The sequence below is a fragment of the Corynebacterium phoceense genome (genome assembly GCF_900092335.1).
GTDB classification, from domain to species: domain Bacteria; phylum Actinomycetota; class Actinomycetes; order Mycobacteriales; family Mycobacteriaceae; genus Corynebacterium; species Corynebacterium phoceense.
The window spans coordinates 479,116-593,026 of record NZ_LT596207.1 but is presented as its reverse complement, the minus strand read 5'-3'; the positions used below and the strand labels follow the sequence as shown (position 1 = coordinate 593,026).

General features: G+C 64.1%; 99 protein-coding genes, 1 tRNA gene, 6 pseudogenes and 1 riboswitch (1 of these 107 cut by a window edge). Of the genes and pseudogenes, 67 read left to right on the top strand and 39 right to left on the bottom strand.

Annotated elements, in window-relative coordinates; all coding sequences use genetic code 11:
• A protein-coding gene (locus BN9444_RS02780; protein WP_231725103.1) for a metallophosphoesterase crosses the window boundary here: on the bottom strand, nucleotides 1-773 show its 5' portion. Its footprint begins 124 nt before the window's first position; the window shows 773 of its 897 coding nt (coding positions 1-773); the start codon lies at nucleotides 771-773; its stop codon lies off the left edge, out of view.
• Between the two features lie 60 nt (nucleotides 774-833).
• Here BN9444_RS02780 and BN9444_RS02775 point away from each other — a divergent pair, with 60 nt between their 5' ends.
• The gene (locus BN9444_RS02775) at nucleotides 834-1,301 is read left to right on the top strand and encodes a GatB/YqeY domain-containing protein (protein WP_066489328.1); all 468 of its coding nucleotides are present in this window, start codon (nucleotides 834-836) and stop codon (nucleotides 1,299-1,301) included.
• 158 nt (nucleotides 1,302-1,459) lie between these two features.
• Here BN9444_RS02775 and BN9444_RS02770 read toward each other — a convergent pair whose 3' ends face one another.
• Entirely contained in the window at nucleotides 1,460-3,850 is a 2,391-nt protein-coding gene (locus tag BN9444_RS02770) for a transglycosylase domain-containing protein (RefSeq protein WP_141681464.1), read from the bottom strand.
• Nucleotides 3,851-4,053: 203 nt separating this feature from the next.
• Here BN9444_RS02770 and BN9444_RS02765 point away from each other — a divergent pair, with 203 nt between their 5' ends.
• The 4 genes from BN9444_RS02765 to BN9444_RS02755 are packed head-to-tail and all read left to right on the top strand — an operon-like array spanning nucleotide 4,054 to nucleotide 5,867.
• Nucleotides 4,054-4,371: a WhiB family transcriptional regulator gene (locus tag BN9444_RS02765; RefSeq protein ID WP_066489344.1), complete on the top strand. Its 318-nt coding sequence runs from the start codon at nucleotides 4,054-4,056 to the stop codon at nucleotides 4,369-4,371.
• Nucleotides 4,372-4,409: 38 nt separating this feature from the next.
• Nucleotides 4,410-4,571 (top strand): Sp36 family protein, encoded by a 162-nt coding sequence (locus tag BN9444_RS14055; protein WP_181734563.1) that lies wholly within the window; start codon nucleotides 4,410-4,412, stop codon nucleotides 4,569-4,571.
• On the top strand, nucleotides 4,572-5,030 hold the full coding sequence (locus BN9444_RS02760) for a RidA family protein (protein WP_066489347.1): 459 nt from the start codon (nucleotides 4,572-4,574) through the stop codon (nucleotides 5,028-5,030). It abuts the gene before it with no gap.
• 30 nt (nucleotides 5,031-5,060) lie between these two features.
• Nucleotides 5,061-5,867, top strand: a complete 807-nt coding sequence (locus tag BN9444_RS02755; protein ID WP_066489350.1) for an MBL fold metallo-hydrolase — start codon at nucleotides 5,061-5,063, stop codon at nucleotides 5,865-5,867.
• Nucleotides 5,868-6,039: 172 nt separating this feature from the next.
• On the opposite strand, the gene glxR is transcribed toward BN9444_RS02755, so the two are convergent.
• Nucleotides 6,040-6,723, bottom strand: coding sequence for a CRP-like cAMP-activated global transcriptional regulator GlxR (gene glxR / locus BN9444_RS02750; RefSeq protein WP_066489355.1), 684 nt, complete (start codon nucleotides 6,721-6,723; stop codon nucleotides 6,040-6,042).
• A gap of 373 nt (nucleotides 6,724-7,096) precedes the next feature.
• Here glxR and nth point away from each other — a divergent pair, with 373 nt between their 5' ends.
• From nth to BN9444_RS02730, 4 genes are read left to right on the top strand one after another with little or no spacing between them, the layout of a single operon-like run.
• Nucleotides 7,097-7,753, top strand: a complete 657-nt coding sequence (nth, locus tag BN9444_RS02745; RefSeq protein WP_066509936.1) for an endonuclease III — start codon at nucleotides 7,097-7,099, stop codon at nucleotides 7,751-7,753.
• Nucleotides 7,746-8,333, top strand: coding sequence for a TlpA family protein disulfide reductase (locus BN9444_RS02740; RefSeq protein WP_066489371.1), 588 nt, complete (start codon nucleotides 7,746-7,748; stop codon nucleotides 8,331-8,333). The genes nth and BN9444_RS02740 overlap by 8 nt, the downstream gene beginning before the upstream one ends.
• Nucleotides 8,330-8,995 carry an NUDIX hydrolase gene (locus BN9444_RS02735; RefSeq protein WP_066489377.1) on the top strand — a complete coding sequence of 222 codons (666 nt, stop codon included), beginning with the start codon at nucleotides 8,330-8,332 and terminating at the stop codon, nucleotides 8,993-8,995. Before BN9444_RS02740 ends, BN9444_RS02735 begins: the two co-directional genes overlap by 4 nt.
• A 36-nt stretch (nucleotides 8,996-9,031) precedes the next feature.
• Entirely contained in the window at nucleotides 9,032-10,225 is a 1,194-nt protein-coding gene (locus tag BN9444_RS02730; protein ID WP_066489382.1) for a MarP family serine protease, read from the top strand.
• A gap of 39 nt (nucleotides 10,226-10,264) precedes the next feature.
• Here the strand turns inward: BN9444_RS02730 and BN9444_RS02725 are convergent, their stop codons facing one another.
• The 3 genes from BN9444_RS02725 to BN9444_RS02715 all read right to left on the bottom strand — a co-directional run bounded on the left by BN9444_RS02725 (nucleotide 10,265) and on the right by BN9444_RS02715 (nucleotide 12,714).
• A complete protein-coding gene (locus tag BN9444_RS02725; protein WP_066509933.1) occupies nucleotides 10,265-11,164 on the bottom strand; it encodes an alpha/beta fold hydrolase in 900 nt (299 codons plus the stop codon).
• Nucleotides 11,165-11,243: 79 nt separating this feature from the next.
• Nucleotides 11,244-11,744 carry a phage holin family protein gene (locus tag BN9444_RS02720; protein WP_066509930.1) on the bottom strand — a complete coding sequence of 167 codons (501 nt, stop codon included), beginning with the start codon at nucleotides 11,742-11,744 and terminating at the stop codon, nucleotides 11,244-11,246.
• Between the two features lie 133 nt (nucleotides 11,745-11,877).
• Nucleotides 11,878-12,714, bottom strand: a complete 837-nt coding sequence (locus BN9444_RS02715; RefSeq protein ID WP_066489393.1) for an HAD family hydrolase — start codon at nucleotides 12,712-12,714, stop codon at nucleotides 11,878-11,880.
• Between the two features lie 245 nt (nucleotides 12,715-12,959).
• On the opposite strand from BN9444_RS02715, the gene ssd reads away from it, so the two are divergent.
• The 7 genes and pseudogenes from ssd (at nucleotide 12,960) to BN9444_RS02685 (ending at nucleotide 17,267) form a co-directional block, all read left to right on the top strand.
• Nucleotides 12,960-14,036 carry a septum site-determining protein Ssd gene (gene ssd / locus BN9444_RS02710; protein WP_066489396.1) on the top strand — a complete coding sequence of 359 codons (1,077 nt, stop codon included), beginning with the start codon at nucleotides 12,960-12,962 and terminating at the stop codon, nucleotides 14,034-14,036.
• Between the two features lie 59 nt (nucleotides 14,037-14,095).
• Complete coding sequence (locus BN9444_RS02705; protein ID WP_066490359.1) at nucleotides 14,096-15,259, top strand: TadA family conjugal transfer-associated ATPase; 1,164 nt, start codon at nucleotides 14,096-14,098, stop codon at nucleotides 15,257-15,259.
• Nucleotides 15,256-16,032 (top strand): type II secretion system F family protein, encoded by a 777-nt coding sequence (locus BN9444_RS02700; protein WP_066489398.1) that lies wholly within the window; start codon nucleotides 15,256-15,258, stop codon nucleotides 16,030-16,032. Before BN9444_RS02705 ends, BN9444_RS02700 begins: the two co-directional genes overlap by 4 nt.
• Before the next feature lie 211 nt (nucleotides 16,033-16,243).
• Nucleotides 16,244-16,348 (top strand): annotated as a pseudogene (locus BN9444_RS14980) (type II secretion system F family protein); the annotation flags it as partial.
• 45 nt (nucleotides 16,349-16,393) lie between these two features.
• Entirely contained in the window at nucleotides 16,394-16,609 is a 216-nt protein-coding gene (locus BN9444_RS02695) for a DUF4244 domain-containing protein (protein ID WP_066489406.1), read from the top strand.
• The gene (locus BN9444_RS02690) at nucleotides 16,609-16,941 is read left to right on the top strand and encodes a hypothetical protein (RefSeq protein WP_066489411.1); all 333 of its coding nucleotides are present in this window, start codon (nucleotides 16,609-16,611) and stop codon (nucleotides 16,939-16,941) included. The genes BN9444_RS02695 and BN9444_RS02690 overlap by 1 nt, the downstream gene beginning before the upstream one ends.
• A complete protein-coding gene (locus tag BN9444_RS02685; RefSeq protein WP_066489413.1) occupies nucleotides 16,938-17,267 on the top strand; it encodes an Rv3654c family TadE-like protein in 330 nt (109 codons plus the stop codon). The genes BN9444_RS02690 and BN9444_RS02685 overlap by 4 nt, the downstream gene beginning before the upstream one ends.
• 15 nt (nucleotides 17,268-17,282) lie before the next feature.
• On the opposite strand, the gene BN9444_RS02680 is transcribed toward BN9444_RS02685, so the two are convergent.
• Nucleotides 17,283-19,688: a DEAD/DEAH box helicase gene (locus BN9444_RS02680; protein WP_068801385.1), complete on the bottom strand. Its 2,406-nt coding sequence runs from the start codon at nucleotides 19,686-19,688 to the stop codon at nucleotides 17,283-17,285.
• Between the two features lie 202 nt (nucleotides 19,689-19,890).
• Between BN9444_RS02680 and cspE the strand changes: the two genes are divergently transcribed.
• Complete coding sequence (gene cspE, locus BN9444_RS02675; RefSeq protein WP_066489419.1) at nucleotides 19,891-20,094, top strand: transcription antiterminator/RNA stability regulator CspE; 204 nt, start codon at nucleotides 19,891-19,893, stop codon at nucleotides 20,092-20,094.
• Between the two features lie 50 nt (nucleotides 20,095-20,144).
• On the opposite strand, the gene BN9444_RS02670 is transcribed toward cspE, so the two are convergent.
• A complete protein-coding gene (locus tag BN9444_RS02670; RefSeq protein WP_066489423.1) occupies nucleotides 20,145-20,774 on the bottom strand; it encodes a DedA family protein in 630 nt (209 codons plus the stop codon).
• Between BN9444_RS02670 and BN9444_RS15515 the strand changes: the two genes are divergently transcribed.
• From BN9444_RS15515 to BN9444_RS02655, 4 genes are all read left to right on the top strand, one after another.
• Entirely contained in the window at nucleotides 20,737-21,246 is a 510-nt protein-coding gene (locus tag BN9444_RS15515; RefSeq protein ID WP_084759242.1) for a trypsin-like serine protease, read from the top strand. The genes BN9444_RS02670 and BN9444_RS15515 overlap by 38 nt on opposite strands.
• Nucleotides 21,247-21,370: 124 nt before the next feature.
• Nucleotides 21,371-24,331, top strand: a complete 2,961-nt coding sequence (gene topA / locus BN9444_RS02665; RefSeq protein ID WP_066509928.1) for a type I DNA topoisomerase — start codon at nucleotides 21,371-21,373, stop codon at nucleotides 24,329-24,331.
• 33 nt (nucleotides 24,332-24,364) lie between these two features.
• Entirely contained in the window at nucleotides 24,365-24,637 is a 273-nt protein-coding gene (locus tag BN9444_RS13395) for a hypothetical protein (RefSeq protein ID WP_197418392.1), read from the top strand.
• Between the two features lie 243 nt (nucleotides 24,638-24,880).
• Nucleotides 24,881-25,606 (top strand): hypothetical protein, encoded by a 726-nt coding sequence (locus BN9444_RS02655; RefSeq protein WP_066509926.1) that lies wholly within the window; start codon nucleotides 24,881-24,883, stop codon nucleotides 25,604-25,606.
• Here BN9444_RS02655 and BN9444_RS02650 read toward each other — a convergent pair.
• Together BN9444_RS02650 and BN9444_RS02645 are read right to left on the bottom strand one after the other, a co-directional pair.
• The gene (locus tag BN9444_RS02650; RefSeq protein WP_233423534.1) at nucleotides 25,584-26,816 is read right to left on the bottom strand and encodes a DUF418 domain-containing protein; all 1,233 of its coding nucleotides are present in this window, start codon (nucleotides 26,814-26,816) and stop codon (nucleotides 25,584-25,586) included. The genes BN9444_RS02655 and BN9444_RS02650 overlap by 23 nt on opposite strands.
• Nucleotides 26,817-26,920: 104 nt before the next feature.
• The gene (locus tag BN9444_RS02645; RefSeq protein ID WP_066509924.1) at nucleotides 26,921-28,435 is read right to left on the bottom strand and encodes an adenylate/guanylate cyclase domain-containing protein; all 1,515 of its coding nucleotides are present in this window, start codon (nucleotides 28,433-28,435) and stop codon (nucleotides 26,921-26,923) included.
• Nucleotides 28,436-28,463: 28 nt separating this feature from the next.
• Here BN9444_RS02645 and BN9444_RS02640 point away from each other — a divergent pair, with 28 nt between their 5' ends.
• Nucleotides 28,464-29,681 carry a DNA polymerase III subunit delta' gene (locus BN9444_RS02640; RefSeq protein ID WP_231725074.1) on the top strand — a complete coding sequence of 406 codons (1,218 nt, stop codon included), beginning with the start codon at nucleotides 28,464-28,466 and terminating at the stop codon, nucleotides 29,679-29,681.
• A 64-nt stretch (nucleotides 29,682-29,745) separates the two neighbouring features.
• A tRNA-Thr gene (locus BN9444_RS02635) sits at nucleotides 29,746-29,821 on the top strand.
• A gap of 130 nt (nucleotides 29,822-29,951) precedes the next feature.
• Here the strand turns inward: BN9444_RS02635 and BN9444_RS02630 are convergent.
• Nucleotides 29,952-31,595: an AMP-binding protein gene (locus BN9444_RS02630; RefSeq protein ID WP_066509920.1), complete on the bottom strand. Its 1,644-nt coding sequence runs from the start codon at nucleotides 31,593-31,595 to the stop codon at nucleotides 29,952-29,954.
• A gap of 178 nt (nucleotides 31,596-31,773) precedes the next feature.
• Here BN9444_RS02630 and BN9444_RS02625 point away from each other — a divergent pair, with 178 nt between their 5' ends.
• Complete coding sequence (locus BN9444_RS02625) at nucleotides 31,774-32,604, top strand: GDSL-type esterase/lipase family protein (RefSeq protein WP_066489441.1); 831 nt, start codon at nucleotides 31,774-31,776, stop codon at nucleotides 32,602-32,604.
• 145 nt (nucleotides 32,605-32,749) lie between these two features.
• Here the strand turns inward: BN9444_RS02625 and rfbA are convergent, their stop codons facing one another.
• A complete protein-coding gene (rfbA, locus tag BN9444_RS02620; protein ID WP_066489445.1) occupies nucleotides 32,750-33,616 on the bottom strand; it encodes a glucose-1-phosphate thymidylyltransferase RfbA in 867 nt (288 codons plus the stop codon).
• A 103-nt stretch (nucleotides 33,617-33,719) separates the two neighbouring features.
• On the opposite strand from rfbA, the pseudogene BN9444_RS02615 reads away from it, so the two are divergent.
• Nucleotides 33,720-34,621 (top strand): annotated as a pseudogene (locus BN9444_RS02615) (alcohol dehydrogenase catalytic domain-containing protein).
• Between the two features lie 45 nt (nucleotides 34,622-34,666).
• Nucleotides 34,667-35,287, top strand: coding sequence for an MBL fold metallo-hydrolase (locus BN9444_RS02610; protein WP_068801384.1), 621 nt, complete (start codon nucleotides 34,667-34,669; stop codon nucleotides 35,285-35,287).
• 298 nt (nucleotides 35,288-35,585) lie between these two features.
• Here BN9444_RS02610 and rfbD read toward each other — a convergent pair whose 3' ends face one another.
• Both rfbD and rfbB read right to left on the bottom strand, forming a co-directional pair.
• Nucleotides 35,586-36,959 (bottom strand): dTDP-4-dehydrorhamnose reductase, encoded by a 1,374-nt coding sequence (gene rfbD / locus BN9444_RS02605; RefSeq protein ID WP_068801383.1) that lies wholly within the window; start codon nucleotides 36,957-36,959, stop codon nucleotides 35,586-35,588.
• Nucleotides 36,960-37,961: a dTDP-glucose 4,6-dehydratase gene (gene rfbB, locus BN9444_RS02600; RefSeq protein ID WP_066509902.1), complete on the bottom strand. Its 1,002-nt coding sequence runs from the start codon at nucleotides 37,959-37,961 to the stop codon at nucleotides 36,960-36,962.
• Nucleotides 37,962-38,142: 181 nt separating this feature from the next.
• Between rfbB and BN9444_RS02595 the strand changes: the two genes are divergently transcribed.
• The 3 genes from BN9444_RS02595 to BN9444_RS02585 all read left to right on the top strand — a co-directional run bounded on the left by BN9444_RS02595 (nucleotide 38,143) and on the right by BN9444_RS02585 (nucleotide 40,749).
• On the top strand, nucleotides 38,143-39,357 hold the full coding sequence (locus BN9444_RS02595; protein ID WP_068801382.1) for a glycosyltransferase: 1,215 nt from the start codon (nucleotides 38,143-38,145) through the stop codon (nucleotides 39,355-39,357).
• A 706-nt stretch (nucleotides 39,358-40,063) separates the two neighbouring features.
• Nucleotides 40,064-40,270: a helix-turn-helix transcriptional regulator gene (locus tag BN9444_RS02590; protein WP_066490372.1), complete on the top strand. Its 207-nt coding sequence runs from the start codon at nucleotides 40,064-40,066 to the stop codon at nucleotides 40,268-40,270.
• On the top strand, nucleotides 40,270-40,749 hold the full coding sequence (locus BN9444_RS02585) for a hypothetical protein (protein ID WP_066489472.1): 480 nt from the start codon (nucleotides 40,270-40,272) through the stop codon (nucleotides 40,747-40,749). Before BN9444_RS02590 ends, BN9444_RS02585 begins: the two co-directional genes overlap by 1 nt.
• Before the next feature lie 26 nt (nucleotides 40,750-40,775).
• Here the strand turns inward: BN9444_RS02585 and BN9444_RS02580 are convergent, their stop codons facing one another.
• From BN9444_RS02580 to BN9444_RS02560, 4 genes are all read right to left on the bottom strand, one after another.
• On the bottom strand, nucleotides 40,776-41,618 hold the full coding sequence (locus BN9444_RS02580) for a cellulase family glycosylhydrolase (protein WP_329601904.1): 843 nt from the start codon (nucleotides 41,616-41,618) through the stop codon (nucleotides 40,776-40,778).
• 141 nt (nucleotides 41,619-41,759) lie between these two features.
• On the bottom strand, nucleotides 41,760-43,112 hold the full coding sequence (locus BN9444_RS02570; protein ID WP_068801379.1) for a M1 family metallopeptidase: 1,353 nt from the start codon (nucleotides 43,110-43,112) through the stop codon (nucleotides 41,760-41,762).
• A gap of 62 nt (nucleotides 43,113-43,174) precedes the next feature.
• Nucleotides 43,175-44,263, bottom strand: a complete 1,089-nt coding sequence (locus BN9444_RS02565) for an alpha/beta hydrolase (RefSeq protein ID WP_066489491.1) — start codon at nucleotides 44,261-44,263, stop codon at nucleotides 43,175-43,177.
• A gap of 29 nt (nucleotides 44,264-44,292) precedes the next feature.
• Complete coding sequence (locus BN9444_RS02560) at nucleotides 44,293-45,927, bottom strand: alpha/beta hydrolase (protein ID WP_066509889.1); 1,635 nt, start codon at nucleotides 45,925-45,927, stop codon at nucleotides 44,293-44,295.
• 332 nt (nucleotides 45,928-46,259) lie between these two features.
• On the opposite strand from BN9444_RS02560, the gene BN9444_RS14460 reads away from it, so the two are divergent.
• Entirely contained in the window at nucleotides 46,260-46,418 is a 159-nt protein-coding gene (locus BN9444_RS14460) for a hypothetical protein (protein ID WP_154666887.1), read from the top strand.
• A 280-nt stretch (nucleotides 46,419-46,698) separates the two neighbouring features.
• On the top strand, nucleotides 46,699-48,111 hold the full coding sequence (gene lpdA, locus BN9444_RS02555; RefSeq protein WP_066489500.1) for a dihydrolipoyl dehydrogenase: 1,413 nt from the start codon (nucleotides 46,699-46,701) through the stop codon (nucleotides 48,109-48,111).
• Nucleotides 48,112-48,273: 162 nt separating this feature from the next.
• Here lpdA and ramB read toward each other — a convergent pair whose 3' ends face one another.
• Nucleotides 48,274-49,680: an acetate metabolism transcriptional regulator RamB gene (gene ramB, locus BN9444_RS02550; protein WP_066489509.1), complete on the bottom strand. Its 1,407-nt coding sequence runs from the start codon at nucleotides 49,678-49,680 to the stop codon at nucleotides 48,274-48,276.
• A 369-nt stretch (nucleotides 49,681-50,049) separates the two neighbouring features.
• Between ramB and BN9444_RS02545 the strand changes: the two genes are divergently transcribed.
• The 8 genes from BN9444_RS02545 (at nucleotide 50,050) to BN9444_RS02510 (ending at nucleotide 56,833) form a co-directional block, all read left to right on the top strand.
• Nucleotides 50,050-50,805, top strand: a complete 756-nt coding sequence (locus BN9444_RS02545; protein WP_066489516.1) for a succinate dehydrogenase cytochrome b subunit — start codon at nucleotides 50,050-50,052, stop codon at nucleotides 50,803-50,805.
• 17 nt (nucleotides 50,806-50,822) lie between these two features.
• Nucleotides 50,823-52,838, top strand: a complete 2,016-nt coding sequence (locus tag BN9444_RS02540; protein ID WP_066509886.1) for a fumarate reductase/succinate dehydrogenase flavoprotein subunit — start codon at nucleotides 50,823-50,825, stop codon at nucleotides 52,836-52,838.
• Nucleotides 52,838-53,587 (top strand): succinate dehydrogenase/fumarate reductase iron-sulfur subunit, encoded by a 750-nt coding sequence (locus BN9444_RS02535; protein ID WP_066489533.1) that lies wholly within the window; start codon nucleotides 52,838-52,840, stop codon nucleotides 53,585-53,587. Before BN9444_RS02540 ends, BN9444_RS02535 begins: the two co-directional genes overlap by 1 nt.
• An 85-nt stretch (nucleotides 53,588-53,672) precedes the next feature.
• Entirely contained in the window at nucleotides 53,673-54,047 is a 375-nt protein-coding gene (locus BN9444_RS02530) for a hypothetical protein (RefSeq protein ID WP_066489539.1), read from the top strand.
• Between the two features lie 128 nt (nucleotides 54,048-54,175).
• Nucleotides 54,176-55,483 (top strand): DUF445 domain-containing protein, encoded by a 1,308-nt coding sequence (locus BN9444_RS02525; protein WP_068801378.1) that lies wholly within the window; start codon nucleotides 54,176-54,178, stop codon nucleotides 55,481-55,483.
• A gap of 84 nt (nucleotides 55,484-55,567) precedes the next feature.
• Nucleotides 55,568-55,963, top strand: coding sequence for a hypothetical protein (locus tag BN9444_RS02520; protein WP_066489551.1), 396 nt, complete (start codon nucleotides 55,568-55,570; stop codon nucleotides 55,961-55,963).
• A gap of 25 nt (nucleotides 55,964-55,988) precedes the next feature.
• Nucleotides 55,989-56,300 carry a DUF2516 family protein gene (locus BN9444_RS02515; protein ID WP_068801377.1) on the top strand — a complete coding sequence of 104 codons (312 nt, stop codon included), beginning with the start codon at nucleotides 55,989-55,991 and terminating at the stop codon, nucleotides 56,298-56,300.
• Nucleotides 56,294-56,833 carry a deoxyribose-phosphate aldolase gene (locus tag BN9444_RS02510; RefSeq protein ID WP_141628512.1) on the top strand — a complete coding sequence of 180 codons (540 nt, stop codon included), beginning with the start codon at nucleotides 56,294-56,296 and terminating at the stop codon, nucleotides 56,831-56,833. The genes BN9444_RS02515 and BN9444_RS02510 overlap by 7 nt, the downstream gene beginning before the upstream one ends.
• On the opposite strand, the gene BN9444_RS02505 is transcribed toward BN9444_RS02510, so the two are convergent.
• Genes BN9444_RS02505 through BN9444_RS02495 form a run of 3 tightly spaced genes read right to left on the bottom strand, consistent with a single transcriptional unit; the run spans nucleotide 56,830 to nucleotide 59,003 of the window.
• Entirely contained in the window at nucleotides 56,830-57,642 is an 813-nt protein-coding gene (locus tag BN9444_RS02505) for an LmeA family phospholipid-binding protein (protein ID WP_068801376.1), read from the bottom strand. The two genes, BN9444_RS02510 and BN9444_RS02505, sit on opposite strands and share 4 nt — an antisense overlap.
• 20 nt (nucleotides 57,643-57,662) lie before the next feature.
• The gene (locus tag BN9444_RS02500; RefSeq protein WP_066489554.1) at nucleotides 57,663-58,493 is read right to left on the bottom strand and encodes a class I SAM-dependent methyltransferase; all 831 of its coding nucleotides are present in this window, start codon (nucleotides 58,491-58,493) and stop codon (nucleotides 57,663-57,665) included.
• A 15-nt stretch (nucleotides 58,494-58,508) separates the two neighbouring features.
• Nucleotides 58,509-59,003: a DUF2505 domain-containing protein gene (locus tag BN9444_RS02495; RefSeq protein WP_066489565.1), complete on the bottom strand. Its 495-nt coding sequence runs from the start codon at nucleotides 59,001-59,003 to the stop codon at nucleotides 58,509-58,511.
• Between the two features lie 24 nt (nucleotides 59,004-59,027).
• Between BN9444_RS02495 and BN9444_RS02490 the strand changes: the two genes are divergently transcribed.
• A complete protein-coding gene (locus BN9444_RS02490; protein WP_066509872.1) occupies nucleotides 59,028-60,143 on the top strand; it encodes a UDP-N-acetylmuramate dehydrogenase in 1,116 nt (371 codons plus the stop codon).
• 104 nt (nucleotides 60,144-60,247) lie between these two features.
• Here the strand turns inward: BN9444_RS02490 and BN9444_RS02485 are convergent, their stop codons facing one another.
• Both BN9444_RS02485 and BN9444_RS02480 read right to left on the bottom strand, forming a co-directional pair.
• Nucleotides 60,248-60,706 carry an S-ribosylhomocysteine lyase gene (locus tag BN9444_RS02485; RefSeq protein ID WP_066489573.1) on the bottom strand — a complete coding sequence of 153 codons (459 nt, stop codon included), beginning with the start codon at nucleotides 60,704-60,706 and terminating at the stop codon, nucleotides 60,248-60,250.
• A gap of 38 nt (nucleotides 60,707-60,744) precedes the next feature.
• Nucleotides 60,745-61,827, bottom strand: a complete 1,083-nt coding sequence (locus tag BN9444_RS02480) for an alpha/beta hydrolase (protein WP_066489576.1) — start codon at nucleotides 61,825-61,827, stop codon at nucleotides 60,745-60,747.
• A 154-nt stretch (nucleotides 61,828-61,981) separates the two neighbouring features.
• On the opposite strand from BN9444_RS02480, the gene BN9444_RS02475 reads away from it, so the two are divergent.
• Nucleotides 61,982-63,196 (top strand): ATP-binding protein, encoded by a 1,215-nt coding sequence (locus BN9444_RS02475; RefSeq protein ID WP_066509869.1) that lies wholly within the window; start codon nucleotides 61,982-61,984, stop codon nucleotides 63,194-63,196.
• Here the strand turns inward: BN9444_RS02475 and BN9444_RS02470 are convergent.
• Complete coding sequence (locus BN9444_RS02470; protein ID WP_066509867.1) at nucleotides 63,193-66,447, bottom strand: DEAD/DEAH box helicase; 3,255 nt, start codon at nucleotides 66,445-66,447, stop codon at nucleotides 63,193-63,195. The genes BN9444_RS02475 and BN9444_RS02470 overlap by 4 nt on opposite strands.
• 55 nt (nucleotides 66,448-66,502) lie before the next feature.
• Nucleotides 66,503-66,889: a hypothetical protein gene (locus BN9444_RS02465; protein WP_066489590.1), complete on the bottom strand. Its 387-nt coding sequence runs from the start codon at nucleotides 66,887-66,889 to the stop codon at nucleotides 66,503-66,505.
• 189 nt (nucleotides 66,890-67,078) lie between these two features.
• On the opposite strand from BN9444_RS02465, the gene BN9444_RS14975 reads away from it, so the two are divergent.
• Together BN9444_RS14975 and BN9444_RS02455 are read left to right on the top strand one after the other, a co-directional pair.
• Entirely contained in the window at nucleotides 67,079-67,273 is a 195-nt protein-coding gene (locus BN9444_RS14975) for an SDR family oxidoreductase (protein WP_068801374.1), read from the top strand.
• Between the two features lie 408 nt (nucleotides 67,274-67,681).
• Nucleotides 67,682-68,842 carry an RtcB family protein gene (locus BN9444_RS02455; RefSeq protein ID WP_068801373.1) on the top strand — a complete coding sequence of 387 codons (1,161 nt, stop codon included), beginning with the start codon at nucleotides 67,682-67,684 and terminating at the stop codon, nucleotides 68,840-68,842.
• 669 nt (nucleotides 68,843-69,511) lie between these two features.
• Here the strand turns inward: BN9444_RS02455 and BN9444_RS02450 are convergent.
• Both BN9444_RS02450 and BN9444_RS02445 read right to left on the bottom strand, forming a co-directional pair.
• Nucleotides 69,512-73,030, bottom strand: a pseudogene (locus BN9444_RS02450) (acyltransferase domain-containing protein); the annotation flags it as partial.
• 16 nt (nucleotides 73,031-73,046) lie between these two features.
• Nucleotides 73,047-79,061, bottom strand: a pseudogene (locus BN9444_RS02445) (fatty acid synthase subunit beta domain-containing protein); the annotation flags it as partial.
• Between the two features lie 268 nt (nucleotides 79,062-79,329).
• Between BN9444_RS02445 and BN9444_RS02440 the strand changes: the two are divergent.
• Nucleotides 79,330-79,869, top strand: a complete 540-nt coding sequence (locus tag BN9444_RS02440; protein WP_066509850.1) for an NADPH-dependent FMN reductase — start codon at nucleotides 79,330-79,332, stop codon at nucleotides 79,867-79,869.
• Nucleotides 79,870-80,154: 285 nt separating this feature from the next.
• Here the strand turns inward: BN9444_RS02440 and BN9444_RS02435 are convergent, their stop codons facing one another.
• The 3 genes from BN9444_RS02435 to BN9444_RS02425 form a co-directional block, all read right to left on the bottom strand.
• Complete coding sequence (locus tag BN9444_RS02435) at nucleotides 80,155-81,669, bottom strand: AMP-binding protein (RefSeq protein WP_066509848.1); 1,515 nt, start codon at nucleotides 81,667-81,669, stop codon at nucleotides 80,155-80,157.
• 207 nt (nucleotides 81,670-81,876) lie between these two features.
• Nucleotides 81,877-83,592 carry a long-chain-fatty-acid--CoA ligase gene (locus BN9444_RS02430; protein WP_066489614.1) on the bottom strand — a complete coding sequence of 572 codons (1,716 nt, stop codon included), beginning with the start codon at nucleotides 83,590-83,592 and terminating at the stop codon, nucleotides 81,877-81,879.
• A gap of 115 nt (nucleotides 83,593-83,707) precedes the next feature.
• Entirely contained in the window at nucleotides 83,708-85,417 is a 1,710-nt protein-coding gene (locus BN9444_RS02425) for a long-chain-fatty-acid--CoA ligase (protein WP_066489616.1), read from the bottom strand.
• A gap of 87 nt (nucleotides 85,418-85,504) precedes the next feature.
• On the opposite strand from BN9444_RS02425, the gene mshA reads away from it, so the two are divergent.
• On the top strand, nucleotides 85,505-86,770 hold the full coding sequence (gene mshA / locus BN9444_RS02420) for a D-inositol-3-phosphate glycosyltransferase (RefSeq protein ID WP_066509844.1): 1,266 nt from the start codon (nucleotides 85,505-85,507) through the stop codon (nucleotides 86,768-86,770).
• Here the strand turns inward: mshA and BN9444_RS02415 are convergent.
• Together BN9444_RS02415 and BN9444_RS15315 are read right to left on the bottom strand one after the other, a co-directional pair.
• Complete coding sequence (locus BN9444_RS02415; protein ID WP_066509842.1) at nucleotides 86,767-87,300, bottom strand: GNAT family N-acetyltransferase; 534 nt, start codon at nucleotides 87,298-87,300, stop codon at nucleotides 86,767-86,769. The genes mshA and BN9444_RS02415 overlap by 4 nt on opposite strands.
• Nucleotides 87,301-87,324: 24 nt before the next feature.
• Nucleotides 87,325-87,453, bottom strand: a complete 129-nt coding sequence (locus BN9444_RS15315; protein WP_255356869.1) for a hypothetical protein — start codon at nucleotides 87,451-87,453, stop codon at nucleotides 87,325-87,327.
• 102 nt (nucleotides 87,454-87,555) lie between these two features.
• On the opposite strand from BN9444_RS15315, the gene BN9444_RS02410 reads away from it, so the two are divergent.
• The 3 genes from BN9444_RS02410 to BN9444_RS02400 all read left to right on the top strand — a co-directional run bounded on the left by BN9444_RS02410 (nucleotide 87,556) and on the right by BN9444_RS02400 (nucleotide 90,353).
• Entirely contained in the window at nucleotides 87,556-88,302 is a 747-nt protein-coding gene (locus tag BN9444_RS02410; RefSeq protein ID WP_066490385.1) for a phosphoglyceromutase, read from the top strand.
• A gap of 110 nt (nucleotides 88,303-88,412) precedes the next feature.
• Complete coding sequence (locus tag BN9444_RS02405; protein WP_369799429.1) at nucleotides 88,413-89,645, top strand: sensor histidine kinase; 1,233 nt, start codon at nucleotides 88,413-88,415, stop codon at nucleotides 89,643-89,645.
• A 12-nt stretch (nucleotides 89,646-89,657) separates the two neighbouring features.
• The gene (locus BN9444_RS02400; protein ID WP_066509839.1) at nucleotides 89,658-90,353 is read left to right on the top strand and encodes a response regulator transcription factor; all 696 of its coding nucleotides are present in this window, start codon (nucleotides 89,658-89,660) and stop codon (nucleotides 90,351-90,353) included.
• Here BN9444_RS02400 and BN9444_RS02395 read toward each other — a convergent pair.
• The gene (locus tag BN9444_RS02395; protein WP_141628522.1) at nucleotides 90,350-91,240 is read right to left on the bottom strand and encodes a DUF3109 family protein; all 891 of its coding nucleotides are present in this window, start codon (nucleotides 91,238-91,240) and stop codon (nucleotides 90,350-90,352) included. The genes BN9444_RS02400 and BN9444_RS02395 overlap by 4 nt on opposite strands.
• A gap of 33 nt (nucleotides 91,241-91,273) precedes the next feature.
• Here BN9444_RS02395 and BN9444_RS02390 point away from each other — a divergent pair, with 33 nt between their 5' ends.
• From BN9444_RS02390 to BN9444_RS13385, 5 genes are all read left to right on the top strand, one after another.
• Nucleotides 91,274-92,227: a Ppx/GppA family phosphatase gene (locus BN9444_RS02390; RefSeq protein ID WP_077210017.1), complete on the top strand. Its 954-nt coding sequence runs from the start codon at nucleotides 91,274-91,276 to the stop codon at nucleotides 92,225-92,227.
• A gap of 6 nt (nucleotides 92,228-92,233) precedes the next feature.
• Nucleotides 92,234-93,124, top strand: coding sequence for a hypothetical protein (locus tag BN9444_RS02385; protein ID WP_066489640.1), 891 nt, complete (start codon nucleotides 92,234-92,236; stop codon nucleotides 93,122-93,124).
• A gap of 86 nt (nucleotides 93,125-93,210) precedes the next feature.
• Nucleotides 93,211-94,026 (top strand): pyrroline-5-carboxylate reductase, encoded by an 816-nt coding sequence (proC, locus tag BN9444_RS02380; RefSeq protein ID WP_066489642.1) that lies wholly within the window; start codon nucleotides 93,211-93,213, stop codon nucleotides 94,024-94,026.
• A gap of 219 nt (nucleotides 94,027-94,245) precedes the next feature.
• A complete protein-coding gene (locus tag BN9444_RS02375) occupies nucleotides 94,246-94,434 on the top strand; it encodes a helix-turn-helix domain-containing protein (protein WP_005527601.1) in 189 nt (62 codons plus the stop codon).
• Between the two features lie 321 nt (nucleotides 94,435-94,755).
• Complete coding sequence (locus BN9444_RS13385; RefSeq protein WP_003855542.1) at nucleotides 94,756-94,857, top strand: 30S ribosomal protein bS22; 102 nt, start codon at nucleotides 94,756-94,758, stop codon at nucleotides 94,855-94,857.
• Nucleotides 94,858-94,953: 96 nt separating this feature from the next.
• Here the strand turns inward: BN9444_RS13385 and BN9444_RS02370 are convergent, their stop codons facing one another.
• The gene (locus BN9444_RS02370; protein ID WP_066489644.1) at nucleotides 94,954-95,967 is read right to left on the bottom strand and encodes an HAD family hydrolase; all 1,014 of its coding nucleotides are present in this window, start codon (nucleotides 95,965-95,967) and stop codon (nucleotides 94,954-94,956) included.
• Nucleotides 95,968-96,066: 99 nt separating this feature from the next.
• On the opposite strand from BN9444_RS02370, the gene BN9444_RS02365 reads away from it, so the two are divergent.
• The 9 genes and pseudogenes from BN9444_RS02365 to BN9444_RS02325 all read left to right on the top strand — a co-directional run bounded on the left by BN9444_RS02365 (nucleotide 96,067) and on the right by BN9444_RS02325 (nucleotide 104,826).
• The gene (locus tag BN9444_RS02365; protein ID WP_066509834.1) at nucleotides 96,067-96,306 is read left to right on the top strand and encodes a glutaredoxin family protein; all 240 of its coding nucleotides are present in this window, start codon (nucleotides 96,067-96,069) and stop codon (nucleotides 96,304-96,306) included.
• A gap of 85 nt (nucleotides 96,307-96,391) precedes the next feature.
• A pseudogene (locus BN9444_RS02360) lies at nucleotides 96,392-97,629 on the top strand (glutamyl-tRNA reductase).
• Between the two features lie 12 nt (nucleotides 97,630-97,641).
• Nucleotides 97,642-98,426: pseudogene (gene hemC, locus BN9444_RS02355) on the top strand (hydroxymethylbilane synthase).
• Between the two features lie 139 nt (nucleotides 98,427-98,565).
• Complete coding sequence (locus tag BN9444_RS02350) at nucleotides 98,566-100,236, top strand: bifunctional uroporphyrinogen-III C-methyltransferase/uroporphyrinogen-III synthase (RefSeq protein WP_231725093.1); 1,671 nt, start codon at nucleotides 98,566-98,568, stop codon at nucleotides 100,234-100,236.
• Nucleotides 100,237-100,271: 35 nt separating this feature from the next.
• Nucleotides 100,272-101,258 carry a porphobilinogen synthase gene (hemB, locus tag BN9444_RS02345; protein ID WP_066489668.1) on the top strand — a complete coding sequence of 329 codons (987 nt, stop codon included), beginning with the start codon at nucleotides 100,272-100,274 and terminating at the stop codon, nucleotides 101,256-101,258.
• 4 nt (nucleotides 101,259-101,262) lie between these two features.
• A complete protein-coding gene (locus BN9444_RS02340) occupies nucleotides 101,263-101,922 on the top strand; it encodes a hypothetical protein (protein WP_066489676.1) in 660 nt (219 codons plus the stop codon).
• Entirely contained in the window at nucleotides 101,919-102,395 is a 477-nt protein-coding gene (locus tag BN9444_RS02335; protein ID WP_066489686.1) for a hypothetical protein, read from the top strand. Before BN9444_RS02340 ends, BN9444_RS02335 begins: the two co-directional genes overlap by 4 nt.
• Before the next feature lie 28 nt (nucleotides 102,396-102,423).
• A complete protein-coding gene (gene hemE, locus BN9444_RS02330) occupies nucleotides 102,424-103,446 on the top strand; it encodes a uroporphyrinogen decarboxylase (protein ID WP_066489692.1) in 1,023 nt (340 codons plus the stop codon).
• A 15-nt stretch (nucleotides 103,447-103,461) separates the two neighbouring features.
• Nucleotides 103,462-104,826: a protoporphyrinogen oxidase gene (locus tag BN9444_RS02325; RefSeq protein WP_068801371.1), complete on the top strand. Its 1,365-nt coding sequence runs from the start codon at nucleotides 103,462-103,464 to the stop codon at nucleotides 104,824-104,826.
• Here the strand turns inward: BN9444_RS02325 and BN9444_RS02320 are convergent.
• The 3 genes from BN9444_RS02320 to BN9444_RS02310 form a co-directional block, all read right to left on the bottom strand.
• Nucleotides 104,783-105,850 (bottom strand): DUF1648 domain-containing protein, encoded by a 1,068-nt coding sequence (locus BN9444_RS02320; RefSeq protein WP_141681460.1) that lies wholly within the window; start codon nucleotides 105,848-105,850, stop codon nucleotides 104,783-104,785. The genes BN9444_RS02325 and BN9444_RS02320 overlap by 44 nt on opposite strands.
• Nucleotides 105,841-106,218, bottom strand: coding sequence for a GntR family transcriptional regulator (locus tag BN9444_RS02315; protein WP_066509819.1), 378 nt, complete (start codon nucleotides 106,216-106,218; stop codon nucleotides 105,841-105,843). The genes BN9444_RS02320 and BN9444_RS02315 overlap by 10 nt, the downstream gene beginning before the upstream one ends.
• A gap of 359 nt (nucleotides 106,219-106,577) precedes the next feature.
• Nucleotides 106,578-107,411: an NAD(P)-dependent oxidoreductase gene (locus BN9444_RS02310; RefSeq protein ID WP_068801370.1), complete on the bottom strand. Its 834-nt coding sequence runs from the start codon at nucleotides 107,409-107,411 to the stop codon at nucleotides 106,578-106,580.
• A gap of 25 nt (nucleotides 107,412-107,436) precedes the next feature.
• A riboswitch (guanidine-III (ykkC-III) riboswitch) is annotated at nucleotides 107,437-107,503 on the top strand.
• A gap of 9 nt (nucleotides 107,504-107,512) precedes the next feature.
• On the opposite strand from BN9444_RS02310, the gene BN9444_RS02305 reads away from it, so the two are divergent.
• Nucleotides 107,513-107,827 carry a DMT family transporter gene (locus BN9444_RS02305; protein ID WP_066489701.1) on the top strand — a complete coding sequence of 105 codons (315 nt, stop codon included), beginning with the start codon at nucleotides 107,513-107,515 and terminating at the stop codon, nucleotides 107,825-107,827.
• Between the two features lie 6 nt (nucleotides 107,828-107,833).
• On the opposite strand, the gene BN9444_RS02300 is transcribed toward BN9444_RS02305, so the two are convergent.
• Nucleotides 107,834-109,072 (bottom strand): HNH endonuclease signature motif containing protein, encoded by a 1,239-nt coding sequence (locus BN9444_RS02300; RefSeq protein ID WP_068801369.1) that lies wholly within the window; start codon nucleotides 109,070-109,072, stop codon nucleotides 107,834-107,836.
• A 712-nt stretch (nucleotides 109,073-109,784) separates the two neighbouring features.
• Here BN9444_RS02300 and hemL point away from each other — a divergent pair.
• The 4 genes from hemL to BN9444_RS14640 are packed head-to-tail and all read left to right on the top strand — an operon-like array spanning nucleotide 109,785 to nucleotide 113,075.
• Nucleotides 109,785-111,095: a glutamate-1-semialdehyde 2,1-aminomutase gene (gene hemL / locus BN9444_RS02295; RefSeq protein ID WP_369799430.1), complete on the top strand. Its 1,311-nt coding sequence runs from the start codon at nucleotides 109,785-109,787 to the stop codon at nucleotides 111,093-111,095.
• A 14-nt stretch (nucleotides 111,096-111,109) separates the two neighbouring features.
• Nucleotides 111,110-111,718, top strand: a complete 609-nt coding sequence (locus BN9444_RS02290) for a histidine phosphatase family protein (protein WP_068801368.1) — start codon at nucleotides 111,110-111,112, stop codon at nucleotides 111,716-111,718.
• Nucleotides 111,708-112,295 (top strand): TlpA disulfide reductase family protein, encoded by a 588-nt coding sequence (locus BN9444_RS14645; RefSeq protein ID WP_068801367.1) that lies wholly within the window; start codon nucleotides 111,708-111,710, stop codon nucleotides 112,293-112,295. The genes BN9444_RS02290 and BN9444_RS14645 overlap by 11 nt, the downstream gene beginning before the upstream one ends.
• Nucleotides 112,296-113,075: a cytochrome c biogenesis CcdA family protein gene (locus BN9444_RS14640; protein WP_066509810.1), complete on the top strand. Its 780-nt coding sequence runs from the start codon at nucleotides 112,296-112,298 to the stop codon at nucleotides 113,073-113,075. It begins immediately after the preceding gene.
• Nucleotides 113,076-113,911 lie beyond the last annotated feature (836 nt).

Sequence of the window (113,911 nt, the reverse complement as noted above, 5' to 3'; positions counted from 1 at the left end):
CCTTGGACGCGGGCGCGGTCGATGCCGCAATTGGTCACGATGGCGTGCGAGCCCGGCAAGCACAGCTGACCGCCGTGGGTGTGACCGGACAGGGAGAGCTGGTAGCCATCGGCGGCGAAACGCTCGAGGACGCGGGGCTCCGGGGCGTGGAGGAGCGCAAGGGCGAGGTCCGCGTCCTCATTGGGGGTGCCGGCGATTTCTGCGTAGTCGTCGAGGTCATGGTGTGGGTCGTCCACGCCGGCGGCGGCGAGGCGTACGTCGCCCACCTTGAATTCGTGGCGTGCCTGGTTGGCGTCGCGCCAGCCGTGCTCGATAAACGCCGCGCGCATGCCCTGCCAGGGCAGATCGACGTAGGAGGGCGTGTTCTTTTTGCCGATGAGGTAATTACACGGGTTAGGCAAGCGCGGCGCCCAGTAATCGTTCGTGCCGAAGCAGAACAGGCCAGGGCGGGCGAGTAGCGGCCCAAGCGCGCGCAGTACGTCAGGCACGGCGCGTTCGTCCGAGAGGTTATCGCCGGTATTGATGACGAGGTCTGGGTCGAGGGCGTCGAGAGCCGAGACCCACGCGATCTTGCGCTCTTGACCCGGAATCATGTGCAGGTCGCTGATGTGCAGCAGCTTGAACTCGCGGGCACCCCGCAGGGTGCCCTTGGGTAGCAACGGCACCGTGATGTCCTTGAGTTCGAAGCGGGAGGTTTCACGGTAGGCGAGCGCCAGCGTGCCCAGTCCGGCAGCGATGGTGGCTGCTGCGGCGGCGGCGAGGGTGCCTGCAATTGCTGAATTCTTCACGGCCTTAACCCTACCTGGCGTCCCCAGACGCGTAGATTGGATGGCATGAGTCAGTTGAAAGAAACCATCCGCGCCGACCTGAAGACCGCCATGAAGGCCCGTGAAAAGGAGCGCACGAGCGCCATCCGCTCGTTGCTCGCCGCCATCCAGGCCGAGGAAACGAATGGTGCCCGCCACGATCTTACCGACGAGGACGTACTCAAGGTCATCGCCCGCGAGATTAAGAAGCGCCGCGAGTCCGCAGAGGTCTACGCCGAGAACGGCCGCCCAGAACTCGCTGAGGCCGAGCTTGTCGATGTCCCCTTCTTCGAGGCTTACCAGCCCGCACAGCTCTCGGACGACGAGGTCACGGCCCTCGTTGACGAGGCCGTCGCCGAGGTCGAGGCCGAGAAGGGCGAGCCTGCCTCCATGAAGCTCATGGGTGGCGTCATGAAGGCTGCCAACGCCAAGGCCGCCGGCCGCGTGGACGGCAAGCGGCTTTCCGATGCCGTCAAGGCACGCCTGCAGGGCTAGTTCTGCAGCGCCAGCTCGCCGCTGGAATGGCTTAAAGCCCGCGGGAGAATTAGAGATTCTCCCGCGGGCTTTGTGTACTTAGCTGGCCTCGCCGGAGCTCACCTCCATGGGGCTCACGCTCAGGGAGACGAGCTGGAGCACGGTGATGAGGGCACCGCTCACGAGCCGAAGAGGAAGCGCGCCGAGGATCGCCAACGCCCACCCCGCGGTGGGCGGGACGGGCGTGAAACGAACGGAGCGTGAGAGCCAGCGTTAGAGGCCGAAGGCATTGCGGACGCTGTCCGCGAGGTCGTTGAACTGCTGCTCGAGGTTGGGGACAGCTGGCGCCGCCGGCGCGGCCGGCGCGGCGGGCACGTTGGCCGNCGCACGACCTGGCCGTAGCCCACGCCCATCCCAGGCACTCGATTGACCTTGACGCTGTAGCCCTTGGACTCCAGCGTGCGGCGAGCCTCGGCCTCGGACTTATTCTTCAGTCCATCGAGCGTCGCGTCGCCGGACGTGCCCTTGTCGTAGGCATTGTTGTAACCGGGGAGGGCACCCACGCCAAGCTGGCTTGCGAGCTCGAAGTAGGTCGCGGCCGGTTCCTTGCCGCCAAAGAGATCGCCCCAGCCACACTGGCGGACGGGGCCGGTGCAGAGCGGGGTGGTCGTTGTGCCGTCGTTATAGATGTAGGGTGCCGCGGACCACTTCGAGGTAAAGCCCAAGAAGGCGGAGGACTGGTTGGACTCAGTCGTACCGGTCTTCGCCGCGGTGGTGCCGCTGAAGCCGTAGGCGCGCGCCGAGTCGGCCGCAGTGCCCTTGACGGCGTCTTGGCTGAGCGCATTCGACAGGGCATCGGCCACGTCCTTGTCGATGGCGCGCTCGCACGGGGTGGGGTCGAGGTAGACCTCGTTGCCGTCGCGGTCAGTGATTTTCTCGATGGGGTTTGGCTCGCACCACATGCCGCCGGACGCGATGGTTGCGCCCACGTTGGACAGCTCGAGCGGATTCACGGCCGTGGGGCCCAGCGTGTAGGAGCCCATGGAGGAATCTTTCGCGGTCTGGGCGATGGAGGAGTCCTCGCTAAACGAGCCGTCCTTGATGTAACTGCGCAGGCCCAGCTTGACCGAGGTGTCGACGATGGAGGACACGCCGAGCTGCTCTAGCATCTGCACGAACGTCGTATTCGGCGAGTAAGCGAGTGCGTCCTGCAACGTCATAGACGCCTGGTAGGAACCAGCGTTTTCGACGCAGTACTTGTCAGCCGGGCAATTCTGCGCGCCGCCGTGACCCAGGCCCGAGGCCTCGTAACGCGCCGGGACGGAGAGCTGATCCTTGATGCCGTACCCGGCCTCGAGACCGGCCGCCGCCGTGAAGATCTTGAAGACGGAGCCCGCGCCGTTGCCCACGAGGGAATACGGCTGCGGCAGGATCGTCTCGTAGTTGTCCTGGTCCAGGCCGTAGGTGCGCGAGGACACCATGGCAAGCACGTCGCGGTCATCGGCGGCGGGCTCGACGACGTTCATGACCTCGGCGACGCCAGGAGCGGTGGGCGAGGTCTGATCGCTTACTGCCTTCTTCGCGGCATCCTGTGCCTTCGGGTCGAGCGTCGTGGTGATGGTGTAGCCGCCACGCGCGAGCGAATCTACATCCAGGCCCTTGGCATCCAAGTACTCGAGTACATAGTCACAGAAGAAGCCCCGGTCGCCGGCGCCGATGCAGCCGTTGGTGAGCAGCGACGGCTCGGAATTCACGCCGAGCGGCTGTGCGGCGGCATCGTCAGCCTCGGCCTGCGAGATGTAGCCATTGGCGGCCATGGACTGCAGGACCGTATTGCGGCGCTCCGTGACGGCCTCCTCGTTGGTGTACGGGTTGAGGTACTCCGAAGACTGGACCATGCCGGCGAGCATGGCCGACTGTGGCAGCGTGAGCTCGCTGGCGTTTTCGCCGAAGTAGGTGCGTGCAGCGGCCTCGATGCCGTAGGCGTGGTTGCCGAAGGAGACAAGGTTCAAGTAGTTGGCGAGAATCTGCTCCTTGCTCAGTGTCTTGTCGATTTGCGTAGCCATGCGCATCTCGCGCAGCTTGCGGGCGACGGACTGCTCGGTGGCGGCCTGCTGATCCTCTTCGTCCTCGGCGGTGACGAGCAGCAGGTAATTCTTCACGTACTGCTGATCGAGCGTCGACGCGCCCTGGGACACGCCGCCGGCGAGGACGTTGGTGGCTACCGCACGGAAGTTGCCTTGGATGTCCACGCCTTCGTGGTCATAGAAGCGGCGGTCCTCGATGGAGACGATGGCGTCCTTCATCGTCTGCGAGATCTTGTCAGGAGCGACGGGGTAGCGACGCTGCGTAAACAGGTACGCCATGTCCTCGCCGGTCGCGTCCTTGATAGTGGTCACGCCGGGCATGTTGGCGGCCTCGAGGTCGTTGATGTCAGACTCCATCGCCTCTTGCGTGCGCGCGATGGCGACGCCGCCCACACCGGCGACGGGCGCCATGGCGAGTGCGCAAAGAAGTCCTACGAGGGCGGTCGCGCAGACCATCTTCAACAGGGCCTTAATATAAGTCACCTTCCATACACTACGTTGCTTTCCTGTGAAGCGAAACGCGTAAGACCCCCCTAAAGTGTGACCTGTTAGACAACGTAAAGGCCCTGTGAATACACTTACCTGTGTTAGGTTCCCTGAATTTGTGCGGGTGGTGCCCCGCACGGTCTGCGTCTGGGTGCGCCCGCTCCCAGCGTAGACCCAACGTTGGAAGGAGCGCATCCCCTATGGCTGTCAGCGTGACAACTTCCCAGAATGTATCCGACTACGTCGAGCGCGGAGAGTGGGTTACCCAAGCTAAGTGTCGTAACGGAGATCCGGACGCCCTCTTCGTGCGCGGCGCGGAACAGCGCAAGGCCGCCGTTATCTGCCGCCACTGCCCGGTGCTCACCGAATGCCGCGCCGATGCGCTCGATAACCGCGTCGAGTTCGGCGTGTGGGGTGGCCTCACCGAGCGCCAGCGCCGCGCGCTCCTGCGTAAGAACCCGCACATCACCTCGTGGGCACAGTACCTAGCCGAGGGCGGCGAGCTCGTCGGCATTTAGCCTGCACCGAGCGTGCGGGAAAAGGTAGGATTGGCCCCATGACACAATGGGAATACGCCACCGCACCGGTGCTTACGCACGCCACCAAGCAGATCCTCGACACGTGGGGCGAGGACGGCTGGGAGCTCGTCACGATCACTCCCGGCATGAATCCGGAAAACGTCGTCGCTTACTTCAAGCGTCCGGTTGAGGAGGCTTAAATGAGCCACCTCGCGCGCCTTAAAGAACTCGGCTACTCCCTCCCGCCGGTGGCCAAGCCGCTTGCGTCCTATGTGCCTGCCACCCGCGTGGGCAACCAGGTCTGGACCTCCGGCCAGCTGCCTCTCGTCGACGGCGCCCTGCCCATCACGGGCAAGGTCGGCGGTGCAGTGACGTCCGAGCAGGCTGCCGATGCCGCCCGCACGGCCGTCCTCAATGCCCTTGCGGCCGTGGACGCCGAGGTAGGACTCGATAACGTCACCCGCGTCCTCAAGGTCGTGGGTTTTGTGGCCTCGGACCCGAACTTTGTGGAGCAGCCGGCCGTTATCAACGGCGCCTCGGACTTCATCGGTGAGCTTTTCGGCGAGGCGGGCAACCATGCTCGCTCGGCCGTCGGCGTTGCCGTCCTGCCTAAGGACGCACCGGTGGAAATCGAGCTTATTGTGGAAGTCAGTGCATAAGACGCGCTCGTTTGAGATAGGCTGAAAGACATGGAACATCCTGCATATAGTCAGCTGCGCCCCGTTACCCAATCCGTGGGCGTAGTTTTGTGCGATAACCCTTCATACACTGCTCTCGAGGGCACGAATACTTGGATCGTGCGTGCCCCTGAAGATGACCGCGCCATCGTGGTGGATCCGGGCCCAGAGGACGAGGGTCACCTTAACGTCGTCACCGCCAAGGCCGGCGAGGTAGCGCTCATCCTCATCACCCACCGCCACGACGATCACGCTTCCGGCGCTCAGCGCCTGCGCCAGCTCACCGGCGCCCCGATCCGTTCCTTTGATCCGAGTTACTGCAACGGTGGCGAGGCCCTCGAAGACGGCGAGATCATCGCTTTGGACGATGTCACGCCGCGTCTCGAGGTCGTTCACACTCCGGGCCACACTGCGGATTCGACGAGCTTCTTCGTCTGGTCCGGTGAGCCCAAGGAGTCCCGTCTTGAGGGCATAATTACTGGCGACACGATCGTAGGCCGCCACACCGTGCTGCTGTCCGAGACGGACGGCGACTTGGCTGATTACTTGAAGACGCTCGACGTGCTCGAGGAGCGCGGTAAGGACGTACCGCTGCTGCCGGGCCACGGTCCGGACTTGGATGACGTCTCGCAGGTCGCCCGCAAGTACATCGACCGCCGCCATTTCCGCTTGGATCAGATCAAGGAGATCCGCAGCCGTCTGGGCAACGACGTTGACCTGAAGACGCTGATCGACGAGATGTACGACGATGTGGACCCGGTTTTGCGCCACGCCGCAGAGCAGTCCACGCGCACGGCGCTCAAGTACTTGGACGCTTAAATTTCGCGCTCATTGTGGCCCCTTCGGGGGCCATTTTTTATGCCTGCTGCCGCGAAGTATGAATGAGTGATCGAAAAACCTGGGCTTTTCGGGCGACTCATTCACGTTGTAGGCGGCGGTCGGCTGAAAAATGCGAAACCCCGGCACGCGGCCGGGGAAGAAACGCGCGGGTTTAGCGAGCGCGCTTGGCGAGGTGCTCGGTGTCGACGATGAGCACCGACTTGCCCTCGAGGCGAATCCAGCCGCGGTGGGCGAAGGTGGCGAGCGCCTTGTTGACGGTCTCACGGGACGCGCCGACGAGCTGGGCGATCTCTTCCTGCGTGAGGTCATGGTTGACGCGCAGTGCGCCGCCTTCCTGAACACCGAAGCGGTTGGCGAGCTGGAGGAGCGTCTTGGCGACGCGGCCTGGGACGTCAGTGAAGATGAGGTCCGCGAGGTTGGCGTTCGTGCGGCGCAGGCGGCGGGCGAGCACGCGGAGCAGCTGCTGGGCGATAGCCGGGTGATCGGCGACCCAGTGCTTGAGCATCTCCGAGTTCATGGTCGCGGCCTGGACCTCCGTGACACAGACGGCCGAGGAGGTACGCGGGCCCGGATCGAAGATGGAAAGCTCGCCGAACATATCAGACGGGCCCATGACCGTGAGCAAGTTCTCGCGGCCGTCCGGCGCGTGGCGGGCGAGCTTAATCTTGCCCGAGGTGATGATATACAGGCGATCGCCCGGCTCGCCCTCCTCGAAGATGGTGGTGCCGCGCGGGAAGCGGACCGTTTCCATCTGCTCAATCAGGTTCTGCACTGCAACCGGATCCACACCTTGGAAGATGCCGGCGCGCGAAAGAATTTCCTGTACGCCTTCCACTTATCGCTCCTTGGCTTATCGTGGACCGAGCCGTCGTTTACCCGCGAGCCGGCTAGGGCCGTGTGGGGCCGAAAGCTCGATCCAAAAATCATGTCACGCCGCAGGGTACGACGCGTCACTATGTAACGCGTCTCAGTCTACCGTGGAATTGGTCACGAATGTAAATATCGCGACCGTTAATCACTAAATCTTTCGTGAAGAGTGTGTACAACTCGCTGTCGCGAGTATTCTACAGCGCTTTCTCCTCGAGTCTTTCCATTCCCATGGCGAAGAGAGCGAGGGCGATAGGCACGATCACAACGAGAGAAATCATGCTATCAAGCCTACCCGGTCTCCACCGAGTTGCGCCGTGAGGTCGCTAGGATGGGTGATTATGGCTAGAAACACGGCGGCGGATGCGCAGGAGGTTAATGCGCGGCTCGCGGAGGAATACCCAGACGCGCGCTGCGAGCTCGACTTTGAGAACCCTTTGCAGCTCACTGTCGCCACGTTGCTTTCGGCACAGACGACGGACGAGCGCGTCAACCAGGTCACCCCGGAGCTCTTCCGGCGCTATCCCACCGCGGCGGACTACGCACAGGCGCGCCGCGGCGACGTGGAGGAGATCATCCGGCCGCTCGGCTTCCAGCGTTCTAAGGCGGGGCACCTCATCGGGATGGGGGAGACCCTCGTCGCGCAGTTCGGCGGCGAGGTCCCATGCGCGGTCGAGGACCTCACCCAGCTGCCTGGCGTGGGTCGGAAGACGGCGCTCGTCGTGCGCGGCAACGCCTTCGACCTGCCCGGCATCACCGTCGATACGCACGTCACACGCCTGTCACATCGGCTGGGGCTCAGCGACGCGTCGACGCCGCTGGCCATTGAACGCGACCTCAACGCACAGATCCCCGAGGCCGAGCGCACCCTGTTTTCCCACCGTGTGATCCTCCACGGCCGTCGCGTGTGCACCGCTCGCTCCCCACGCTGTGGCGAGTGCGTCCTTGCCGATATCTGCCCCTCCAGTACGAACCCGAGGACGGATGCTGATGAATAAGACCGTCATTGGCTCGATTGCGGCGATGCTCGTGCTCGGCGTGGGCGTCGTCTTCGCGGCGCGTGGCGCGCTGTCCTCGGGGCCTGCGGACCAGGCCGCAGGCCAGCCGACCGTGAGTACTGCGGCGCCGGAGGACGAGAGGGCATCGGCAAGCGTGACGGGACGCCCGGATTGCCTGAGCGGCACTGTGGCGGGCGTGGACCTGCCGTGCTTGGGTGGCGAGGCGACGGGACCCGCAGCGGACGAGGGAATCACCATCGTCAACGTGTGGGCCTGGTGGTGCGAGCCCTGCCGGACTGAGATGCCGCACCTCATGGAGGTCGCCGCGGCACACCCGGAGTGGAAGATCGTGGGCGTGCATGCGGACACCAACGCAGGCAATGGCGCGGCGTTCCTCGAGGATATCGGGGCGGAGATGCCCAGTTTCCAGGACTCGGACAATAAGTTTGCGGGCGCGCTCGGGCTGCCTGGCGTGATTCCCATTACAGTGGTGCTCAAAGATGGCGAGGTGCAGGGCCGAATCATTAAGGCCATGACGAGCGCCGAGGAAATTGAAACGAGCATCGAGGAGTACCTATGAGCAACGACGCCGCGTGGCTGCGCCCTGCCATGGGGCTGAGTACGCCGCAGATTGACGAGGTACTGGGCAACCGCCTGTTTGTGAAGGACGCGCCGAAGGTGCTCAAGCCTGCGGCGGTGCTCATGCTGTTTTCAGGCACGAGCCTCGACGACGGCGAAGTAGTGCTTACGCACCGCTCGCCGAGCATGCGATCGCATTCGGGGCAGATTGCGTTTCCCGGCGGGCGCTTGGAGGAGGGCGAGACGCCTGTCGATGCCGCGCTGCGCGAGGCGTGGGAGGAGACCGGTCTGGAGGCCGATACGACGACGGTCGTCGAAGAGCTGGATCCCGTGACCATTCGGGTCTCGGGCCACCCGGTGAGCCCGGTGCTCGCGCACTGGCATGCGCCCATGCACTTGTGGCCGGCAAGCCCGGCGGAGACGGATGACGTTTTCACGGCTTCACTGCGCGAGCTGTTGGATCCGGAGAACCGACTCACGATTGGCTGGGGCGATTGGACAGGCCCAGCGTTCTGGGCGAATGGCTACCTCATCTGGGGGTTTACCGGCGGGCTGCTGTCGAGTTTGTTTGCGCATGCCGGGTGGGAGGAAGATTGGGACCGCGAGAATCGCCACGACCTCCGGTCGGTACTTCGATCCTCGCGTAATCGTGAGAAGATGTAATTCTTCCACGAAACCATCTGACCCGAAGGATTGTTTGTGACCGCCGCCCTTACCGTTGATGCCGTCATCGTTCTTGGCGCGCTGGCGGCGTGGTGGAGCGGCTGGCGGCAAGGCGCGTGGAGCTCGATTTTGAGTTTTATCGGCATCGTGTCTGGCCTCGTGCTGGGCATGGTGGCTGCACCCGCCGTCATGGAACTTACGGAGCAGACGGCGCTGCGCTTCCTGCTGGGGCTTGGCGTGGTCATCCTGCTCGTGGGTGTGGGCCAAATCATCGGCGGCATGCTGGGCACGACGCTGCGCGACCGCATGCGGGCGCGCTCCCAGCAGCGCGTCGACTCCATCGTGGGCGCGGTCTTCCAGGTCGTGGCCATGCTGCTCATCACGTGGCTTGTGTCCATCCCGTTGGCCTCTGGGCTGGGCAGTAAGGTTTCCAAGGGAATCTCGGAGTCTGAGATCCTCGGCGCTATGTCACGCGTCGCGCCCTCGCAGCTGTCCAACCTGCCGTCCGGCATCGCGGCCTTGCTCAACGACTCGGGCTTGCCGCCGCTCGTTTCACCGTGGACGGATCAGTCCACCGTTGAGGTCGAAGCCCCGCGCATTGAGGTCGAGGACAGGGAGCTCGTAGAGCGCCTGCGCCCCTCCGTCATCCATGTGCTCGGTGACGCGGAGACGTGTAGCCGCCGCCTCATGGGCTCGGGCTTCGTGGTGGCCGAGGATTACGTGGTGACCAACGCCCACGTCGTGGCGGGCACCAATGTGGTGGCGCTCGATACCACGCTGGGTATGAAGAACGCTGAGGTCGTCTACTACAACCCGGACGTGGATATCGCGGTACTGCACTCGACCGGCCTGGGCATTGCGCCGTTGAGCTGGGCGCCGGAGCAGGCGCAGACGGGCGATGATGCCGTGGTTATGGGCTTCCCGCTCTCCGGCCCCTTCACTGCCTCGCCTGCCCGCGTGCGGGAGGAGCTCACCATCGTGGGGCCTGACATCTATGCAGAGGGCCGTGTGGAGCGCCACGCGTACACCGTGCGCGGCACCATTCGCCAGGGCAATTCCGGTGGCCCGATGATCAACTCGACGGGTGAGGTCTTAGGCGTCGTCTTCGGCGCCTCCGTTGACGACTCGGACACCGGCTACGCGCTCACCGCTGAGGAAGTCCAGTCCCATATCGGGGACGTCACGCAGCTTGTCGATACCGTCGATACCGGGACGTGTGTGTCCAAGTAAACCGCGGCGGCTACATCGCTGTTTCTTAGTGGCTGCCTTTTAGTTGTGGTTTCGGCGATAGCGCCCCAGCCACAACGTGACGGTGCGGGCGAACTTCTCGGGATTCTCGATATGCGGCAAGTTCTTTGTCTTAGGGATATACGCCGTCACGAGTGATTCCGCGCGGCGTCGTGCGCGCCGAATGACAGGCCACCACAGTCTCTGGCTTGCGTGGACGAAGAGCACCGGTGCCTGCGCCTTGGCGTCAAGCCCAGCGCGCGGAATGGGCGCGGTGAGGAGCCTGTGGTTCCATACCGTGCCGCGCAGCGAATGATCGATGGCCATGGCTTGCTCGCGCAGATGCTGGTTTGCTTCTTCTGCAGGCCCCTGGGTGAGGGTATTGAGCTTCGTATCAAGCCCAATGCGCGGGTTCTTCACGAGGACGCGCACGATGGGCAGCGGCAGGCGGAAGACAACCGTGCGCAGGAGGAGCCAACCAAAATCCCAGGGGCGTGCGGCGATGGCGCGGCGCAGGTCCACCGGGTGCGCGCCGGATACCGACACCACGGCATCCACACGCTCAGGGCGCTCGCACGCGACGCACCACGCCAAGGCTGCGCCGGTGTCGTTGCCGATGAGCGTTGCCGAGTCGTGGCCCAGGGCCTGGATGAGCCCCGTGATATCCCCGATGAGCGTGCGCATGTCCTGGCCCGCATCAACCGGCGGCTTATCCGACATGCCATAGCCGCGCAGATCCACTGCGGCGACGTGATGGCCAGCGGCCGCGAGGGGCTCCAACACATCCTTGTAATCGAACCAACCGCCAATCGAGCCGTGAATGCAGACAATGAGCGGATCGTTCGCGCGTCCCAGTGTGGCCGCATGCAAACGAATGCCGCGGGTATGGAGCATCTCGTGGCGCCACGGGCCGTCCAGCTCGACGACGGAGGGTGAGTTCATGTGAGTCCTTTAAAGTGCGAAACCCCGCCCATCGCCGAGACAGTGTAGGGCGATAGACGGGGGAGGGAGTGCAGATTATTTAGGTGTACAGACCCTTAGAGTTCAGCTCCTTGGAGCCACGGGAACCCGGGATGACCTCCGGCAGCTGCTTGGCCGAGGCGATGGTCTTTTCCGGGGCCTTGACCTTCTTCACGTTCTTAAGGCCGATCAGCGCGGCAACACCGGCGATGACCAGCATGATAAGGAAGACGATGAGGAACGCTGCCCAGCGGTCCAGCCACTTGGCGAGGAGCTCCGCGAGGAAGAAGAAAAAGAAGAAAGAGCTAAAACCTGCGACGATGCCTGCAACGCCGAAGAAGCCAGCGCCGATGCCGCCCTTCTTCGCGGATGCAGCGAGCTCAGTCTTGGCAAGCTCCATCTCCGAGCGCACGAGCGAGGAAATCTGCTCCGTCGCGTTGGAGACCAGCTGGCCAATGGAGGCCTCACCAGTCTTCGCGGTGTCGACATCGCTGAGCGGAATAGCGTTCGCGCGCGGGGCGAACTGATTGGAACCGTCAGTGAAGAGTCCGTCGTTACTCACGGTGAAAAACCTGCCTTGTGTTCTTATGAGCTTATTTCTAAAAGTTACGCGACCACCATCCTAGCGAATTCACTGTGAAAATGATCGCGCGACCCTGCATGCCGCCGTTCACCGCGTGCGCGAGCACGCGGAGTCAAGCCGTGTTCTTGGGCGCCGAAAAGAGCCAGAATCCCGCCGCCACGACTGCGGCCACGCCGGCAACGACGCCGGCGCCGATGCCCACCTCGCGGGCGTTGGGCAACGTAAACAGCGGAACTGGGTCCTTAAACGCCCGGATATCCCAGGAATTCTCCAGCGCGTGCTTCTTCAGTGGGCGGTCGGGGTTGACGGCCACGGGGTGCCCCACGAGCTCGAGCATGGGGATATCTGTTGCGGAGTCCGAGTAGGCGAAGCTGTCCTCGAGCGCGATGCCCAGTTCTTCTGCAATCTCGAGGACGGCCTCGGCCTTGGCTGGGCCCTTGCGGTAGTGCAGGATTTCGCCCGTGAACTCGCCGTCGATGACCTCGAGCTCCGTGGCTGCGATGACGTCAACGCCGAGCTCCTCGGCGATGGGGCGCACGAGGGTCTCCGCGGAGGCAGAGATGATGACGACGGTGTGGCCTGCTGCCTTATGAAAGTCGATGAGCTCGCGCGCCTCGGCATAAATGGCCGGGGTGACCACGGTGTGGAGCGTCTCGTGCACGATGTGCTCGACCTCGTCGACCTTCCAGCCGCGCACCATGGCGGTGAGCTGGTCGCGCGAGGAATCCATTTGCTCGCTCGTTTGGCCCATCATCATGTACGTCGCCTTGGCGAGAGAAATCTGCAGCGCGTTAGCTGGCGTGATGAGTCCGTTGTGCATGAACTCTTTGCCGAAGGCGTACGCCGACGAGGTTGCGATGATGGTCTTGTCCAGATCGAAAAACGCCGCGACGAGACGCCGTGCTGGCGTGCGCGTTGCCGGGGTTTCCGGGTGGTTCTGGGCAGTCATGGATTCCGATTGTAGCCCCTAAAGGCCAAGGTTGTCTGTTGTAAATGTGAAAATTGTGATGCGTGTTGTACCAGTGGGTATGCGTGCGTACACCCTTCCTATCGGTATGCCCCAGCGAAAAGTTACGGTTCCGTATCCACAGTGCTGACAATTGCACAATTTATTTGGCAAGAAAACAGGGGGTTATCCACAGGCTGACCTGCACACCCTTGTCGAAACTCGGCGCCCTGCGTTGAGTGAAAGGCATGAACGATTTCATCCTCATTGCTGTAACTGACCCCGTCGTCGGACCGGAGGCCACCCACGCGGCGGCAGCGACGGGTCTCGACGTCATCACGTGTGACGACCCGCGCGATATCGCCCGCCACGTACCACGAGCGCGTGCCGTCATTACCGACCGCACAACGGCCAGCCACGTTGCGGCGTGCGGTCGCGCCCGCGACATCTTCTTCGTCGCGGCTGACCCAGGCCCGATCGACTTCGAAGCCGCCTTGCGGGCGCATGCTGCGCAGGCCTTTCTCCTCCCCGCCGAGTCGCGCGACCTTCTCGCGGCACTGAGCACTGCGGGGGAATTGCTTGCACCGGCGTCGGTGAGCGGGAGATGCGTCGCCGTCGTTGGCGCGACGGGCGGCGCAGGAACGTCGACGTTTGCAGCTGGCTTGGCACGCACCCTCGAAGCAACCGTGCTTATCGATGGCGACCCTCGCGCAGGAGGCCTCGACCTGGTCCTCGGCGCTGAAGAAACGCCGGGCGTGCGGTGGCCGGAACTGCACCTAGGCCCAGGGCAACTCGACGCCGCGGATCTGCTTGCGGCTCTGCCCGTCACCGCCGACGGGATTCGCCTTGTCTCGGGAACGCGCAGTGGCGTGAACGATCCCTTTGAGCTGAGCGACGAAACCCTCACGGCAGTTCTGGAGTCGCTGCAGAGTCATCGCGTCGTCCTCGACGGCGGGGCGGGACCCGCCGCCTTCTTTGGGGCAGGGTGGTACGACCATGTCGACCACATCGTCATTGTTGTGCCGGCTGAGGTCCGAGCTGCGGCCGCGGCGGCGCAGATTACGGCGCGATGCGCAGCCCACGGCATCCCCGTGAGTGTCGTCCTCCGGCACCGCGGTTGGTCTTCGCTGGCTACCTCGGACGTGGAGAAGATCATCCATGCCGACATTGTGGCGGAGCTGCCGCACCTGCGTCGCCTCGCCCGCGACATGGAGCTTGGCGGCTTGCCTTTAGAGCTGCCACGGCCACTGCGGCAGGCATGTGAACGCGTCATTGAGGACCTCGGCTGGGTCGAGGATCCCTGGGATGAGCGGGGCGTGGCATGAGTACATGGACCCAGCGCGCGGGGTCGGTCGGAGCGGAGACCGCGAGCGGCCACGGCCAGATAACGACCCCTTCCGAGTTGTCGGAGCGCCTCCAGCACATCCTCGCGGCTGAACCAGACCTTGCGCACGATGCTGCCGCGCTCGCCCGCCGCGTGCGCGCCGAGGCAGGAGTTATCTCGGACGTCGATCTGCTCGATATTCTCCGAACGCTCCGGCACGACACTGCAGGGCTCGGTGTCCTCGAGCCGCTGCTCGCGCAGCCAGCGGTCACTGACGTTGTGGTCAATGGGCCTGAGCGCGTCTTTATCGACCGCGGTTCCGGGTTAGAGCTCAGCTCCGTGCGCTTTTCCGACGAAGAAGAGCTCCGGCGCCTCGCTACGCGGTTGGCCATCGCGGCGGGTGCGCGCCTCGATGATGCACAGCCGTGCGCCGATGGCCGGCTTCCTCGCCCCGACGGCACGATGGTGCGCATCCACGCGTTGCTGTCGCCACCAGCGGTGGGCGGCCCGCATCTGAGCCTGCGCGTTCTACGCCAGGCTCAGGTGAGCCTCGACTCGCTCGTCGAGCGCGGCGCTGTGCCCAGCGACATTGCGGTGCACCTCCGCGAGCTCGTCGCCGCCCGTGTGTCTTTTCTCGTCATCGGCGGCACAGGCTCGGGTAAGACCACGCTGCTTTCCGCGCTGCTCGCACAAGCTCCGGCGACCGAACGCGTGCTCATCATTGAGGACACGACGGAACTTGCGCCGCAGCATCCGCATGTGGTGAGCCTTGTAGCCCGGCGCGCCAACGCGGAAGGGCGCGGTGAAATTTCCATGTCGCTGCTGCTCAGGCAGGCGCTGCGCATGCGACCCGACCGTATCGTGGTCGGTGAGATTCGCGGCGCCGAGGTTGTTGACCTGCTCGCGGCCCTCAACACGGGGCACGATGGCGGCGCCGGCACCTTGCATGCCAACTCGCTCCACGAGGTCCCGGCGCGCATGGAAGCTCTCGCTGCGCTGGGTGGTCTCGACCGCGTGGGCTTGCACTCCCAGCTCGCCGCCGCCGTCCACGTGGTGCTGGCTATGCATCGTCGCGCGGACGGGGTACGGGAGATCGCGCAGATTGGGCTGCTCACCGGCAATCCTGTCACCGCCCAGGTGGTGTGGAGTTCTTCCGAGGGACCGCAGCCGGGCTTCGAGGATTTCCTTCGCCTCGTGGACGGCGCGCACAAGGAGGCGCCATGACTATCGCGTTGTTGTGTGCTGCCGCGGCCGTCGCAGTGGGCGCGCCGGGAACGGCTGAGCGTCCCGGCGCGCACCCTACACGCAGCCTGCGGCTCGTCCTCATTCCGGCGACAGTAGGCATGGTGGGACTGGCTGTGGCACTCGGCCGGCTGAGCATCGTCGCTGCTCTGCTCATGGCCGGTGCGACTACCGCCTGGGTCGTCCGCGATATCGTGCGGACCCGCGCGCAGCGGCGGACGGAAGAGACCATGGCGGGCTACCTGGGCACTGTCACGGCAGAGCTGCGCGCAGGGAGCAGCTTTCCTTTCGCGCTCGTCCACGCAGCAGATCGGTTGCCCGAGACCGCCGGTGCTCTTCGCCGCGTGTTGCGCACCGCAGGCTATGTCGCTGTGCGGGGCGGCACCGTCTCCCAGTCGCTGCGCGCCGGGGAAGACAAGGACGGTCCAGTGACCGAGTTTGCGGATCTCGTCGAGCTGGGGGAGCGCCACGGCATCCCGCTCGCGGAGCTAGCAGAGCGCGCCCAACAACGCCTCGATGCTCGGCGCCGCCATGCTGCTGCGACGACGGCGCAACTCCAGGGACCGCAGTCCACCGCGGTGGTGCTCACGTGTCTGCCGCTCGCGGGCATCGGCATGGGCGTTGTCATGGGTGCCAATCCCTTGGGGTTCCTTCTCGGCGGTGGGCTCGGCGGCATCCTCCTCGTCGTCGGCGTGGCCCTCGTATGTGGCGGCTTTATCTGGTCGCGCACACTCCTGCGGAAGGCGGCGTCATGACGCTGAGCTTTATCCTCCTCGCTGCCGCGGCTTTGGCGCTCACCGTCGAGGATGCCGCGCGGTCTAACCCCAAGCGACCACGAGATGGCCCGGCGTGGATACGGCGCTTCGCTTCGCAACCGACACCTGACCATATCGGGGCGGCCTTCGACATCGAACTCTTCGCGGCGTGCCTGCGCGCCGGGTTGGGCCCAGCCGGGGCCGCGGCNGCGCCGGAGTGCTCATCTCCCTCCCGCTCGCGCTGTGTTTCTTACCCGCTTTTATCGTGCTGGGGCTCGTGCCCATCGTGGTGAGTCTCAGCGCGCAGATGCTCTAAACAACCAACCCATCACACACCAACTCATCGAATAAGGAATCCATCATGTTGAACCATCACGTCCGAATCCGTCAGGCAGTACACCGCCGCGTGCGCGCTCTGCTTGGCAACGACCAGGGAATGTCGACCATCGAATATGCCATGGGGTCAGTCGCCGCGGCAGCACTCGCCGGGGTGCTCTACCTCGTCATTAATAATGGCGGGGTGAGCGAGGCGTTCGAATCCATCCTCACCGATGCCCTGAGCAACACCCCCGGCTAATGGCACGCCGTGACCGTGTGAAGATCCGCCTCGCAGCGCTGCTCACGAGTGACCGTGGCTCGGTGAGCGTCGAGGCCGCTCTCGGCATGTCGAGCCTGGTCATCGTGCTCATCGCCCTCGTCGGTGCCATCGCCACGCTGGGCTCGTATCTCGCCGCCGTGGACACCGCTGGCGCAGCCGCGCGTTCGGTGGCCATCGGGCTGGAATTCGAGCCAACGCGGGGCACCATCGCGACCTCGGAAGCGGGTGGATTCATGACAGTCACGGCCACCATCCCGGCGCCGCTGGGCGAGGTGAGCGCCACCGCGGTCTTCCCACAGGAGGCGCCGTGAAGTGGCGCGACATCCTGGCGGACGATCGCGGCTCAGCGAGCGTCGTCACGGCGGGCGTCATCGCGGCGCTCACGGGTCTGCTGCTCACCGTGGCGGGCCTCGCCTCCGTCGTCGTTGCACGTCATGAGGCCCAGGTCGCCGCCGATGTCGCTGCGGTGGCCGGGGCCTTTGCCGTCTATCGCGGCGAGGATGGCTGCGCGGTCGCCGCGGATATCGCCGAGCGCAACGGCGCGAGGATTGCCGTGTGCGCAGTGGAGGGCGCGGACGTCGTGCTCACCGCGACCGTGCGCGGCTCCGAGGCGCGTGCTCGTGCCGGGCCGCTCTAAAACCCGGCCTCGCGGCTAGTCCTCAGGCGGTGCCTCATCGACCGGCTCGGGCTCGACAGGCCCGTTGGCTGTCATGGCGACCAAGGCACCAAGCAGCTCGATGGCGCCCGCCTTATCGAGCGGGTTGTTGCCGTTGCCGCACTTGGGCGACTGGACGCACGAGGGACAGCCGGACTCGCACGGGCAGGAGCGCACGGCCTCGTAGGTGGCCTCGATCCACTCGGGGAAGCGGCGGAAGCCCTCATCCGCGAAGCCCGCGCCGCCGGGGTGGCCGTCGTAGACGAAGACCGTGGGCAGCTGCGTGTCCATGTGCAGTGCCGTGGACACGCCGCCGATGTCCCAGCGGTCGCACGTCGCGATGAGCGGCAGCAGACCAATGGCGGCGTGCTCTGCCGCGTGCAGCGTGCCGGGGATGGCGGCGGCGTTGATACCCAGCTCCGCGAGCACCAGCGGATCGATGGTGTAGGCCACTGCGCGCGTGCGCAGGGTCTGCTCCGGCATGTCGAGCGGGATGTCGTCGCCCACCGTTCCATCGGGGAAACGCACCTGATAGCCGGTCACGGCATCGGTGACCTCGACCTCGAGGTTGGCGACCCACAGGCCAGGTGAGTAATTCACGAGACCATCGGCCTGCGAGAGAATCCGGAGATCCGTCGTCGAGCGCGGCTGCGTCGTGTAATTCGGGATCTCCGGATGCACGAGCGCCACGTAATTGCCGAAGTCGAGTTCGTCGACCACGTAGGACTCTCCCAGGTGCAAGTAGACCGCGCCGGGATGGACCTGGCCAGCGGCGCGGGCGGCGTCGATGGTGCCGAGCAACCGGCCCGTGGTGTGGTCGACGATCATGACTTCCTCGCCTGAGCCGCCGCGCAGCGAGACCTGCGCGTGGGCGTTCTCCGGGGTCACCGGCGAGGATCCGGCCGGCAAGGGTACGGCGAACCAGCCGCGCTCGCGGCGGCGAATGAGCCCGTCGGCTTCGAGCGCGCGGACAACGCCCTCTGCGCCCCACGCCTCGATATCCGCGGGTTGGAGAGGCTTTTCGATGGCCGCGCAGTAGACGTGGCCGTAGAGGATATACGGATTCTCAGGATTGAAGACGCTCGCCTCCACGGGGCGTCCGAGCAGCGCCTCTGGGTGGTGGACGAGGTAGGTATCCATCGGCTCATCGCGCGCGACGAGGACCACGAGGGAGCCCTGGCCGCGGCGTCCGGCGCGGCCGGCCTGCTGCCAAAAACTCGCCACCGTGCCCGGGAAGCCCGCGGTGACGACGGCATCGAGGCCGCCCACGTCGATGCCCAACTCGAGCGCCGACGTCGTCGCCACGCCCAGCAGCGAGCCATCGTCGAGGGACTTTTCCAACGCGCGGCGGTCTTCGGCCAGGTAGCCCGCGCGGTAGGCGGCGATGCGCTGTGCGAAGTCCGGCCGGCCCAGGCGTCCGGAGAGTTCCTCCTGCGTGCGCAACGAGACCATCTCCGCGTTGCGTCGCGAGCGCACGAAGGTGAGCGTGCGCGCGCCTTCCGCGATGAGTGTGGCCATGATTCCGGCCGCCTCCGTCGTCGCGGCGCGGCGCACGGGTGCGCCGTTCTGGCCCTCGGCGCCCTCAACGAACCCCGGCTCCCAGAGCGCGACGGTGCGTGCGCCCGTGGGCGCACCGTCCTCGGTGACCTCCACGAAGTCCGCGGCGGGACGCCCCGTAAGGCGCGCGGCGTGGCGCGCCGGGTCCTTCATCGTCGCCGAAGCGAGCAACACGACGGGGTGCGCACCGTAGTGCTCGCACAGTCGCAGCAGACGGCGGAGCACGAGCGCGACATTCGCGCCGAAGACCCCGCGGTAGGAGTGGCATTCGTCGATGACGATGAACTCGAGATGGCGCAGCACGCGCGCCCAGCGTTGGTGCGCGGCGAGCAGGGACATGTGGAGCATGTCCGGGTTCGTAAAGATAAACCGCGAGTGGTCGCGAATGCCAGCGCGGGCCTCCTGCGGGGTATCCCCGTCATAGGGCGCGGGTGCCACGCCGCGCAGCTCCGGGATGCCCTGGACGAGGTTCATCACGGCATGGAGCTGGTCTGAGCCCAGCGCCTTGGTGGGCGTGAGGTAGAGCGCGCAGGTCGTGGAATCCTCCGCTAAGCGCGTCAAGATGGGGAGCTGGTAGCCCAGGGACTTGCCCGAGGATGTGCCAGTGGCGATGACGGCATCGCGGCCGGCCCAGGCGGCATCGGCAAGCTGAGCTTGGTGAGCATACGGTGCGGAAATGGAGGCATCGACAAGCTTTGCTCGGAGCGCCGGAAGGACCCAGCTGGGCCAGGCCGCATGCTGTGATTCTCGCGGCGGCAGAGTTTCGACGTGGGTAGCCTCGGATTCGGGAAAACGTGCTGTGAGCAGGGCCATGAGCTCGTCACCGAGCGGGTTAGAAGCCGTCATGCCACCCCCTTTTGTCCATTAATCTTCCCTTAGCCTATCGCTGTAGCCCATAACCTGGCACACTAGGGCATAAGGCTGACGCCCCTTTAAGTGCAGTGTTGTAATAAGTGCTCGCAGGTAAAAGGCTTCACAAAGGCGAGCACCCGGAATTCGGGAGTTCGGCGTCGACCGGTTTCACCCATTCCGAAAGAAGGAAAATATTATGGCACAGGGAACTGTAAAGTGGTTCAACGCAGAGAAGGGCTTTGGCTTCATCGCGCCGGACGACGGCTCTGCTGACGTCTTCGTCCACTACTCCGAGATCCAGGGCAAGGGCTTCCGCTCCCTCGAAGAGAACCAGAAGGTTGAGTTCGAGGTGGGCGAGGGCCAGAAGGGCCCGCAGGCTCAGAACGTCACCGCGCTCTAAGACTCTTTGACAACAACCGCCTTCCCTTCGGGGAGGGCGGTTGTTGTCGTTTAGGGCGTCTCCGCGAAGCCACGGCGCGTGTCCCACCAGTTGGCGATGGAATTCTGGGCCTTCTGTAGCGCCCAGCCCAAGGCGAAGGCGGCGATGATGGAGATGATCATGGCGATGGCGGGATTGCCTCCGAAGAGGACGCCGCCGAGGTAGCCCACGGCCAGCGCCTGGGCGGCCCAGAGCATGACGCCGATGGTGTCGAAGAAGAAGAACATCGGCCACGAGTAGCGCATGGCGCCGAGGAAGATCGTCATAAACAGGCGGGCCGAGGGGATAAAACGCGCGATGATGATGGCGGCACCGGCACCGCGGCGCATATTGCGCTTAGCCCACTGGAGCGCCTCATAAGGCTTGGAGCCCTTCTGCGCGCGGTTGATGAGTGGCATGAGCCGCCCGCCCAAGGCGTAACAGAGGTTATCGCCCAGCATGGCGCAGCCCACCGCGACGAAGAACATGGTCGGGATGTGCGGCACGCCCTGCGAGCCGGCCCACGCGCCCACCATGTTGAGCGGGACCTCGGAGGGCATGACGGGAATGAAACAGTCGAGGAAGATCATGGAGCCGACGATGGGATAGATCCACTCGGTGAGCATGAGGGTTTCAATCCACCCCATGACTGCGTCGACCATGTCGCTCCTTTACGTCTGCTTCTACGCCGGCCGAGTGCCGCGTGACCTATCCCAGCAGAATACACGCGCCACACGCGCGGGCGTTCTCGCGCAGGTAAGCGCCGTACAGGTAAGCGCCGTGTCGGCAGCCGTGCTGGGTGCCGCGTCGGGGCTTGACGCCCGGGGCGGGGTGAGACATAACGCGCCGGCCATGTACTCGGCCACCTCCCAGGTCCTCCTGGGTGCCACGCGCTACCCGGGGCGCGCGGCGTGCACCGGTTCTCTCCTCAACGATCGGTGGGTGCTCACCGCACGCCACTGCTTCCAGAACACCGCCACCGGTGCGCACGGCTGGAAATGCTGCGGCACCGAAGCCACCGGCGTCCGCGGTGCCCAGCGGCGGGTTCTCGTTGCTCGGACTCTCCCCCTAGGAGGGGAGCGGGAGCGTCCAGTTGGACAGTGTGGCGCACCCAATAGATACAGTATTGTTTGATCTATTGTTTGCACGGCTATGAAAATGTGTACGCTAAGGAACCATTGACCTTTCTCGGTGGAAACTGTTAAAGATTTTTCATACGGAGAAGGCGGCGCGTCCGAGCGAAAGGGATGAACAACAAGTGGCAACAGGAGCTGGCCAGGGAAAGACCTTGGTGATTGTGGAGTCGGCGACGAAGGCGAAGAAGATTCAGCCTTATCTCGGCGACCACTACATCGTCGAGGCCTCCGTCGGACACATCCGCGATCTTCCCCGCGGTGCCGCCGATGTTCCGGCTGCCTATAAGAAAGAGTCCTGGGCCCGCCTTGGCGTCAACCCCGAGGACAACTTCACGCCGCTCTACGTCATCTCCCCGGACAAGAAGAAGAAGGTCGCGGACCTTAAGTCCAAGCTCAAGCAGTGCGACCAGCTCTACCTCGCAACAGACCCGGACCGCGAGGGCGAGGCCATCGCGTGGCACCTGCTCGAGGTGCTCAAGCCCAAGGTGCCGGTGCGCCGCATGGTCTTCAACGAGATCACCAAGTCCGCCATCCTCGAAGCCGCGGAAAATACCCGTGACCTAGACGTCAACCTCATCGACGCGCAGGAAACCCGCCGTATTCTTGACCGTCTCTACGGCTACGAGGTCTCTCCGGTGCTGTGGAAGAAGGTCATGCCGCGCCTGTCCGCCGGCCGCGTCCAGTCCGTTGCGACCCGCGTCATCGTCGAGCGTGAGCGCGAGCGCATGGCGTTCATCTCCGCCGACTATTGGGACCTGGGCGCCAAGCTCGCCGCGCTGTCCGGCGACACCACGGAGTTCGAGGCACGCCTCACCTCCGTCGAAGGGCGCCGCGTCGCGCTCGGCCGCGACTTCGACGATCGTGGCCAGCTCAAGACGGACGACGTCACCGTCGTGGACAAGGCCCTGGCGGAAAAACTCGCCGCGGGCCTTGAAGGCGGCACCATGAACGTCGCCAACGTCGAGCACAAGCCGTACACCCGCAAGCCGTATGCGCCGTTTATGACCTCGACGCTCCAGCAGGAGGCCGGCCGCCGCCTGCACTTCACCTCGGAGCGCACCATGCGCATCGCACAGCGCCTCTACGAGAACGGTCACATTACCTATATGCGTACCGACTCCACGGCGCTGTCCCAGCAGGGCCTCAACGCCGCACGTTCGGCGGCCTCGAGCATCTACGGCGCTGAGTACGTCGCGGATTCCCCGCGTGTCTACGACCGCAAGGTGAAGAACTCCCAGGAGGCCCACGAGGCCATCCGCCCCGCCGGCGAGAATTTCGCGACCCCGGGCCAGCTCGCGGGCCAGCTCGACGCCGAGGAGTTCAAGCTGTACGACCTCATCTGGAAGCGCACCGTCGCCTGCCAGATGGCCGATGCCAAGGGCACGTCCATGAAGGTCACCATCAGTGGTCTATCGACCACTGGCGAAGAGGTCGAGTTCTCCGCCACCGGCCGCACCATCACCTTCCCGGGCTTCCTCAAGGCGTACGAAGCGCTTGCCGATGCCCCCTCCAAGCCCAAGGATGGCAAGGGCAAGGGCGGCAAGGAGCCTGAGGCTCGCCTCCCGCACTTGAACGAGGGCGACCAGCTCCGTGCCAAGGAAGTCACCGCGGACGGCCACTCCACCAATCCGCCGGCGCGCTACACCGAGGCCAGCCTGGTGAAGAAGATGGAAGAATTGGGCATCGGCCGCCCGTCGACGTATGCGTCGATCATCAAGACCATCCAGGACCGCGGCTACGTGCTCTCGCGCGGCAACGCGCTCGTGCCGTCCTGGGTCGCCTTCGCCGTCATCGGCCTGATGGAAAACAACTTTGGCGAGCTCGTCGACTACGACTTCACGTCCTCCATGGAGGACGAGCTCGACGCCATCGCCGCAGGTAACGAGGATCGCACCGAGTGGCTTAACGGTTTCTACTTCGGTAACGCCGAGGCGAGCAAGGAAAAGGCCGCGTCCATCGCGCGCCACGGCGGCCTCAAGTCGCTTATCGACGTTAACCTTGAGGCCATTGACGCCCGCCAGGTGAACTCGCTCAAGCTCTACACGGACTCTGAGGGTCGCGACGTCTTCGTTCGCGTCGGCCGCTACGGTCCCTATATCGAGCGCGCCGTGGGCACGAACCCGGACGGCACCATCGAGTACCAGCGCGCGAACCTCTCGGAGACCGTCACCCCGGACGAGCTCACCGAGGAATTCGCTGAGAAGCTCTTCGCGACGCCGCAGGGCGGCCGCGAGCTGGGCACCAACCCTGCCAACGGTCGCATGATCGTGGCGAAGGAAGGTCGCTTCGGCCCGTACGTCACCGAGGTTGTCCGCGAGGACGAGCGTGCCATCGCGGAGAAGGAAGCCGAGGAGATCGTCGCCAAAGAGCGCGCTGAGGAGGACGCTCAGCGTGCCGCCGAGGGCAAGCGCGCCAAGAACTGGGAGACGAAGACCGCCGCCAAGCAGAAAGAAAAGCGCGTCGCCGAGTACATCGACGACAAACTCAAGCCGGGCACGGCCTCGCTCTTTAGCTCCATGGAGCCCGCCAGCGTCACCCTCGAGGAAGCCCTCAAGCTGCTCAGCCTGCCGCGCGAGGTGGGCACGGACGACGACGGCGAGGTCATCACCGCGCAGAACGGCCGCTACGGTCCGTACCTGAAGAAGGGCAACGACTCCCGCTCGCTCGCGAACGAGGAGCAGCTGTTTACCATCACCCTCGACGAGGCCCGCCGCATCTACGCCGAGCCCAAGCGTCGTGGCCGCCAAGCCGCGCAGCCGCCACTCAAGCAGCTGGGTAACAACGATGTGTCCGGCAAGCCGATGACCGTCAAGGACGGCCGCTTTGGCCCGTACGTCACCGATGGCACGACGAACGCCTCGCTGCGCCGCGGCGACGATCCGGAAAAGCTCACGGATGCCCGCGCCAACGAGCTACTTTCCGAGCGTCGTGCTAAGGAAGCTGCCGGCGGCACGAAGAAGGCTGGCAAGAAGGCGGCGAAGAAGGGTGCCAAGAAGACCTCCAAGGCTGCGAAGAAGTCGACCAAGAAGACCTCGAAGGCAACCAAAAAGTCGACGAAGAAGACGACCAAGGCTGCCAAGTAAGCCGTCACCTTAGCCGGGGTGGTCTGGGAGGTCATGGAATTACAGGATTTTCTCGCCCACGATGACGCTGGCCGCCCCGTCGCGGCTGGTAGCCCCGAGGCGCAGTTCCAGCACGTCGCGGCGCAAGAGTCGCTGCGCGTGTGCGCGGAACTCAACTCCCGCTCTCACGCGCCCGAGGAGGTTCGCGCCCTCTTTGGCGAGTTCACCGGCCGCCCGGCTCCGGATTCGCTCACCATCTTCCCGCCGACTTTGGCAAGAACATCCATGTGGGCGAGAACGCCGTCATCGCCGCCCGCGCCGTCGTAACCAAGGACGTCCCTGCGAATACCGTCGTGGGCGGCGTGCCCGCGCGTGTCCTTCGCGAGCTCTCATCCTGGCGCTTTGACCTGCGGAATTTCAAAGTATCTAGAAGTATCTAGCACTATCTAAAAAACTAAATTCCTCTAGATACTTCTAGATACTTCTGAATTCTTCGCGCAGCTGGCGTCTTCGACCGGTGCCGCGGTGACCCACTCTCTCATGTCGTGGCTGCGCGGTAGGCTGGCGGTCATGACCGTGAAGAACACCAATTCCTCCGTCCTGGCCGACCTGTGGGCCCGCAACAACGAGGGCGTCGCAGCGCTCATCGCGGCGCTCGAGGAGGCTCTCACCAGCCCCGCTAAGATCGCGGCACTTGCCGCCATCGAGCTGCCCGCGTGGGGCCGCCTCTTTGACTGGCGCTGGACGCGTGCCATCGAGGTCGTCATGCCAGCCGCCGTGGGCGCCGCCTACGGGGACCCGCAGCGCCACCCGGAGATCGTCGCCGCGGGATTGGCCGCGAGCCTCGGCGTTGAAGAAAAGAACCGTTCCCTCGCCCATCCCACGACGTGGGGCGCGGCCGGCGTGGTGAGCAGTCAGCTCGCGTATGCGAACTCTCTGCGCCAGCGCGGCGCGCGCGGGGACGCCGCGAGCTACGTCATGGGTGGCCTCGTTGCTGCAATTGGCTTGTCCAAGGCAGCAGTGAGTGATGGCCCGCTGCGCACCGCCACGGGCGTGGGGGCGCTGTCCACGGCGGTGCTCGTCGCGCTCGCGAATGACGGAATGCTGCGCGCACAAAGCCCGGCCGCCGCGGGGCTGAGCCACGGTGCCAATCTGCTCGCAGCCTCGGAGGCGCTCACTTTCTTGCGTGCGTGGCGCGAGCGGAATGACAAGAAGACCTGGCGCGTGGCGGGCGCGGCAGAGGTCGCCACGCGGGGCATCGGAAAGCTACTGCTTATGCGCGGCCTGGCGCGCTAAGCTCCGCGCGGCCCGTCGGACCGTAGGACAGGCGGCGGTGCAGGTGCTCGAAGGGGCCCTGCTTGCCCAGCGCCTCGAGTACGGCGGCACCCACGAGTGTGGCGACCCAGATGAAGAAGGCGATGATCGACATGCCGAAGGCGTCTAGGTCGAGCCCGAAGAGGAAGGGGCTGGCGACGATGAAGAAGAGGAGGGACTGCACGAGGTAGCCGCTCATGGAGCGCTTGCCCAGCGCTGCGGGGATGGACAACCAGGCGGGTGCGGCGGCGCCGTCCCACACGCGGCGCTGGACGCCGTCGATGAGAAGCGCGAGGGCAGCCAGGATGCCGGGGCCGGTGAAAACGCCCAGTGCATTGTTGAGGAACATAAAGAACGGCTCCATGTCTGCCGGGACGATGCCGAGCGCGCTGAGGCCCCAGGGCAGGCCGATGCCCACGGCGATGACCACGCCCACGCCAGCCCAGATGAGAAGCTCACGGCGGTGCGCGGCGACGTCGCTGAGCGTGCCGCGGCGCGCCCACACGAAGCCGATGATCATCACCGGGAAGAGCTGGATGAGGAAGAACGGGGTGGACAGGGCTTGGAAGGCGAAGTACGACAGGTTGTTGAGGAGCATCGCGGGATAGGTATCCGCAGGCGTATAGGCGCCGCCGCCGAACGCCAGTGCTTCCGGTTCAAAGAACGCGCCGATGGACATGCTCACTCCCATGAGCGTCCAGAAGCACAGCATGCCTAACGCGACCCTCATGAGCACCTTATCGGTCCACGTGAAGATCAAACCGAGCACAATGCCGGCCACACCGTAGAAGAACATGATGTCGCCATGGAAGAGGACGATGCCGTGGAGGGCACCGAAGAGCGCGAGGAAGGCGTAGCGGCGCACGACCACCGCGCGCGTGCGCCCCACGGGAAAGCCGCGGCGCCACAGGCTCATGACGATAAGGCCCACGCCAAAGCCCAACAGCGTGGAGAACATGGGCAGCCCGCGCACGTGAGAAGTCACCGCTGTGAAGAGGACTGCGGCGTCATCCGCGCTAGAGACGGCGCCGCCAAAGTAGTCGGCGCGCTCCGTCGTGTCGTCATCGAGGAACCACGCCGTGGGTGCGTTGGCGAGCGCAATGCCCAGCAAAGCGAGTCCGCGTGCGACGTCGGGGACGAGCATGCGGGGTGGGCGAGTGGGGGCATCGGCAGGCTGGTTATCGGCACTCATGGCCGTTAAGCATACCTAATTAGTGGGGAACTGTCGTGGCATGCGGCTTGCCAAAACGGTAGAAAATGGTCGAGTGCGGCGGGGATTTTGGCAGCTCGTGCGGGCTAGGAACGGTCCGCGAGCGTCGCGCGAATGGGGCGCGCGAGCTGCGTCATGCGGCGGCGGCCACGCAGCTCGATGGACTTCATGAGCGTCCAGCGGGCTTGTTCCGCCTCGTTCGCGGTCTTGAGCGTGGCAGCGTTGGTGAGCACGCGGCCCGGGGTGTCCTTGGCGAGCTCCGTGAGGCGCGCGGCTTCGTTTACCGCGTCGCCGATGACGGTGTACTCAAAGCGGTCCGCGCCGCCGATGTGACCTGCGACCACGTGGCCAGCCACGACGCCGATGCCTGCCTGCAGCTCCAGATCGCGCAGCTCCAGGCGTAGCTCACGCGCGGCCTGCAGTGCCAGCGACGTGGAGTCGTAGACCGTGAGTGGCGCGCCGAAGATGGCCAGGGCCGCGTCGCCCTGAAACTTGTTGATGATGCCCTTGTTACGGTGCACGACAGCCACGACACGCTCAAAGAACTCATTGAGCGCCTCCACGACCTCCTCCGGGGTGTGGTTGACCGCGAAGGTGGTCGAGCCGATGACGTCGACGAAAATGACGGCGACCTTGCGGTCCTCGCCGCCGAGCTGCGGCTTTTCCTCGAGCGCGCGCTGGGCGACTTCGGTGCCGACGTAGCGGCCGAAGATATCGCGCACGCGCTGGCGCTCGGCCAGGCCCTTCATCATCTCGTTGAAGCCGGCCTGCAGCACGCCCAGCTCCGAGCCGTCGTAGATATCGACCTGGACGCCCTTGTCGCCCAGGCGCACGCGCCGGATGGCGTCCTGGAGCTCGAGGATGGGGTCGACGACGGAGTGCATGGAAAAATACGTGCCGGCAAAACCCGTGATGAGTGCGGCGGCGGCGAGGCCCGCGATAAGAATGGAGAGGTCCCCATCAAACCACCCGGCGTAGCGCGCCCTCATGAGCAAGATGATGCCCACGAGCGGCACGCCTGAGGTCATGATCCATGCCGTGATGAGGCGATACTTCACGGGCGGCTCGAGCGTGGAGTCCTCAAAGCGGCGGGCGAGCGCTTCCGCCGCGATGGGACGCACGAGGTTCTCTGCCTGCAGGTACGTGAGTAGGCAGACGATCATCGCCGCGAGCGCGCCCGAAACCCCGATGATGACCGCAAGCCGCCCGGAATCGGCCGCCGCAATGATGACGGTGAGCATGATGCCTAGGCCCCATACGAGTCCGGCCACGCCCGCTTGATAGATAGGAATGCGCAGCACCAAGCCGCGCACCATGTTGGGATCGTGCGTATCTGGACTGCGTTGCCAATCGAGGACCGGCCGGAAAATAAAGCTCGTCACGACCATGCCCACGAGCACGGCAAAGACAACGTAAGCGACGCCGATAGCCCACAGGCTGTCAAAGCGTTCCGCGAATGCGCGTACTTCCGGCATGGGCAGCGCCACCACAAACAGCATGACGGCGATAGCTCCCGCGATATTGCCGCCCAGCACCAGCGCCGCGTATTTCGGCCACGAGGTGTGCAGGAGCCAGCCGGCTGCGCGCAGGAGTCTGTTCATAACTTCATACTCTACTAGGCTGGAGCGGGTGAGTTCCCCCGAAAATCTCTCTGTCGCTGCCCGGCTTGCCGATGCCCCCTCGGTCCGCGACACCATCCTCGCCGCGGCCGCCGCGGCGCATGGCTTGCCTGGTACCGACCCTCGTGCAATGACGCATTCCTGGCTGTTTACCGGCCCGCCCGGCGCCGGTCGTGCGCTGGCGGCCCAGGCGTTCGCGGCCGCGCTCATGTGTCCTGCGGAGCCCGGTCGCGGTTGCGGCACGTGCGAGACCTGCCGCGGCATTCTTGGGCCGGAACCACGGCACACCGACTTGGTATTCATCCGCCCTGAGGGGCTCACCATTGGCGTCGACGGCGTGCGCGACATGATCCGTGACGCCGCGACGCGTCCCACCGTCGCACCGTGGCGCGTGGTCATCTATGACAAGGCGGATCGTCTCACGGACTCCGCGGCCAACTCCTTGCTCAAAACCGTCGAGGAGCCTTCGTCGACGACGGTACTCATTTTGTGCGCGCCCTCGACGGCGCCGGAGGATTTCTCGCAGACCCTGCGCTCGCGCTGCCGCCACCTCTATATCCCTGCGCCGACCGTGGATCAGATCGTCGAGGATCTCGTTGCGGAAGGAGCCTCGCCTGCCGATGCCCGCCTCGCCGCCGTCACCAGCCTGCGCAACGTCGGCAGGGCACGCCAGCTTGTGCAGAATACGGACGCCCAGCGCCGCCGCACCATGGCCATCAACCTGGCCGAGGACATCTTTCATGGCTCGGGCGCTTTTGTCGCGGCCTCGCGGCTTATCACCAACGTGACCAACGAGGCGAAGACCATCAACGAGGCCAAAAACGCGAAGGAGGACGAGGAAATCGCCATGGCCTTCGGCGCCGGCGCGAAGGGCAAGGGCGCGGCGAAGGTGCAGAGCGAGATTAAGAAAGAGATCAAGAAACGGGAGCCAGCGCGCCGCTCGCGCCAGAAGCGTACGCAATACGACTTGCTCGATACCGCCTTGGTTGACCTCATGGGTATCTACCGCGACGCGCTCATGCTTAAAGTTGGCGCTGCGGTGGAGGCCACGCACCCCGATTTCTCTGGTCTCGCAGGCGATCTCGCCGCGCGCGTGAGCGAGGAAGGCCTCGTCGCGGCGCAGAACGCCATTGTCCTGTGCCGCGAGCGTTTGCTCGTCAACCTCGATCCCACGATGGCGCTCAACGGGCTGGTAGGACGCCTGCGCATAGCCTGCCGCGCCCGTTGACCGGCCCGATTTTTTAACTGGGACGGTTGTCCGCTAAGCTTATGCACGCTGTTACATGCAGCGTGCCGCCTTAGCTCAGTCGGTAGAGCATCTCACTCGTAATGAGAAGGTCGTGAGTTCGATTCTCACAGGCGGCTCCACTAAACCCCCAGCTAGAAAGCCTAGATAGCTTCTCTAGCTGGGGGTTTCGCGGTGTCACGCCGCGCACAAAACGAGCACACCCCAGTCGCCGAAGCGACTGGGGGTGGTACCGGATGCGGTCCAGAAAGCCTAACCCAGAAGGCGCGGCACGACCTTGCCGGTGGGGTTGCGCGGCAGGCGGTCCAAGAAGTGGACGTCACGCGGGACGGAATGTGACGCCAGGTTCTCCTCGACGAATTCGCGGATGGCGTCTTCGGTGAGTGCCTCGCCCAGCTTGTCCTTCGTGCGGACAACCCAGACTGCCACGCGCTTGAACAGGTCCTCGTCATCGACGCCACCGGAGTAGACCTCATGGACGCCTGGCATGGACTCCAGCACCTCGGAGACGGACTCCGGGTGGACGTTCTCGCCGCCCACGATGATCATGTTGTCGGCGCGACCCACGACGTGGAGGTAACCCTCCTCGTCGATGTAGCCCAAGTCGCCGATGGACACGAGACCCTGCACGCGTTTGACCTCCATGCCGGGCTTCGTGTAGCCCGTGAGCGTCATGGAGTTATGTAGGTAGATCTCGCCTTCCTCGCCGCGCGGCAGCTCGTTGCCATCCTTGTCGAGGATCTTCAGGCGTGTGCCCGTGGCGACGGAACCCGCGAGCGTCGGATCCGAGGCAACCTGCTCGGCATTCGCGGCTGCGGCGAGCGTGAGCTCCGTCGAGCCATAGATGTTGGCGAGGATGGGGCCGAAGCGATCGATGGTTTCCTCGACGAGGGTTGGCGTGAGTGCGTGGCCGGAAGAGCAGATAAAGCGCAGGGAGGACGTGTCATACGTGCCCTCAGGATCGGCCTCGACCATGCGGCGGTAGAACACAGGCGAAGAAATGAGGCCGTCCAACTGGTAGCGCTGGATGTCATCGAGGCACTGGACGGGGTCGAAGACGCGGTGCGTCACGATGGTGTTGCGTGCGCCCAGCGCGATGTTGAGGCATGCCCAGCCCCACGTGTGGAAGATCGACGCGGTGAGTTGAATCTTTTGGTCGGCGCGCCACGGCACGTTGCCCATGACGGTGCTGAGCACGAACGGGAACTTCGGCTCGGGGCGGATGATGCCCTTGGGGATGCCCGTCGTGCCGGACGACATGAGCACGATATCGCCGTGCTTAGGGAACGCCGGCAGCTTCTCGTCGGCAACGAGCTCCGGGCGTCGGACGATGGAGTCCAGCGTTGTCAGGCCATGGTCGGCTGCGCCGTCGCCCTCGTGGGCGACGATGAGCTCGAGGTCGTGGCTGTAGTTCTTCGGCACGCGCGGCAAGAACTCATCGTCGACGACGAGCACATTGATGCGGTTTTCTTCCATGGAGCCCAGCAGCTGCTCTGCAGAGGAGCCGATGTTGAGCAGGTAGATGGTGGCACCTGCGTAGCCCTTTGCACCAAGCGGCGTGATGATGCCGCGGCCGTTGCGCGCCATGACGCCGAGGCGGATGTCATCGCCGTGGTGGTGACGCAGGTGACGCGCAAACGTGCGTGCCTCGTTGCGGAGCTGACGGTAGGTCAAAGCACCGTCATCGTCAATGAGAGCAATACGCTCGGGGCACGTGAGGTAGCCCTGCTCGAGCTCGCGTGCGGTGGTGAACCTGTAACGGGCAAGAACTCCCGGCAGCGATGCCATGGCGCGCGGTCCGCCCTCGGGGCTGACGATGCCGCTGCTGACGAGGGTCTTCGCTAAAGCGCCGAAAGCCTTCGCATAGAACGGCACGCTAGAGAGCGAGAGGGTCATGAGGGATCATCCTTTAATTAAAGTGACGGGTGTCAATCAGGGTATATCTAACTATCGCCGTAGGCATAAGCACCGTTGCATTCACCAGATGGAGTGTTGCGCACGTTACTCGTGTGACAATATAGTGTAGTTTTGTTTCGGAACATAGCCGTCCCAGTACCTAGCAGGGAAGTAACTCATGCTCTTTACTAAGAAATCGTTGAAGAAGTCTCTCACGGCGACGCTTGCCGGAGTCCTCGCGACTGTCTCACTCGGTGTTGCTGCCCCGCAGGCCGTCGCCCAGGAGCGCAACCTCGTTGCGTTCGGTGACTCCGTCCTTGCGGATCCGCGCGCCGATGTCTACCTGGGTGCCAAGATGAGCTCCACTAGCCCCCTTGGCACGAATTGCCCGCAGTCCTTTAACTTTGCCAAGCGCGCGGGCGCGAAGCTTGGCCTCCCTGTCCGTGACTTCTCCTGCTCTGGTGCTGTGTCGATGGCCCCGGGCCCGCAGATGTCCACGCAGGTCGACGAAGCCATCCGCACCGGTGCCCTCACTGGCGCCACCTCGCGCGTGATCTACGCGACCGGCTTCAACGACACGTACAACAATCGCTCGTTGAGTATGCAGGATATTCGTAACCGCTGGGTGGCCTACAACGCGCCCATCGTCAATCGTATCCGTGCTGCCGCCCCGAACGCACGCATTCAGATTGTCGGCTACCCGACGATTGGCTCTGGCGACCGTTACTGCTTGTTCCACGTCAACGGTGGCGTCCTTGACGCTACTGCGCTGCCCGAGGTGCGTTCCTGGGAGGACAAGGCTCAGTGGATGCAGGTGGATCTTGCCGCAGCTACGCGCACGGAGTTCCTCGACCTGAAGCCTTCTACGCGTAACAACGGCATGTGCGCCGGCGATAACAACCGCATGTGGGCAGGCCTCATTGATTTCAGCGGTGGCCCGGGCAACCTGCCCATCCACATCAATGCTCGCGGACACGAGCATGTAGCTAACGTCGTCGCTGCGTCTTAAAGTCAGGCCTTAAAGAAGGCCACAGCAACACCGCTCAAGGCGGACACCACGTGTGTCCGCCTTGTGTACGTTTGCGGAGCGTTTGACCATTGGCATAAGAATGACAAACCCGCACGGCTCGAGGTGGGCTGGGCGCGTTGCGTGGTTAGTCGTCCCGTGCGGAGGCGAGGAGATAGTCCCCGTAGCCGGACTTCTGGAGGGGTGCGGCTAGGGCAGCGAGGGCTTCGCGAGAGATAAAGCCTTCCCTGAATGCGGCGACCTCGGGTGAGCCGATGATGGTGCCGGTGCGCTTTTGGAGGACCTCGACGTAGGACGCGGCCTCACTCATGGAGTCGATGGTGCCGGTGTCGAGCCACACGTCGCCGCGCTGCATGGTTTGGACGTGCAGGCGGCCACGGCGGAGGTATTCCTCATTAATGGCGGTGATTTCGAGCTCCCCGCGGGCACTGGGTGTGATGGAACGGGCGATATCGACAACGGAGTTGTCATAGAAATAGAGTCCCACCACCGCGTAATTGGACTTGGGTGCTGCGGGCTTCTCCTCGATGGACAGAGCGTTGCCCTCGGCATCGAACTCCACGACGCCGTAGCGCTGGGGATCAGAGACCTCGTAGGCGAAGATGGTGCCGCCGTCGGGGTGTTGGCAGTGCGTGAGCGCGGAGGAGAAGCCGTGTCCGTCAAAGATATTGTCGCCGAGGACGAGGGCGACGTCGTCGTCACCGATGAAGTCCTCGCCGATGAGGAAAGCCTGGGCGAGACCTTCGGGGCGGGGCTGGACGGCATAGTCAAGCATGAGGCCCCACTGTGAGCCGTCGCCGAGGAGACGTTGGAACGCGGCCTGGTCTTCGGGCGTGGTGATGATGAGGATCTCGCGGATGCCCGCTTGGATGAGCGTGGTGAGCGGGTAGTAGACCATCGGCTTGTCGTAGATGGGCATGAGCTGCTTCGAGATGCCCTTGGTGATGGGGTAGAGCCGCGTGCCAGACCCGCCGGCGAGGATGATTCCCTTCATGGAGGTTTAGCTTATCCCACGCGTCGCGTCGTACGGCGCGGCACGAGTTCGAGACGAAAACGATTTTCAGCATGTGACCTGGGCCATCAGTAGAGTGGGCCACATGAGTGAAACTGTACAAGGAGTCATCGCCCGTTCGAAGGGCGCCGAAGTTGAAACCGTCTCTGTCGTTATCCCGGACCCAGGCGCCAACGACGTTATTGTCAAGATCCAGACCTGCGGCGTCTGTCATACGGACTTGGCGTACCGCGACGGCGATATCGAGGACGCGTTCCCGTTCCTGCTCGGCCACGAAGCCGCTGGCATCGTGGAGCGCGTGGGCGACGCGGTAACCCACGTCGAGGTCGGCGATTTCGTTGTCCTCAACTGGCGCGCGGTGTGCGGCGAGTGCCGTGCATGCAAGAAGGGCGAGCCGAAGTACTGCTTTAATACCCACAATGCGTCGAAGAAAGTGACGCTTGAAGACGGTACGGAGCTCACCCCGGCGCTGGGAATTGGTGCCTTTGCGGAGAAGACCCTCGTCCACGAGGGGCAGTGCACGAAGGTCGATCCGAGTGCTGATCCGGCCGCGGTAGGCCTGCTTGGCTGCGGCATCATGGCGGGTCTCGGCGCTGCCGTGAACNAGTTATCGATGCCGTCCGTGAGCTCACCGATGGCTTCGGCACCGACGTCGCCATTGACGCGGTGGGCATTCAGCCCACTTGGCGCCAGGCATTTTATTCGCGCGACTTCGCAGGACGCCTCGTTATGGTGGGCGTACCGAACCTCACCGACCATATCGATATCCCGGCCATCGACGTCTACGGCCGCGGCGGCTCCATCCGCCCGGCGTGGTACGGCGACTGCCTGCCTGAGCGCGATTTCCCGGCCTACACGGCACTGTTCCAGGCGGGTAAGTTCCCGCTGGATAAGTTCGTCTCTGAACGCATTGGTCTCGACGACGTCGAGGAAGGTTTCGCGACGATGAAGGCGGGCAAGGTCCTGCGCTCGGTTGTGGAGCTTTAGGTATCCTGCGGGTAAACGACCCAAACTCAGGAAGAAAGGTAGACCATGAAGATCGATTCCTTTGTTACCTCTGGCAAGTTCCGCCTCGACGGCAACGAGTGGGACGTAGACAATAACATCTACATCCTGGGCGGCAAGGGCGGCTGCTACATCGTGGACCCGGCTCACAACGCCGAGCGCATCTACGACGAGGTCGGCGACCGCCCCGTGCGTGGGATCCTCCTTACCCACGCCCACAACGACCACTGTGAGCTCGCCCCAGAGATTGCGGAGCATTACGGTGTCGAGGTGTACCTCCACCCGGATGATCAGCCCTTGTGGGAAGAATCCAACGGCGACGCGCACTACACGCCGCTCGCGGACAACCAGACCTTCACCATCGACGGTGAGGATGTCGTCGTGTTCCACACTCCGGGTCACTCGCCGGGCTGCGTGGTGCTCTACATCAAGAACGAGAACGCGCTGCTCTCTGGCGACACGCTCTTTAATGGCGGCCCGGGCGCCACGGGGCGCAAGTACTCCGACTTCGACCAGATCGTCGAGTCCCTGCGTAACGTCATTTTCCACCTGCCGCCGGCCACGAAGGTGCTGCCGGGCCACGGGGATCAGACGACCGTCGGCGCGGAGGCCGAGCGCATCGACGAATACGTCGAGCGCGGCTACTAACGCCTCTGATCGTGCGACCGGCGCCGGGCCCGCGACTGCGGTGCTCGGCGCCGGTCGTCTTGTGGGAGGGGCCTACGGACGGAACGCGGCGAGGGGGAACGTCACCGTTCCGTCGTCGAGGGTGAGACACGGGCCGGTGCCCGTGATGACGGCACGGAAGGCGGGGCGGGGCCGTCAACGACGCGCGGCCAATATTCGGCAGAACCGTTCATGATTCTGCAATTGACCGGTTACGATCCCTGCAATGCAAGGATCGTAACCGGTATTTTGCAGAATTAAGGGGGAAATCCGCAGGTCGTTAATCTTCGGGCAGGAGCGCGAGGTAGAGCGCGAGCGCCGCGCGCCAGTTCATGGGTGTGAAGCCGGTGGCCTCGATTTTGGAGAGGTCGAAGGTCGAGTGGGCCGGGCGTGGGGCCTCGGGGCCGGCAATCTCGGCGTACTGCTCCGTGGAGACCGGCGTGACCTCGGAGGGGTCGTGTCCGAGCCCGATGAAGGTGGCCATGGCCATCTCGTCGCGGCCCACGGCGTCGCCCTCGGAGGACAGGTTGTAAGTCCCGTAAGGAGCCGCGTCGGGCCCGACGCGAAGAAGGTGGGTGATTCCCTTCGCCAGGTCCTCCGCGAAGGTCGGACGGCCCTTTTGATCATGGATCACGGCGGGCTCGACGCCGCGCCGCGCGAGGTTCGCCATGGTCTTAATGAAGTTGTTGCCGTCGCCAAAGACCCACGACGTGCGCACAATGTAGTGCTTCGGGCTTGCCGATGCCGCCGCCTCGCCCGCTGCCTTCGACGCGCCGTAGGCAGACAGCGGGGAGGGAATCTCGTCTTCCGTGTGTACCTCGTGGGAGCCGTCGAAGACGTAGTCCGTGGAGACGTGGACGAGCGTGAGATTGTGGTCGGCGGCTACGCGGGCGAGCTTGCCCGGGGCCAGGGCGTTGACGGCCCAGGCGCCCGCGCGGTCGGTCTCCGCGCCGTTGACGTCGTTATACGCCGCACAGTTGATAATGGCGGAGTACTGCTCCCAATCGCGCGCCGCGTACGCGGAGTCATCCGTGATATCGAACTCCGCATGGGTGACGAACTCTGCGTTGGGAAGGAGCGGGCGCAGCGCGCGGCCGAGCTGGCCGTTGGCGCCGGTGACGAGGATGCGGCGTGGGGCCATGGAGGGGGCATCGGCAAGCTGGGGATGGGCGCGGTCTTTCTCGGAGATCTCGGTGGGCTCGAGCGGCCAATCGACCATGTCGAGGTTAACCGCGGCGTAGCGCGCGTCCGGCGACCAGTGCGCGGTGACGAGGTAGGTGTACGCCGTGTCGTCCTCGAGGGCCTGGAAGCCGTTGGCGACGCCGCGCGGGATGAAGACGGCTGTGTCGGGGCCGACCTCGGCGGTGACGAGCTGTCCGTAAGTCTCCGAACCTTCGCGCAGGTCGCACCATGCGCAGAACGCACGACCGGTAGTTACGGAGATGAACTTGTCCCAGGGCTCGGCGTGGAGGCCTCGTGTGGCGCCTTTCTTCGCACTCAGCGAGACGTTGTTTTGCACCGGCTTGAAGTCCGGCAGGCCTGCGGCGACCATCTTCTCGCGCTGCCAGTTCTCTTTGAACCACCCCCGGTTATCGCCGTGGACGTCGAGGCGGACGAGGAGCAGGCCGTCGATGGTGGTGTTCTCGATGTGCATTTACTGTCCTCGCTGTGCATAGGTTGCTTCTGTGGCGTCCTTGGCCGGGCGCCACCACTCTTCATTGTCGCGGTACCACGCGATGGTCTGCTCGAGGCCTGCGCGCAGGTCCGTGAAGCGCGGCCGCCAGCCGAGTTCGCGCTTGAGCTTCGTCGCGTCCATGGCGTAGCGCTGGTCGTGGCCCGGGCGGTCGTTCACGTGCTCGTAGCCGTCAGCGGGATCGAGGCCCATGAGCGTGCAGATGAGCTCGATGACCTGCTTGTTGTTGATATCTGGCTGGTCCGCGCCAATGTTGTAGGTCTCGCCGATTATGCCCTTGTCCAGGATGTCGAGCACCGCCCGGTTGTGGTCGTCCACGTGGATCCAGTCGCGGACCTGCTCGCCGGTGCCGTAGAGCTTCGGCGAGCGCCCGTCCACGATATTGGTGATCTGGCGGGGGATGAACTTCTCGATGTGCTGGTACGGCCCGTAGTTATTCGAGCAGTTGGAAATTGTGGCGCGCAGGCCGAAGCTGCGCACCCAGGCGCGCACGAGGTGGTCCGAGCCCGCCTTCGACGCGGAGTAGGGGCTGGACGGCGCATACGGCGTGGCCTCGGTGAACTTGGTGTCCGCGCCGATCTCCAGATCGCCGAAGACCTCGTCTGTGGAAACGTGGTGGAAGCGCACGTCGTGCTTGCGAGCGGCCTCGAGGAGCGTGAACGTGCCTACGAGGTTGGTCTGGATGAACGGGGAGGGGTCCTCGAGCGAGTTGTCGTTGTGGGACTCGGCGGCGAAATGGACGATGACGTCATTCTTCTGCGCCAGTTCATCGACGAGGGTGGCGTCCGCGATGTCGCCGTGGACGAACTCGACCCCCTCCAGCCCGGCGAGGTTCGCGCGGTTGCCCGCGTAGGTGAGCTTGTCGAGGACGGTGACCTTGATCTCGTCACGCGTAGCGTTGACGAGGCGGACGAAGTTGGCGCCGATGAAGCCGGCGCCGCCGGTAACGAGCATGCTGTGCATGGTTGTCCATCCTAGTCGCCACGCGGGGACGCTTCTCTGACCACAGTTGCATAGGGAGATGCGTGGCGGGGCGCGTGTTACCTGTGAGAATGCTTCCAAGAAAGTATTCGCATTGGCTGATGGAGAAAATCTCAGGAAAATGGGGGTTTGCACAAAGCTAACGAATGAAAAGGATTTTCCCGTGGCACGCATTGCCGTTATGACATCGCCGGCGAAGGGGCACCTGTACCCGGTGGTCGATACTCTCTTGGAGCTGCAGTCGCGTGGCCACGAGATTTTCCTCCGCACGATTCCCAACGAGGTCGAGCGCATGAACGCGTTGGGCTTCCACGCGAGCCCGCACGAAGACCGCTCGGATAATAAGGAACTCCATGACTGGGACGCGCCCTCCGGCTTTGCGGCGCTGCAACTCGTCTTCGACCAACTGGCCGAGCGCATTCCCTACGACTGCGACGAGTTCGAGCTCTTCATCGCGGAGACGAAGCCAGACTTCCTGCTCTGCGACGTGACTGTCTTTGGCGCGCAGCTGGCCGCGGAAACGTCCGGCCTGCCGTGGGCCGTGTGGTCGCCGACCTTCTTGCCATATCCTTCCAACGTCGCGCCGCCGTACGGCGTGGGCATGGGCATTCCGCGCACGCGTGCTGAGAAGGCAAAGGCGGCGGTGCTGCGCAGGGCCATCCCGCTGTTGTGGGACACACAGCTGAAGAAGCGCGTCAACGCCGTGCGCGAGGAACATGGTGTGGATCCCCTCGAGCACGTGCTCGATATCCTCGACATTCCGCCGCTCATCATTAGCTACACGGCAGAGCCTTTCGAGTACTCGCACCCGGATTGGCCGAACCACATCGTGGAAGTCGGACCTGGCTTGTGGTCTCCGGGGCCAGGTGAGGGCATCGTCGATCCCACAGAGGGCATTACGGATCCCATCGTGCTCGTCACGTTGTCCACGGAGTTCCAGAACGACACGGCGCTCGCGCAGTCCGCGCTCGACGGCACGGGGATGCACGTCGTGGTCACGACGGGTGCCATCGAGCCCAAGCTCTTGCGCCCGAATAGTAATTGCACCATCGTGCGCCTGGGCGACCACGCGAAGATTCTGGACCACGCGGCGCTGCTCATCGGCCACGGCGGTATGGGCGTCACGCAGAAGGCTCTCATGCGCTCCGTCCCTATGGTCATCGTGCCCTTCGGTCGCGACCAGCACGAGGTGGCGCAGCGCGTCCTCGCCTCGGGCGCAGGCCAGGCAATCCCCGGCCGTGATGTCACGCCGGAGAAACTCTACGAGAAGATTGTCGCCGCGCTCACCGTCAGCCACGGCCTGGACGCCATCCTCGAGGGTTGCGAGGCCGCCGGCGGTGCGCCGCGCGCCGCAACGCTCATCGAGGAGCGCTTCTAGCCGCTCTGTTCGCCCCCCTTGCATGTCGCCGTTGAGTGTCATGCGAGGGGATTTATTTTTCTCTGAACTCGCCTTTTCTGCGGTGTCAGGGAACCCTTAGTCATTATGTGCCAACTCCCAGATTGGCTCGTACGAGCAACGCGCGCAACGGGAATCTGCGCTGGCCACACCACGCCTGGGAATCCTCCCACGCTATTCCAAAGATCGGTATTTCCGCAGGTCGCGGCTTGTGCCGCGGGATTCTGCTGGAACGGGAACGGCGCTAGATTGTGAGTCATCGGCAGCGAGCCGTCGGGTCACACCGGTCCACGCTGCCGAGTACATATCCATCACACTTCAGAAGGAGACATCATGTTCCCCCAGAATTTTGCACAGTTCCAGCTTCCGGTTCCCACCCCGGCCTCGCAGCCGGAGCTCCATTTTCCGTTCTAGAACGGTATGCGACCTTCAACGAAGGTCACGGTGTACAGAGCCTTTGTCGGTCCCTTCGCGCGGATGTCGTCCCTGCGATGTAGGTGAATAGCGGCAATGAAAGCGGCCTGCTTCTCCCCACGTGTACTAGGGAGAAACAGGCCGCTTTTTACTGTATCCCAGTCTCCCTACCGGTAGGCATTCCGCCAGGAAGCTCAACAAAACCGGGAGTTCCCTTGCCATAATGACAAGTATCTTTTACACTTTGTGATGAAAGGTTGAAATGGAGGTGACAATGCCAGAGCACGCAAACATGGTGCGCAAGTGGCGCCGGTGGCACGAACTGAGCCAGGCGGAGCTTGCAGACAAGGTCGGTGTCTCACGCCAGACCATCGCCAATATCGAAAGAGGAAACTATTCGCCATCGGTCTACTTGGCTCTCGCAATTTGTCAGGAACTGGGCAAGACCGTCGAGGAGATATTTGGAGGAGACGAAGAATAATGATTAACACGATTGCACGCTATTCATTCAATGAGGTTGACCGCGCGGCCCGCGACGAGTTCGAGCGTGATTCCCTGTACAAGTCCTTCGCCGTGGCTTTCCTGGTTATCCAGGTAATGACCATCGTGACCGGCGCCGTGCTCGCCTGGGTCCTGCCTGGTGCGCATGCCCTGTGGGCGTTGGCCGTCTTTGTGCCTTTGGTGGCAGGAGAGATTATCTCCTCCACGTGGCTGAAGACCCAGATGCCGCGTCCGTCGGTGACACGCCGGTGGTCGTTTATGATTCCGCTGCTCGTCGTCGAGCTCATCATGTTCGTGGGGCTCTACGTACGCCTTATGCAGGCCAATAGCGACTTCGCTGACAATTTCGTGGGTGGTGGGTTTGTGGGCGTGGCCATCGCCTTCCTCGTTGTCCCCGTCTTCCGGCGCTGGCAGCATGGTCGCGACCAACGCCGTTTGGACGCACAGCTGGAGGATTAAGGAGCGAAAACACAGAAGGTGTGTGGCTAGGCCGGGGTAACCGTGACCTTCACGGCGCCGGCGTCGGCGGCGATGCGCAGGTCGACGTCACGGAAGATACCGTCGGCTGGGGCGTTCACGGCGTGGCCGCCTTCGACGTGGACGCGGTAGCCATTGGGTGCCCAGATATTCGGCACCTTAATGGTGGACTCAGCACCGGGCTCGAAGGCGCCGGAGCCGTCCGCGCGAGCGGTGTTCCACGTCGCGGTGAAGGCCCCGTCCGTCTTCCAGCCGGTGGGCGTGCCCGCGACGGCAGAGGGGTACGGGGTAGCCAGCTGCTTGACGTTGGACCAGTTGGTGTTGCCGGGCTCGGTGATGGGGCGCGCCGGATTGATGACCAAAGCCTGATCCTGCCAGGAGGACGCCGTGGTGGCCGGGTCGTAGCCGCCGTACTGCCAGTGGAAGCGCGACTGCATGTATTCGTCAGACAGGCGAGCCTGGTTGCGCAGCAGGTTCGGGTTCTTCGAGGCACCGAACTCGGCGAGGACCGCCGGCATGTTCTGCGAGTTGGCGTAGGCCCAGGACTGGTTGATGGCCTTGCGGTGATTCGGCTCGCAGACGGCCTCGGGGAATTCGAGCGGGATGGTGCACACCTGCGCATACGAGTTGAACGCGTGGACGGTATTCGCATCCGGCTTCGTGCCCATGTGCGCGGGCGCGCCCATGACGGTGGTGACGTAGCCGGTGAGCCAGATGCCCACCTCCGAGTCGTGGCGGCGGATGACGTCGCGGACCTGCTTATTCAGGTTGCGGAGCTTCTGCAGCGTGGATTCGGAACAGAAGTCGAGCGCGCAGGGGATGGTCTCCGCGCCGGCCGAGGGCTCGTTGATGGGGCCGTAGCCGATGCCGCCGGTGCGAGGCCGCAGGCAAGCACGACCGAGGCAGCGACGGCGACGGCAGCTTTGGGAAGAGAGAGCAGAGCGTTATTCACCCGTTTAGACTAACAAAACCGGGGGAATTCTCTCAGACCCTTACGCGGGGAAGTGAGGCAGCGCCGTCTCATCGAGCCAGGCCGCGAGCGTCGCGTCGATATCGGCGGGAGTCACACCCGCGTCCTCGGCGACGCTGTGGAGCTCACGGATGAAGTCCTCCGGTGTCACCGTGCCATGCTGGGAGGCTGCGACGTAGGCGCGGACGGCCTGGAAGAAGGGGGCATCGGCAAGCTGGCGGCGCAGTGCGTGGAGGGTGAGCGCCCCGCGCTTATAGACGCGGTCGTCGAACATGGCACGCGTGCCGGGATCGGCAACGAGAATGTCCTCCTTCTTCCGGGCGAGGACGTCGTAGTGGGAACGTGCGGCCTCATGCGCGGTGGGGCCGCCGGAATGCTCGCCCCAGAGCCACTCGGAGTAGCAGGCAAAGCCCTCGTTGAGCCAAATATCGCGCCAGGCGGCAAGGCCTAAGGAATTGCCAAACCATTGGTGAGAGAGCTCGTGGGCGATGAGCCGCTCGTAGCTGCCGTTCGTGTGGTTGGCGCCGAAGATGGACAGGCCCTGGGCCTCCAACGGGATCTCGAGCTCGTCCTCGGTGACGACGACCTGGTAATCGTTGAAGGGATAGTCGCCGTAAGTCTGCGCAAAGAAGTCGAGCATCTCCTGCTGCTGCGCGAAGGCCTCGCGGACCTGAGACTGGAGCTCCGCCGGGGTCCAGGCGCGGGTATCCGGCCCAAGCTTCATCTCGGTGAACTCGCCCACCATGACCGTGGCGAGGTACGTCGCCATGGGGTGCGCGGTCCGATAATGCCAGCGCGTCATAGATCCGAAGTGCTTGCGGGAGACGAGCTTGCCATTGCTCACGACGGTAAACGGGGAGTCCGCCGTGATGATGATGTCGTAGGGCGCTTTCGCGCTGGGCGTGTCATCGCACGGGAACCAGCTGGGCGCGCCGCACGGCTGACTCGCCACGAGGGAGCCGGACTCCGTCTCCTCCCAGCCGATCTCGCCCCAAGCTGTGCGCAGCGGGCGCGGGGTACCGCCGTAGCGAATCACAAGATCGAGCTCCGCTCCGGCGGCGAGCTCATCGCCGAAGGAGACACGCAGCTTGCCGTTCGACTGGCGGAACTTCGCGACGTGCGCACCCTTCGCGCTGACGCGCCGGGCGACCATCGCTCCTGCGAGATCTACGGTGAGCTTGTCCAGCGGCTCGTCGCCGACGCGCAGGTGTAACGTGGCCTCGCCCTGGAGACGATTAGGCTCGACGTTATAGGTGAGATCGAGGCGATAATGCTCGACGGTAAAACCCAGGTTGTACTCGACAGAAGTGTACGGATCGCGGGCAGATTCCTTGTGAAAAACGCCCGCGCGGGCGAGAGAGTCAAGCGTTGTCATAATGCTTGAAACTCTACCGCCCGCGGAGTGCCGACTGTGAGTCGGTGGAGGCTACGCCGGATTTACTTGGCGTAGAACGCGCGCCAGAAGGTGCCCCAGGACGCCTCGAGGTCCTGGCGCCAGCCCGGCCAGGAGTGCGTGCCGGTGGTGCGGAAGTTGTAGTCCGCGCCGATGCCGGACTTGTCCAGCTTGGCCTTGAGGTTGTGCGTGCAGTGGTTGACGGCGGCCTCGATGACGCCACCCTCGACGACGAGCTGGGTGACACCGGCAGCGACGATGGCCGGGTTCATGCCCTGCTTGAGGTAGTACTCCGGAAGGTCAGTCTCGGACGCCAGGCCGGAGGACGCGGAGATGTAGAGCTCCGAACCGCGCAGCTTCTCAGCGTTGAGGAACGCGTCGTTGTAGCGGTTGTAGTCCCCGCCGCGCGGGCCCCACATCTGCTCCGGCTGGCCGCCGCCACGGTTGACGGTGAGGCGCAGGAACTCGTACTGCATGGGCGCGGAGGTCTGCGCGCAGCCAGCGTAGGAGCCGACGGCGTCGTAGAAGCCCTGGTTGTGCTCGGCGAGCAGCAGCGCGGAGGTCGCGGACATAGACATGCCGGCAATCGCGCGCTTGTTATTGGCCTCCAGGCGCTGCTCGAGCGGTCCCGGCAGCTCCTTGGTGAGGAAGGTCTCCCACTTCTGCGGTCCGTTCAAGTACTTGCCGTTCGGGTCCTGGGCCCAGTCCGTGTAGTAGGAGAACGCGCCAGCCTGCGGGATGACGACGTTGACCTTCTTATCGGCGTAGAAGTCCACGACCTGGGACAGGGTGGCCCAGTCAGAGTTCTGCTCGGCGCCACCGGCACCGTTGAGCAGGTAGATGGTCGGGCGGTTCGCCTCACCCGCCGGGATGACGGCGAGCGGGATGGCGCGGCCGTTCATGGCCGGCGAGGTGGCCTGCAGCTTGAGCACGCGCGGGTCGTTGCCGAACTTCTTAAACCACGCTTGGCCAGCGACGGCGTCGGTGACCTGAAGATCGCCCACCTGCGAGACCGGGGTGGCACCGGCGACCTGCTGCGGCGTGAGAACCGCAGCGTTCGCCGGGACGAGAGTGGCGGTAACCAGCGTGGCGGCCACAGACGTTGCCGCGAGGAAGGACGTAAAGCGCTTCATGAGGGTCAATATTCCTTGCAGTGAGAGGTTTAGTTGGTCGCGGCGAGATCGTCAGCGGTGTCGGTGCGGGCAGCGGCCTCGTCGGTCAGAGCGTCGGCTGCGGTGTCGGTGCCGTTGGTGAGGGCGTCTGCGGCGGCCGCGGCAGCGTCGGTGACGTTGTTGAGCGCGCCGGTGTTGCGCTCGGCAGCGTTGGCTTCGTTCTCTTCCTCAGCGGTCGGCGAGAGCTTTTCGACGGTCTCGGCGTTGGCAGCCTGCGGGGCGGCAGAGCGGTCTTCCGATGCCTCCGGAGTTGCGGTCGGCACCTCGGTGGACGCATCTTGGCCGAACGCGGCAGCGTAGGTCGGCCAGGACTTCCAGATATCTTCCTTCCAACCCGGCCAGGAGTGGGTGCCGGTTGCACGGAAGTTCCAGTCAGCGTCGATGCCCTCGCGGTCCATCTTGCGCTTGAGCTGGGTGGTGCAGTCGAACATTGCGGCCTCGATGGCGCCGCCTTCGACGACGAGCGTGGACGAGGACTTGAATGCGGAGGACAGGTCGCCGCCGTTTTTCTCCGCGATCGAGGACAGGTTTTCGTGTTCGCCCGGCAGGCCGGTCGAAGCGGAGACGTAGGTGTGCGTGCCCTTCAGGTTGTTGGAGTTGATGAGCGCGTCGTTGAAGCGGTTGTACTCCCCACCGCGCGGGCCCCACATCTGCTCCGGCGTTGCGTTATTGGCGCGGTTGACGGTGAGACCAACGTAGAAGTTCGTCATCGGCGTGGAGGTCGCGGCGCAACCGGAGTAGGAACCGACGGCGTTGTAGAAGCCCGGGTTGTGCTCGGCGAGGAGCAGCGAGGACGTCGCGGACATGGACATGCCGGCGATGGCGCGCTGGCCGTTGCCGTTGATGTTGGCGTTCACGGTTGCGCCGTCAGTGGCGGTGGACTGATCCTCCGGAGCATCCTTGGCCAGCTCGCCCTCGAGCGGTCCCGGCAGCTCCTTGGTGAGGAAGGTTTCCCAGCGCTGCGGGCCAGGCAGGTACGTGCGGTCCTCTACCGTGTCCGTGGGGTGCGGCGAGTTGTACCAGTCCGTGTAGTAGGAGAAGGCGCCGGCCTCGACCACGACGACGTTGACGTTCTTCGACGTGTAGAAGTCGATGAGGTTGGTCTTACCCTTCTCGCCGTTGGTCATGTAGAGCCATTCCATGCCCTGCTCTGCGCCGCCAGCGCCGTTGAGCAGGTAGATGGTCGGGCGTGCTGCATCGAAGTTGCCGGTCGGCGTGATGACGGCGAGCGGGACCTCGCGGTTGTTCATGGACGGCGAGGTGGCCGTCATGAACTTGACCTTGCCCTTTGAGTTGTTGACGTCAGAAAGCCAGCGCCACTTCTCGTTCTTCGAGGTGACCGTCATCTTGATTTTGCCATCGGCGCCGCGGACGTAGCTGTTGCCGTCCTTGGTGATAAGGCCCTTCTCTGCCATGAACGGCAGGACGTCGTCGTACTGCTTGATGACGGAGAGCTGAGAGCGGTCGACCTGGTCCAAGCTGTCGACGTTCCAGCGGCTAGCAGCGGAGGCGGCCTTCTCGTTCGGGGCCATCTTGTCGTCGGCCTGGGCAAGGGGAGCAGCGGCAAGGCCGAGGGTGAGCGCGACCGCGGCGGAGGTCGTGGTGAGAGTCCTCAAGAACTTCATGTGGTGGCTTCCTGTGTATGTCCTGGCGCGTCCGTGTGGCGCTGGTGGGCGACCTTGACGGGCACGTAGAGATCCATGTGCATCTTCTTGAAACATCGTTGTCTATCCGTCCATCGTTATCAAGCCTTTATGAAATCTCAGGCGCGACCGGGCTTGACGGGGGTGGTGCGCCTGATGGTGGAGCGACGAGATCTGGTGGGCGAGGAGACGTGTGGGCTGGCGGCGACCTGGTTGGTGCCGCAGTCCACGCGATTGTGACAAGAGTTTAACAGGTAAAAATTGTTACCCCTGGTACTGAAGTGGCGTTTGTGTCATAATTTCAGGGACCATTTGTGGGTGACATCGCCGTGGCGCGTTCGCGCCAGGAGGTAACGCCCGCGCTGGCGGTAGCGACAAATAAAGATAGAGACCCCGTGTTGCGCGAGGCCGCGTCGCTCTATGTCGGCGAAGAACACCTGACCTTCCAAAGGAAATTTCATCATGTCTTTTGACAGCATCATTCTGGCTATCAACAACGCTCTCGGCCCGTTCGTCCACATGGGCTCCTCCAACCTTTCTATGGCGCTGCTCGACTTCGGCCTCATCTAATTCGGTTTCAGCGCCTGGGGGCTTGAATCCCCGTTTCCGCGCGTCGCGTGCCCCCGTTTCGAGGGGTGGCGACGCGCGTTTGTTGTCTCTTGGTGGTGCCTGTGCGCGGGGACGCGGCGCGGGAGGGGGCGCGTTTGGGGGAAGAAAAGACAAAAGGGGGAGAGGGTAAGTATCCTGTAGTGCGTGACTAATGAACATTATGACGTTGTAGTACTCGGCGCGGGCCCTGGTGGCTACGTTGCCGCCATCCGCGCAGCACAGCTGGGCAAGAAGGTTGCCGTTATCGAGAAGCAGTACTGGGGCGGAGTCTGCCTCAACGTGGGCTGCATCCCGTCCAAGGCGCTGCTCAAGAACGCTGAGGTTGCCCACACCTTCAACTTTGAGGCCAAGGACTTTGGTATCTCGGGTGAGGTGTCCTTCGACTACGGTGTGGCGCACAAGCGCTCCCGCAAGGTTTCTGCAGGCATCGTCAAGGGCGTGCACTTCCTCATGCGCAAGAACAAGATCCAGGAGATTAACGGTCTGGGCTCGTTCAAGGACGCACACACCATCGAGATCACCGAGGGTGACGACAAGGGCAAGACCGTCACGTTCGACGACTGCATTATCGCCACTGGCTCCGTCGTCCGCTCCCTGCCGGGCGTGGAAATCGGCGGCAACATCGTGTCCTTCGAGGAGCAGATCCTCAAGGAAGAGGCTCCGAAGTCCATGGTTATCGTGGGTGCCGGCGCGATCGGCATGGAGTTCGCCTACGTCTTGGCTAACTACGGTGTGGACGTCACCATCGTCGAATTCATGGACCGCGTCCTGCCGAATGAGGACAAGGACGTCTCCAAGGAGATCGCCAAACAGTACAAGAAGCTGGGCGTTAAGCTGCTCACCGGCTACAAGACCACGTCCATCACGGACAACGGCTCCGACGTTACCGTCGAGGTCGAGTCCAAGGACGGCTCCAAGACGGACTCGCTTACCGTTGAGCGTTGCATGGTCTCCATCGGTTTTGCCCCGCGCGTTGAGGGCTTTGGCTTGGAGAACACTGGCGTCAAGCTCACCGAGCGCGGTGCCATTGAGATCGACGACTACATGCGCACGAACGTCGAGCACATCTACGCTATCGGCGACGTCACGGCCAAGCTGCAGCTGGCACACGTGGCTGAGGCGCAGGGTGTCATCGCCGCCGAGGTTATCGCTGGCGCGGAGACCCAGGTCCTGGGCGATTACATGAACCTGCCGCGCGCGACCTTCTGCAACCCGCAGGTCGCCTCCTTCGGCTACACCGAAGAAGCCGCTCGCGAGAAGTTCCCGGACCGCGAGATCAAGGTCGCTACCTTCCCGTTCTCCGCAAACGGCAAGGCTGCCGGTCTCAACGAGACCGCAGGCTTCGTCAAGCTCATTGCTGATGGCGAGTACGGCGAGCTCATCGGTGGACACATGGTCGGCGCCAACGTCTCCGAGCTGCTTCCGGAGCTCACCCTGGCACAGCGCTTCGACCTCACGGCTGAGGAAATCGGACGCAACGTCCACACCCACCCGACGCTGTCTGAGGCTATGAAGGAAGCTGCCGAGGGCATCGGCGGCCACATGATCAACCTCTAAACTGCGCACGCAGAACAAAAGGCCCTTCCGGGTAGTTTATCTGAACTACCCGGAAGGGCCTTATCTCTGCGCGGGGACTGGCGCCGCGGGGGGATGCCGTCCGGGGTGCGGCGAATCGATCAAGGGGAGTGGAGTGGGAGGGCGCGTGAGCCTGGAAGCGCGCTAGTACGGGGCGATGGTGGAGGAGTGCGCGTCGATGTCGAGCGACTCGTTGATGGCGGGGAAGGCGCGCTGGGCGCAATTGGTGCGCGGGCACGTGCGACATCCGGCGCCGATGGGCGTTGCGGCGGCATCGGAAAGCTCCAGCCCCGCGGCGTAGACCGTGCGATCTGCATGGCGGGACTCGCAGCCGAGGCCAATGGCGAAGAGCTTATTGGTGTCGCTGAAGCGGCCCTGGTGGTGGCGGACGGCGCGAGCGACCCAGAGGTAGTTGCGACCGTCGGGCATCTGAGCGAGCTGGCGGACGATGACCTCAGGCTGGGCGAAGGACTCGTAGACGCACCAGAGCGGGCAGGTGCCGCCCGAGTTGGCGAAGTGCACGCCAGTTGCGGACTGGCGCTTGGACATATTGCCGGCGCGGTCGACGCGAACGAAGGTAAAGGGGATTCCTCGCTTATTGGGACGCTGCAACGTGGAGAGACGGGAGGCGACCGTTTCATAGCCCACGCCGAAGACTTGGCAGAGGTACTCGATGTCGTAGCCGGCTGTCTCAGCCTGGGAATGCATGAGGCCGTAGGGCAGGAGAGTGGCGGCCGCGAAGTAACTGGCGACGCCACGCTTGGCAAGATTCACGGAGGCCTCGGATGTGAAGGGCTCGTGCGACACGAGCTGCGAGATATCCGAGCCGGCCTCGAGGTAGCTGAGCTCCGCGGCCATGCGGAAAGCGCGCTGTCCGGTGCTCAGCCGCGCGGCGAGCTCGAGCGTGCCGGTCTCCGGGTTGAAGCGGTGGAGCGTATCGCCGAGGTTGGGCTGTGTGCGGATCTCAATATTGTGTTTCTCGCGCAGGCGCGTGGCAATGGCCGCCTCGGTGTCGCGGATTCCGAATTCTGCAATGTTCAGGTCGTGGGCGAGACGCTCGGCCTGGTGGTCGAGATCGTCGAGATAGTTCTGCCGGGCATAGAAGAAATCGCGGACCTCGTCATGTGGCATGGACAGCGTTTGCGCACCGGGGCCACTGCGCCGCGTGTCCGTGACCAGCGTGAGCTTGTCGCGTATGGTGCGGTAACGGCGGTGGACGTCGACGAGCGTGCGTGCGACGGACGGGTGGTTATAGACGAGTTCCGACAGTTCCTGAAGCTCGACCGGCGAGGGGGAGATCTCCTGGTCCTGGATAACGTCCTGGATTTCGGCGAGGAGACGGGAATCATCGTCGCGGGAGAAGAACGTGGCGTCGACGCCGAAGACCTCCGTGATCTTCATGAGGACCGGCACGGTGAGTGGACGGACATCATGCTCGATCTGGTTGACGTAGCTGGCGGACAGGCCGAGCGTCGATGCGAGCGAGGCCTGGGAAAGATCGCGTTCGCGGCGGAGCTGGCGGAGGCGGGAGCCGACGTAGGTCTTGGACATGTGAGCTAGGTTACCTGGAACCCCGTGAACGATCCGCAAAATTTGCAAAACTGCTGTGAAGCAAGTTTGCGAGCCGGGCATTCGGGGTTGGATCGTGCGAAAGTTTGATACCTAAAGGGGGAAGACTTTCACGTTTCGCTAATCGGGTGAGGAAAGTCACATCAGTGCACGTAAATACGCAACACAACCGTTTCGTAAATCTAAGTCCCCAAGCGTGTTGCGAGTTTTAACATCTGTGACTTAGGCGATCCATGCCTAATGTATTTAATACGGAAATGGGCATGCGCCGGGATCGCTCATTCTTGACTCAAAATCGAATAGTAACCAGCAGTTAAGCGGGTTAATCTAAGGGGCGACTATGGAGGTGTCATGACTGTAAGAAATCCTGACCGTGAGGCTCTCGCTCACGGCCGCATCACTAATGAAACTGTGCGTACCAAGCCGGGCGTTCCGAGCTGGGTACTCAAGCTGACCATGGCCATCACTGGCCTCATCTTTGCGCTTTTCGTTGTCGGTCACATGGCCGGCAACCTCAAGCTCTACTTGCCGAACCACGACGGCGCCCCGGCGCTCGACGTCTACGGCGAGTACCTTCGCTCCCTGGGTGAGCCGCTGCTCCCGCACGGCGCGTTCCTGTGGATGTTCCGTATTGTGCTGCTCGCCTGCCTGGTGGGCCACGTCTATGGCGCATTCGCTCTTACCGCCCGGTCCAAGCAGTCGCGCGGCAAGTTCAAGCGCACGAATCTCATGGGTGGCCTGGATTCCTTCGCCACGAAGACCATGATCGTCACCGGCGTTGTCCTGCTGCTTTTCGTCATCTTCCACCTGCTGGACCTGACCATTGGCGCAGCCCCGGTCGCATCCGCGGCCTTCGAGCACGGCGCCGTGAAGGCCAACATGCTGGCAACGTTTAGCCGCTGGCCCGTGACCATCGTCTATGTCATCGCGATGTGCTGCCTGTTCCTGCACCTGACCCACGGCATCCGCCTTGCTGCGTCTGACCTGGGTATCACCGGCCGTAAGTGGCGCCAGACCTTCCTGGTTCTGGCCTACATCATCCCGGCGGTCGTCTGCTTGGGCAACATCATCATGCCGCTGTCCGTCGCCTTTGGCTGGGTCTCTTAAAGGAGCGTTGTAAACCCATGACTACTACTGAATTGAAGCGCGAGCACCCGAAGTTCACGCACCCGCAGTCCATCGTTCCGGGCGTGACCGCAGGCACCATTCTGGAATCTCACGAGCCGCACGGCGTGCCGATGCGCGACATGTGGGACCACCAGAAGGACCACATGCAGCTGGTCTCCCCGCTCAACCGCCGCAAGTTTGAGATCCTCGTCGTCGGTACCGGCCTGTCCGCTGGTGCTGCCGCCGCTGCCCTCGGCGAGCTGGGCTACAACGTGAAGGTCTTCACCTACCACGACTCCCCGCGCCGTGCGCACTCCATTGCCGCCCAGGGTGGCGTGAACTCCTCGCGTCACAAGAAGGTCGACAATGACTCCGCGTACCGCCACACCAAGGACACCGTCAAGGGCGGCGACTACCGTTGCCGCGAGTCTGACTGCTGGCGCCTGGCCTACGAGTCCGTGCGCGTCATCGACCACATGAACGCTATTGGCGCTCCGTTCGCTCGTGAGTACGGCGGAACCCTCGCTACCCGTTCCTTCGGTGGTGTTCAGGTCTCTCGTACCTACTACACCCGTGGCCAAACGGGTCAGCAGCTGCAGCTGTCCACGACCTCGGCGCTCTACCGTCAGATCGGTCTGGGCAACGTGGAGCTCTTCGCGCACCACGACATGCAGGACATCATCACCTACAACGACGGTGGTAAGAAGCGCGTGGGCGGCATTGTCACCCGCAACCTGATTACGGGTGAGCTCAAGACCTTCACCGGTCACTCCGTCATCCTGGGCACTGGTGGTTACGGCAACGTCTACCACATGTCCACGCTGGCTAAGAACTCCAACGCAGGCGCCATCATGCGTGCCTACGAGCAGGGCGCGTACTTCGCATCTCCGGCGTTCATCCAGTTCCACCCGACGGGCCTGCCGGTCAACTCCGAGTGGCAGTCCAAGACGATCCTCATGTCTGAGTCTCTCCGTAACGACGGTCGCATTTGGTCGCCGGTGAAGGAAGGCGACGACCGCCCGGCCAACGAGATTCCGGAAGAGGAGCGCGACTACTTCCTCGAGCGTCGCTACCCGGCCTTCGGTAACCTCGTCCCGCGTGACGTTGCGTCCCGTGCCATCTCTCAGCAGATCAACAAGGGCCTGGGTGTTGGACCGCTGCACAACTCGGTGTACCTCGACTTCCGTGACGCCATCGAGCGTCTGGGCAAGGATGTCATCCGTGAGCGCTACTCCAACCTCATCGAGATGTACGAAGAGGCCATCGGTGAGTCCGCGTACGAGACGCCGATGCGTATCGCACCGACCTGCCACTTCACCATGGGTGGCCTGTGGACGGACTTCAACGAGATGACCGCCATCGACGGTCTCTTCGCCGCCGGTGAGTGCTCCTGGACCTACCACGGCGCGAACCGCCTGGGCGCCAACTCCCTGCTGTCCGCTTCCGTCGATGGTTGGTTCACCCTGCCGTTCACCATCCCGAACTACCTGGCTGACCACCTTGGCGAGGCTAAGCTGGCTGAGGATTCCGCTGAGGCTGTCGAGGCTCTGAACCGCGCACAGGCGCGCATCGACCGCCTCATGGGCATTCGCGGCGAGAACCCGCACGGCCCGGCGTACTACCACCGCCAGCTGGGTGAGATCCTCTACTGGGGTTGCGGCGTGTCCCGCAACATCGAGGACCTCAAGGTTGCCATCGAGAAGATCCGCGCCCTGCGCGCTGACTTCTGGGCCAACGTCCGCATCACGGGTGCTGCCAACGACATGAACCAGGTTCTCGAGTACGGCCTGCGCGTGGCCGACTACATCGACCTGGGTGAGCTCATGTGCGTTGACGCTCTCGACCGCGACGAGTCCTGTGGCGCCCACTTCCGCGACGACCACCTCACCGAGGATGGCGAGGCCGAGCGTGACGACGAGAACTGGTGCTTCGTCTCCGCATGGGAGCCCGGTGCGGCTGAGGGCGAGTTCATTCGCCACGCTGAGCCGCTGTACTTCGATTCGATTCCGCTGATGACAAGGAACTACAAGTAATGAAACTTAACCTGAAGATTTGGCGTCAGGCCGGACCGACTGAAGAAGGACACTTTGAGGATGTCCAGGTCGATGACGCAGCAGAGCAGATGTCCATCCTGGAGCTGCTGGACCACGTCAACGAGGGCTACATCGAGCGCGGCGAGGAGCCGTTTGCGTTCGCCTCTGACTGCCGCGAAGGTATTTGCGGTACCTGTGGTCTGCAGGTCAACGGCCGCCCCCACGGCCCGGGCCAGAACACTCCGACCTGCCAGCAGCGTCTGTTCCAATTCAAGGACGGCGACACCCTGAAGATCGAGCCGATGCGCTCCGCCGCATACCCGGTCATCAAGGACATGATCGTCGACCGCGCCGCGCTCGACCACGTCATGGAGCAGGGCGGCTACGTCTCCATCATGGGCGGTACCGCCCCGGATGCGGATACCCTCCACATCAACCACGAGACGTCTGAGTACGCCCTCGACCACGCGGCCTGCATCGGCTGTGGCGCCTGCGTTGCCGCCTGCCCGAACGGCGCAGCCCACCTGTTTACCGGCGCCAAGCTGGTTCACCTCTCCCTCATGCCGCTGGGCAAGGAAGAGCGTGGCCGTCGCGCCCGCAACATGGTCGATGACCTGGAGACCAACTTCGGTCACTGCTCTCTCTACGGCGAGTGCGCCGATGTCTGCCCGGCCGGCGTTCCGCTGACCGCAGTGAGCGCCGTCACCCGTGAGCGCGCTCGCGCGGCTCTGCGTGGCAAGGACGACTAAAAGACGCTGTACCCGTGCGAAAAGCTTTCGCGCGGGTGCTATAGTCTGTTACTGAAGTTAAAAGAAACGAGAGAAAGTGTCAGCCATGAGCGACAATCATGCAGTAGCTGATTACCTGGAGGAGACCTACCCCGACTTCTCCTACAAGATCCAGGACGGCTACATCGAGGGTTATGATCCCGTCTCCTTCGGTGCTCCGCACTCCTCCCTGCTGCGCATTTCTACGTGGATCGGCATGGGCCTTATCCTGGGCATTCTGCCCGCAGTCGGTACCGTCATCTGGGGTCTGTCCTCCGGCATGTTCTGGGGCGGTTCCTCGTCCGAGGGCAACCAGGCTCAGATCACCCTGTACGTCGGTATCGCTGCGACCATCATCGTCTCCGTCGCCGCTGTGGCGCTGGTGCACTTTGGTCGCCGCTTCTACCGCCAGTACCGTCAGGAGACCGGCCGCGTGAACTAATTCCTCACGCACGCATTCACCCCCGCTGCCCACCCCGGGCGCGGGGGTTTTATGCACCCGAGTCTCGAGATTTTCGCCACTGACAAGGCCCCTGCCCCGTGTCCCCGCGAGGGCGCGAAAGGATGACCATGACGCACCGCGCCGCCGAGCCCACCTCTACGTTCGTTCCTTCCCCGAGTAACCAGGAGGCCCGCAGCGCCGAGCTGCGCCGCTGGAAGCGTTACATGCTGCTTCTGCTCGTGCTCGCCGCCGTGGTGTTCCTCAGCTGCTCGTGGTGGCAGAACGCGGCCGGGGGCGCCCCGGGCTGGGTGGGCTACCTGCGCGCCTTCGCGGAGGCCGGCATGGTGGGTGGCTTCGCGGATTGGTTTGCGGTGACTGCGCTCTTCCGGCATCCCATGGGCCTGAAGATTCCGCATACGGCGCTCATCCCGGAAAACAAGGACAAGGTGGGCGACGCGCTGAGCGAGTTTGTCGAGGAGAACTTCCTGACGCCTGATGCATTGAGTGGCAAGATCCACGAGTGGGACGTGCCCCGCAAGGCCGCAGAATGGATCACAGGGGAGGGCAATGCCCATTACGCCTCGGAGATCATCGGTACGCGCCTGGCCTCCGTCATCCGCGACATCGATCCGCAGGATGCGGCGACGATCATCCAATCCCAGATCATCGACCGTGCCATGGAACCGGAGTGGGGACCGCCCGCCGGGCGCGTGCTGGAATCCTTCATCGCCGAAGGCAAGGCCCGTCCGCTCGAGGATGATCTCATCGCCTGGGCTCACGCCAAGATCCTCACCATGGAGGACACGGTGGTCACGACTATCGATGAACGCATGCCGGGCTGGGCCCCGCGCTTTGCTCGCAACCTCGTGGGCGAGAAGGTCTACGCGGAGCTCGTCGGCTTCGCGGACGAGGTCGTCGCGGATTCCAACCATGACGCGCGCCTGGCCATCCGGCGGAACCTCTCCAAGCTCGCGCAGGATCTCCAGTGGGACCCGCAGCTCATCGCCAAGGTCGAGGACATCAAGGCCGACGTTCTCGCCTCCGATCGCATGCAGCGCGCTCCTGAAGCCATCTGGACGTCCGTCTCCGCCACGCTCGTGGAGATGCTCGAGGACGAAACCTCGCTGCTGCGCACGAAGATCGAGACCGAGCTCGACGCGTATGGCCAGCGCCTGCTCGCGGACCCCGAAAAGATGGCGGAGCTGGGCGAGCTCGTGGACAAGGCTGCCCGCTACCTCGCTGAGAAGTTCGCGCCGGACCTTGTGAGCATTATCCCCGAGACCATCAAGAGCTGGGATGCCACGGAAGCCAGCGAGAATATCGAGCTCATGGTGGGCAAGGACCTCCAGTTCATTCGCTTGAACGGCACCCTCGTGGGTGGCTTCGCGGGCTTGGCCATCTACAGCGCGAACCAACTCTTCCTCCTTCTCACTTAAGTCATCTGGGATGGCTTCAATCGTCCTGTCTGCCCGCGTCCCGCCTACACTTGGTACTAAATACCCACAGAGAAAGGACCAGCCATGAGTGTCATGGACAACCTCAAGAAACTGTCCCAGTCTGAAACAGTCAAGGCCGCCGGTGCCTCCGTCGCGGAGGTCGCGAAGACCTTCGGCGAGAACGTCAAGGCAGATCGCGCCGCCCACCCGCAGGAGGCCACGCCGGCCGATGCCTCGCTGACAGACAAGGCCACGGCCGCAGCCAAGGAGTGGGGCGGCGTCCTCCGCCGCAGCGTCGAGGCCACCGCGGGCTCCGAGTCCGTCGCCAAGGCCAAGGACTCCCTCTCCGAGGCCGCCACGGAGGTGCGCACTACCTTCGGCACCAAGGGGGTGCAGCAGCCCAAGCCCAGCGCAGATGACAGCGTGGTCGAGGGCGAAGTAATCTCTAGTGACGATCCCGGGCAGTCCCCGTACGCTTAGACCCCTCTCGCAAAGGAAGCACTGTATGTCCTTTACTTCGGCCGTCCTCAACGGCATGAACCTGCTCTATTACGGCCTCTACGCCGCCGTGGGCATCGCCGGCCTCGTCGGCTTTGTCCTCATCCTTATGACGCGCGCAGACGCCTTTGAGGTCGGCGACCGCCAGCCCAAGGCCGTGTGGGCCGCGCTCGTGGGAGTGTCCGCCTTCGTGTTGCTCATCCCCATGCCGGGCCTGTCCATCTTCACTTGGGTTGGCGCCGTCATCGTCGGTCTGTACTGGTTTGACGTGCGCCCGCAGCTCAAGGACATCATCGGCGGCGCCAACAACGCATGGTAGCCGAGCTTTCCGATGCCGCCTGGCTCGCCGCCCGCACCTACCGCTGGGCGGCAGACGCCCAGGCGAGCTTCGCCTGGGACGCCACCGGCTACCGCGGCATCGTCGTCCCGCCCACGCATATCGCACACGCCCTGCGTGCTGGTGATGAGCGTGTAGTCGCCGTCGCAGGCTATCCCACCGGCCGCCACCACAGCCTCATTAAGGCCTCCGAAGCCCGTCTCGCCATCCAACAAGGTGCGCACGAAGCATGGGTGAGCGTCGACGACACGAACGCCGATCCCAATTCTGTCCTTGCCGATCTCATCGCGGTGCGTGAGGCCTGCCCCCGCCCCGCTGAACTCGGTCTCCTGCTCCCCGCAGAGGGAGCGCTTTCCGCAGCTCAACTCGCCGAGCTCGCCGCGACCGCGGGCTATGAGCGCGTCATCGCGGACGCCCCAGTCGACGCAGCCCTTGAGGTTGTCGCCTGGGCCGCTGACGACGATGCCGCCGTCGCCGCTCTCGGGGCTGGCGCCGCGGCGCTCGTTCGTCCTTAGGTGTTCGCAGGCGCGGTGGCCGGCGCCTCCGTCGGCGCTGCGCCGCCGAATTGCTCGCCCATCTCGTTGAGCTTGACGTTCTCGCCCGAGATATCGATCGTGATGTCGCCGGCGCCAACGTCCACGCGGTCGATGCGCATGGTATCGCCCGCAACCTGGTTCTTCAGGCCCTCGCTCAGGGCATCCGAAATCTGGTTGGTGACCTCTTCCGGCAGATCCCACGCGAGCAACTTGGAGCCGGTGGCCTCGAAGGCGAGCGCGCCGTGGCGGGCCTCCGGCTTGAGGGTGAGCGTGAACAGGCCACCAGCGAACTCGACGTCGACGACGTCTTCCGCGTCATTCGTGGTGAGGTTCGTCATGACGATATCGCCGAGCATGTCCTGGCCGGAGCGGCTCGCGATTTCATTTTGGAGCGTGACGAGCAGGTAGTCCGTGGGCAGCGTCGTGGTCGTCTGCAACGACCGCGCGACCGGATCCTGGCTCATGGTCATGCCCTCCATGTGGATCTTCGTGGCGGGCTGGCCCTCGATGGTCTTCGCTTCCTTGTCGATCGTGAGCGTTGAGGGCGTGTCCATGTTCATCTCGCTAATCTCGCCGCGAGCGAGGCCGAAGAGGAGCGGCGTCGCGCCAAAACTTACGTTGGCGCCTTCTGCGCCTTGTTCGTCGAACTGCTTCGTCATCTGTGAAGACATGAACCAGCGCAGGCCGAACTCCACGAGAAGGGCGAGCACGAGGAGAGCGACGAGCACGATGAGAACAACGCGCCAGACGCGTGCACCCACGGATTTCTTTCCAGACGAAGCAGACATGGTTAACAATGGTGCCCGTGTTACGCCCGTGGCGCAACTGCTGCCCAGTCGATGGTGAGCCAATTGTCGGAGTAACGGCGGCGCTGCGGCACGAGCGGCCAGCCTTCGGCCACGAGCTCCGCATGCGTGTGCCGCCACCGCACCCGTGGCCCGTGCGGCGCCCAGCCCGCGTTATTCGCCCATGCCTGGTCCGCTGCCGCGAGGAACTCGTGGATGGGCTCGCCCGGCACGTTGCGGTGAATGAGTACCTTGGGCAGGCGCTCCGCGACCTCAGACGGCGTCTCGAGCTCGAACGGATCCCAGTCGAGCGTGAGCGTCTGTGGTCCCTCTGCGTTCAACAGAATCCACGCGCACCGCCGCCCCAGCTCGTCGCACGTGCCCTCGACGAAGAACCCGCCGGGCGCTAGGCGCTCGATTACGGTCTCCCACGCCTCGTGGACCTGGTCCACGTCGTACTGACGCAGCACATTAAACGCTCGCACCAGCTGTGGACGATAGCCCGCGAGCTCGAATCCGCCGAGTTCAAACGTCACGCCCTCGCGCGGCGGCAACACACGCTCCGGCGAGATCTCTAGGCCTGTGACCCGCACGTCGGGGCGCACGGTGCGTAGCCACCGTGCCCATTCACATGTCGTTGTATGGGACGCGCCGTAGCCGACATCCAACGCCAAGGGGGCGGCATCGGCGGGCCCAGCAAGCTGTGCCCGGAGTAAAGACGAAATCTGCGGGTGTGCGACCATCCAGCGGTCGCACTTGCGAAGGCGATTCTGGTTGGTGGTACCGCGGGTAATGACGCCAAAAGGCCGACCCGCGCGGGCGGTGGCCCGGAGATTATGCGCGTGGTCGGCCATTCGGGGTACAGATTTTTAGAGGTTTGCTTCGATCCACTGGGAAGTGAGGTCGGCCTCGTTCTGGTAGAGCTCACCCAGAGCCTCGGCGACCTTGGGCTCGATGGCAGCGCCCATCATCGGGATGTTGACGGAGACCTCGGAGACGTAAGAGGCGACAGTCTTATCCTCGCCTTCTGCCTTGTACGTGATATCGCCCTTGAAGTCGACCGGGGTGCCCTTGACGTCAGCGACGAAGGAGTTGGACAGCTGGTCAGCGGCGACCTCGCCGATGGTGACGGTGCGCTTGACCTTGAGAGCCTGGGACACCATGGCGCGCACGGCCTCCGGCAGGAGGGTAGTGGGCAGAACCTCGAAGAGGACGGCCTGGTTCTCGGTGAACTCGTGGACCTGGCCCGGCTCCGGCGACAGGGTAGCCACGATGTGCTCCCAGTATGCCTTGGTGGTGAAGGCCTGGTGGACCTTCTCGAGCGGCTGATTGATGATTACGGTGTTTTCGCTACGGGTTGACATGGTTTTCAGACTACCTTGGTAGGCGTGCTTGATTCATTTCTGACCCAGCGACTGTCCGCAATTGACGGCGTTTCCTTGGACGATTCTCAGACATTCGCCGATCTCACGACGCTGCGCGTGGGTGGCGCGCCGCAGGTCACGGTGGTCTGTGAGTCCGCCGCAGCCGCCGTGTCCGCCCTGCGCGAACTCGACGCAACGTCCACGCGCTACATGGTCGTGGGTGGCGGATCCAACCTGCTCGTCTCCGATGATCCGCAGGACATCGTCGTCGTGCGCCTTGCCTTCGAGGACATCGACGTCCATGTCGCCTTCGGCCTCGTGCGTGCGGATGCGGGCGCTACCTGGGACGACGTCGTCGCGATGACCGTCGACTGCGGCCTGGGCGGCATCGAGTGCCTCTCCGGTATCCCCGGCGACGCGGGCGCCGTGCCTGTCCAGAATGTCGGGGCGTATGGTGCGGAAACTTCCGACGTCCTCACGCAGATTTACCTCTATGAATCTGCCACCCGCTCCGCGGCCTGGGTTCCTGCCTCGTCTTTGGACTTGTCTTACCGCTACTCGAACCTCAAGTTCACCGGCCGCGGCGTCGTGCTCGCCATCGAGCTGCAGCTCACCACCGACGGCCTGTCCAAGCCCCTGCGCTTTGGCCAACTTACGCAGAACCCCGGCGAGCGTCGCCCCGTTGCTTCCGTGCGCGACGACGTCCTGCGCCTGCGCGCTTCGAAGGGCATGGTCCTCGACCCCGCCGACCACGACACGTGGTCCGCTGGCTCCTTCTTTACCAACCCGATCGTTTCTTCTTCTACGGCTGACGTGATTCAGTCGAAGGTGCGCGTAGCCCGCGGCGACGAGGATGCGGACCGCATGCCCCGCCACGCCGTCCCCGCAGGCTCGGACGGCGAGGAAGTAAAGCTGTCTGCAGCCTGGCTCATCGAGCGCGCCGGGTTCGCGAAGGGCTACCCGGGCTCCGGTCCCGCGACTTTGTCCACGAAGCACACGCTCGCGCTCACGAACCGCGGCGATGCGAAAGCCGCCGATATCGTGGCGTTGGCCCGCGAAATCCGGGCTGGCGTCCTCGCCGCTTTCGGTGTCGAGCTCGTGCCGGAGCCCATTTGGTTGGGTGTGTCCATCGACGAGTAGTTTTCAAGCGCTCGCAACGGCATTTCACGACAACGAAGCCTCAGATTTTTCGAAAATCTGAGGCTTCGTTGTTCTGAAATCCGGCTCGGTGTGAAGTCGTGGCGCTACGCCATGACCTCGAGCCACTCGTCCTTCTTCGCGAGGTACGCGCGGGCTGCTTCCTGCGCGCCCTCGAGGGAGTGGCTGGCACCCCAGCCACACTGGCGCTCGTTGGCGGCGGGAACTTCAGTGGCGGTGAGAATATCGTTTAGGCCGTTCTCGAGCGCCATGAGGAGCTCGTCCTGCTCCATGTTGTAGGTGATGGCGTAGAAGCCGGTCTGGCAGCCCATCGGCGCGAAGCCGATGAGCTTATCCGTGTAGTCGCGCATAAAGTTGGCCATCATGTGCTCAATGGAGTGCATCGTAGGCATCTCCAGGTGCTCCTCGTTGGGCTGGCAAAAACGCAGGTCATACTTGATGATCTCCACGTCGTCGCTGAGGCGCTCGCGCTTGGCCACGCGTACGTATGGGGCCTTGACCAGGCGGTGGTCGAGTTCGAAGGATTCCACGTTGCTCTTTGTCATGGTCTCGAGTCTATCGTTCGACTTCCGCGAATCCCGATTTAAAGTCCCAGCGCCGGGGCGATGGCCTGCGACCACGCCTTTGGCAGTTGGTGCTCGAAGAACTCATAGGAGTGCGAGCCGTAGTTCTCGCGTGCGTAGGTGATGTCCACGCCGGCGGCGCGGGCCTTGGCCACGAATTGGTCGGTCATGGGGCGCGAGACTGTCTCCGCGAGCATCTCCTGGAAGTCGTCGACGTCGTACGGATCCTTTGTCATGGGCGTGCCGTTTCCGGTGGTCACCCACACCTTGATGCCGCGCAGGCGCTCCGGGTGTGCGGACGGATCGTTGTCATCCCACGCCGGGTCATCCGGCCAGCCGAAGGCGTTGACGAGGTCGCCGCCCAAGCGCGCGGTCATGACCGTGTTAAACGCGCGGCCGATGACGGACGACGGCGCCGGATACGGGGAGAAGCCCACGGCGGCTGCGAACTTGCCATTGGACTTCGTCGCGATGTTCAACGCAGCCGAACCGGACATGGACAAGCCCGCGATGGCCGAGCGGCCATCGCCGTGGAACTCATGCTCCATGACGTAGGGCAGCTCCTGAGAGTAATACGTGATCCACTTGTTCATGCCCAATCCGGAATCGTTGCGGCGCCAGTCCGCGAACTGCGAGCCACGCCCACCCACGGCGGAGACGACGTTGACCGGTTTGTCGGCGAAGAAGTCTTCGTAGTTGGTTTGCGTGTACCACGTGGAGCCAAACTCGCCGCCCTCGGAGCCCTGCATGAGGTACACCGTGGGACGCGGGGCATCGGTGGTCGGCTTCACGTAGTAGTTGGTGATGGTGCGGTCCATCGACGGCGAGTAGACGTCGATTTCGTAGACGTTCTTCTCTACGTGGCGGGTATCGACCAGCCGTGCACCCGAGCCGTCCGTGGTCGGCGTATTCGAACCTCCAACCTGGGGCAGTACGGTAGAAGAGCCCTGCGGGAAGTGCGAAGGCTCAAATCCCGGGGCGAGTCCAGACAGGATTTCCGAAGGAGCGAAGTTCGAGGACTGCGCGAGCGCCGGAGCGGCAGTCGACGCAGCAAGGAGCGCAGCAGCGCAGGCTACGGCCGCGCGGGAGAAAGTAAGAGACATGCCACGAATGTAGCCGGTGGCGGGGTCCTTTCCTAATGGCAGCACAGCAGCCGAACCAAAGTTAACTTTAAATTCCGTCCGGAATAGGCGGAAAATCAAAGTTAACTTTAAATTGTCGGCGCCATTGGTGAAAATCTGAAGTAAACTTTAAGTCATGACTCGCGCACATGAACTTCGCACCCGCAAGGACTACCTGCAGACATTGGTGGATTGGGACGCGGATCCGGCAACTAACGGCATGGTGAGAGTAATAAGTGGTGTGCGACGTTCGGGAAAGTCGTCTCTACTGGAGCTTTATAAGCAACACGTTGGTTCCGATAAGGTCGTGTCTGTCAACTTTGAGGATTTTTCCACTCTGGGGCTTCGTGAAGCCCAGCGGTTTCACGAGGAAATGACGACACGAATTGCAGCAACGGGGGCGACGCATCTTCATGTGGATGAGGTTCAGGAGCTCGACGATTGGCCACAGGTTATTAACTCGCTGCGGCTTCACGAGAATCTCACCATCACGGTGACAGGTTCGAATGCTTCCATGTTCGTGGGCGAGGGACTTACATACCTAGCTGGGCGCTATATACAGCTGGAGATGTTTCCTCTTTCGCTTCATGAGTACTCCTCTTTCGCTCCGGAAGCTCCTTCTCAGCCTGCGGCTCGTTATGCGGAATGGATGCGGGGTACGCTGCCAGCCGCGGCGCAAGCAGGATCTGCGAAAATCCGACGGGAGATCAACAACGCCATTTTTGACTCTATTTTCGCGCGTGACATTGCACTGCGAGGTGCAATTAAAGATCCTGACATCTTCATGAGGGTTGCGAGCTTCGTATTCGATAATGTGGGATCGCAGCTGTCGTCTCACAAGATTGCCAATTACCTGACATCTGCGGGTGCAAAAACGACGCAACCAACGGTGGAGCGGTACCTCGGTCTTTTGGTCGATGCGCACATGCTCTATCGCTGTGACCGCTTTGATGTCCGTGGGAAAGCACATCTCAAAGGCGGTGCCAAGTATTATTTCGTCGACCCAGGACTGCGTGACGTGTTACTTGGAGCGAACTCGTCGAATACCGGGCACGATCTGGAAAATATGGTCTATCTCGAGCTGCTTCGCCGGGGATTCTCGGTCGCAGTAGGAAATGCGCCGCAGGGAGAAATCGACTTCGTGGTGACGCGGGATAAGGAACGCTATTATGTGCAGGTCGCGCTCACGGCCATGGATGATAAGACGCTGCATCGGGAGCTGTCTTCTTTCCGGGGCCTGCCCGCTGGCAGCCATTGCATTCTCCTCACATTCGATGCAATGCCTCTGAGCACTGGAGAGGTAGTACATCTCCATGCCGCTGATTTCCTGGACGGCGCCCCGTTGCGTTAGGCCAGCAGGTCCCTAATCGCCGCCGCATCGAGCGCCGCCCCGCCGGTCGCGGAACCGGTGGGCTCGAGGAAGGCGCTGGACAGCGCGCGCTTGGTGTCCTGGAGGGCGACGACCTTGTCCTCGATGGTGTTCGCGGAGACCAGCCGGTAGACCGTGACGGGCTGCGTCTGGCCAATGCGGTGGGCGCGGTCGATGGCCTGGGCCTCCGCCGCCGGGTTCCACCACGGGTCGGCGACGATAACGTAGTCCGCCTGTGTGAGGTTGAGGCCCACACCGCCGGCCTTCAAGCTAATGAGGAAGACCTGCGTGTTACCTTCTGTGAACGCGCGGATGGCGGTGTCGCGGTCGCGCGTGCCTCCGTCGAGGTAGGAGAAGGAGACACCCTCGGCTTCTAGCCGAGTACGAATCTCTGCGAGGTAGCTCGTGAACTGGCTAAAGATGAGCACACGGTGGTCCTCGGCCAGGATGTCGCGCAGAAGCCCGGTCATTGCGTCGAGCTTGGAGCTGGGTGCGGCGGACTCGGGTTCCACGAGCGTCGGAGAAATCGCGAGCTGGCGCAGACGGGTGAGCGCGGCGAGCACCTCGACGCGGTTGGACTCGGGATCCTCGGTGAGCAGGTGAAGCACGCGCTGGCGCTCGCGGGCCAGGTGCACGTCGTACAATTTGCGGTGCGCGGGCGCGAGCTCCACCGGCACGACCTGCTCTTGGATGGGCGGCAGGTCGAGCGCCACGTCAGCTTTGCGACGACGCAGCAGGAACGGCTCGACGCGGCGGCGCAGCTCCGCCATGCGCGTCTTGGACAGCTCCGTGTCGTTGCCTGCGATGGGCTTTTCGAAACGCTCACGGAACTGCTGGAAGCTCCCCAACAAACCGGGCGCGGCGAGGGAGAACTGGCTCCATGCGTCTTTGAGCGAGTTCTCAATCGGGGTCCCCGTCACCGCGTAGAGCACCGGCGCCTGCAGGTCGCGCACCGCTGCGTAGATCTTGGATGTCGGGTTCTTCACGTTCTGTGCCTCGTCGAGCACCACGCCCGCCACGCCCAACGCCTGGTACTCGGATGCCTCGAGACGCAGAAGCGTATACGAGGTGACGAGCACATCCGCCGACTCCGCCAGAGATTCCAGAGAATCTTGGCGTCGTTTCGACGTCGCGTCCACCACCGCCACCCGCAGTGACGGCGCGAATTTCGCGGCCTCGGCCTTCCAGTTGGAAACCACAGACGTCGGCGCCACGACCAACCAGGGACCGGCGCCAGAATCGAGGATCATCGACAAAATCTGGATGGTCTTGCCCAAGCCCATGTCGTCAGCCAACACACCGCCGAATCCACGCCGCCGCAGGCTTGCCAGCCAGCGGAAACCGTCTTCCTGGTACGGGCGCAGCGTCGCGTCCAACGCAGCCGGCACGTCGAACGAGGGCAGCTCCGTGTGCGCCGCTGCCACGACCTTGTCGAGCCACGCGCGCTCATCGACCTGGAGCGCGTCGAGCTCGCCTAGCTGGTCCCACCAGTCCACGCGCGTCTTCGGCACGCGGACGGCGCTGCGGCGGGCATCGGAAAGCCCCTGCGCCTCCTCGAGGAGCTGGGCAAACTTATCGAATTGTGGCGAGTCGAGGTGCGCGTAGTGCCCGTTTACGATGAGGATGCGCGCCTGCGAGCGCAGCGCCCGAATGACCTCCGCGAGCGGCACGCCCTGGCCGTCGACACGGACTTCCATCGACAAGTCGAGCCAGTCCTTGTCCTGCCCCTCGAGCCCCGCGTGGAGCTCGATGGACTCGGCCGCCTCCAGTCCAAGGAGCTCCCGCGCGCCGGGCGATAACCGCGCGTCGACGCCCGCGGCTTCCAGCTGCGGCAGCGTCTCATGCAGGAATTCCATGAGCTCCGCGCCGATCATCTCGCGATCCGTGAGGTCGAAGCCCTCCAGGCCCGCCAGCAGCTCGCTTTCCGATTCCCCGTTGCGCGTCGGGTCCGCGTCCGTCCCCAGCGCGTACGTGCGCCCATCGGAGTAGGCGAAGCAGAACTCGACGGCCCCGCGCAACAGATGGGCCGTGGCCGTGACAAACGCCCGCACCACGGGCGGTGCCGGTGGCGTGGGCACAAACGACTCGTCCGGACTGCTCCACCCGGTTGCACGCAGTCGCGGCAGGAACTTCTCTTCGAATTCGGCGCGGCCCTCCGGCGGCACCGTGATGGGGCGGCGGGCTTCCCGCAGGCGCTGCCATTCCACTGGTGCGCGGTGCCGGAAGCGTCCCAGGTTCAGATACCCGTCATCATCGAACCATGCCGCACCGCGCGCCTCATATCCCAGAATGAGTGGGGGATGGTCGCCGGACTCTACGATCGCGGCGTGCATGCGCAGCCCCTCATCATTTTCGGTGACGTGCACGGTTGGGGTGAGCGGATCTTCATGGAGGATGACGAGCCCTCCGTCTGCCGTGGCGAGCTCGATGCCGTGCCCCTGGGCTTCGTCCAGAAGCGCAAAGAACTCGGGATTGCGGAGACTACGCAATGACTGAGGCTGGCTATGAACGTCGTAAGAACCGGCCTCGGAAAGAATTTCAATGAGCCTGTCGCGGTCGCGTTCTGCCACCGGATGACCGGTGCCGTTCTCCAGCTTGGCCAGCGTCATGTCAGAGCTCACCCACCCGCGTCCGTTTTTACGCGGTCGGCCGCCGGTGACGCTGAGGTTGCGCAGCACCGCATGATCCCCCACAACGTCAAAGTCGGTCTCGAAGACCACCGCGACTGGCGTGGCGGCCGAGGACTCTGCGGATTCCACAGGCAGGTATTCCTCTAACAATTCCTGCCACGTCGGCTCGCGTCGTACAGGCCGGCGGCGCCGTCCCCACCCCAGTACCTCGCTGAGCACCTCCCGTGTTTCGCGGAAGCTGTCCGTGTGCTCCACAAGGTGGTCAACAAACGCGCCGAACGCGCCCAACGGCTCGCGCTTGTCTATCCCGCGATAGTCACGGTGGTGCTTGAGTGCCAGCGCCACCGCGTGCTTGCACCGCTCGCCATATGGGCACGCGCACCACGAGTTAAATGCCGCGACCACCCCGTCGGTGCCCAGCGTGTAGTCGACCGTGACGAAGTACTCGTCCCCACGCGACCCGGTGCAGTAGCCCGACACCTTGGCGCCCTCGCCCCGGGCAGCCTCGACGGACTCGATGCGCGCGGCATCCTGCGTGGCCAGCGCTACCCCGCGCTGGACGACCCGCGGGTCTACGAAGCTATTGAGTGTCTCTGTCCTCACACCGCACATGCTACGGGAGGGTGCCGACACGAGGTCGCTGACGGCGAAAGCGATGCTAATTCATGGGGCGAGCGATTTGCCTATCTAACGCCAGAGAGAGCTGCGGGTTGCTCAGAATGCACCACCAGCCTGCGGCATAACTGCTCATCATGCCGGCAGTGCTCCAGCGGTCCCGCGAGCTGCTGGGTGCCGAATCCATGCAGCGGATGAGCTGCTCCTCGGCGGGACTCGTGGGATGAATGACCCGATAGCCGGCATTGATATTGATAAACATGGACGCGCCCGCATAGGAGTCGATGACCTCGGTGAGGCTTGTCGAGGACAGTGCAGGCAGCGGTGCAGCTTCTTGAGCGGACGCCGTGGTCGGGGCGAGCGCCGCGAGGGCAAGGAATGAGGCAGCGGCGGCCTGGGCGAGCCGTGCCGAGCAAGTGAGAGCGGACATTCTCTCATCGTACTGGCACCCTTGCTGCGGCGTTGTGGGATTCGAAAGAGGACCTTCAACTGCGTATACGTTACGTGTGCTGCGACGAATTCGAGCATTCCGCATGCGCCGTCAGCGCTGCCGATGCCCCCTCGCGTGCCGCCGCCCGAATCGCGCCGGGCATCGTGCGTACTCCACTCATGAAGGGCCTTGCTGAGGAACTCGCAGAAAACGCTGGCCCAGCCTGCCGAGTGGGGCTGGGAGCAGTTCACCAAGGACATCTCCTTGGGGCGCCTTTCCGAATCCGAGGATGTCGCCAAGATCATCGGCTTCCTCGCTGGTTCCGACTCTGACTACATCACCGGCCAGACCATCATCGTCGACGGCGGCATGGTCTTCCACTAAACCGCGGTCTCACTAAACCACAGGTCAACGCGCCGCGAGCGCACCGTCAGAAAAACTGACGGTGCGACTCTGAAACCGGCTGGCACCCGAAAGGTCACCAGCCGGATTCTTTATGCGCGCATTCTGTACACCGATGGTGTAGGCTCACACGCAGCACTAATAGCCCGAAAGAAGAACAAGAAAGCATAAAGGAGGCGAACCGCGATGATGACCTATAACAATCAGCCGCTAGGACGCTTCTTTAAGCAACTCTTCTAACAGGCTGACTTGACCATTTCCCGGGAAAGCGGCCCTGCTTATCCCGGACGTTGGTGCCAGCCGCGCGACCCGCGCGCACTTATAAGTCAGCCGCCCAAGCAGGCCCTTTCTCACGAACTGCGTTACGCAAACGCAGAGAAAGGCTCTCTTATGCGCCTGCACAACTTCGCCTCCATTGTTGAAGACAAGACGGTGGCGCAGGCACAACTCGTCGCTGACCTGCCCTTCGTCTACCCACACGTGGCGCTCATGCCTGATGCCCACTTTGGCAAGGGCTCCTCGGTCGGCACCGTCTTCGGCACGCTGCGCGCCGTCATCCCAGCGGCCGTCGGCGTGGACATCGGCTGCGGCATGATTGCCGTGCGGACCCACCTCACGCACGCGGATATCCAGGACTTCGCGCTCGAGGACCTGCGCACCGCGGTCGAAGACTCCATTCCGCTCTCGCCCGGAAACTACAACGGTTGGATCATGGACCCGCGCACCGAGGCCCGCACGCGCGAGCTCGCGCAGCTGGCCCAGGACACCGGCGTGGACCTTAGGCATTCGAAGAACTGGCGTCAGCAGCTGGGCAGCTTGGGCGGCGGTAACCACTTCATCGAGCTGTGTCTCGACGAATCCGACCGCGTCTGGCTGTTCCTGCATTCTGGCTCGCGCGGCGTGGGCAACAAGATTGCCCAGAAGCACATCAAGGCCGCGCAGCGTCACTGCGAGAAGCACTGGATCCAGCTCGCGGACAAGGACCTGGCCTACCTCGTCGAGGGCACGCCCGAGTTCGAGTCCTACATTGCGGATCTTCACTGGGCACAGCACTTTGCGCTGCTCAACCGCGATGAGATGATGGACCGCTTCCTCGACTGCGTCGCCACCTGGTCCGGCGCGGACCGGGAGACGCTTGAACTCGAGCGCATCAACTGCCACCACAACTACACCCAGCGCGAGAACCACTACGGCAAAAACGTGTGGCTCACGCGCAAGGGCGCCATCAAGGCGGATGAGGGCGACCGCGGTCTCATCCCCGGCTCGATGGGCACGGCCAGCTACGTCGTAGAAGGCAAGGGCTACGCGCCGGGCCTCAAGTCTGCGCCGCACGGCGCAGGTCGCGTAATGTCGCGCACTCAGGCCAAGGCCCGCTTCACCGAGGCAGACCTTGCCGCACGCATGGAAGGCATCGTCTACCGTCCCGGCGCCGAGTTCGTCGATGAGATTCCGGACGCCTACAAGGACATCGACCGCGTGATGGCCGATGCCGCCCAGCTCGTCGAGGTCAAGCACACCCTGCGCCAGATCCTCAACGTCAAGGGCACCTAACCTGCGCCATGATGGGACCGTCACGTTTAGTGACGGTCCCTTGTGAGCTTTCCGATGGCCCCTCTTGCAGCGTCGCATTACAGCTGACTCATCTCATGCGCTCGACGCATTGGGGATAAGACTTATCCCGGTAGATCGATATCTTAGTTCACCGGGATAGCTGTTATCCCGGTGGACTGCGAGCGCAATGCGCCAGATAACTCTTATCGTGAGTCACTGTTTTGTTAAAGACGCTTGATACGGTCCTTTGCTTCGTATGACACTCGGCCGCTGGATGAGTGGAAAAGATTAACGGAGTTGAGAAGCAAAAGTTGGTCGAGCGTTAGCTGAAACGTAGTGGCCGATTCGGTGGCGGCTACAAAAGCTCAGGCCCGCTTCCCCTTTCAGGAAGCGGGCCTGAGCTCTATCTACTACTGGCTGGTCTGGCCAGCCAGTTAGTTAACGACTACGCACCCGGGAACTCCCCGTTTGCGCCCAGGCGCGCATCGGCGTCGAGGAGCATGGAGATTTCCGCGGCCTTGTCGGCGTCGACGAGGCCGTAGCCGTCAATCATCACCTTGGCGTCGGCGTGCGGCAGGCGGCGGCCGTCGATGACCTCGAAGAGTGGCGCGCGGCCGAGCATGCCGGGCTCGAAGTGCGCGTGGCCTGCGGCCAGGCGTGCCTCGGCGNCATCGAGCCGTAGCCGCCAACGAGGGACTGCATGGTGTGCGCCGCGATGACGTTCGGCAGGGCTTCCTGCAGGATGTCGGACGGACGCTCCTCGCCGAGGAAGCGGGCCACGAAGACCTTGTGGAGGGACTCCATGCCGCCAATTCCGGTGCCCTGCGTCGTGGCAATCTGGCCCGGGTGGATGGATTGGAGCAGCTCCGCGGGTGAGAAGCCCGCCTGCGTGAACGCGTCGACGGCGGTGACGAGGTTCCACACCGCCATGCGGTCGAGCGCGTCGAGCATGTGGTCTGGGATGCCCCACTGAGAAGCGTCGAAGTCGTCCGGCATCTGGGCCGCGACCGTGCGGGTGAGCGTGGCCTTGCGCGGGACCTTGGCGGTCGCACCCTTCAAGCGGGTGACCTCCCACTCGCCGTCGGCCTCGCGGATCTGGGTGAACTCCGGGTCCGCCTCGGCGATGTCGTTGGCCTCGGCCTCGGTGGCGACGGTGAATGTGATGTCACGGTCAAGGAAGACCGTGGTGAGGTCGATAGAACCCTGGTCAACGAGGTGGTACTTGTCCGTCAGGGTGCGCACGCCGGCACGGGCGACGACCTCGTCGCGGAAGCGGTCGTAAATCTCTTCCTCGGCGATCTCGGTGCCCTCGGCGTCGAACCAGCCCGGGTGCGGATCCTCGGCCCAGTGGACCAGACCCGTCATCCATGCCAGCTCCAGCACGCCCGCGGCGGTGAGCTCGGCGGAGCCGTCGCGCTGCATGCCAAACTCGGCCTCGAAACGGGTACGGCCGGAGCCCCAGGAGCTCACCTCACCGATACCAGCGATGACGACCATGTCGTCCAGGTCGGTGCTGATGCTGCCGATGCCCTCAAGGCCGCCCGGCTGCACCGGGCTCACCGTGTTGGGCAGGGCCTTAATGACTGGCGTTTCCTCAACCTCCGGCTCGGCGGCCGGAGCCTCAGCCTGGGCCGCGAGCTCCTTGAGGGACACGCCCTCGAGGCCACCGGTGAGGTCGGCTTCGAGCGGACGCTCGCAAGCTCGCGCCCGGTTTTCAACGGATGCGAGACCCATAATCTCGGAGGAGATTTCCTCCGGCGACCACACGTGGATGCCGGCCTTCTCGGCCGCAGGCACAAGGCCGTCGTTGCCGCCCATGAGGTGCGTGCCCGCGACCCAGCCGATCTTGGCTTGGGCCAGGGTGACGCCAGCGGGCCAACCGGCTTCGGCGTGCCACTTGGCGAGGATGGCGTCGAGCGCGGCCTTGACCTCGCCGTACGCGCCGTCGCCGCCGAACATACCGCGGTTCGGGGAACCCGGCAGCACGATGTGCGTGCGGGTGTCGACGTCGTTCTGCGCGAGCTCGGAAAGACCTGCAATGGTGCGCTCGACGGACCAGAGAAGCAGGCGTGCCTGCTGCTCGGTGGACGCACCGGCGTCGGCCAGCGAGCCGGAGACAGACGGTGCGGCGAACGGGAAGGCGAGCGTCGGTGTGAGCGCGGGTTTGAGGATCTTCACCTCGTTGCCCACGGATTCGCGTTGTTCGTTGCCGATCCACTCGATGAGCGCGTCGATGTCGCGGTAGCTCGAGAGGTTGGCCGGAACGAGCCAGAGCGCGGAGCCCGCGGCTCCGTGCGCGGCGTAAAGCTTGCGCGCGAATTCCTTGCGGGCCTGAGAGACGCGAGACGCCGTCATGATGACGGTGGCGCCGCCTTCGAGCAGGCGCTCGACAAGTGCGGTGGCAATCGAGCCCGGCGCCGCGCCGGTGACGAGCGCGACCTCGCCGGCGAATTCGCCCTCGAACTTCGTTTCCGCCTCCTTCGCGATGGCCTTGAGATCGCCCTGGNCTTCGAACACGCCCGGGTGGGCGTAGACAATGAGGGCACCGACGTGGCCGAAGCCCAGCGAGGTGAGTGCCGCGGCCTTGACCGGGCGGCCAGCGGCCCCCAGGTCGAGCGGGGAGCGCAGCCACACGAGGTTCTTCGCCTTCGGCGCGATAAGCGGATCGACGCAGTCCAGGGACACGTTCGCGGGAACGCGGCCGGTGCGGAAGACGTCGATGAGACCGCCGGTCTGGAAGAGCGCGGCACCCGCCTTGGAGTGACCCGTGAGCGTCTTCTGGGAGATGACGAACATCGGCTCATCCGCGTCGCGGCCCACGGCTGGCCACAGGATGGAGTGCAGCTCGGATTCGTTCGGGTCGTTGGCGTTGGTGGAGGTGTCGTGCTTGGACAGGACCGTCACGTCGTTCGGGGTCAGGCCCAGGCCGCGCAGACCCTTGGCCAGCGGGGAGTTCTCGCGGCCACGACCTGCGCCCAGGGCGCCGAGGCCCGGAGCCGGAATGGAGGTGTGGGCGCCGTCGCCGTAGGAAGCGGCGTGGGCGACCACGNCCTGGACGTCCTGCAGCATGACCTGGTCCTGGTCGCGCTCGACGTTGAAGACGGGCACGTCGACTCCGGCGACGGCCATGGAGCGCTTCGCCATGGTGGCCAGCGTCGGGGAGGCAGCGAGGCCGACCTCGACGATCTGCTCGACGTGGTCGAAGAGGAAGTCCTGCGTCTCGATCCAGCGGACCGGGGAAGCGAACTGCCAAGACAGCAACTCGATGACGAGGAGACGGGCGAGTTTTTGCTCGTCCATGTCCTCGACCTTGAGGCCGTCGAGCTTGCCGGACGGGGCGAGCGGCGCGACCGCGTCGACGAAGTCCTGGGTGAGTTCGAACGGACGGGCCACAAGGTTCGGGATGTAGCGGCCCACGAGCTTCGACAGATCGAATTCCTGCGGGAGCAGCTCGTCGAGCTTCTGAGCGAAGGCCGGAACACCGTCGCGCAGGACGCGGGAGTGGAACGGGACGTCGATGCCCGGGACCATGACGGCGGCGCGCGGCGTGATGGCATTTGCGCGGCGGACCAACTCCTTGAGACCGGCCTTGGTGCCGGCCACAGAGTACTGCTGACCCTTGATGTTGTAGTTGACGATTTCGAGGAATTCGCCGGTCTCTTCGCTGAGCGCGTTGACCCAGGCGTCGACCTCGTCGCCGGAAATGCCCACCATGTTGGGGCGCAGCGCTGCCATGGCGTAGTTGGAGTTACCCTCCGCGTCGCGCTCGACGAGAGAGCCCATGGCGGAGCCGCGGGAGTAGACGACGTCGATAACCCCCTCGAGCTCAAAGATGTTCGCGAGCGAAGCCAAGGCGGTGTACTCGCCGAGGGAGTGGCCGGCGTAGAAACTGGTTGGAGCCAGCGCGTCGTTCTCGCGCAGGCGCTCGGTCTGGGCGTAGGCGACGACGGCGAGGGCCACCTGCGTGAACTGGGTGAGGTGCAACACGCCGTTCGGGTGGCGGAACTCGACGCCCTTGACTTTGACGGTCGTGGGGTTCTCGTCGATGATGCGCTGGATGCTGAAGCCAAGGTTGTCGCGGGTGTGACGGTCCGCGCGACGCCAGATTTCGCGGGCGGCCGGGGACGCGTCGCGGTCGCCGCGACCCATGCCGACGGCCTGGATGCCCTGGCCCGGGTAGACNATCGCCCTGGCCGCCGTTGGCCGCCCACCAGGTGGCCTGGGCCGCAATGGTGGCGCCGGTGCCACGGAAGTAGCGCGCCGGGGTGTCTACCTCGCCCAGTGCCACGCGGGTGAGCTGCTCACGCGCGATAGCCCAGGCGTCATCGAAGAGGACGGCCTTGTCCGCGTCGAAGGACGGGGTCACGGACTTGACCCAGCCGGATCCGAGCTCGGCCTCGACGGTGTCGATGACCGTGGTGTCCGGAGCCTCGAAGGCCTCCGGCTCGTCCATGAGACCCAGCTGCGTGAGGACTTGGCGTGCGGCCGTGGCGAGCACGCCGTTTTCGCCGGTGACGGTATCCGCGTAGGCGTCGAGCGCGGCGGAATCGACCACGCCGCCAGCAGCGGAACCGCCGGAGGTGAGCGAAACGCTCACGCCGTTATTCGACGCGACCGCGTGGATGGCGGCGTCGACGAGGTCGTTGGCAGCGGACTTGGAGGTCGCCGCAGACGGAACGGTGCCCAGTGAGCCGCCGCGCACGGAGTCTTCCTCGCGGGAGCCGAGGAGAATCTCAGCCTCGACGTGGGCGGTCCAGGAGGCCGGCAGACCCCACGCGCCGGTGACGCGCTCGCCGACGAAGGCGGGCTTGAGGCCAGCGGCGCCGAGAATCTGGCGCAGGCGTCCCTGCACGGCCTCGCCCAGGACGGAACCGAACGGGGCGTAGCCCGGGGCGGCGGCGGTGACCTTCTCGCGCAGGGATTTCACGTCTGCGTCGGCGGCGCCGTCGATGGCCGGCACGCCCAGCTCCGCAGACATGTCCATGAGCAGCTGGTTACGACGCGAGGACACGCCGTTGGTGAGCTCCTCGATGGTGTCTGAGTTGGTGATCTGGTCGACGCGAATCTTGTTCTGGAACGCGAAGAGCACGTCGATGGCCTGTGCCGGGCCGAAGGGCAGCTCCGGCGCGTCGGCGGCGGAGCCGCCGGCGGAAGGAGCGGGAGCCGGCGCAGCAGCCTGGGGCTCAGGGGCGGCGGGCTCGGGCTCAGCCGAGGGGGCATCGGAAAGCTCAGGCTCCGGGGCCTCCTCGACCGGGGCGGCCTGGACGTCCTGCAGCATGACCTGGTCCTGGTCGCGCTCGACGTTGAAGACGGGCACGTCGACTCCGGCGACGGCCATGGAGCGCTTCGCCATGGTGGCCAGCGTCGGGGAGGCAGCGAGGCCGACCTCGACGATCTGCTCGACGTGGTCGAAGAGGAAGTCCTGCGTCTCGATCCAGCGGACCGGGGAAGCGAACTGCCAAGACAGCAACTCGATGACGAGGAGACGGGCGAGTTTTTGCTCGTCCATGTCCTCGACCTTGAGGCCGTCGAGCTTGCCGGACGGGGCGAGCGGCGCGACCGCGTCGACGAAGTCCTGGGTGAGTTCGAACGGACGGGCCACAAGGTTCGGGATGTAGCGGCCCACGAGCTTCGACAGATCGAATTCCTGCGGGAGCAGCTCGTCGAGCTTCTGAGCGAAGGCCGGAACACCGTCGCGCAGGACGCGGGAGTGGAACGGGACGTCGATGCCCGGGACCATGACGGCGGCGCGCGGCGTGATGGCATTTGCGCGGCGGACCAACTCCTTGAGACCGGCCTTGGTGCCGGCCACAGAGTACTGCTGACCCTTGATGTTGTAGTTGACGATTTCGAGGAATTCGCCGGTCTCTTCGCTGAGCGCGTTGACCCAGGCGTCGACCTCGTCGCCGGAAATGCCCACCATGTTGGGGCGCAGCGCTGCCATGGCGTAGTTGGAGTTACCCTCCGCGTCGCGCTCGACGAGAGAGCCCATGGCGGAGCCGCGGGAGTAGACGACGTCGATAACCCCCTCGAGCTCAAAGATGTTCGCGAGCGAAGCCAAGGCGGTGTACTCGCCGAGGGAGTGGCCGGCGTAGAAACTGGTTGGAGCCAGCGCGTCGTTCTCGCGCAGGCGCTCGGTCTGGGCGTAGGCGACGACGGCGAGGGCCACCTGCGTGAACTGGGTGAGGTGCAACACGCCGTTCGGGTGGCGGAACTCGACGCCCTTGACTTTGACGGTCGTGGGGTTCTCGTCGATGATGCGCTGGATGCTGAAGCCAAGGTTGTCGCGGGTGTGACGGTCCGCGCGACGCCAGATTTCGCGGGCGGCCGGGGACGCGTCGCGGTCGCCGCGACCCATGCCGACGGCCTGGATGCCCTGGCCCGGGTAGACGTAAGCGGTCTTCGGTGCTGCGAGCAGCGCCTGGCCGCGAGAGACGACTTCGCCGCCGATGCGGCAGGTGACCTCGAGCGCGGCGTGGATGCCCTTGCGGCCCACGCGCTCGACGGTGATTTCGACCTCGTCATCGAGCTGGACCATGCCGTACATGGAGTAGGTCCAGCCCACGACCTCGCCGTGGCGCGCGGCGAGGTGCTGCGCGGTGGCCGACAGCCACATGCCGTGGACGAGCGGCGCCTGCAGGTTGACCAGCTGCGCCGCGTTGTAGGAGGTGTGAATGGGGTTGTAGTCGCCGGAGACCAGCGCGAACGGAGTCATGTCGTGCGGCGCGGTGACGGTCTCACGATCCACGAAGGAGCGCGGCGTGGACACCACTGCTCGCGCGGCGTACGCCGCGCCGCCGCCCCACTCCGGAGCCGGGACCGGCATCGCGGTGCCAGTGGCGCGGCCGCGGATGGCGAAGCGCTGCATCTGCGTAGCGACGACGTCCTGGGTGTCATGGTCGCGCAGTTCGAGTTCGACGGTGACGATACGGCCGGAGACGGACTCGTCGATGGCGGTGCACTTGGAGGTGACGTCGATGGTGCGACCATCCGCTAATTCGTCAAGCGGCAGCTTGACGTCGACGACGTGGTCGAGGTGCACCGCGTTGAGCAGGCCCTCGATGACCGGGTAGCCATCGGCGAGCTGGCCGGAGCCGAGCGCGGTGTAAATGGCGGGCCAGCATGGGCCGACCAACACATCCGGCGTTCCTACCGGGGACTCGCCGTCGAGAGCGGCGCCAGTGACGTTGGTGTGGGCCTGCAGCAGGGAAGCCGGCAGGGTGAAAGAGTAGTGCGCGACGCCGAAGGGAGCGTCCTCTGAAACAGAGCCTTCTTCGATGACCGGCATCTTCTCAATGGCGTCGCCCTGTTCGGCGGTGGAGCCGACACCAGCGAGACCCTCGAGGAGCTCGAAGACGGCCTTGGGCAGGCGCTCGTCGGAGACGACCGGGGAACCGCCGGTGGACACGTCCGCCGGGAGGTCGAGCGGTACGGAGACGTGTTCGACGTAGAACGGACGATCGTCGGGCTTCAGGTCGTCCCAGTAGGAGTCCGCGTTGATACGGATTTCCCAGTTGCCGTTCTCGTCCTGAATGAGGTCAAAGGCGTCGTTGTCCATTTCGTAGGCTGGGTTGGCCATGAGGTGGCCGTGCCACTGGATGGTCGGCGCATGGAGGATGTAGTCCTCGGCGGTCTTAGCGGCGTGGAGACGAGCGAAGATCTCTTCCGGTTTGTGTTCGGACGAACGCAGTTCGTCCGTGGCAGCCTTTTCGAAGCGACCGAGCAGGTCAGCGACCGGCTCGTTCTTCTTCGTGATGCCGGCCACGGCGACGGGCCCCGGGATGATGCGGACCTGGTCCGCGGTGTAGCGCTCGTCCTGGGCCTGCCACAGGGTGTCCTTGCCGAACCAGACCTTGAGGTCGCCATCGATGGCGGGGACCCACGGCATGGGTTTTACGTGCTTGTAGTGCAGCGAAATCCACCATGCGGCGTCGCGCGGGGAGACTGTCGTCTCGAAAGCGGACGGGTACGCCGCGAGTAGCTTTGCCGCGGCGGCCGGGGCATCCGCGATCTCCTCGATGGAAGGGAAGAGGGTCTCAATCTCGCCGTGGTCGGCGTCGTTGAGGCGGGCCTCGATGCGGTGAAGAAGGTCGAAGAAGCGGTCGTCCCACGTCGGGTCGACGAAGGGGTGCGCCAGCTCGACGAAGCGGTTCAGCCACTGCGCATACGTCATGGTCTCGACGTCGCCGAAGTAGGGCTTGGACGTCTTGTTCAGCGCCGCGATGATGTCGTCGCGACGGGCGTCGTACTCTTCGAGCGGCAGAGACGTGATGAGACGCGATGCCGCGGCGAAGAAGTTGTCCAGGTCGTGGATGTCCGCGAGCAGGTGGGATTGGGAGGAAGCCACACCGTGAGTGCCGGTGCCGCGGCCAACCCAGCCGCCGTTCGTGTCGTAGCCAATGCCCGGGGTGTTGACGAGGAGTTCCTTGACGGAGTCCGTGGCCTTGGCCTCCTTGGTGGCCATGGCGACGGTGCCGATGAAGACGGCATCGACAGGCATGGCGGGCACATCATATTGGGAAGCCCAGGAGCCGGTGAGGTAGGTCGCGGCGCGCTCCGGGGAGTAGATGCCGCCGCCCACGGCGAGGTAGACGTTGGGGTGCAGGCGGACCTCGGCGTAGGTCTCGAGCAGCATGTCGTCGAGGTTGACCCACGAGTGGTGGCCGCCAGCGTGGCCGTCCTCGACCTGGATGATGATCTGATCCTCCGGGTTCGCGGCGGCGATCTTGAGCACGTCGCGAATCTGCTTCGCGGTGCCCGGCTTGAAAGAGATGAAGGGGAAGCCGTCCTCGTGTAGCTGTGCGAGGAGCTCGGTGGCCTCGTCGACCTCCGGGATACCGGCGGACACACACACGCCGTTGAACGGAGCGCCGGCCGCGCGGGCCTTGGGCACGATGCGGGTCTGGCCGAACTGCAGGTTCCACAGGAAGCGGTCGAAGAACATGGTGTTGAACTGGGCGGTGCGGCCCGGCTTGAGTCTCGACTCCATGACTTCACGGTGCTTGGTGAAGACCTCGTCGGAGTACATGCCGCCACCGGCCATCTCCGTCCAGTAACCGGCGTTGGCGGCCGCGGCGACGATCTCGCCGTCGGCAGAGGTCGGCGTCATGCCGCCAAGCATGATGGGGGACAGGCCCGTGAGATCCGAGAAACGGGTCTGCGTATACTCCTGGCCGTCCGGCAGGCGGACGAGGCGGGGAGCGAAGTCGTCGTAGTTCACCGCTTCCGGCAGGGAGTTGCCCGGCGTGGCCAGCGCGTCACGCTGCGCAGGGGACGCAACCTCGACGACGGCGGCGCCGGAGCCGGCGATAAGGGGAGTGGTGAGGCGAGTGAGGGAGGGATCCAGGGAGAGGAAGTAATCCGCGTCGAGGGCGCGGACCTGTGCGGGCCAATCGTGCGGCTCGACGAGGATGGCGCGGGCCAGCGCATGGTCATTGATGCCGCAGTTCTTCGCCCACTCTTCGGTGAGCTTGGCCGCGTCACGCAGGCAGGTGTGGTGGAAGGGCAGTGCTACCGGCAGCTCGTTGAAGGTCGCGACGAGTTCGTCGCCACCCACCGGACGCTCTTCCAAGTTGTCGTTGAAGGCCTGGGCGGCGGCCTCGAGCGCGGACTGCGTTGCTTGGAGGTCCTCCGGCGCGCCAGCGAGCACGAACGCGCGGCGGCCATTGATGACGGCGATGGCGGCATCGCCCGCGATATTGGCTTCGATGAATTCGCGGGACAGGCCCCGCACAGCCAGCATGTGCGAGCGTGCGTCCGAGCCGCCATGGCTTGCCGATGCCGCCGTCCCCATCAGGATGGCAAGAGTCAGGGCTTCCTGCGGATCCTTGAGCGCGAGCACGCCGAGGGAGCCCTGGGAGTGGCCGGCGGCGAGTTCTGGCTTGAGTCCCAGCTGCTCGAGGTGCTCGATGGCTGCAATCTGGCCGAGGACGATGCCGGGAATGGAGTACGCCGGGAAGACGTCCACCGGCTTGACCGTTGCGTCGCCAGCGAGGAGCTCCTCTAGGCGATCGAAAACGCCCGGGCAGGTCGAGGCGATCTGGCGGGCGATGGGAGCGGCGGTGGCGCGGGCGGCAGTGAGAAGCTCGCGCAAGCGCGTGGCAACGTGCGGGGCCGTGGTGGCCTGGGCAAGCGACGCCTGCCATGCGGAACCCTGGCCTGCGAAGAGGAGGGCGGGGCGCTGCATGGAGTTGAGCGGTGTCAACGACGAAAGCGGCATGTAAGGAAACCTCTGTGATTCTCGGGGATCGTGCGCGATAAAAGGATTGTTAGCAACAACAAACAAATCGCAATTACGCTACCGTAGCCTACTGCTCCGTAACTTTCTAGCTATGACGGCCCAAAACGTGAGGTTTTACTCAACTTTCAGGAAATCTTTAGAAACTTAGTTGTCGTGTGCGCAACCCGACCATGAGGGGTAGACTTAAGGATTCAAGTTAGAAACTGCGCATTTGTGCAGGTTAAAAGTGCTGAAAGGCTTTAGAAATATGGCAAAGATTGGCATCATCCTGGGGTCCATCCGCGAAGGCCGCTCCGGCGAGGCCATCGCGAACTGGGTCAAGGAGATCGCTGACAAGCGCGAGTCCGGCGTCGAGTACGAGCTGCTCGACCTCAAGTCCTTCAACGTCCCGCTGCTCGAGTCCGCCATCGTCCCGGGCATGGCCAACGGTCAGTACGATAACGCCAACGTTCAGGCTTGGGCCGACGCCATCACGTCCTGCGACGGCTTCATCTTCGTCACCCCGGAATACAACCACTCCGTGCCGGGCCCGTTCAAGAACGCCTTCGACTCCATCGCTGAGTGGCAGGGCAAGACCGTCGCCTTCATCGGCTACGGCTTCTCCGGTGGCGTCCGTGCCGTCGAGGCATGGCGCCTAGCCGTCGCGAACTTCTCCATGCACCAGATTCGTGCCCAGGTTGAGGTCAACCTCATCACCGACATGACCGACGGCGAGTTCACCCCGGCCGACTTCAAGTCGGGCCTCGTGGACGGCGTCCTCGCTGAGGTTGAGGCTGCAGTCAAGTAAGCGCCTCCGCTCACCTCTGCATAACCCACCCGTAACTCCCGAAATCTGTCAGATTCTCTGAGTTGTGGGTGGGTTCTGCTGATCCTGGGCACCGTCACTTTTTCTAACGCCCCTGACTCAGTCCTGGGCTGTGACACCTTTGCTCCGGGGCCGTCCGCGAGCTGAAGGCTAGCCCCTCAATGTCGCGCCCAAACCCCACCACAACTCTGGAATCCTGTACACAATTCCGAATTGTGGGTGGGGTTTGGGCGCCGTCAGTTTTCTGACGGTCTTATTTGGGCGGAATCACAGAAAGCGCTCCGCGACGGATCGGCGCCTCAGCTTGCCGAGGGCATCGCGGCCGAGATCGTCGACGCGCACAAAAGATCGCGGCACCTTGTAGCGGGCGAGCATGCTGTGGCACCACGCGCGCAACTCGTCATTGGTGGGCGCGGAATGTGCACCGTCATTTTTAATGACGATGCATGCGACGACGTCTTCGGACCCATCCTCGCGTGCGCGGCCGAGGACGGCGGCATCGGAAAGCGCGGGATGCGCGGTGAGGACGTTCTCGACCTCGGCGGGGTAGACGTTGAACCCGCCGGTAATGATGGTCTCCTTGAGTCGCGCGTGGAGAGTGAGGAAGCCGTCCGCGTCCTGCGTGGCGACGTCGCCCGTGCGTAGCCAGCCGTCCTCGAACGCGGCGCGCGTGGCTTCCTCGTTGTGGAGGTAGCCCGCGAAGACCTGGGGCCCGCGGACGAGGAGTTCGCCGGACTCCGGAGAGATGCGGACCTCGGTATCGGGCATCGGAAGGCCAATGCATCCGGCGCGACGGTGTTCATTGAGGGGATTGCAGGCGACGACGGGTGCGGCCTCGGTGAGCCCGTAGCCTTCGACGAGGATGCCGCCGGTGAGTTCTTCCCATTCGGCGACGGTCGCGGCGGGCAGCGTGGCGGCGCCGGAGATGGCCTGCTTAATGCCGTGTGCCTGCGGCGCCGCGCTAATGACGCGCTGATAGATGGTCGGCACGGCGGGCATCCACGTGGGTGGGTGTGCAGATAGCGCGGAGAGAATGAACTCCATCCGTGGCGCGGGCAACAAGGTGATTGTCGCGCCGGAGAGGATTCCGACGGTGAGTGACATGGTGAGGCCGTAGGAATGGAAGAGCGGCAGGACGGCCAGCGCCTGTGGGTGCTCCTCGGGCAGGCGCCACGCCGCCATCTGGAGGGCATTGGCCGCGAGGTTGCCGTGCGTGAGCATGGCGCCCTTGGGCGTGCCTGTCGTGCCCGAGGTATAGAGGATGAGTGCAACGTCAGTTTTAGTGACGGTGACACGTTCCGGCAGTTCAGTGCCGCGGGAGAGGAACTCATTCCAGTCATCGTCGACGTTGATGACGTGCTCGATCTCATCGAGATCCTGGAAGATGGTCACGGCGGGGCCCGCCGCGATGGCGACACGTGCGCCGTGGTCGGCGACCATGGGGGCGAGCTCATGCGCGGTGAACTGGGGGTTGTGTTCGACTACGGTCGCGCCGAGGCGGAGTACTGCGTAGAAGGCGATGACATGCTCGGGGCGGTTGGGCAGCGCGAGAGCGACGAACGCGCCGGGCTTGACGCCCAGTTGAGCGAGTGCTGCGGCGAGACGATCGATCTCGTGATCCAACGAGGCGTAGGTGACGACCTGGTCTACGTAGCGCAGTGCGATGCGGTCTGGGTGGGTGGCGACGGTCTCGGCGAGCTGGCTTACCAAGGTGGCGTCGCCGTAGTCGAGGGATGCGGGCGTCCACGAACCGTAGAACCGGTGCCAGGGTTGAGTTTCCACGCGTCGCCTTTCTTGTTGTCGGACGAAAGTATCCTAACGCGCGGGCAACCTAGAGCAAGATCTTCAAAGACGATTTCAGATATGGCACATGCCGCGCTATCGTAACCGCTCTTTCCGCGGGAGACGTACCTCGGCACACTCACGCGTCCACTCGCCGGCGACAGGGTTCGGATCATCACCGGCGTGCGTCGCGCGGGTAAGTCCACACTACTTCTCGTTCTTCTCCAGCAGCTTGAGCAAGTCGGCTTGGACCTCGCGGCGGCGGATCTTGCCCAGTTGGTCCTTGGCGAGCTCCTCGAAGTGGTAGAAGGTGCGCGGGACTTTGTAGCGGGTGAGACGCGTGCGGGCGAATTCCTTCATGCCCTCAGGGTCGAGTGCGGCGCCGTCGCGGAGGATGACGCAGGCCACGACGTCCTCGGAGCCATCGTCGCGCGGGCGGCCGACCACGGCGACGTCTGTGACGTCGGGGTGGGCGAGCATGGTTTCTTCGACCTCGGCGGGGTAGACGTTGAAGCCGCCGGTGATGATGATCTCCTTGATGCGGCTCACGAGGCGGATGAAGCCGTCTTCTTCCATGATGCCCATGTCGCCGGTGCGGAACCAGTCGCCGTGGAAGGACTCGGCGGTGGCCTCCGGCTTGTTGAGGTAGCCTGTGAAGACCTGCGGACCGCGGACGAGGACCTCGCCGGGCGTGCCGTCGGGCTGTGTTTCGTCGAGGTTATCGGGGTTGCCGATGCGAATCTCGGTATCCGGGAAAGGCAGGCCGATGTAGCCAGGGCGGCGGTTGCTGTTCATAGGGTTACCGACGATGACGGGTGAGGTCTCGGAGAGGCCATAGCCTTCGACGAGGAGACCGCCGGTGAGCTCTTCCCACTCTTTCACGGTCTCCGTGGGCAGGGCGGCCGCACCGGAGAGCGCATTGCGCACGCCGTGGATGCTGATGTTCTTCTCATGCGCGGTGGCGATGATCTTCGAGTACAGCGTGGGCACACCCGGAATCCAGGTGGGCGTGTGCTTCTTCATGATGTCCATGATGAGATCCATCTTCGGCGCCGGGGTGAGCACGAGCTCGCCGCCGATGGCGACCCCGAGTGCCGCGATGAGCGTCATACCGTAGGCATGGAACATGGGCAGCGCCGCGAGCATGCGTTCGCGGTTCTCGCCCAGGCCAGGCACCCAAGCGACACCCATCTTGGTGTTAGCCACGATATTGCCGTGCGTGAGGATCGCGCCCTTGGGCTTGCCTGTCGTGCCGGAGGTGTAGAGGATGATGGCCGGGTCATCCTTGCTTACGTCCTCGGCGTCGATGAAGGCGTGGCCGTCGCCTCCCATTGCGGGGCTGGTCAGGGTGGACCATGGCACGGTATTCGGGGCGGGCGAGGTGAGCTGTGCGCGCTTCTCCGCAATCGGTGGGAGCGGAATGCGCAGCAACAGCGCCTTCATGCGTGGCATGGCGTCCGTCATGTTCACGGAGACGATGGTTTCCAGCTGCGTGGTCTCGCGCAGTTCCTCGAAGACCTCGGAGCGGTTGTCCCACGCGATAACGACGCGGGCTCCGTGATCGATGAAAAGCTCCTCGAGCTCGCGTGCCGTATAGAGCGGGTTGTGCTCGACCACGACAGCGCCGAGTTTGAGGATGGCGTAAAACGCCGCGATGTGCTGCGGGCAGTTGGGCAGCGCGATGGCTACGCGGTCACCCTTGCGGATACCGAGGGCCTTGAGTCCCGCGGCGGCGGCGCGCACCTGCGCGTCGAGCTCGGCATAGGTCTGCGTGCGGCCGAAGAACCAGGTGGCCGGCCACGTGCCGTGGGCCTCGAGGTTCTCGCGGTAGCTGTCGATGAGCGTGGTGTCGTCGTACTCGAGCGTGTGCGGCGTCCAGTCTGCGTAGTACTGCAGCCAGGCCTTGGACTCATAGGCACCCATACCGATCCCCTTTTATTTCTTAAAGTGAACTATCTATTGCGATTAGTATAGCTATGAAAAAAGCCGCCTTTGCGCATTCGGAGCGCTGGGGCGGCCTATTCGTGCAGACTTAGTCCTACTTCTTTTCGGCTTCGAGGCGCTTGATGAGGTCCTCCTGAACCTCACGGCGGCGGATCTTGCCCATCTGATCCTTGGCCAGGGACTCGAAGTGGTAGAAGGTGCGCGGGACCTTGTAGCGGGTGAGGCGTTCACGGCAGAATTCCTTGAGGCCTTCGGGGTCGAGTGCGGCTCCGTCAGCCAGATCGATGCAGGCCACGACGTCCTCGGAACCGTCGGAGCGCGGGCGGCCGACCACGGCGACGTCATCGATGGCCGGGTGGGTGCGCAGGACTTCCTCGACTTCGCCCGGGTAGACGTTGAAGCCGCCGGTGATGATGATTTCCTTGATGCGGCTCACGAGGCGGACGAAGCCATCCTCTTCCATGATGCCGAGGTCGCCGGTGCGGAACCACCCGTCGTGGAAGGCGGCATCGGTAGCCTCAGCATTGTTGAAGTAGCCCTTGAAGACCTGCGGGCCGCGGGCGAGGACCTCGCCCTCCTGGCCGTCCGGCATGGTCTCGTCGAGGTTATCGGGGTTCGCAATGCGGATGTCGGTATCGGGGAAGGGGATGCCCACGTAGCCAGGGCGGCGGTCATCGCTCATGGGGTTGCCCACGATGATCGGCGAGCACTCGGTGAGGCCGTAGCCCTCAACGAGGCGGCCGGCGGTGTACTCCTCCCACTTCTCGACGGTCTGAACCGGCAGAGTAGACGCGCCGGAGAAGGCCGCGCGCACGCCCTTGATCTCCACGGAATCCTTCTCCGCTGCTTCGACGATGCGCTCGTAGAGCGTGGGCACGCCCGGAATCCAGGTGGGGGTGTGCTTCTTCATCAGCCCCATGATGAGCGGGATCTGCGGCTTGGGTAGAAGCACGAGCTCGCCGCCAATGAGTTGAGCGAGGGTCAGGTTCATGGTGAGGCCGTAAGCGTGGAAGAAGGGGAGCGCGGCGAGCATGCGCTCGGGCTGGTCGCCCAGGCCCGGAACCCATGCCTTGCCCTGCAGAATATTGGCGAAGAGGTTGCCATGGCTAAGCTGCGCGCCCTTGGGCTTGCCGGTCGTGCCGGAGGTGTAGAGGATGAGCGCGATGGAGTCCTTGGTGATGGACTCGGGCGACTTCACATCGGAGCCGTCGCCGCCAATGGCGTTGCCGATGAGCGTGTCCCACGGGACGGTATTGGGGGCATCGCCAGTGAGCTGCTCGCGCGTTGACTTGAGGAACGGCGTGCGCAGGGCGAGGCGCTGCACCGTGGGCATGGCGTCGATCATGTTGATGGACACGACCGTCTCCAGCGGGGTGGTGGCGCGCAGCTTCTCCAGCGTGGAGGCCGTCTTATCCCAGGAAATGGCGACGCGGGCGCCGTGATCCTGGAAGAGGCTCTCGAGCTCGTGGGCGGTGTAGAGCGGGTTGTGGAGCACGACCGTGGCGCCCAGCTTGAGGACGGCGTAGAACGCGGCGACGGTCTGCGGGGCGTTGGGGGCGACGATGGCGACGCGGTCGCCCTCGCGGACGCCGAAGGCACGCAGGCCCGCGGCGGCGCGGCGCACCTGACGGTCGAGCTCCGTGTAGGTCTGGGTCTTACCGAAGAAGTAGGTGGCCGGCTTGTCCGCATTGATGGCCAGGTTGTTGTCGTAGATGTCCAACAGCGTTGTGTCGCCGTAGTCGAGGGTGTGCGGCGTCCACTCGGGGTAGTACTGGAGCCAGGCTTTGGACTCATAAGCCGACATAAAATGACCTTTCGGTTGCGTAGGTTCTAGCGACCTCCCAGTATAACGCGCAAGCTCGGCGGACTCGCGGCGCTAGGATGGGCGTCTATGCGTATCGCGATGATCTCCATGCACACCTCGCCCCTGGAACAGCCCGGATCCGGGGATGCGGGCGGCATGAATGTCTACGTCCTCAACACCGCACGCCAACTCGCGCGCCGAGGTATCGAGGTAGACGTCTTTACCCTCGCCACGCGGCCCTCGCAGGGCGAGATCGTGGAGGTCGAAGAGGGACTGCGTGTCATCAACATCGTGGCGGGTCCCTACGAAGGTTTGAGCAAAGAAGAGCTGCCCACGCAGCTCGCCGCGTTCGCCGGCAGCATGATTACCTTCGCGCGCTGCTTTGACTTGGACTATGACGTTATCCACTCGCACTACTGGCTCTCGGGCCAGGTGGGCTGGCTGCTGCGTGACCTGTGGGAGGTCCCCCTCGTTCATACCGCGCACACGCTTGCCGCAGTGAAGAACGCGCACCGTACGGCAGATGACACGCAGGAGTCCGAGGCCCGCCGCATCTGCGAGCAGCAGATCGTGGATAACGCGGATCTCCTCGTCGTCAATACGGCGCAGGAGACTCAGGACCTTATTGAGCATTACGATGCCCCGCCGGAGCGCATCGTCGTCGTCTCGCCCGGTGCCGACACCGAGCTTTTTACTCCCGGCACGGACCGCAACACGGAGCGCTCGCGCCGCCTGCTCGGCATTCCGCTGCATATGAAGGTCGTGGCCTTCGTGGGTCGCCTTCAGAAATTTAAGGGCCCCGAGGTCCTCGTGCGCGCCACGGCGGAACTCATCAAGCGCGACCCGTTCCGCAACGTCCGCGTCATTTTCTGCGGCGGGCCCTCGGGCGCGAACGCGACGCCGGAGACCTACCAGAACCTCGCCCGTGAGCTGGGCGTGGAGCGTTATGTCCGCTTCATTGCGCCGCGCCCGCCGGCCGAGCTCGTTGCCGTGTATCAGGCCGCGGATATCGTGGCGGTGCCCAGCTACAACGAGTCCTTCGGCCTCGTCGCCGTGGAAGCGCAGGCATCCGGCACGCCCGTCATCGCCGCGCGCGTGGGCGGGCTGCCTATTGCCGTGGACGACGGGGAGACGGGCTTGCTCGTGGACAACCACGACCCTGAGGCCTGGGCGGACGCGCTGGAACAGCTCCTCGACAACGATGAGCGACGCATCGCGATGGGCGAGGCCGCCGTCGATCATGCACAGAATTTCAGCTGGGCCGCCGCCGCGACGCAGCTCGAGGCCATCTATGCCGATGCCATGAGCATTCAGATCCCGGACTGTCACGCGCGCCGGGCGACGGGCTACTAGATTCGCTTGAGCCAATTCGTTTCATAGAACTTCAGCACCAAGCCCAGCTTGTTATTGATGGCGAGCATGGGAGCGTTGTCCAGCGCGTTATACGTCGTCACGCGCTCGATGTCGGGATAGCGCTGCGCGACTTCGTCCGCGAGCACCTGCTTGACCAGTGTGGCGAGGCCGCGTCCGCGGGCGCGCCGGTGTGCGACTGTGGGGCCCTGCTCCATCGCGTGGGGATGGTCGGGGTAGACATTCGCCGCGGTGAATGCGACGACGCCGTCCACGTCCGCGATTTTCACGATGTCGAGGAACGAATCGATGAGGTCGCCCAGCGGCATAATTCCGCCCAGCGGCATAATTCCGGTGAAGAATTCCGCGCGCAGTCCCTCCGGGACTGCCGGGGTGCCCAGCTTGCCGATGCCCACTTCCGACGCTTGCTCCACCAGCCCCAGGTTGCAGCCTGCCGCGCGCAGGATGCGTGCGCGTGGATGTTCCTCGAGCGAGTTCTCGCTTATCGGTAACTGCGTCCACAGCGAGAGCACCGTGCGGCCCGGCGTGGTCAGTGCTCACCGCAAAGTCATCGTGGCCAGTGGCGCAATGGATTGTGCACGGGTGGCCTCCACGTAGGCGGCAATGGCGGTCGACGGCTGGTCGTTCGTGTCGAGGTGCGCGGAGGAGATGCGGATAAGGGGCATGAAATCCTTTGGGTGTGAGGTGTGTTACAGGATGTCTGGTCGGGTAAAAAGAGTAACCAATCAGACAAGCGCGCCGCAGGAAAACCTGGCATGCTGGACACCATGACTAACGGAAAACTCATTCTTCTTCGTCACGGACAGTCCCAGTGGAACGAATCCAACCAGTTCACTGGTTGGGTCGACGTTGACCTCACCGCCAAGGGCGAGGGCGAGGCCAAGCGCGGCGGCGAGCTGCTGCGCGAGCAGGGCATCCTGCCTGAGGTCGTCTACACCTCCCTGCTGCGCCGTGCTATCCGCACTGCCAACATCGCTCTCAACGCCGCGGACCGTCACTGGATCCCGGTCGTCCGCGACTGGCGTCTCAACGAGCGTCACTACGGCGCTCTCCAGGGCCTGAACAAGGCTGAGACCAAGGACAAGTACGGTGAGGAGCAGTTCATGGCATGGCGCCGCTCCTACGGCACCCCGCCGCCGGAGCTCGAGGACTCCTCGGAGTACTCGCAGGCGAACGACCCGCGTTACGCGGATCTGGACCAGGTTCCGCGTACCGAGTGCCTCAAGGACGTCGTCGAGCGCTTCGTCCCGTACTTCGAGTCGGAAATCCTCCCGCGCGCCAAGAAGGGCGAGACCGTCCTCATCGCCGCACACGGCAACTCCCTGCGCGCGCTGGTCAAGCACCTCGACAACATCTCGGATGATGACATCGCGGGTCTCAATATCCCGACCGGCATCCCGCTGGTCTACGAAATCGCGGAAGACGGCTCCGTCGTCAACCCGGGCGGCACCTACCTCGACCCGGAGGCAGCCGCTGCCGGCGCCGCCGCTGTCGCGGCACAGGGCGGCAAGTAAATAACAGCTCGCGCTGCGAACTATCCCCAGGGGGCCTATACTCCCTGGGGATATATTTGTGTCCCCGGCGTTCAATGCCGGGAGAAGAGAAACGAACTTACACAGTACTAGTGGATATTATTTTTGGCCTGGTCGCAGGCGTGATTTTGACGCTGCTGGCGCAGCTGGTGTGGCGTCTCGTCAACGCACGTCTCATGCGCCAAGGCGTCGTCGACGCCCCGAACCAGATCACCACCATCAGCCAGGTGCTCCACCTTGGCGTGCAGGGATCGCCCACGGGACTTATCGTCGTGGCGCAGGCGGGCGACGTCGTGTTGTCCAATAGCTCGGCGCACAGCATGTCGCTCGTGCACGATCGCGTCCTCAACCCGGACGTGTGGAAGGTGGCTCAGGAGGTCTTCAAGGACGGCGAGGAACGCCGTCTCGACGTTGTCATCCGCAAGCGCCGCACGGGCCACCGCGTCACCCAGGTGCAGGCTGTGGTCAAGCCGCTTACTCCGAGTGATGCTCGCTTTGTCATCATCTACGGCACGGACGAGTCCGAGTCGGTGCGCATGGAGGCAGCGCGCCGCGACTTCGTGGCCAACGTCTCGCATGAGCTGAAGACCCCGGTGGGCGGCATCGGCTTGCTCGCCGAGGCACTCCTGCAGGACCCGGATGATCCGGAGCACGTCAAGTATTTCGGCGAGCGCGTCCAGAAGGAAGCCTCGCGCATGGGCAACATGGTCCAGGAGCTCATCGCGCTGTCCAAGCTGCAGGGCGCCGAGCGTCTGCCCAGAATGGAGCCGGTCCGCGTCGACGACATCGTCTCCGAGGCTATTTCGCGCAACCAGCTCACAGCGGACTCGCATGGCATCGAGCTCCTTCGCGGCGAGGACACCGGCGTGGAGGTACTCGCTGACAAGCCGCTGCTGGTCACGGCCGTAACCAACCTCATCTCCAACGCCATCAACTACTCGCCGGAGGCGGCGCCGGTGTCCGTATCGCAGAAGGTCGTGGGTGGGGACATCGTGCTCATCCGCGTCACGGACCGCGGCGTGGGCATTGCGCCGGAAGACCAAAAGCGCGTGTTCGAGCGCTTCTTCCGTGTCGACAAGGCGCGGTCACGTCAGACCGGCGGCACGGGTCTCGGCCTGTCCATCGTCAAACACGTCGTGGCGAACCACGGCGGCAACATCAAACTGTGGTCGCGCCCGGGAACGGGATCGACTTTTACCATTGAACTGCCCGTTCATCACCCTGTATGCGAGACAGATACGGCCTCGACGGGGGATAATGGACACGGCGTCGCTTCCGCGACGGCCGGAAACGCCGGGCGCGTGAGCGCTCGCCGGAAGGACTAGAGAGTAAAGCACATGACTACCATCCTCATCGTTGAAGACGAAGAATCCCTGGCGGATCCGCTCGCCTTTCTTCTGCGGAAGGAAGGCTTCGAGGCTGTCATCGCCTACGACGGCCCTGAGGCGCTCGCCAAGTTCGAGGCCGAGGACATCGACATCGTGCTCCTCGACCTCATGCTGCCCGGCATGTCCGGCACGGACGTGTGCAAGGAGCTGCGCGCACAGTCCAGCGTGCCCATCATCATGGTCACCGCGCGCGACTCGGAAATCGACAAGGTCGTGGGTCTGGAGCTCGGCGCAGACGACTACGTGACGAAGCCCTACTCCTCCCGCGAGCTCATCGCTCGCATCCGCGCAGTCCTGCGCCGTGGCGACGTCCGCCACCACGAGGACGAGGAAGAATTCGAGGAGCAGATCCTCGAAGGCGGCCGCGTGCGCATGGACGTCGAGCGCCACATCGTGACAGTCGAGGACGAGCCCGTCAACATGCCGCTCAAAGAGTTTGATCTCCTCGAATACCTGCTCCGCAACGCCGGACGCGTACTCACCCGTGGCCAGCTCATTGACCGCATTTGGGGCGCGGACTACGTGGGCGACACGAAGACGCTCGACGTCCACGTCAAGCGCCTGCGATCCAAGATTGAGGCGACGCCGTCGCGCCCAGAGCACCTCGTCACGGTGCGCGGCCTCGGGTACAAATTCGAGCTTTAAACCCAGCGCTCGCTGGCTGGGTGCACGGAGACGAGCCCGGCGGCCGCGCGTTTGGCACAGTGCTTGGCGAGGATCGCGTAGGCGTCCTCGCCCATGAGGGCTATGAGCTCGTTCTTCTGGGACTTCCACATGGGCTCGGGGTTGTTGTGGCAGGCGGGGTCCGTCGAGCAATACCAGTCGAAGTCCTCGCCGCCGTTGCCCCAGCCGCGGCGGTCGTATTCGCCGATCTGCGTGCGGAGAATCTCCACGCCGTCGGGGCGCTCTTCGTAGTCCTCGTAGCGGCGTAGCGGCAGCTGCCAGCACACTTCCGGCTTGACCACGGTGAGGTCCTCGCCCTCGGCGAGCGCCCATTGGTGGAGGGCGCAACCGGCACCGGTCTCCCAGCCCGCGCGGTTGGCGAAGATGCAGGCGCCCTCGACGACCGGGGTCTTCAACGCGGGCTCCGGCTCGCCATCGTCACCATCGAGTTCGTCCCACATGAGCCACGGCTCCAGCTCGTCGCCCTCGAGCACAATCTCTTCGGAGGGCGTGCGGCCCGTAACCTCCTCGCGACGCTGCCAATATGTGGCGGGCATGCGCGAGACGGCATCGGCAAGCTGGTCGCGGTCCTGCTCGTCTGCCATGTAGGCACCATGCCCGCAGCAGCCGACATCAGGATTGTTGGAGTCGATGCCGGGGCAGCGCTCGGTGCCAAATTGGCACGCGTAATGGGACTCGAGCCACGTGAGATCGATGGAAAAGACGTGCTCAGGATCGTTCGGATCAGTAAATTCAAACCATTCGCGCGGAAAATCCGGGGCTTTTTCGCGACCGGATGCAATCGATATTCCCGCAGGTGAAGTGGCAGGAAAGCCAAGATACACGGGTTTTGTTTTCGGGCGATTCACACTTAACCACGGTAGACCCATTACTCTGTATGTGTGCGATTAGGTGTATTAGACGTGGGAAGCAACACGGTCCATCTCGTGGCGGTCGACGCCAAACTGGGCGGCCGTCCAACTCCGATGAGCGACTGGAAGACCCCTCTGCGCCTCGTGGAGCAGCTCGACAAGCAGGGCAATATCCATGACAAGGGCCTCAAGGCGCTCACGGACTCGGTGGCCGAAGCCTCCGAGCTCGGCAAGAAGCTGGGCTGCGACGAGCTCATTCCATTTGCGACGTCTGCGGTGCGCTCGGCGCCCAATAGCGCCAAAGTTCTCGACCACGTGGAGAAGGAAACCGGCGTCCGCCTGGAGATCCTCTCCGGCAAGGACGAGGCGCGCCTTACTTTCCTTGCCGTGCGCCGTTGGTACGGCTGGTCTGCTGGCCGCATTACCAACCTCGACATCGGCGGCGGCTCGCTGGAGCTGTCCACTGGCACAGACGAGGAGCCGGACATGGCGTTCTCCCTTGATCTGGGTGCTGGCCGCTTGACCCATAACTGGTTTGAGACGGATCCGCCGAGCAAGAAGGACGTCAACGCCTTGCGCGACTACATCGACGCCGAGCTTGCCGAGCCCACCGCGGCAATGAAGACCGTGGGCTCCGCGCGCCTAGCCGTGGGTACCTCGAAGACCTTCCGCAGCTTGGCCCGCCTTACCGGCGCCGCACCGTCCTCAGCTGGGCCTTTCGTCAAGCGAACCCTTACCGCTGCGGGTCTGCGCCAGCTAATTTCCTTCATTTCGCGCATGACAGCTGCGGACCGCGCGGACCTCGAAGGTGTTAGCTCCAACCGCTCGCACCAGATTGTTGCCGGTGCCTTAGTAGCGGAAGCGTCCATGCGCGCTCTAGGCTTGGAACAACTGGAGATTTGTCCCTGGGCTCTGCGCGAGGGTGTTATCCTGAGACGTCTCGACAAAGGTCTCGGCGCAGACCCTCAGAAAGAATTGGTTTAGTAAGACATGGCTGAAGAGAAGCAATTGACTGTTGCGGAGCTCCTTGCCCGCAACAAGCAGGAGCGCACGGGCGGCGACAAGCCGCGCCGTCGCCGCCGCAGCCTGGAAGAAGGCGGCGTTTCCGTCGCCGAGCTCACCGGCTCGCTCAAGAAGGTCGAGGCTACTCCGGCGCAGGCGAAGCACTCGAACGTCGACATTGACGAGACCGCTCCGGTCATCCCGGCGCCCAAGCCTGAGGCCGCGCAGTCCGATGCCGCACAGTCGGACGCTGCGAAGTCTGCTCCGGCGCAGTCCGAAGCTGAGCGCATCGAAGCTCTGAAGAAGGCCGAATTCGCGAAGAAGGCGGAGGAAGCCAAGAAGAAGGCTGCCGAAAAGAAGGCGACCGAGGACAAGGCTGCTGCGTCGTCCATCGACGAGGCACCGCTGGATCCCAAGGTTGAGGAAGACCGCCGCATTCTCGCCGAGAAGCGCGAGCGCGATGCTGTGAAGGCGGCGTCTACGCCGTCGACGGGGGATACCACCGTCATCAAGAAGGTCGAGGACGAGCCGGCGGCGCAGCTCGAGGATGCTGCGACCACCGAAATCGACCGAGTGGATGATGCCGAGGACGCCGATCCTGCCGAGTACGAGGATGCCGAGGACGACGGCAAGCTCAATCCCGTGTCCATCATCCTGCTCGCACTCGTGGGCATCGTGCTGGGCGCCGTGGTCTACAAGGGCTTCGAAATCCTGTGGACCAACTTCAACAAGGGCCTTGTGGCCGCGCTCGCCGTGGCTGTGACCGCCGCGATGGCAGGCGTCGTGCACGCCCTGCGCACGGATCGCGACAAGGCGGCGATTGTCTTGTCCATCATCGTGGGCCTGGTGCTCACGTTCGGCGCGCTGCTCACGGCATAAAGTCACGGCATGAAGCGCCGCCGCGGCTAACCCCCGGGACCGACACGATGTGTACGGCCCCGGGGGTTTCGCTATAGGGTGGCAGCATGACTGAGAACGCATCAACTTCCACTGCCCAGCACACCGTCACCGTCATTGGCGGCGGCCAGATTGGCGAGGCGCTCGTCTCTGGTCTCGCCGCGTCGGGAGAGACTGCCATGACGGTGACTAACCGCCGCGCCGAACGTCGCGCCGAGCTTGCAGACCATTACGGCGTGTCCACGACGGACGACAACGCGGCGGCGGTCAAAGACGCCGACGTAGTCTTCCTGTGCGTGAAGCCCTACGCCATCGTCGACGTCGCCAAGGAGATTGCGGACGCGCTGCCGCAGGACGCTGTTGTGGTGTCGCTGGCGGCGGGCGTGCGTCTGGAGGCCCTTGAGGCCGCCGTCGCCAACCCTGTGGTGCGCGTCATGCCCAATACGCCCATGCTGTTGGGCCGTGGCATGTCCATCGTGACGCCGGGTTCGCGCGTGAGCGACGAGCAGCTGGCCCTCGTGCGCGAACTCATGGATGCGGTGGGGGAGACCGCGATCGTCGAGGAGAAGAACATGGATGCCGCAACGGCGCTGTCGGGCTCCTCGCCCGCCTACTTCTTCCTCGTGGCCGACGCCCTCATTGACGCTGGCGTCGCGCTCGGCGTGCCGAGGGATACGGCGTCGAAGCTCGTCAACTACGCCCTGGCCGGCTCCGGAGAGATGCTCATCAACTCCGGCTCCGAGGCGTCGACGCTGCGCGCCAACGTCACCTCGCCGGGCGGCACGACGGCCGCAGCCGTCCGCGAGCTTGAAGAGTCGGGCCTGCGAGGCGCCTTCTATCGTGCCGCGGAGGCTTGCGCGAACCGAGCGGCCGAATTGGGCTAGTGCAGCCGCGAAGAACAGCCCCCCGCGTGGGGGTGTAGGGAAGCCTGTGACACATGCGTCTGCCCGGTAAGAAGTTGTCGTGAGAAACTAATGAGAAAAATATCGGCTATTGAGTCGCATTAGTCACAGGTTTCACGCTAGGCTAGAACAAGCACGTGCGTGTACTCCTGCAGGAGGGGAAGCCTTGCAGCGCGCCACGAGCTGAAGGGTTATACAACTATGGCTAATGAAGATAAAGGAACCTTCTTGACCATCGCTGAGGTCGCGGAAATCATGCGCGTCTCGAAGATGACGGTCTACCGTTTGGTTCACGCTGGCGAAATGCCGGCAGTCCGCGTCGGTCGCTCTTTCCGCGTCCACGAGTCTGCCGTCAACGAGTACCTCGAGGCTTCCGTCTACGGAGCCTAGAGTTACTTTTAGTCGCCAGAAGGCGCCCACTGTCTCTCACAGTGGGCGCCTTTGTCATGCGTGCTGGTGCTGAATCTCGCCGTGAGAAAAAGTGACGGTCGCGTCTGCGTTGCCGGTGGTCATTTTTGTTGGACTGGGGCCGGTAGGTAAGATGGTGACCATTCGTGTCGGCATCTGCATGCCTGTGACTTTCGCCTGTGTCTCAAGGACTTCGGTTCTGGTAGCGGGCGGTGGACGCAAAGAGTGCACCTTCGCGGCCCAGTAATCCAGGCGGCGCCGGCAGGTCTAGTACGTACTGATCGTGAAAGTGAGGAAACCGTTATGGGTTCTGTTATCAAGAAGCGCCGCAAGCGCATGTCCAAGAAGAAGCACCGCAAGATGCTGCGCCGCACCCGCGTCCAGCGTCGTAAGCTCGGCAAGTAAATCTTGGTCGACGAAAGGTCCCGGTCACACCTCGGTGTGGCCGGGACCTTTCGCATGCGCTTGCCGATGCCCCCTTTTTAAAGGTTTCCTTAGCGTCTAGCGTTTGAAAGCCTTCCAGCCGCCATAAGAGAACAGCGCGGTGACCAGTGCAGGCACGCCGTAGGTACGCACGGCCTTGCGGACGCTGCGGTAGTCGCGGATGAGCCATCCGCGAGCCTCCGCGATATCGCGCAGCTTGGCGTCCGGGTTAATCGCCACGGCGGTGCCCATCATGGACAGCATGGGCACGTCATTCGCGGAATCTGAGTAGGCGGTGCAGCGATCCAGGTCGAGCCCCTCCATCGTCGCGAGCGCCGCAACGGCGTGCTTCTTACCGGGGCCGTGCAGGATGTCACCCACGAGGCGGCCGGTGAACTTGCCATCCTTGACCTCTGCGACGGTGCCGAGCGCGCCAGTAAACCCGAAGCGGTGTGCCAGAATTTGTGCGAGTTGGACCGGGGTCGCGGTGACGAGCCAGACCTGCTGGCCGGCGTCCAAGTGCATTTCTGCGAGCTGGCGTGTGCCGGGGTAGGCCTTGCGCGCGAGCGATTCGTCCACGATTTCCTCGCAGAGCTGCACCATTTCCTCCACGGAGCGGCCCTTGATGAACTCGAGGGCCTGGATGCGCCCGGCGGCGACGTCGTTGGCGTTCTCGCGGCCCAAGAAGCGGAACTTCGCCTGCTTCCACGCGATGGGGGCGATTTCGCGGATGCGGAAATAGCGGCGGCGGAACAGTCCCATGGCGAAGACGATGAGCGAGGAGCCCTGGATGAGCGTGTTATCCACGTCGAAGAAGGCGGCCGCCCCGGCATCCTGCGGGATATCGGGGTCGGGCGGGGTGATGCGGGCGCGTCCGGCCGAAGTGAACGAACCCTCGACCGAGTCCACGCCGGCCGTGTAGTTATCAAGCGTGATGTCGAAGAGATCCGCTGCGGCGGCCGCGGCGGCTTCGCCGGCCGTACGCTGGGCGGCATCGTCAAGCGGGGCGAGCGCCGTGTTCTCAAGGAAATTGCGCAGATTGCCGCGGCTGGCCGTCCAATTCGCGAGGAAGTCGCGGGGTGAGGGCGGCATGGACGGTGGGGTAGGGGTGGCGGACACGAGGCTCCTTGGACTGCGGCGGTATCGTGTACATCTTAGGACGAAACAGCTCAGCGCGAAGGGTGAGGGAAAATGCGACAAGTCGAACTCATGGTGCGCGCCACGTGTGGATCCTGCACGCGCGTCTATGCGCAGATAGAGCCCGTGGTCGCGGCCGCTGGCGCGAGCCTGACCGCGCGCGACGTTGACGAGGACAAAGAGCTGGCGATGGAATATGGCGACCGCATTCCGGTTGTGGTGATAGATGGCGAAGAATTCGCCTGTTGGGAAGTCGACAACGATGAGCTCGCTGCCGAACTTGCGGTAGACTAAGCCCACCCTTACTACCCCTAGGGTAGGCACAGCTAGTAGTCTTTTGGTTGATTTTTCTCATCCAAAGGGTTGATAAGGAGCGTTCATGAGCGTGCTGGTCGTAGGCATGTCCTACCAGTCGGCGCCGGTTGCGTTACTGGAGCGGCTGAGCATGGCCGATGAGATCCAAAACGACGCATGCGGCAAGCTGGTGGGCCAGGGCTCTCTCAGCGAAGCGATGATCATTTCCACATGCAACCGCATGGAGGTCTACACCGTCACCAATTCCTTCCACACGGGTGTCAAGGATGTCGTCGACGTGCTGGAGAAGCAGTCCGGCGTGACGGCCGATGAGCTGCGCAACTACCTGTATGTCCGCTACGCGGACGCGGCAGCGGAGCACCTCATGAACGTCACCTCGGGCCTGGACTCAATGGTCGTGGGAGAGCAGCAGATCATTGGCCAGGTGCGCACGGCGTACCAGAAGGCCGCGGATCAGGGCACGGTGGGTCCGCGCATTCACGCGCTCGCGCAGTCCGCGCTCCACGCCGGCAAGCGCGTGCACTCGGAAACCGCCATCGATGACGCCGGCGCGTCCATGGTCTCCTTCTCCTTTGACCGTGCGTTGCAGGTCATGGGTACCTCGGATCTCGCAGGCAAGACCGTGCTCATCCTCGGCGCCGGCGCCATGGATGAGCACGGNACGCCGCTCAGGCTGGCGTGAAGGCTGAGGTCGTCGACTTCGCGGATCGCGCCACTGTCCTTGATCGCGTCGACGTCGCCGTCTCCGCCACGGGCGCGCAGGGGTTTACCATCGCTGCGTCCGACATGCCGGACCGCGAACTCATGCTCATCGATCTCTCGCTTCCGCGCGACATTGATGAGGCCTGCGCTAAGAAGGACGGCATCGAGCTCGTCAATATCGACCGCCTGTCCAACGACCTCACCAGCGGCGAGGTCCACGAGGGGCCGCACTCCCAGGCGCGCGATATCGTGCGTGAGGAGCTGGATTCCTACAGCTCGGCACAGCGCGTACGTGACGTGGCACCTGCGGTCTCCGCACTACGTAAGCATGCCGCGGACCTCGTGCACTGTGAGGCCGCGCGCCTCGAGCAGAAGCACCCAGAACTCACGGAAGCACAACTCAAGGACGTCAACCGCGCCCTCAAGCGTGTGGTGGACAAGCTGCTCCACGAGCCGACGGTGCGTGCTAAACAGCTCGCCGCGACGTCTGGCACCGTGAGCCATGAGACCGCCTTGCAGCAGCTCTTTGGCCTCAACCTCGAGGACACCGGCTCTGAGGGCGTTGCTGTCAACGCTGCCGAACTGCCCACCGAAATTTAGGAGATAAACACCATGTTCAAAATCGGTACGCGCGGCTCCATGCTCGCCACCACGCAGTCCGGCCACGTGCGCGATTGGCTCGCGGCGGCGGGCTACCCGGTGCAGCTCCACATCGTGACGACGGCGGGTGATACCAACATGGCGCCCGTCGAGCGCATTGGTGTGGGCGTCTTTACTCAGGCGCTGCGCGAGGCACTCGACCGTGGCGAGTGCGATATCGCAGTCCACTCCTTCAAGGATCTTCCCACCGCAGCCGATGAGCGTTTCCGCCTCATCGTGCCGCAGCGTGAAGATAACCGCGAAGCCCTCATCGCTCGCGACGGCCTTAGCCTCGCCGAGCTTCCCGAGGGTGCCACCGTGGGCACCTCCGCCCCGCGCCGCATCTCGCAGCTCAAGGCCCTGCGCCCCGACCTGGACATCCGCCCCCTCCGCGGTAACATCGATACGCGTATGGGCAAGGTGACCTCCGGTGAACTCGACGCCGTCATCCTTGCCTACGCTGGCCTTTCCCGCGCGGGTCGTGCGGACGCGGCAACCCAGGTCTTCGATCCTGACACGTTCATGCCCGCCCCGGCGCAGGGTGCCTTGGCGATTGAGGCCAAGGTGGGAACGGCGGCATCGGAAGCCTTGGATGCCATCGTGGACCCGCGCGCACTCGCCGCAGCTCAGGCCGAGCGCCAGGTGCTCGCGNATCACGCCAGCTCATTTCCGAGGCGACAGGCACAGACGCCAGCGCCTTGGGTCACCGCGTGGCCGAGGATCTCTTCGCTCGCGGCGCGGCAGAGCTCCTGAGCTAATTTCGCTTACTGCAGGTTTTAAATTAAAGTGTGGATACCACATGCCGCGATCTGATCCCGGCATGACCCCCGTGTAAGAGCGTGTCGCCCTGAACTTGAAGCCCGTACATAGAAAAGAACCTTCACATTGAGCAACCCCGTGTCAGCGTCTATTTCTGACTCCCCGGAGCCACTGGGCAAAGTCATCTTCGTCGGCGCTGGTCCAGGCAACCCTGACCTGTTGACCATTCGTGCCCGTGAGGTGCTCGCGCATAACGCGCTTGCCGTCGTCGATCCGGAGGTCACGGGCGGTATTCGCGAGACCATCGCGTCCGCGCTCCCGGTTCCACAAGAGCTTCTTGATGCCGCCGAGGAGGAGTACGCCCGCATCTGCGCCGAGGCAAAGGCCAACGGCGCGCGTCGCAAGCCGCCGCGCCCCGCCGCCCCGACTGCCGCCATCATCGAAGACCCGGCAGAGGATCTCATCGCGCAGTTCCAGTCCGCGCTCGACCAAGGCGGGGACGTCATCCGTCTCGTGGCTGGCAACCCGCTGGGCCGCGAGTCCATTAAGGACGAGATTTCGTCCGTCGCCGCAGCAGGCATGGAATTCCAGGTCGTGCCGGGTATGTCCCTGCCGTCCACCGTGCCCTCCTTTGCTGGTCTCGCGCTCGGCTCGGCCTACACCGAAGCTGATCTCAGCGACGGTGCCGACTGGGACGCCCTGGCCAACGCCACCCAGCCGCTCGTCCTGCAGACCACGCAGGAGCAGCTCGCGGATATCTCGCGCGAGCTGCAGTCCCGCGGCATGCCTGCGGACACGGAGGCCTACGTGACGGTGCATGGCACCACGCGTCTCCAGCGCACCCACGAGACCACGCTTGGCACCCTGGGCAAGCTCTGCGCCGAACTTCCCGGCCCGCTTGTCGTGACCCTGGGCCGTAGCTTCGATGACCGCACGAAATACTCGTGGTGGGAAAACCGCCCGCTCTACGGCTGGCGCGTGCTCGTGCCGCGCACCAAGGAGCAGGCCGCCGCGATGTCCGCGCGTCTCGCCGGCTACGGTGCTATTCCGCAGTCCGTGCCCACTATCTCCGTCGAGCCGCCGCGCAACCCGGCGCAGATGGATCGCGCCATCAAGGGCATTGTCGAAGGCCGCTACAAGTGGATCATTTTCACCTCCGTTAATGCGGTGAAAGCAGTCTGGGACAAGATCTTCGAGCTCGGCCTCGACGCCCGCGATTTCGCCGGCGTTCACCTTGCCGCCGTGGGCCAGAAGACGGCCGACGCCATCCGTGAAAAGGGCATGGTCCCCGAGCTGCTCCCAGATCGCACGAAGCAGAATGCCGAAGGCCTGCTCGAGGTTTTCCCCAATTACGTGGAAGACATCGACGCCGTGGGCCGCATCCTCCTGCCGCGCGCCGATCTTGCTGGCGAGGCCCTGCCCAAGGGCCTCGAGGCCCTCGGTTGGGAAGTCGACGATGTCGTTGCCTACCGCACCGTCCGTGCCGCCCCGCCGTCAGCGGAAATCCGCGACATGATTAAGTCCGGCGCTTTTGACGCTGTGGCGTTCACGTCCGGCTCGACCGTGCGCAACCTCGTGGGCATCGCCGGCAAACCGCACGCCCGCACGATCATCGCCTGCATCGGCCCCTCTACGCAGGCCGCCGCGGAAGAGATGGGCCTGCGCGTCGACGTCGTCCCGGAGGTTGCGGAAGTGCCCGCGCTTATCGATGCCCTCGCGGAGCACGTCGCTGCCCTGCGCGCCGCCGGCAATCTTCCCGCGCCGCGGAAGAAGCGCCGTGCGCGCAAGAAGGCTACTAAAGTCGATTAGGCATTAACTACTTGTGTAAAAGGAGCATTCACGCTGTGAGCACCTTCCCTGTCCGTCGTCCGCGCCGCCTGCGCCAGTCGCCCGCCATGCGGGAGCTCGTTGCCGAGACGCACCTGCACCCGAGCGACCTCATCCTCCCGATGTTCGTCGCGGATGGAATCTCCGAAAAGCGCGAGATTTCCGCCATGCCGGGCGTCTACCAGCACACCATCGACTCGCTCAAGGCCGCCGCCCACGAAGCGCTCGACGCGGGTGTGCCGTGCATCGATCTCTTCGGCGTGCCGCTCGACGAGGACAAGGACGCCACGGGCTCCGTTGCCTGGCAGCCGGACGGCATCTTGAACCGCGGCATTCAGGCCCTGCGCGAGGAATTCGGCGACGACCTGCTCATCATGGCCGATACCTGCCTTGACGAATTTACCGACCATGGACACTGCGGCGTCCTCGACGACCGCGGCCGCGTGGACAACGACGCCACCCTGCAGCTTTACGCCGACATGGCGCGTGCTCAGGCCCGCGCCGGTGCCCACATCGTCTCGCCGTCCGGCATGATGGACGGCCAGATTGGCGTGATCCGCGAAGCTCTTGACGAGGGTGGTCACGAGGACGTCGCCATCATGGCCTACTCCGCTAAGTACGCCTCCGCGTTCTTCGGCCCGTTCCGCGAGGCCGTCGGCTCCTCCCTCCAGGGCGACCGCCGCACCTACCAGCAGGATCCGCGCAACTTCCGCGAGTCCATGCTTGAAGTCGAGCTCGACATCGACGAGGGCGCCGACTTCGTGATGGTCAAGCCCGCCCTGCCGTACCTCGACGTGCTCTCTGCCATCGCCGAGTTCTCCTCCGTGCCTGTCGCCGCGTACCAGGTCTCTGGCGAGTACGCGATGGTCAAGGCGGCCGGCGCCAACGGCTGGATCGACGAGCACGCCGTCATGATGGAGTCGCTTACCGCCATTAAGCGCGCGGGCGCTGACCAAATTTTCACGTACTACGCCGTCGAGGCCGCCCGCGAGCTGAAGGCTTAACACTTTGAGCGAGACTCCAGACCAGACCCCAGACACGACTGCTGCGAAGAAGCAGGAGAAGTCCCCGTGGCCCGAGGCCGCGGTCTACGCCATGGGCGTGTGGGCCGTCGCTCTCGGCGCGGAGGTCGTCCACCAGATCCTGCAGGTCATCCTCGGCATTCTCAACCGTGACGTCATGGTCGCTCAGATGTCGAAGTTCCTGCGCGACGAGGACCCCACCGCGTATTCGGACGGACTCGTGCGGCTCTCGGCGTACCTGTCCATCGGCTTTTCCGCCTTCGTCGCGTTTGTGATCCTGGGAGTGCTCGCCTGGATGCTCACCCTCTTCCGTGCGAAGCACAAGTGGGCGGGAACTGCGCGCCGCCTGTTGTTCATCTTCGGGCTCTACTACGCCTTGCGCGTCGTCTTCGTCTTCGTCACCTCGCCCGCGGGCTCCGATGCCCCCGATTGGCTCTTTGCCATTGACGGCATGATCCAAATCGTCGCTGGCGTCGCCGGTGGTCTCGGCGTCTACTTCGGTTCCCGCGAGCCGGTCATCAAGTACACCGGCGAGTACGAGCAAATCCGCAAGCTCCAGAAGGAGCTCGAGGAGGAGCAGAAGAAGCGCGAGGAAGAAAAGAAGCGCGAAGCCGAAGAGAAAAAGAAAGACGACGCCCCGCGATGACGAACGCCTTTCCCCACGACTACAACCGAGCTGCGCGCGGACAGAAGAAACCCGTCGATCTTGGGATCTGGCCCAACTCACTGAAGTACGCCTACTGGGTATTCGTCGTCGCCGCGGTCTACCTGGCGCTCACCGGACTCGCCGGCTTCTTCGGCCCGGGCGACTCGTCGAATACCGCCTTCTCCCAGTTCCTCGCCGAGAATCGCCATTTCGTGTCGTGGACGAATCTCGCCGCCGCCATCATTATCGCGCTCGTCGCGCCACAGCTCGCCCGCGCAATGAAGCACGCGCGCACCATTCTCGCAGCCGTCGTCGGCTTGTCCTGCTTCTTCAATATCGCGGCTATCGCCATCGGCGCGGGTGGCCTGCTGCTCGTCGCCATCCCGTTCCTCCTCCTCGGCGCGACGGTGCTCATGTACCGCCCCGACGCGAATGAGTTCATTCGCGAAAACAATCGCCCGACGCTTGATTAACTCTCTTCACAACACAAAGGATCCCAGCATGACCACTCGCAATGCCCCGATCATCGAGGCCGCCTATGGCCGCACGCCGTCCCGCCCGCCGGTGTGGTTCATGCGCCAGGCTGGGCGCTCCCTGCCGGAGTACAAGAAGGTGCGCGAGGGCATCGACATGCTCGACTCCTGCTTCATGCCGGAGCTGCTCGCTGAGATCACCCTCCAGCCGGTGCGCCGCCACGACGTGGACGCTGCCATCCTCTTCTCGGACATCGTGGTCCCGCTCAAGGCGGCGGGCGTCGACGTCGAGATCGTCCCCGGCCGCGGCCCTGTCATGGACGCCCCGGTCCGTACCGAGGCCGACATCGCGAACCTGCCCATTCTTGACCACGAGATCACCGAGGTCGCCCAAGGTATCCAGATCATCAACGACGAACTCACCGAGACCCAAGCCCTCATCGGCTTCGTCGGCGCACCGTTTACTCTCGCCAGCTACCTCATCGAGGGCGGCCCCTCCAAGAACCACGAGCGCACCAAGGCGCTCATGCACTCCCAGCCCCAGCTGTGGCATGCGCTCATGGAACGACTCACGCCGACCATCATCGCGTTCCTCGAGCAGCAGATGGCTGCCGGCATCGACGCCATGCAGCTCTTCGATTCCTGGGCGGGCTTCCTCAACGAGGCGGACTACCGCGAGTTTGTCCTGCCCTACTCGACCCGCATTCTCGCTACTGCCGCAGGCCGGATTCCCCGCATTCACTTCGGCGTCGGCACCGGTGAGCTGCTCACGGCCATGTCCGAGGCCGGCTCCGAGGTCATGGGCGTCGACTACCGCGTCTCCATGGACGCTGCTGCGCACAGAGTCAACACCAAGGTCCTCCAAGGCAACCTCGACCCGGCGCTGCTCTTCGCTGGCGACGATGCCGTCCGCAAACAGGTACAAAGGATCAAGAGCGAGGTCGACGCCGCCGGCGTCGGCCACATCTGGAACCTCGGCCACGGGGTTCTGCCCACCACTGACGCCGACGCTATCACTCGCGCCGTCGCCATCATTCACAACGAAGGCTAGAGGAGAAGGCTAATAATGAAGATTGCCATCATCGGAGCCGGCGTCGCCGGGCTTACTGCGGCCTATGAGCTGCGCGACCACGAGGTGTACGTGTTCGAGGCGGCGGGGCGCATCGGCGGCAAGTTGCACACCGTGCCCTTCAACGACGGTCCTATGGACATGGGCGCCGAGGCCTTCATCGCTCGCCGCACGGACGCCGTCGCGTTCTTCGAGGAACTCGGCCTCACTGACTTTGCGCGTCCGAATCGGGAGCTGCGCCCCCGCATCTATTCCGGCGGCGAGCTCCACTTCCTGCCCAAGGGCGGCATGATGGGTATCCCGTCGCAGCCCATTGACCTGGTTTCTGATGAGACCAACGCCCGCATCGAAAACGAGCAGCCCTTCGAGTGGACCCCGGGCCAGGACGTCTCCGTGGGCAAACTCATTCGCCAGCAGTATGGCGATGACGTTGTCGACCACGTGGTCTCGGCGCTGCTTGGCGGCGTGTACTCTTGCACCGCTGATGACCTCGGCGTCCGCGCAACGGTGCCACAGCTTGCCGATGCCCTCGACACCCTCGCCGCCGAGGGCCCCGTCACCCTCTCCGCTGCCATCACGCACATCGAGTCCAACCGTTCGCCGGCCGAGGGCTCTGTCTTCGCCGCGTTCCCGGGTGGCTACGCGACGCTTTACGAGACCCTCGCCGAGAAATCTGGCGCCGAGATCCACCTCGACACCTTCATTTCGGGTGTCACAAAAACTGACGCTGGCTTCAAGGTCGCCGGTGCCCCCGCTGAGCTGGGCGAGTTCGACCGTGTCCTCTTCGCAACCCCGGCTCCCACCACCGCGCGCCTGCTACCGAAGGTCGCCCCCAAGGCTGCCGATGCCCTCAAGTCCGTCAAGCTCGCCAGCTCCGCCGTCGTTGGTTTCAACTTCGCGTCCAACGTCGACCCGGAGGGCAATAAGATTCCGGACGCCACCGGCATCCTCATCGCCGCTGACGAGCCCGACCTGCATGCAAAAGCATTCACCATCTCGTCTAACAAGTGGCCGCACATCGGCGAGCGCCCCGGCTTCATCGTCCGTGCTTCCTTCGGCCGCTATGGCGATGACGCCCTCGTCCGCGCCGAGGAAGACGACCTCGTCGACTACGCGCTCGACGATCTGCAGAAGATCACCGGCTTCGATGGCCGCGCGACCGGAGTGAACGAAATCTACACCCAGCGCTGGTTCGGTGGCCTGCCGCGCTACGACGAGACCCACCTTGCAACGGTCGAGGCCACGCGCGCAGCCATCGCCGAGGTTCCCGGCATCGACGTCACCGGCGCCTGGGCCGGCGGCGTGGGCGTGCCCGCGGTTATTGCTGACTCACGAGCAGCGGCAGCGCGATTGATCCAATAATGAGCACCGCAATGGCGGCCAAGAACGCCTTGGCCTGCCAGCGCGCGTAGTTGAAGTCGATGCCCACCCCGAAACGCTTCTCCACCAGCACGGCTGGGTCGTCTGGGTTGTAGTAGAACATGCCTGCCTTGTAGAGATGGTCGTTATCGGGGGATTCGGCTTCGGCGGCGGGCATGTCTTTCTGCGCGTTGATGAAGACCACGAGCATCCCGATGATGCCCAGCACACTCGCCGCCATAATCGACGTGAACCCCACCCACGTGTAGTCCGCGTACCGTGGCAGTACCGTGACAACCTGCGCCACCGCGAGCGCCGCGTTGAGTAGGACGACGAGGACGCCCGTGCCATCAATGCTCGCTGCGAGCATCGCGTGCGTGCGCACTTGCCCGGCCGGCGTGCGGTCCGAGCGAACGTGCACGAATGAGTAGCGAATGAGCAACGCGACCAGGGCATACGTCACTACCATTCCCAGAGCAACGAAGCTCATCAGGAAGACGGAGCCCACAGACTTATCGGCCCACGCATCGGGCTCGTTGGCCCCGTTCCAGTGCGTAGCGACGACATCCGGGATTTCGTCCCACCGCGCGACCACAATGAGCGCACCCGCCGCAGTCAGAAAAAGTGACGCCGCGATGCCAGCCCAAGGAAAAGAAAACCGTGGCTCGGAGGTGACGCTGCCAGCGATGACGGTGTCGACGCCTTCGAACCACCCGCCTTCGGCCTTAGCTTTGAGGATTGTGTGGCGTTCAATGACGTAAGCAACGAGCGATCCCGCCACGACGAGCATCGAGGTCAGCGAGGCGAGAACGGGGTACTCCCACAGCACTACCGTGAGCACCGTGGCTGCGATTCCAACGCTCCACACGATGGTGCGGTAGGAGCGCAGCGCGGAGGTGACGGCGGCATCGGAAAGCTGGGCATGCGGGACGCGAACGCCGAGCGGGGCGGTCGGGGTGAACCGCGGCGCTGCTGCAAGGATGAATGTGAGCGCGAGGGTGAGCGCGGCCATAGAGATTATGAACACTGGACGAGTCCCTTCTTGAGGGTGGCAAGGATGGCCTCAATATCGGCGTCGCTAAACCCTTGGGCGCGGGCCTTCGTGGCCAAGCGAAGCGCGTCGCTCGCAAGACGTGCGCGCTGCTGCGGAGTAGGAACGCGCTTTTTAATGACGCTGCCTGAGCGACCGCGGGTCTCAATGACGCCGTCTGCTTGGAGCGCGTCGTAGGCCTTTTTCGCTGTGGCCGGGTTAATGCCGAACTCCGCGGCGACGCGGCGCACCGGATCGAGTTTGTCGCCCTCTTTAAGCTCGCCGCTTGCGATGGCTTCTAGGATGCGGTCATGGATCTGCTGGTACAGCGGGACCTCGGAGTCGGGTTCGAGGGTAATAAACATGCGAAACTCCCCAATCTATTTTGTGCCACATCTTATGGTACAGACTGTATTGATGCAAGTGGTACAGAATGGGTTTGTTAATGTTAACGACTTGCGACTCCCCGTTGAATGCGGCCCTGCCGGACGACGAGCGATCGGCAACGGCTAGTGCCCGCTAGATGGGTAAGTTGCAGGCTACAGAGATTGGAACCACTGCCCGACGTCTTGAGATTTTGAGGGGATCATCTCGCGCGGCACACGTTACGGCTTCAAAACAAGGCCGTTGAGGCATATTTGTCGGGGCGGTGGCCTTGTGCCGAGGGCTAGTAGTGAGCTGAGTGCCGGCGTCACTTTTTCTGACGGTCGGGCGCGCGTCCTTTTTAATCCTTGTGGACGAAGATGGACGAGAAGTCCTCGTTGCCGTGGCCGAGTTCCTGCTGGTGCTCGAAGCGTGCGATGGCGGCCTCGACGGCGGGCAGCGGCTCGGTGGCCGTGGCGACCATGAGCTTGGAATCCTTGCACAGTGCGTCCACCGTGAAGTCGCCCGGATCGGTCGAACGCTCGCCGCGGATGAATGGGCCCTTCATGGTGGCCATGAAGTTGAGGCCTGTGATGGAGAGCATGTCAAGGACCTGCTCCTCGCTGAAGCCCTCGGCGTCGCCGAGCACGAGGGCTTCCTTGACGCCCTCGGCCATGACAGAGAGCGCCATGTTGGCGAGCAGCTTGCCGGTCGCGGCGGCCGCGCCGGAGTCGACGGGGATGAGCTTGTCGGGGTGGGCCCAGGGGCGGGCGATCTCGACGGCGAGATCCCTGATATCGCGATTCGCGCCGCCCACATAGACGCCCAGCTCGCCCGCGCGGGCCGGACCGAGCGACCCCACGACGGGCGCGTGGACGTACGTGGGCACGGCCTCTGCGAACTCGCGGGCGGCGGCAGGGGAGACAGTCGTCGTGTCGATCCACGGGATACCGGCGGGGATAACGTCAGTTTTAATGACGGCCTCGCGCACATCGTCAGGGCCGAAGAGCGAGGTGATGATGACCTCGGCGTCCTGGACAGCGTCCTGTGGAGTCGCGGCCTGTGTTGCGCCCTCGTCAACGAGCGGCTGCGCGCGCTCGGCGGTGCGGTTCCACACGGTGACCTCGTGGTCCTTCAAAAGATGACGGGCCAATTCAGTGCCCATACGGCCAGTTCCTAAAAATGCGATCTTCATGGAATCGAGTGTGCCAGAATGGTGCGCAGGCGCGCAGAGGTGTGCGCCCCGGACGAGGGAGCCGTACCCGGCCACGCGACAAGACGGCCAGAAGGATAGCTATGTCGTGGCTCGTGTTGGTAATCTCCGGTTTGTTTGAGGCGGTGTGGGCGACCGCGCTCGACCGCTCGGCAGGCATGACGAAGCTCTGGCCCACTGTCATTTTCTTTGCGGGGCTCGCGGTGTCTATGGGCGGGCTCGCGTGGGCGCTTAAGTCGCTTCCGGTGGGAACTGCGTATGCCGTGTGGGTGGGCATCGGCGCGGTGGCGACGCTGGGCTACTCCTTCCTCACGGGTGCTGAGACGATGACCGCGGTGAAACTGCTGTTCGTGGCGATGATTGTGGGCGGAATTATCGGGCTGAAGGTCACCGGCTAGGCGGAACTAGAACGGCGCGGGCTCGTCCGGGTCGGGCTGCGGGGCCTCGTAAATTTCAACAATCTGGCCGTCGAGCTCGATCTTGAGGGCCTGGGCCTCGGCGCGGGAGCTGCGGCGACGGGCCTGGATGTTCTGGGAGACGGACTGGACCCAGTGCTTCTGCTTGGGCGAGAGCGGGCCCGAGGGCTCCGTGATTTCCCAGGTGCCGTCCTCGAAAAGGAAGACAAGATCTCCCGTTTCCGGGTGAGGGATGTAATAGAAACGCCCGTCCGTCTTCATATTGTGGTGGTGCTGGCAGAAGGAGAACAGGTTCGACGGGTGCGTGGGGCCACCGTCAGAAAAATCGACGCAATGATCCTTCTGGCACTTGTGTGCGGGGCGCTTACATCCAGGGAAGCGACACGTGCCGTCGCGGCCCTCGATGAATTTCGCCATGACGTCCGGTGTCTTGTACGAACAAGACTCCTCGACCTGGGACTCGTCGCGAACCACGGTGGGCGTTAGATTTTCTAACGTCGTGCCATAGCCCTCGATGAAGGTGGGCGCGAATTCCACGTCCGTCGCGCGGTACGTGTGGAGGATGACGTGCGCGGTGGGCTTGACGGCGCCAGTAAGCAGCGCCACGGCGGCATCGGCAAGCGGGACGCCGAGCTCCTTGGCCATCTCGCGGACCTGCTGGTCGATGATGGCGCGGGTTTCTTCCTCGACCTCGAGGGAGATGAATTCGGAATCGGAGCGGAAGCGGCGCTTCTTGTGCCCCTTGCGCATGGCGATGGTGTCATCGAGCGCCGTGATGATTTCGCGGACCCGGCGCACGATATTGGCGCGCGTGGGCAGATGTTGGTTGGCGCGCCGGGGCGTGAGGTAGTCGATGAGCGCCTGATCGACCTGGTCGTAGAGGAACTGCGGTGCGACGCCGAGGCGGTCGAGCGCCTTGTCAATGCCGATGAGACGATTGAAGTCGAGCAAGAAATACTTTGCCTGGAGGGCAGCCAGCTTGGGCAGCTCGCGCAGGCGGTAGAGGGCGGAGATGTAGTTATTGATTTCGGTGAGATCCTTGCCCGTGATGGCCTGAAGGCGGCGCAGGACGAGATCGATGTCGAGAGAGGGCTCCGGGAGATGCTTTTCCCAGAATGCGAATTCTTCGCGGCGCATGCGGGCGGCTTCGCGGGTCTCGGGGCAGTCGGGGTTGGTGGGAGCGTAGAAACGGGTGGGCGGGGTGGAAGTAGTGGTGGCGGTCGTCATGATTCGGCTCCGGGAGAGATATGAAGGAGGGGAACTAACGTACGAATGCCACTCTAAAATAGGGGGTCAACATGAACGCATGTATATGCGTTGAACAGCGGTTATGTGAAGTTCAGGTGGTCTGGCATGCGGGGGGCAGGAAGCGCAGGGATGTTCGGCATTTGGGGTGGTGGCGGCAGAGTAGGTTGCGGCAGGGTGGGCGGCGCAGGAAGCGGCGGCAGGGTCGGAGCGGGAGGTGGCGGCGGCAAGGTGGGGACGGTGGGCAGAGCAGGAAGTTCGGGCATGCGAGGGAGCGCGGGAGCCTTGGGTCGTGCGGGCTTCGGCGCAGGAGCCGGAGCCGGGGCGGGCGGAGGTGTCGAAAGGGCCGGCGCAGATATGCGGACCGGTGTAGACGTGGATGTGTGCGCGAGGGTGGGAGAGGGGGCATCGGAAAGCGTGGGCGGGGGTGTGGAAGGGCGCGGACGCAGGGGCGTGGGAGAAAGAGCGGGCGTCCATTCGGCGAAGACGGGCGTGGTGGTGTGGCGCGGTGCGAGCGACGGCGCAGGTGCAGCGCAGGCACACAAGGACAAGGTGAGAGCGGTAATGGCAGAAAAAGTGACGGTGCGTGTGAGCACGATACCCCCCCGGGTATGTGACAGTGTGTGACCCCAGATTAAGCGAGGTGAGGCGCGGTGGCAATATCAGACTTTTGTATGGCGCTTAAATAGTTACAATGATTCCCATGCCTAATATCTCCCAGTCCCAGCAGTGGTTCGAGCGTTCTTCCCAAGTCATCCCCGGCGGCGTGAATTCGCCGGTCCGCGCGTACGGTTCGGTGGGCGGTCAAGCCCGCGTTATCGCACGGGGCAAGGGCTCGCGCCTGTGGGACGTGGACGGTAACGAGTACGTCGATTTGGTGAGCTCCTACGGCCCCATGATTCACGGCAACGCACACCCGGAGATTATCGAGGCCGTGCAGAAGGCGGCCGTGGATGGCCTGTCCTTCGGCGCGCCCACGGAGGGCGAGGCTCTCCTCGCGGAGGCTATCGTCGAGCGCACCGCTGCGGAGAAGGTCCGTATGGTCAACTCCGGCACGGAGGCCACCATGTCCGCCGTGCGTCTGGCCCGCGGTTTTACGGGCCGTTCTAAAGTCCTCAAGTTTGATGGTTGCTACCACGGCCACGTGGACGCGCTGCTTGCCGCCGCGGGCTCCGGCGTTGCGACGTTCGCGCTCCCGGATTCCCCGGGCGTGACGGGTGCGACGGCGGCGGATACCATCGTCGTGCCCTACAACGATTTGGAGGCCGTGAAGAAGGCTTTTGCTGAGCATCCGGGCGAGATTGCCTGCATCATCGCGGAGGCCGCCGCCGGCAACATGGGCACTGTCGCTCCGGCTGAGGGCTTCAACGCGGCGCTCAAGGAGATTGCGCACGCGGACGGCGCGCTGCTCATCCTCGACGAGGTCATGACCGGTTTCCGTACCTCCTACAAGGGCTGGTACGGCGTGGATGGCGTTGCAGGTGACCTCGTCACCTTCGGAAAGGTCATCTCCGGCGGCCTGCCCGCCGCGGCCTTTGGCGGCCGCGCCGAGATCATGGATTACCTTTCGCCGCTGGGCCCCGTCTACCAGGCGGGCACCCTCTCCGGTAACCCCGTGGCGATGGCCTCTGGCCTCAAGTCGCTGGAGCTTGCCGATGCCCCCCTCTACGACCGCTTGGCTTCCCATGCGGACCGTCTCACCGGCATCCTGTCTGCTGCGTTGTCCGCCGAGGGCGTCGCGCACCATATCCAGCGCGCGTCCACGATGTTCTCCCTGCGCTTCGCGGAGGGCGAGGGTCACAACTTCGAGGAGATGAAGGCCGCGGAGACGTACCGCTTTGCCCCGTTCTTCCACGCGCTGCTGGAGAACGGCGTCTACGCTGCGCCGTCGCCGTTCGAGACGTGGTTTGTATCTGACGCGCTCACCGACGATGATTTTGAGGTAATCGAGAAGGCCGCCAGTGTGGCGGCGAAGGCCGCGGCCGCTGCGCAGCCGGCATCCTAAAAGGAGAACACACTATGTCGACGACCATCGTGCACTTGGTGCGCCACGGCGAGGTGCACAACCCGGAGAAGCTTCTCTACGGGCGCATTCCGGGCTACCATCTGTCCTCGCGCGGCTTCTCCCAGGCTGCGCGTACCGCGCAGTCCTTCCTGGGTCACGACGTGGAGCACTTGGTGGCCTCGCCTCTGCAGCGCACCCAGGAGACCGCGGGTGAGATCGCCAAGGTCGTGGGCCTCGACGTGGAGACGGACAAGGGCCTTATCGAGTCCGGCAACCAGTTTGAGGGCCTGCGCACCAAGGGCTGGAACTCGCAGCTGTGGAACCCCAAGCGCTGGCCGCTCATGCGCAACCCGCTGGAGCCGTCGTGGGGCGAGCACTTCGACGTCATCGCGGATCGCATGATGGCCGCCGTCGAGCGTGGCCGCGTCGCCGCCGAGGGCCACGAAGCCATTCTGGTGTCGCACCAGTTGCCCATCGTCATGGTGCAGCGCACTGTGCTGGGCAAGCGCCTGGCCCATGCCCCCTGGAATCGCGAATGCGAGCTCGCCTCCGTGACCTCGCTCGTGTTTAAGGGCTCCGAAATCACTGACATCTTCTACTCCGCACCGGCACATGAATTTTAAGATCGCTATCGCCGTTGTAGTCGCCGGCCTTACTTTGAGCGCCTGCACCTCGGACAACGCGGACCAAGCCGTCGCCCAGGGGGGAACCTTCGAGTTCATCTCGCCCGGCGGCCAGACCGTCATCGAGTATCCCGCGGAAGAGCGCAAGCCGCTGCAGGACTTCTCGGGCGAGTCCCTCCTGGAAGAAGGGAGGACGATTTCGCTCTCCGATTTCAAAGATGAGATCGTCGTGCTCAACTCGTGGGGCCAGTGGTGCGCGCCGTGCCGCTCCGAGTCGGATGACCTGCAGCGCGTCCAGGAGGAGTTGGACAAGCGTGGCACCGGCACCATCCTGGGCATTAACGTCCGCGACTACAACCCGGACATCTCGCGCGACTTCGTGAAGGATAACGGGATTACCTACCCGTCCATCTACGATCCGCCGTTCAAGACGGCCGCTGCGCTCGGCGGCGTGCCCACGTCCGTCGTGCCCACCACCATCGTGCTCGACAAGCAGCACCGTCCCGCCGCCGTCCTCCTCAAGGAGACGACGGACAAGGAGCTGCTCGAGATCATCGACAAACTGGAGCAGGAATAGATGGGCGAGGCTTTCGCTGATGCCGCGGCGAGCGGCCCACTGCTGCTGGGCCTGCTCGCCGCCGCCGCGGCCGGACTCGTGTCCTTCGCGTCGCCGTGCGTCGTGCCGCTCGTGCCGGGCTATATCTCATACCTCGCCTCCGTCGTCGGCGGCTCGGTGGAGTACGACGCGGCGGGCGTGCGCGTGTCGGGTCGTCGCGGCCGCGTGACGCTCGCGGCAATCCTCTTCGTGCTCGGGTTTACCGTGGTCTTCATGCTCGCGACGGTCTCCGTCTTCGGCGCGATCTCGGCGCTCCGGCTCAATGCTGACTCCTTGATGCGCGTGGGCGGCGTCATCACGATCCTCATGGGCATCGTCTTCATGGGCATCGTGCCGGTCCTGCAGAAGGACACGCGCATGGCGCCCAAGCGCTGGACCACGTGGCTGGGCGCGCCGCTCCTCGGTGGCGTCTTTGCCCTCGGCTGGACCCCGTGCCTGGGGCCGACGCTCACGGCCATCATTTCGGTGAGCGCTGGCACCGCGGGCATGACGGCGGTGCGGGGCACGTTCCTCATTGTTGCCTACTGCCTGGGCCTGGGACTGCCGTTTGTGCTCGTGGCCTTGGGCTCGGCTAAGGCAGTGCGCTCCGTCGACTGGTTGCGGCGCCATACCCACGCTATCCAGATCTTCGGCGGCGTGCTCATGATCCTCGTCGGCCTCTCCCTCGTGACGGGGCTGTGGGCAGAGTTTATTAACCTCATCCAGCAGTGGACTTTCAACTACGGCGCGACGCTTATCTAGCAGTCGCGTCTATGTAAGGAGACTTCGTGAAATATTTGCGCAAGGCGTGGCACTGGCTCACCAGTATGCGCACGGCACTGGCCCTGCTTTTCTTGCTCGCCGCCGCCGCCATTCCGGGGTCTCTGTTGCCACAGCGCTCGCTCAACGAGACGAACGTCAACGAGTACATTGCCTCCAACGGCAAGGTCGCGGAGATCTACGACAAGCTTCAGCTTTTCGATGTCTTCGAATCCGTGTGGTTCCAAGCCATCTACCTGTTGCTGGCCATTTCGCTTATCGGATGCATCATCCCGCGCTCATGGGATCACTACAAGGCGTGGCGTTCCAAGCCCACGCGTGCCCCGCGCTACCTGGAGAAGATGCCGCTGCATGCGGCCGCGACCTCGGAACGCTCCTTCGACGAGCTGCAGGCCTCCGCAAAGAAGATGCTGGGCAAGTGGCGTTTCACGGAGGTGCAGCCGGACGAGGATCGCGCCGGGGCGTATTCCATTTCCGCCGAGCGCGGCTACGCCCGCGAGCTGTTTAACCTCATCTTCCACATCGGTCTCGTGGCTATCCTTGCCGCGGTGGCGCTGGGCAAGTTCTTCTCCTACGAAGGCATGGTCATCGTCGTGACGCAGTCCGGCTCCTACGAGAACGCGACGAAGGTCGACCAGTCCACGGAGTTCTGCAATACCTCGACCTCGAACTTCGACTCCTTCCGTGCCGGAGCGCTTTTCGACGGCACAGGCCTCAACCCCTTCTGCTTCATCGCGCATGACTTCACCGCGAAGTACCTGTCCAATGGCCAGGCCGAGATGTTCACCTCGAATATCTCGTATGCCGTCTTCTGCTTG

Bases quoted from the DNA above. Each gene is read 5' to 3' on its own strand.
- BN9444_RS02775 (WP_066489328.1), top strand. From the start codon at position 834: ATGAGTCAGTTGAAAGAAACCATCCGCGCCGACCTGAAGACCGCCATG.
- BN9444_RS02765 (WP_066489344.1), top strand. From the start codon at position 4,054: ATGGCTGTCAGCGTGACAACTTCCCAGAATGTATCCGACTACGTCGAG.
- BN9444_RS14055 (WP_181734563.1), top strand. From the start codon at position 4,410: ATGACACAATGGGAATACGCCACCGCACCGGTGCTTACGCACGCCACC.
- BN9444_RS02760 (WP_066489347.1), top strand. From the start codon at position 4,572: ATGAGCCACCTCGCGCGCCTTAAAGAACTCGGCTACTCCCTCCCGCCG.
- BN9444_RS02755 (WP_066489350.1), top strand. From the start codon at position 5,061: ATGGAACATCCTGCATATAGTCAGCTGCGCCCCGTTACCCAATCCGTG.
- nth (WP_066509936.1), top strand. From the start codon at position 7,097: ATGGCTAGAAACACGGCGGCGGATGCGCAGGAGGTTAATGCGCGGCTC.
- BN9444_RS02740 (WP_066489371.1), top strand. From the start codon at position 7,746: ATGAATAAGACCGTCATTGGCTCGATTGCGGCGATGCTCGTGCTCGGC.
- BN9444_RS02735 (WP_066489377.1), top strand. From the start codon at position 8,330: ATGAGCAACGACGCCGCGTGGCTGCGCCCTGCCATGGGGCTGAGTACG.
- BN9444_RS02725 (WP_066509933.1), bottom strand. From the start codon at position 11,164: ATGAACTCACCCTCCGTCGTCGAGCTGGACGGCCCGTGGCGCCACGAG.
- BN9444_RS02715 (WP_066489393.1), bottom strand. From the start codon at position 12,714: ATGACTGCCCAGAACCACCCGGAAACCCCGGCAACGCGCACGCCAGCA.
- ssd (WP_066489396.1), top strand. From the start codon at position 12,960: ATGAACGATTTCATCCTCATTGCTGTAACTGACCCCGTCGTCGGACCG.
- BN9444_RS02700 (WP_066489398.1), top strand. From the start codon at position 15,256: ATGACTATCGCGTTGTTGTGTGCTGCCGCGGCCGTCGCAGTGGGCGCG.
- BN9444_RS02695 (WP_066489406.1), top strand. From the start codon at position 16,394: ATGTTGAACCATCACGTCCGAATCCGTCAGGCAGTACACCGCCGCGTG.
- BN9444_RS02690 (WP_066489411.1), top strand. From the start codon at position 16,609: ATGGCACGCCGTGACCGTGTGAAGATCCGCCTCGCAGCGCTGCTCACG.
- BN9444_RS02680 (WP_068801385.1), bottom strand. From the start codon at position 19,688: ATGACGGCTTCTAACCCGCTCGGTGACGAGCTCATGGCCCTGCTCACA.
- cspE (WP_066489419.1), top strand. From the start codon at position 19,891: ATGGCACAGGGAACTGTAAAGTGGTTCAACGCAGAGAAGGGCTTTGGC.
- BN9444_RS15515 (WP_084759242.1), top strand. From the start codon at position 20,737: ATGAGGGTTTCAATCCACCCCATGACTGCGTCGACCATGTCGCTCCTT.
- BN9444_RS02670 (WP_066489423.1), bottom strand. From the start codon at position 20,774: ATGGTCGACGCAGTCATGGGGTGGATTGAAACCCTCATGCTCACCGAG.
- BN9444_RS13395 (WP_197418392.1), top strand. From the start codon at position 24,365: ATGGAATTACAGGATTTTCTCGCCCACGATGACGCTGGCCGCCCCGTC.
- BN9444_RS02655 (WP_066509926.1), top strand. From the start codon at position 24,881: ATGACCGTGAAGAACACCAATTCCTCCGTCCTGGCCGACCTGTGGGCC.
- BN9444_RS02650 (WP_233423534.1), bottom strand. From the start codon at position 26,816: ATGAGTGCCGATAACCAGCCTGCCGATGCCCCCACTCGCCCACCCCGC.
- BN9444_RS02645 (WP_066509924.1), bottom strand. From the start codon at position 28,435: ATGAACAGACTCCTGCGCGCAGCCGGCTGGCTCCTGCACACCTCGTGG.
- BN9444_RS02630 (WP_066509920.1), bottom strand. From the start codon at position 31,595: ATGACCCTCTCGCTCTCTAGCGTGCCGTTCTATGCGAAGGCTTTCGGC.
- BN9444_RS02625 (WP_066489441.1), top strand. From the start codon at position 31,774: ATGCTCTTTACTAAGAAATCGTTGAAGAAGTCTCTCACGGCGACGCTT.
- rfbA (WP_066489445.1), bottom strand. From the start codon at position 33,616: ATGAAGGGAATCATCCTCGCCGGCGGGTCTGGCACGCGGCTCTACCCC.
- BN9444_RS02610 (WP_068801384.1), top strand. From the start codon at position 34,667: ATGAAGATCGATTCCTTTGTTACCTCTGGCAAGTTCCGCCTCGACGGC.
- rfbD (WP_068801383.1), bottom strand. From the start codon at position 36,959: ATGCACATCGAGAACACCACCATCGACGGCCTGCTCCTCGTCCGCCTC.
- rfbB (WP_066509902.1), bottom strand. From the start codon at position 37,961: ATGCACAGCATGCTCGTTACCGGCGGCGCCGGCTTCATCGGCGCCAAC.
- BN9444_RS02590 (WP_066490372.1), top strand. From the start codon at position 40,064: ATGCCAGAGCACGCAAACATGGTGCGCAAGTGGCGCCGGTGGCACGAA.
- BN9444_RS02585 (WP_066489472.1), top strand. From the start codon at position 40,270: ATGATTAACACGATTGCACGCTATTCATTCAATGAGGTTGACCGCGCG.
- BN9444_RS02570 (WP_068801379.1), bottom strand. From the start codon at position 43,112: ATGACAACGCTTGACTCTCTCGCCCGCGCGGGCGTTTTTCACAAGGAA.
- BN9444_RS02565 (WP_066489491.1), bottom strand. From the start codon at position 44,263: ATGAAGCGCTTTACGTCCTTCCTCGCGGCAACGTCTGTGGCCGCCACG.
- BN9444_RS02560 (WP_066509889.1), bottom strand. From the start codon at position 45,927: ATGAAGTTCTTGAGGACTCTCACCACGACCTCCGCCGCGGTCGCGCTC.
- ramB (WP_066489509.1), bottom strand. From the start codon at position 49,680: ATGTCCAAGACCTACGTCGGCTCCCGCCTCCGCCAGCTCCGCCGCGAA.
- BN9444_RS02545 (WP_066489516.1), top strand. From the start codon at position 50,050: ATGACTGTAAGAAATCCTGACCGTGAGGCTCTCGCTCACGGCCGCATC.
- BN9444_RS02540 (WP_066509886.1), top strand. From the start codon at position 50,823: ATGACTACTACTGAATTGAAGCGCGAGCACCCGAAGTTCACGCACCCG.
- BN9444_RS02535 (WP_066489533.1), top strand. From the start codon at position 52,838: ATGAAACTTAACCTGAAGATTTGGCGTCAGGCCGGACCGACTGAAGAA.
- BN9444_RS02530 (WP_066489539.1), top strand. From the start codon at position 53,673: ATGAGCGACAATCATGCAGTAGCTGATTACCTGGAGGAGACCTACCCC.
- BN9444_RS02525 (WP_068801378.1), top strand. From the start codon at position 54,176: ATGACGCACCGCGCCGCCGAGCCCACCTCTACGTTCGTTCCTTCCCCG.
- BN9444_RS02520 (WP_066489551.1), top strand. From the start codon at position 55,568: ATGAGTGTCATGGACAACCTCAAGAAACTGTCCCAGTCTGAAACAGTC.
- BN9444_RS02515 (WP_068801377.1), top strand. From the start codon at position 55,989: ATGTCCTTTACTTCGGCCGTCCTCAACGGCATGAACCTGCTCTATTAC.
- BN9444_RS02510 (WP_141628512.1), top strand. From the start codon at position 56,294: ATGGTAGCCGAGCTTTCCGATGCCGCCTGGCTCGCCGCCCGCACCTAC.
- BN9444_RS02505 (WP_068801376.1), bottom strand. From the start codon at position 57,642: ATGTCTGCTTCGTCTGGAAAGAAATCCGTGGGTGCACGCGTCTGGCGC.
- BN9444_RS02500 (WP_066489554.1), bottom strand. From the start codon at position 58,493: ATGGCCGACCACGCGCATAATCTCCGGGCCACCGCCCGCGCGGGTCGG.
- BN9444_RS02495 (WP_066489565.1), bottom strand. From the start codon at position 59,003: ATGTCAACCCGTAGCGAAAACACCGTAATCATCAATCAGCCGCTCGAG.
- BN9444_RS02485 (WP_066489573.1), bottom strand. From the start codon at position 60,706: ATGACAAAGAGCAACGTGGAATCCTTCGAACTCGACCACCGCCTGGTC.
- BN9444_RS02480 (WP_066489576.1), bottom strand. From the start codon at position 61,827: ATGTCTCTTACTTTCTCCCGCGCGGCCGTAGCCTGCGCTGCTGCGCTC.
- BN9444_RS02475 (WP_066509869.1), top strand. From the start codon at position 61,982: ATGACTCGCGCACATGAACTTCGCACCCGCAAGGACTACCTGCAGACA.
- BN9444_RS02465 (WP_066489590.1), bottom strand. From the start codon at position 66,889: ATGTCCGCTCTCACTTGCTCGGCACGGCTCGCCCAGGCCGCCGCTGCC.
- BN9444_RS02455 (WP_068801373.1), top strand. From the start codon at position 67,682: ATGCGCCTGCACAACTTCGCCTCCATTGTTGAAGACAAGACGGTGGCG.
- BN9444_RS02440 (WP_066509850.1), top strand. From the start codon at position 79,330: ATGGCAAAGATTGGCATCATCCTGGGGTCCATCCGCGAAGGCCGCTCC.
- BN9444_RS02430 (WP_066489614.1), bottom strand. From the start codon at position 83,592: ATGGGTGCCTATGAGTCCAAGGCCTGGCTGCAGTACTACGCAGACTGG.
- BN9444_RS02425 (WP_066489616.1), bottom strand. From the start codon at position 85,417: ATGTCGGCTTATGAGTCCAAAGCCTGGCTCCAGTACTACCCCGAGTGG.
- mshA (WP_066509844.1), top strand. From the start codon at position 85,505: ATGCGTATCGCGATGATCTCCATGCACACCTCGCCCCTGGAACAGCCC.
- BN9444_RS15315 (WP_255356869.1), bottom strand. From the start codon at position 87,453: ATGCCCCTTATCCGCATCTCCTCCGCGCACCTCGACACGAACGACCAG.
- BN9444_RS02410 (WP_066490385.1), top strand. From the start codon at position 87,556: ATGACTAACGGAAAACTCATTCTTCTTCGTCACGGACAGTCCCAGTGG.
- BN9444_RS02400 (WP_066509839.1), top strand. From the start codon at position 89,658: ATGACTACCATCCTCATCGTTGAAGACGAAGAATCCCTGGCGGATCCG.
- BN9444_RS02385 (WP_066489640.1), top strand. From the start codon at position 92,234: ATGGCTGAAGAGAAGCAATTGACTGTTGCGGAGCTCCTTGCCCGCAAC.
- proC (WP_066489642.1), top strand. From the start codon at position 93,211: ATGACTGAGAACGCATCAACTTCCACTGCCCAGCACACCGTCACCGTC.
- BN9444_RS02375 (WP_005527601.1), top strand. From the start codon at position 94,246: ATGGCTAATGAAGATAAAGGAACCTTCTTGACCATCGCTGAGGTCGCG.
- BN9444_RS13385 (WP_003855542.1), top strand. From the start codon at position 94,756: ATGGGTTCTGTTATCAAGAAGCGCCGCAAGCGCATGTCCAAGAAGAAG.
- BN9444_RS02370 (WP_066489644.1), bottom strand. From the start codon at position 95,967: ATGCCGCCCTCACCCCGCGACTTCCTCGCGAATTGGACGGCCAGCCGC.
- BN9444_RS02365 (WP_066509834.1), top strand. From the start codon at position 96,067: ATGCGACAAGTCGAACTCATGGTGCGCGCCACGTGTGGATCCTGCACG.
- BN9444_RS02335 (WP_066489686.1), top strand. From the start codon at position 101,919: ATGACGAACGCCTTTCCCCACGACTACAACCGAGCTGCGCGCGGACAG.
- hemE (WP_066489692.1), top strand. From the start codon at position 102,424: ATGACCACTCGCAATGCCCCGATCATCGAGGCCGCCTATGGCCGCACG.
- BN9444_RS02325 (WP_068801371.1), top strand. From the start codon at position 103,462: ATGAAGATTGCCATCATCGGAGCCGGCGTCGCCGGGCTTACTGCGGCC.
- BN9444_RS02315 (WP_066509819.1), bottom strand. From the start codon at position 106,218: ATGTTTATTACCCTCGAACCCGACTCCGAGGTCCCGCTGTACCAGCAG.
- BN9444_RS02310 (WP_068801370.1), bottom strand. From the start codon at position 107,411: ATGAAGATCGCATTTTTAGGAACTGGCCGTATGGGCACTGAATTGGCC.
- BN9444_RS02305 (WP_066489701.1), top strand. From the start codon at position 107,513: ATGTCGTGGCTCGTGTTGGTAATCTCCGGTTTGTTTGAGGCGGTGTGG.
- BN9444_RS02300 (WP_068801369.1), bottom strand. From the start codon at position 109,072: ATGACGACCGCCACCACTACTTCCACCCCGCCCACCCGTTTCTACGCT.
- hemL (WP_369799430.1), top strand. From the start codon at position 109,785: ATGATTCCCATGCCTAATATCTCCCAGTCCCAGCAGTGGTTCGAGCGT.
- BN9444_RS02290 (WP_068801368.1), top strand. From the start codon at position 111,110: ATGTCGACGACCATCGTGCACTTGGTGCGCCACGGCGAGGTGCACAAC.
- BN9444_RS14645 (WP_068801367.1), top strand. From the start codon at position 111,708: ATGAATTTTAAGATCGCTATCGCCGTTGTAGTCGCCGGCCTTACTTTG.
- BN9444_RS14640 (WP_066509810.1), top strand. From the start codon at position 112,296: ATGGGCGAGGCTTTCGCTGATGCCGCGGCGAGCGGCCCACTGCTGCTG.